Source organism: Enterocloster sp. OA13 (assembly GCF_022440595.1).
Classification (GTDB): domain Bacteria; phylum Bacillota; class Clostridia; order Lachnospirales; family Lachnospiraceae; genus Enterocloster; species Enterocloster hominis.
In genome coordinates, this window is the sequence record NZ_JAKNTF010000001.1 from 1441789 (window position 1) to 1557131 (window position 115343).

Here is a 115343-nt window from a genome sequence, read left to right on the forward strand (position 1 = left end):
GCAGCCGGATAATTGGATAAAAGCTGCCCATGCGTTCCACCATCTCGTTGCCGTACTCATCAAGGATGACCTGTTCTGCCCTGACCTTGAAGGATTGGCGGATATTCGCGATGGGAATGGTGAAAATGGAATTTCCCACCGTCACCTTCATGCCGTCCACGATGGCAAGGGTGAGAGGAATCTTCATGGTCATCGTGGTGCCTGCCCCATCTTCACTTGAGATGGACACAGTGCCGCCCACGGATTCCACATTCTTTTTAACCACATCCATGCCGACGCCGCGGCCGGAGTATTCCGTTACGGCCTGATTGGTGGAAAATCCGGGAAGCATGATGAGACTTAAAGCTTCCTTGCGGGTATACTCACTTTCCGGTTTGGTCAGCAGGCCTCTTTCCTTGGCCTTGGCCAGGAGCTTGTGCGGGTCCATGCCGTACCCGTCGTCTGACACGGATATGACCACTTCGCTGCTGGTGTGGGAAGCGGACAGGACGATTTCCCCCTGTGGGTCCTTGCCTGCCGAGATACGCTCCTCTTTTGTTTCCTCTATGCCGTGGTCCATGCTGTTGCGGACAATATGCATGATGGGATCCTGGATGCTGTCCACTATGGTTTTATCCACTTCCGTATCTTCACCGATGATCTTAAGACGGACATCCTTGCCAAGCTTCTGGTTCATGTCCCGGACAATCCGGTTCATCTTTTGGAACACGCCGGATATGGGTACCATGCGCAGGGACATGGCAATATCCTGCAGATCATCCGTAAGCTTACGCAGCTGCCGGCCGGATTTCATGAAGTTGTCAAAGCTGTCCCTGGGAAGGAGATTCAGCTCGGGTGATGAGGTGACCATGGACTCCGTTATGACAATCTCACCCACTATATCCATCAGGCTGTCTAATTTCATCAGGTTCACACTGATCAGATTTTGTTTTACCGGAGCGTAATTTGTCTGCGGGGTGCTGCCCTGGGCAAAAGAACCCGAGGTGGTCTGCGCGGAAGCAGAGGCTAAGGGCGCTTTGCCTTCCTGTCCAGGGACGGTTGCCTCCTGATTCTTCCCTTCATCAGGAGAAGAGGACACCTCAAGCAATTCATAAGAACGGATATGGTTCTGTGATTTGATGATATCCTCGGCCTGGACAGCAGTTTCGCGGTTGCTGAAGGTCAGGAAAAATCCTTCCTCTACAATCGTCTGGCAGGTATCCGGGTTACTGTCCATATCTGCAGGGTAATAATTGAAGTCCAGTTCACATTCCTTTAGGGAATTAGCTATCATATAGGCACGGAGGTTTTCCATACCCACTCCCTCTTCCAGGAAGATGTGGAGATAGCACACCGCATCTGAATCCGCAGGAAGGGGCCTGCTGCCTGTTTTTTCCGTCCCGTTTTTGGCGTCAGATGGGGAAATGCCGGATCCGTTGGTTTCAGGGTTACTGATTTCCTTCAAAAAAACATTGATTTCAAGAGCAAAAGAATCCAGATTATCTGACAGGGGGGCGCCTTGTTCCACCTTTTCCACCTCACTTCTCAGAAAATCCTCTGACCGGAACATAAGATTGAAAAGTTCTTTTTTCTGTTCCTGGTTCAGGGATTCTATCCCTTTGTCACGGATATAGAAGAATAAATCCTCGATATGATGCGCGATGACGGAGAGGGAACCGAATTCCATCATGGCAGATGACCCTTTGATGGTATGCATAATACGGAAGATTTCATTCACATCATCGGATGAAAATTCCCCACTTTTTTCGTCTGCAACAAGCATCTCATCTAACTGGTCTAATAGGGAATTGGTTTCATACAGATACGTATCAAGCATACTTTCCATACCATTATCCATTGTGCTTACACCGCCTTTTTTATATTTAATCATAATAAAACCATAATTATTTAATCGGCACAAAAGATAAAAGCATAAGGGAAAACTGTACAGCTTTGAAATTATATTAAAATGTTGTTATATTGTGGGGCAAAATGCCGATATACATATTATGGAATTATTGAGAAAGGCGGAAAAAGTCATGCGGGAATATATGAAACAGCAGATGAGGGACATGCTGGCTACCCTGGGAAGGGCAGAAGCAATCCTGGATTCCAGGACAAAGAAAAAGGAAGCCGGGGATATTGCCCAGCTGCTTGAAGATATGCAGGCATCAGCCATGGCAATCGGCACAGCCATCGAACAGGTGGAGGGGGATGGCACACAGACCGTGAGGTTTCTGGAGGAGTACTGTGAACTCCTCTGGCAGTACATGGTGGAAGAGGACCTAAAGGCGCGGTTCTGCAAGGGAAGACAGCTGGCAGGCAAGCGGGGGGAGATATGCACCAGTCTGGAGCATGAGTTTGAAACACGTCTGGAAATTGTTTTCCTCGTGTGCAGGAGCCAGGTATGGAAGCAGATGGAACGTTTCTATCATCTTATGGAAGAAAAGGCGGACTGCTGGGTACTTACTGCATCTTATAAGGAAGTGACTGACCTGGAGGAAGGGACCGTGATGCATGATGAATCAGGACTCATACCCGGGGCGGTCAGGCCCATGGGATTTGGGCAGTATGACATCCGGGAAAGGAAACCGGATATGGTGTTTATAGACGGCCCTTATGCACAGCAGGGCCAGTTGGGAATCCAGCCGGATTATGATTTCATGGAAGTCAGGGAGAACGCGGGAATCGTGCTGTACATGCCCTGTTATGAGGCCGACAGCCAGGCAGAGGAGGCCCACTGTCTGATACCACAGGCCGTATGTTCCGATATCATCCTGGTCCCCTCGGGAAGGATAAATGAAATATATGTGAATGCCATGAACCGTCTGGATAATGGACAGGACATGATAAAGAAAATTTATGTATTGGATACGCAGGACGTGGATAGGGCGCTTTCAGATGTGCTGAATAAAAAGAAATGAATCAACGGAAAGGAGATATGGAAGAGTGGACTTACTGACTGGAATTGCATTGGCCAGCATTGACCTTAAGGGTTCCCGTCTCATGACGGATATGAATGTGACAATGTTAGGAAAGACTTTGGATACGGCCCGCCAGCAGGGACAGGCCTTACAGCAGATGATGGAATCATCTTCTCCGCCAATGGGGAGCCAGCGTCTGTTAGACGTATATGCATAGTATAGGAGATAGGGAATGAATATGAGGAATCTTAATATTGCTAAAAAGCTTACGGTTGTATTTGCAATCATCATTGTATGTTTCTGCATTGCCGTGGTTGCCATAACTTTGGGAATGAACAGCGTGGGAAACAGTTATGAAAGCTTTTATGAGAACAGCCATGAAGCCATCGTACGGTCTTCTAATATACAGAACCAGCTTCAGACAGCCATCAAGAACGTTTCATTAGCCACAGTGGATTCGGATGCAAATAATACAAAGGCTTATGTGACAGAAACAGAAAACAGCATGAACATGGTGAAAACAGAGCTGGAATGGTTTCAGGGTAATTATGATGGGGATTTAACCCTTTTAAACAAGTTTGAGTCCAGGATGAATGAGATTAAGGATTTAAGGAACAGGATATCATCCCTGGCAATGGAAAACACGGCCTTGTCAAATGCATCGGCACAGGAGCTGTTGACAGAAGAATATAATCCAAAGGTGAATGAGGCTGTTGAAGATTTAAAAAGTTTCTCGGATTCAGTGGATGTCTTGGGGGAACAGGATTATAACAGTTCCATCCGTATTCAGAAATTGCTTCTTGTTGTGGCCATCTTGCTTTCAGTGGCAGCTATTGTCATTGCAATCGTTCTGGCCCTTATGCTGATCCGTGCGATTGTGCCGCCCATTAAGGAGATACAGAAGGGCATGGAGGAGATAGAAGACGGAAACCTGGAAATCCGCCTGCAATACCAGTCAAGGGATGAATTGGGACAGCTGTCAGACAGCGTCCGCGGTATGGTGGATTCCCTGAAAACCATTATCCATGATGAGGATTATCTTTTTGCAGAGATGGGAAATGGGAATTTTAATGTCCAGACCCGTGCAGAAGATAAATATGTGGGTAATTTCACCTCCATCCTTACCTCCATCGTGAAGCTGAGGGATAATCTCAACCGCACACTCATGCAGATTAACCAGTCAGCGGACCAGGTATCATCCGGTTCAGACCAGGTATCATCGGGAGCCCAGGCCCTGTCCCAGGGAGCCACGGAACAGGCTTCCTCTATTGAAGAACTGGCGGCGTCTGTCAATGAGATATCTTCCCAGGTAAAGCAGAATGCGGATAACGCGCGGAATGCCAGCAGCCGGGTCAATGAAGTGGGAAGTGAAGCAGCTGAGAGTAACCGGAGGATGCAGGACATGCTGGCAGCCATGGCGGAAATCAGCAGCCGTTCCAGTGAAATCGGGAAAATCATTAAGACCATCGAGGATATTGCATTCCAGACCAATATCCTGGCACTTAATGCGGCGGTGGAGGCTGCCAGGGCAGGCGAGGCAGGAAAGGGATTCGCGGTGGTGGCGGATGAAGTCAGGAATCTGGCAAGCAAAAGTGCGGAAGCATCCAAGAATACGGCTGCTTTGATTGAAGGCTCCCTTAAGGCAGTGCAGAATGGAACGAAGATTGCAGATGATACAGCCATGTCACTGAATGCGGTGGTGACCGGTGTACAGGATGTGACGGGAACCATTAATGAGATATCAGACGCATCGGAGGCCCAGGCCAGGTCCATTTCCCAGGTGACCCTGGGGATTGATCAGATATCCAGTGTAATCCAGACCAACTCCGCAACAGCGGAGGAAAGCGCGGCGGCCAGCGAGGAATTATCAGGCCAGGCCCAACTCCTTAAGGATTTGGTCAGCCAGTTCCGGCTTAAGCCTTCCGGCGGTCCGGAGCATGAGGCATACGCCGAGCCGTACGAAGCAGGCAGGCAGGAAATCCCTGGGGCTGTGTGCAGTGATAAATATTAAAGTATGAAAATAGGAACGTGACTTACTGTACCCATGCCGGTTCCATGCAGGAAATCAGCATGGGTTTCTTTACCTTATTATTTTTGTAAATAAGCCGATAAAGAGATTATAAGGTATTAGGAATGAAAATATGACAGATTAAAGGAGTGGGACAATGAAGAGTATCCGTATGAAAATTGTAACAAACATGTTCGTTGCCATACTGGTTTCACTGGTTGCCGTAGGCGGCGTAAGCGCATGGCTTAATTACAGCAGTACGATTGATACGTTGAGACTGACCATGTCCGAGACAGCAGAGACGGCTGCGGAACGTGTTGAAAAGGAATTGAAGGCATATAAAAATATTGCATCCATCACAGGATGCATTCCTGTGCTTTCGGACCGCACGGCAACGGTACAGGAAAAAAGGGCGGTCATTGACCAGCAGGTATCGGCACATGGACTTCAAAGAGGCAATATAATTGGTTTGGATGGAATCAGCCTTTTGGACGGCAATGACTATTCTGACCGGGCGTACGTGAAGTCTGCAATGAAGGGCGGGACTGCGGTGTCGGAGCCGCTGATTAGCAAGATAACAGGTGAACTGAGTATCATGGTATCTGCCCCTATCTGGGAAGGAGGTGTGCCTGGAAGCAGGATTGTAGGAGTGGTATATTTTGTCCCAAATGAGTCATTTTTAAATGATATAGTGTCCTCGCTTCAGATCAGTCCTAATGGCAGTGCCTATATCCTTAATAATGCCGGTTATACGATTGCACATAAAAATATAGATAATGTAAAAAAACGGGAAAATACACAGGAAGATGCAAGGACAGATAAGAAACTGAAAGGCCTGGCGGCCCTGGAAGTGCGCATGACATTGGGGCAGTCTGGCTTTGGGCGTTATGAGTATGGAGGAAGCAAAAAGTTCCTGGCCTTTGCACCTATATCGGACACGGAGGGCTGGAGTCTTGCCATCAATGCGCCGGTTGGGGATTTTGTCCAGTCCACCATCAACGGAGTCATCTTTACAATTATACTCATGGTGGTTTTTCTGGCCGTATCCGCTTTTATGTCATTCAGGCTTGCAGGGCAAATCGGGCAGCCGGTTAAGGACTGCGCCAACCGGCTCAGGCTTCTGGCGGAAGGGGACCTGGATACGCCGGTCCAGGAGATACATACCGGGGATGAGACACAGATATTGGCTGATTCGGCCAGGACGCTTGTTCAGGGATTTGGTCGTATGATTCAGGATATGGATGAAATGCTGGCAGAGATGTCCAGAGGAAACCTGGCTGTGGATTCTAAATGTGAGGAAGTTTATGTTGGAGGATACAGAGGACTTCTGGACTCTGCCAGAAAACTGAGCATACAGTTAAGTGATACCCTGCGCCAGATTAACCAGTCAGCGGAGCAGGTGTCAGCGGGAGCGGAACAGGTATCAGCCGGAGCCCAGGCCCTGTCCCAAGGGGCGACGGAACAGGCAAGCGCCATAGAGGAACTGGCTGCTGCGATTACCGATATCTCTGGGAAGGTCAAAGCAACCGCCGACAGCGCCGGAAACGTCCATATCCAAAGCAGTGAAACAGGAAGTGAAGTGGAACAGTGCAATGAGAAGATGACTGAGCTGGTAAATGCAGTGAGGGATATAGGTGAAAGCTCTTCACAGATTGGAAAGATTATAAAAACCATCGAGGATATTGCTTTCCAGACCAATATACTGGCTCTGAATGCAGCAGTGGAAGCCGCCAGGGCAGGCACGGCAGGCAAAGGATTTGCAGTGGTTGCGGATGAAGTCCGGAATTTAGCAAGCAAAAGCGCGGAAGCATCAAAAAGTACTTCTGTCCTGATAGAGGGGTCTGTCCGTTCCATGGAAAAAGGAATGAAAATAGCGGATGAGACAGCAGCATCCCTGCAGAAGGCAGTGGTTTCTACTGAAAATACGGTAAAGGCAGTGGATCAGATAACGGATGCTGCGACAGAACAGTCCCTGGCCATTTCCCAGGTGACCCTGGGCATTGATCAGATATCCAGCGTGGTCCAGACCAACTCTGCAACAGCAGAAGAAAGTGCGGCAGCCAGTGAGGAGCTGTCCAGCCAGGCGGTAATCCTTAAGGAACTGGTAGAACAGTTTATAACCAGATAGGTGGCTGGACCATGGTTTTGTATGATTGAGGTGTCAAGGGCCTGTGCCCAAGACACTTCTTTTTAAATATATAGTTTGTTGCAACAAACTCTTCTTATTGACAATTTTTCCTATTAAGCATACAATGAATATGGTTTTAAGGATATTACAGGAGGATACGGGTCAGTATGCAGAGGAAACTGAATGAGTGCGAAATCGGCGGCCGGTACGTGGTGGCAGGGGTACAGGTGGATGAGGGCATTACCAGGAGATTGGAGGCCCTTGGGGTCAACGAAGGTACTCCTGTGAATATATTGAATAAGAAGGGCAGTGGAAGCGTCATTATTAAGGTCAGGGGCACCAGGCTGGCTTTGGGACGCCGTCTGTCAGAGGGAATTACAGTCAGGGAGGAACATGCATCATGAATGGGCAGGCCAGAGCAGCAGGAAAAGATTCATATGGCAGCATAACCCTGGGGACAGGGGGTGGATCCATGGATAGGGAATCACATGCCGGTAAGCCGGAGGAAAGGAAAAACAGTATGCCGGATCCGGTGCATAAGGACCGTAAGGAAAGCACACGGCCTATTACGGTCGGTTTCGTGGGAAATCCTAACTGTGGAAAGACCACCTTATTTAACGCGTTTACCGGAGCCAAGCTAAAAGTGGCCAACTGGCCAGGTGTTACCGTGGAACGGGTGGAAGGGGAGACCAGCTATAAGGGCAGGCCCATTAAAGTCATTGACCTTCCCGGCATTTACAGCCTCACCTCCTATACGATAGAAGAAAAGGTAACCAGGAAATGTATTGAGGATGGGGAAGTGGATGTCATCATCAATGTGGTGGATGCCTCCTCCCTTGAGAGGAACCTGTATCTTACCATGCAGCTCATTGAACTGAAGAAACCGGTCATACTGGCCCTTAACATGATGGATATCGTGGAAGAGCGTGGCATGGAGATAGACATGCACCGCCTGCCTGAGATGCTGGGGGAAATCCCGGTGGTTCCGGTGTCTGCCAGAAAGCGGACCGGTCTGGATGTGCTGATGCATGCAGTGGTGCACCATTATGAAGAGGGGCCACAGGGTGTGGTGGTCCATTACAGCGAAGAGGTGGAAGGAAGGATTTCACAGATTGAAACCGCCCTCAGGGAAAAGTACGGTGAGATGGATAACATGCGCTGGCATGCCATCAAGTTCCTGGAATTTGATGAGGTAGTGATAAGCGACCATCCGCTGGATCATGTGGAACGGATCCTGCCCAGGAATTATGAGAAACAGATCATCAATGAAAAATATGATTACATAGAGGAAGTAATTGAGGAATGCCTGTTTAATAAGAATGAGAAGGCGGCCACCACGGACAGGGTGGACCAGTTCATGACCCATCCTGTCTGGGGGATTCCCATCTTCCTGGGAATCATGGCGCTGGTGTTTTTCCTTACATTTACGGTGGGCGATTTCCTGAAGGAATATTTCCAGATGGGGCTGGATGTGATTTCGGAATCCGTGCTTGCCCTGCTCACCAATGTGCATGCGGCCCAGTGGCTTACCTCCCTGATCCTGGATGGGATCATTGCCGGGGTAGGCGGAATCCTTACATTCCTGCCGAATATCTTCATCCTGTTCCTGGCCCTGGCTTTTCTGGAGGACAGCGGCTATATGGCCAGGGTGGCCTATGTGATGAATGAGACCATGGGCATGGTGGGATTGTCCGGCAAGGCGTTCCTGCCCATGCTTTTGGGGTTCGGATGTACGGTTCCGGCTGTAATGGCTACCCGTGCACTGGAGAGTGTGAAGGACCGGCGCAGGACAATCCTCATAACTCCGTTTATGTCATGTTCTGCCAGGCTTCCGATTTATGTACTGTTTGCAGAAATGTTTTTCCCGGACAAAGCGCTTCTGGTTGCATACTCCCTGTATATCATAGGACTCTGCATAGCTATCCTGGTGGCATTCATCGCCCATATGCATGAGAAGCACGACAGTGCGCAGAATGCCCTTCTGATTGAACTGCCGGAGTATAAAACCCCAAACAGCAGGACGGTTGCCATCTATGTTTGGGACAAGGTAAAAGACTATCTGAGCAAAGCCGGGACCACCATATTCATCGCATCCATTGTGCTGTGGTTTGTCCTGAACCTGGGACCAGCCGGATTTGTATCAGATGTGTCGGACAGCTTTGCGGCAATCATCGGGCATGTCCTTGTGCCGGTGTTGAGACCGGCCGGCCTGGGGATATGGCAGGTGGCGGTGGCGCTTATCTCAGGCCTTTCCGCCAAGGAAGTGGTGGTGTCCAGCTTCAGTGTGCTCTATGGAATCAGCAATATTAACTCCGGGGCAGGCATGGCTGAACTTTCCGCCAGCATGTCCATGGCCGGGTTTGGCGGCGTGAACGCATATGCGCTCATGATTTTCTGCCTGCTGTATTCCCCGTGTATCGCAGCGGTAGCAACCATTAAAAAGGAAACCGGATCCTGGAGATGGACAATCGGCATGGTGGTGTTCCAGCTGGTGGTCGCATGGCTGGCAGCCGTGGTGGTGTTCCAGGCAGGGAGCCTGCTGTTCGGGTAGGTTTGCGCATCCTAGGGTGTGTTTGAAAATTGCTTTCCGTCAGCTGTGCGTCCCACTTTGTGGGAGATTTGGTCCCGATGAGGGAGGCGTAGCGGGCTACGTTGACCGAATTGGGACCAAATATACCGCGAAGTGGGGCGTGCAGATGGCGGGAATGAATTTTCAAACACACCCTAGTACAGCATTGCATAAGTTCCGGTGAATATAGCACCCGCTATTTCCGCCAGTGCCGCGTTGCCGAAACTAGTCGTAGGGTCCACTACGCCGTCGTTTCGGCGCCTTGCCCTGACAGAAATATCAGGCACTCTATTCACCGAAACTTGCGCAACGCTGTACTAGCAGATGGGAATGGCGCTGCTGGATGCCAGGGTAAGGGATTGTTCCTGTCTTGAATAGAAATATACCTGATTGGAAAGACGGTCCTCTTTGGGAACCTCTGTCTGATTGATGTGGGCCACAAGCCTGCTCATCTCATTGCAGGAAATATCGCCGTCATCAGGAAGAAGAAGGACTTCGTGGATGCTGGATGGAAGGATGATGATATCCTTTTCCATGCTGTCCGCGAAGTTTTTCAGCACTTCGGGGTAAAGGATGCAGGCAGCCCCATTAATTCCGGATGTGTTGCTCAGGACATAGAAAGGAGCGGATGCGTCGGGGTCAGGAAGCCCATAATCCACTGGGTTCCCGTTAGAAGGCTGGGAAGCGGATTCCTGTTCCATGGCCTGGGAAAGGTCTTCGATGATCCGTGCCATGCTGGATATGACGGGAGGAAACAGCTTCGGCGTGTTGGCAAGGGCTGTTTCCTTCAGCTCTGCCAGGGAAATGTTCCAGATGTCCAGGTGTATATTGTGGATGGTGGCGGTCATGAGTCCGCTGTCATCCTCATGGAGGCACAGATAAAAGACCAGGGCCAGGTCCATCCAGGGAATATGGGGAATGTCCGTTAAAAGCGCCTGGTTAGAATCTGCATGAATCAGCCTGCAGGCAATATGGGGCCTGATTTCCTCGAAGCATGCAAGCCTGTCATAGTCCACATCAGGCGGCGTCTGGTTGGCCTGGTACAGGGCTATGAGTTCCGACACGATATCCGCCATGGGACGTCCGGCCTGATGCTGGAGATAGCAGGGATTCAGGTAAATGGCGGGTGCCACGTGGCCGCCGTCCTTGGCAATACACAGGCCATCCAGCATCAGGCCGTTGTTCTTGGGAACCCTGCGCAGCGTAAGGTCATATCCCTTTCCTAAAGCATGTTCCATGTGTTCTTTTACTTCATTGAGAAATGTTTCGTATTCCACGAAAATACCCCCTTGGTTTTTTATTTATGATAACTGTTATACAGTTCCATATCATCTGTAATGGGATTGTAAGGGGAGGTCCGGAAAAAAATAGACATGCCGCCTTAGAATACACAAGATAAAAATGAATATGAGAATGGAAAGATAGTATTCAAAAGAATTGCATTCAGCTTAATCCATACAGGGGATTTTGTCAAGAGTGGGGAGGGGGATTTTATGAATTATTTACATTTACCTTCCATAAATGAAATTGACGAAATGACGGGCGGCTGTTATACTCAAACCTGGAGCGGGATGTGGCGGTTCAGATATGTCCCGGAGTCAGATACTTTTTGGGATTGCGGGTAAAATCATGGGAAATGAAGAACATCTGCTGGCCAGGACCGCGTTGCTGGCCGGGGAAATCATGCTTGTAAGCGGTGCTGAGATAGCCAGGATTGAGGATACAATCCATCATATATTGGGCTGCTGTCCTGACAGGAAGGCGCAGACCATGGTGTTCAGCACGGGGATATTTGTGAGTCTGGAGGACAGCGGCGGTGAGGCCATCACCTTAGTGCGCCGGGTGAATGAGCGTTCCACTAACCTGGGAAGGATATATCTTGTCAATGAGGTATCCAGGAAACTCTGCAGTCAGGCCATGACCCCTTTGGTAGCATATGAGGAGCTGGAGGAAATCAGGGCAAGAAGCCAGTATAAAAAATGGCTCAAGGCGCTGAGCTATATGTTCATTGCATTTTTCTTCGGAATGGTGTTAAAGGGCAGCATGGTGGACTGTGTTGCGGCTGCGGTGACAGGCGGCGTGCTGGGATTTGTCGTATACATGGCTTCCAGAATCCGTCTGAATGACTTCTGCACCAATGTGCTGGGAGCCTTCTCACTGGGCACGGCGGCGCTGGCGCTGAACCGGTGGCTGTTCACTGGAAGCAGTACGGATATAGTCATCATCAGCGCGGTCATGCCCCTGGTGCCCGGCGTGATATTCACCACGGCGGTAAGGGATACGCTGAATGGGGATTACTCTTCCGGCGCCGCAAGGATGCTGGAAGCCATTGTGACGGCGCTGGCAGTGGCGGCAGGAGTGGGGGCCAGTATGGCGCTGTTCCACCAGCTGACAGGAGGCGGGACCGTATGGTAGGGGAAATGATGATGTGTGCACAGATGGGAATACAGAACATGGGAGTTCAGGCCGTGGAGGGACAGGCCTTGGGTGTACAGGCCCTGGGTGTACAGGTCATGGGAATACAGGGAGCTGGGATACCGGGAACCGCCATACAGGTGGCCGGAGCATTCATGGCAGTACTCAGTTTTGGTCTGGTACTGGACCTGCCGCAAAAGTATCTGGGGTGGTCCGGGATTACAGGAGGCGTCTGCTGGCTGGTGTACATTCTTGTGAAGGCAGGCAGCGGATCCCTGGTATTCGGGGCATTCATGTCCGGCCTGGCAGTGGCGCTGATGTCCCATGTCCTGGCCAGGATACTGAGGGCGCCGGTAACCGTAATCCTGATACCCGGCATATTGCCCCTGGTTCCGGGGACGTCCATTTATAACTGGGTATATCATATTATACGCAGCAGCCGGGAGCAGTCCATGTACTATCTTATTGAGACGATACAGATTGCCGGAGCCATTGCCATGGCTGTGTTTCTGATGGATTCCATGTTCAAGATGGTGGGGAACAGGAAGAAAGTGTAAAAAGGACTTGAAGTTTTTGGAGAAATATAGTATCATAATGGAGATGCGTCTGTAGCTCAGTGGATAGAGCAGTGGCCTCCGGAGCCGCGTGCGGAGGTTCGATTCCTCTCAGACGCATTTTTGATTGCGCAGATTATGGGTGTATGGGATTTTCATATCGGATATCATTTCATAAGATGATATAAAATGCCGCAGTGTGCCGGGATTCATTCCTGCATACTGCGGCATTTGGCATATAACGGCTGTCCGTTGTCGTGGGCCGGTCCGGTGGGAAGCGGGTACATGCCGTGCCGTTCACCTGTAATGATTCACAGCTGTGCCAGCTGGTTTTTATAGGTCAGGGACGGGGAATCCATGTAGGTCTGGATGCTGCAGAAATAATCCAGGGCCGCCTTGCGGCAGTTCTCAACATGGCTGCGCATCAGGCCGATTGCACGTTCCGTGTCCTTGTCCAGCAGGCAGTTGAGGATATCCAGGTGTTCCAGACGGGCGTCATGGATCTGTACCTGGTTCTGCTTGCTGGAAATGATGACACGGGTGTTCTCATCAAATATACGGTGCATCATATCGATGATATAGCGGTTGCCGCAGTGTTCGATGATGAACAGATGCATGGCAGTGTCCAGGCGGAAACCGTTCTGGATATCAGGGGCATCCCCTTCGAATTTGCCGCAGAAGGCCAGCAGCTCCTGGCGGGGAAGATGGGGCGCTGCCAGGCGCACGGCAATCGGCTCAATCTCAATTCTTGTCTGAAAAATCTGAAGCACATCGTTTAAAGATATATCTGTGACGTAAATCCCCTTTTTAGGCATGATCTTCACAAATCCTTCCATCTCCAGACGGCTGATGGCCTCACGCACAGGCGTACGGCTGGCACCCAGGTCAGCTGCCAGCTGTGCTTCGTTCAACAGGGTCCCGGGAGGATAGATACAGTTGACCAGACGCTCCTTTAATATACAATATGTGTGATTTTTTAAGTCCTTATTGGCGGTTTTTGACATAATAAAATCTCCTTGTAGTATACAACTGATTATAATTATAGGCTATGCAGATAAAAAAATCAATAAATAAGTTTAAAAACATACTATAAAATCAATGCTTTTATAAAGTATACAAAATATCTTCAAAAAAGTAATTGGATATATTGCATAAAAATAAAAGTCAAATTGTGTAGAAAGTGTATATTGAAAATGAAAAACGCATGTTGTATACTACAGACATGACTAATAAATGCAACGAGGTGGGAACGGAAAGAAAAACAACACCGCGTGGCAGGGCAACATTACAAGGCGGGGCAACACCGCTGGACAAAGCAACATCATTAAGGCAAAGCAACATCATTAAGGTAAAGCAACATCATTAAGGCAAAGCAACATCATAAGGCAAAGCAACATCAGAAAACAAAGCTACAGTAAGGAGAGTATGATATGAAGAAAAAATTATTAGCAGCAGCAATGATCGCAGCCATGTCAGTATTTATGTTAGCCGGTTGTTCCGGTGAGGGAGGAAGGCAGGAGCAGACGGCCCCGGCCACCACAGCCGCACCCCAGGGAAGCGATGCAGCGGCCCAGACTGAGAAGAAGAGCAATAAGATGGTGAAGGATCCTTATAAGGATGACATTAAGCTTGCATACGTTGCACACGATATCGGGACACCTGTAAACCAGGCATGGCTGGAAGGCATTGAGCGGGAGTGTGCTTACTATGACAATATAACGGTCCAGGGCTTTGACGCTAAGAGCAGTGCGGAAGAGCAGGTTAAAATCATGTCGGAAATCATTACACAGAAGTATGATGCAATCATCCTTCAGGCAAGCGATAACTCAGCCCTTGCAGCATCTGTAACAGAAGCAGAGGAAGCAGGAATCCCTGTCATCACCATCAATATGGACGTGGATTCAGTCCATTCAGCCCTTGTACAGATGGTGGACTACGACGCAGGCCGTCTGGCGGCAGAAGAGATTGCAAAGGAACTGGACGGGACAGGCAAGATTGTAATCATCCAGGGCCTTCCCGGAATCATCCGTACAGATAACCTGGAAAAAGGATTCCGTGATACAATCGGCCAGTATTCAGGCATTGAGATCATCGGTTCCCAGGCAGCCAACTTTGAGAAGGAAACAGCCATGAGTGTGATGAACAGCTTCATGCAGGCCAATGACAAGATTGACGGTGTATTTGCAATCAACGATGCCATGGCAGAGGGCGCTGCCCTTGCAGCTGAGTCAGCCAACCGTCTGGATGGAATGGTAATCTGGGGCGCTGACGGTGAGAAGGACGCTCTTGCAATGATTGAAAGCGGACAGCTGACAGGCACCATTTATACCAACTGCTGGGATGAAGGTTCCACTGCTGCCAAGGTCGCGCTTCTCATGATTGGTTCGGAATACAGCTATGACGTGCTGTCCAAGACCCCGGTCATCAACATGGAGCCGGTTGTGGTCACTAAAGATACGGTAGTCCAGATCCTTCCGGAGGACCGCTGGTAATAGAAACATTGGAAAAGGAAATGGCGGCAGGAGCGGCATTGGCAGCTCCTGCCCTTGGGAATTTCATGATACCAGGCTTGTGGAAAGACCTTGCCCCATATCGTGAAGTGCTTTCGCACAGGGCGCCCAAAAGCGGGACGCTGAGTACTCAATGCAAGGAGTTAATTTATGAAGCAGAATACAATCAGACGTTTTATTTCCCTGGCCATGCTGTTTGTGCTGGTGATTTTATTTTCTGCCACCAGTGACTATTTCCTGCAGGCAAAGAATATCATCTCCATTTTCAGGGATGCATCTGTCATCGGGATTATCGGGATTGGGGTTACATATGTGATCATCACAGGCGGAATCGAGCTTTCCACGGGTTCTGCCCTGGCCCTTGTGGGAATGGTCATGGCTAATATTTACCGTTATACCACGCTTCCTATATGGCTTATGCTGGCCGCGGGCATACTTGTGGGTCTGGTGGCTGGCTGGTTCAATGGTTTTATCATAACCAGGTTCAGCCTTCCCGAATTCATAGCCACCCTGTCCACCTTAAGTATATACAGGGCACTTACCTATGTGATTGCCATTAAGGAAAATGGGATTATTACCAGCCAGCCCATGAAGGATTACAGGTTTACCGTGTTTGGCGGGTCTGTGGGCGGTATTTATTATGTGACCATTGCATTTTTCGTGCTGGCTGTCATCGGGCAGCTCATCCTTAAAAAGACCAGGTTCGGCACGAACCTCTATGCAGTGGGTTCCAATAAAAAGGCGGCGGAGCTGTCCGGCATCCACACGGACAGGACCAGGATGGCTGCATTTGTCATTGTCGGTTTCTGCGTGGCAGTCGGCTCCATTTTCACCACATCCAGGCTTCAGAGCACCACGGCTGTTCTGGGTACCGGCCTGGAATTCAATGTGATTGCGGCGGTTGTGGTAGGCGGCTGCGCCTTGGACGGGGGCAGGGGCGATGTCATAGGAACCGTCATCGGCGCCCTGTTCATGTCAGTGCTGGACAACGGCATCTACAAATACCAGATTAACACTGCATATCAGCCCATTATCAAGGGCGTCATCATCATCCTTGTGGTTGTGTTTGACGCATGGTATAACAAGCGGATGGAGCAGGCATCCAAGAACAGGAAACGGCTTTGCGAGGAGGTGACGGCCTCATGACAGGAGGAACTATTTCAGGCGGGAACATTTCCGAAGAGAACATTTCCGAAGAGAACATATCCGGAGGGAGCATTTCCAGCGGGAACATTTCCGAAGAGAACATATCCGGCGGGAGCATTTCCGGAGGGAACATTCCAGAGGGGAACATTTCCAGGGAAACAATCCTTCAGGCGCTGGATATCGATAAGAGCTTTGGCGGTGTGCCGGTTTTAAAGCATGTGAACCTGGACATCAAAAAAGGCGAGGTCCATGCCCTTATGGGAGAGAATGGGGCGGGCAAATCCACCTTGATTAAGATCATAACAGGGGCGTATTCCAAGGACAGCGGACAGCTTAAATGGAAGGGGAATAATGTGGAAATCAACAGCAGGAGCGACTGCCAGGCACTGGGCATTTCCTGCGTGTATCAGGAGCTTTCCGTCATACCGGCCCTTACCGTTGCACAGAACGTGCTTATTGGCAAGGAGCCAAGGATTGGGAAGACGCATCTGATTGACCATAAGAAAATGAACGCAATGGTCCAGGAACTGATTGACCGTTATGAGTTTCCGCTCAATCCAATGGATTCCGTCAATGACCTGGGAATCGGACAGCGGCAGCTGGTGGAGATATTAAAGGGACTGTCCTCGGACGCAGACCTGCTTATCATGGATGAACCCACGGCGTCCTTAAGCGGCCGTGAGGCGGAAATCCTGTTTTCCATCATAGAAGCCCTGAGGGATAAGGGCGTCAGCATCATCTACATTTCCCACAGGCTGGAGGAGGTTTACCGTCTGGCTGACCGTCTTACCATACTGCGGGATGGGGAAAATGTGGTGGTCCTGGAGAAAGAGGAAATCAATCCGGTGGAAGTCATCCGTCTGATGATCGGCAAGGTGGTGGATGAGTCGGAAGGCTCGGTCAAGACCTTTCGGAAAACCGGCGGCGAGGCTGCATTGGAAGTCAGGGATTTAAGCAGCAGGGGAGTATTTGACAAAGTGAGCTTTCAGGTCCGCAGGGGAGAGATACTTGGTTTTGGCGGCCTGATTGGAGCGGGCAGGACAGAATTGGTCCGCTGTCTTTACGGCATAGATGGATACAGCAGCGGTGAGATTTATCTGGAAGGGGAGAAATATGTCCCCAGGGTGAAGAAGAGCATTAAGAGAGGGTTTGGATTCGTGCCTGAGGACAGAAGGAACCAGGGATTCATCCCGCTTCTGTCCATTAACAGGAACACGGCCCTGACCAACTATGACCTGATCCGCAAAAGCGGCGGGGCCATATCAAAGAAGGAAGAGCTTCAGATGTGCCTGAACGCCATTGAGGCGGTGGATATCCGTCCCAAGGACCCGGACAAGGCAGTGGGACTGTTATCAGGAGGCAACCAGCAGAAGGTTGTGCTGGGCAAATGGCTGATGCGGGACCTGAAGCTTCTGATTGTAGATGAGCCGACCGCCGGAATCGACGTGGGGGCCAAGGACGAAATCTACCATATCCTCCGGGAACTGGCTGACAGGGGTGTGATGGTCATCCTTGTATCCTCCGACCTTCAGGAGCTTCTGCGGGTTTCGGACAGGATACTTGTCATGCGCAAAGGCAGGATAGTAAAAGAATTTGCAGAGGGAACGGTAACCCAGGCTGATATACTGGCCGCGGCATCCGGGCTTCTGGGTTAAGGAGGGATGGATCATGAAACGGGAAGTCAGTTTAAAGAGATACAGTAAGATATTCATCCTTCTGGGATTCATGCTGGTGCTGACCATCATCGCGCCCCACAGTTTCCCCACCATTGCCAACCTGTCCAATGTGCTGTGGTCCGTATCCGTAATCGGCATCATGGTATCCGGCTCCATCTTTGCTATCCTGGTAGGCGGGATCGATCTTTCCGTGGGCTCCATGCTGGCCCTGACAGGAATCATCGTGGTGAGGATCATCCGGTTTTTCGATTATTCGGTCACAGGCGTCCTTTTAGGAATCCTGGCCGCCCTTTTGTGCGGCGTGCTTGTGGGCGTGGTGCACGGCATCATCATAACAAAATTCAAGGTGCCTGCATTCCTCATTACCTTTGCGACCCAGAGCATCATATCCGGGATTTCCATGATACTTACCAATAATAAAATCCTGGGATGCCTGGAACCGAAGGCATTTACCTATATCGGGATCGGCAAGCTGTTTGGACTGCCCGTGCCTGTCTTCATCATGGCGGCGGTTGCCCTTATAAGCTTCTATGTCCTTGATAAGACCCAGCTGGGCCGCTATGTCTATGCGGTGGGAGGCAACCCGGAGGCATCCAGGCTGTCCGGCATTTCCGATAACGGCATCACCATGATGGCCTATATCTTTTCCGGCCTGACAGCTGCCATCGGCGGCATTGTCCTTGCCTCCATGACCCAGCAGGCCATGGCCAGCACGGGCAGCGGATATGAGACAGAGGTAATCACCGCGGCGGTCATCGGCGGCGTCAGTCTGGCCGGCGGCGAAGGCACGGTGATGGGAGCCATATTCGGCGCTGTCCTGGTAGGGCTTCTGAATAATGGGATGAACCTGATGAATGTGCCGTCCACCCACCACGGCCTGGTAAAAGGCCTGGTAATCATCGTTGCGGTGGCAGTGGACATCATGGGACATCAGGAAAAGAAAAAAGGTTTATTCGCATCATTATTCCGCAAACAAGGAGGAGCTGTTCAATGAAAAAAATAGATTCACACCTGCATATAGCAAAAATCATAGCAGGATACTGCCGCAGAGGGGAACTACGGGCTGCGGGAAACGGCATGGCCCAGTGGGGCAACGGCGAGATTTTCCGCCTGCTGCCCGAAGGCTATGGGGATACCAGCTTTACCGCGGAAGCCGCCCTTGCAATCATGGACCATCATGAGGTGGAAAAGGCGGTCCTGATGCAGGGAAGCATGTATGGGTTCCAGAACCAGTACCACTATGAAATCATGAAAAAGTACCCGGACCGTTTCTGCCCGTCCTGCACCGTGGATCCCTTCATGACCAATTACCTGGATATCCTGTCCTTTCAGTTAAAAGAACAGGGATTCCGCCTGGTCAAATTCGAGGTAAGCTCCGGAGGCGGGCTCATGGGCTGTCACGACCCCTTTGACCTGGATTCCGGCCGCATGATGAAGATATATGAAATGATAGACCAGTGCAATGCCGTGGTGGCCCTTGATATAGGGGACCTGACGATGGCCAGTTACCAGCCGGAGAAACTGGCCCGTGTGGCAAAGGCATTTCCAAACATGAAAATGGTCCTGTGCCACCTCCTTGCCCCCACCAGAGGGGAAGAGGACCGTCTCTGGTCCGACCTGGAGCTGTTAAACCAGGATAATGTATGGTTTGACATCTCCTCCGTGCCCAAAATCTATGCCCCGGATACATATCCGTATCCTGATGTGAACACCCTGCTCCACCAGGCCGCATCCCGCCTTGGCATCCGAAAACTCCTGTGGGGGACCGATGCACCCTTTGCAGCCACCCAGGACAGCTACGGTCATCTGACCGATTACCTGACCTATGGCGGCTGGACGGAAGACGAGCTGAATGCCCTTTACTATAACAATGCCGCTTACGTATATTTCCGGCAGAAGGAGGCATGAAAATGGTCAGAGCAAAGGAATCCGTAATACAGACAACCAAACCGGCCCCATTTAACGGGACAGGTGAAATCTGTGTCAGGGACCTGTTAAACGGACCGGATGAAATGTATGGCAAAGGAAGGGTTTTCGCCCACACCACGGTCTATCCCGGTTCAGCCATCGGTTACCACGTCCACACCAACGAATCAGAGACTTACTACATACTGGAGGGCACCGCCAGATTCAATGACAACGGAACCGAACGCATCCTCCATCCCGGCGACGTAGCCTTTACCGGAAGCGGGGAAGGCCACTCAATTGAAGCCATGGAAGGCCCTGTGGAGATGATTGCCCTTATTTTATACAAAAAGGAACCATCCGAATAAAAATTTTTTTAAACTGAAAAAGCCCTTTTACTGAAAAGCTGCCGTATGCAACCGGAAATCCGCATATAACAGCTTTTTATTTTACCCCAAAGCCCATGCCGCTGCGCCCTGTATCCCGGGAACCGGCGTGCCGGACCTGATTGCCGATGTTCTTATCCCATTGCATTTTCCCACGCTTTTTGTTAGAATAAGACGAAGTGGTTATGATACCCAAATGATGCATATAGAAGCATGAGGACTGGAGGACTTATATATGAGACAGAACAGAAGACGGACACGCGGCAGAAGGTCTGACGCTGACAAGATAAAATACATCCGGATGGCGGCAATCCCCCTTGCGGTGGTGATTGTGCTGGTGATTATCATAATGGTCATGGATAAAAAGCCAGGTGACAAGGAGACGGCGGCCACGCCCGGAACAGGGGTATCCGCTGAGTCCGGCCCATCCGGCGGGGATATCAGTATTTCCGGCGACGGGACTGAAGCGCAGGACGCAGGTGTGGAACCGGACAACAGCCAGTATACCACGGATTTTTCCCATTATGAGCTTCAGAAGGACGCGGTTCCCCAGGTTAACCTGCTGATCAGCGAGTATTTCCAGGCCAAGATTGACCAGGATGCGGAAAAGTTATTTGAACTTTTCGGCAAGGCCGCGGATGAGAGCCTGGAGGCGCGCAGGGAAGAGCTGAAAAGCGAGGCTGTCTACATCGAGGATTATCAGGACATTGTATGCTATACCAAGCCGGGGCTGACAGCGGATTCCTATGTGGCCTATGTGACCTATGAGGTGAAGTTCAGGAGGGTGGATACCCTGGCGCCGGGACTTATGTGGTGCTATGTGCTGAAGGATGACAATGGCAATTACATCATCCGCGAAAATGTAGTGGGGGATGAAGCCGATTACGTGGCAAAGCAGAACCAGTCTGAGGATGTTCGCCTTTTATCCAAGCAGGTCAATGAGCGCCTGCGCCAGGCCATTGAATCGGATACCCTGCTTGCGGGGATTTACGGCGATTTGAGGAACGGGGCAGTGGTAAGCAGCTCAGAGGAGGACGGCCAGGACAGCATGGTATCCCTTGAGGATGACGGGGCCGGGACTTCGGGAGCCGGTGAAAGCGCTGCAGCGGGGAACAGTACGGATGCAGGGGATGGCGCCGGCCAGGACGGTAATGCCGCAGCTCCTTCAGACGCGGCATCCGGCCAGGACGGGGCGGACGCCGGCAGCGGGGAAAGCCAGATACCTGGCGCCGGCCAGGCAGATGCATCACAAGGACAGGATACGGCCCCGGAGACAACAGGTGGTTCTGAGGTAAAGATTGAATAAAGCTGGAGGAAGACAGGACATGGATGTAAAGGATTTTTATTTTGATTTACCGGAGGAACTGATTGCCCAGGACCCGCTTAAGGACCGCTCGTCCTCACGGCTGCTGGTACTGGACAAGGATACAGGGGAAGTGCAGCACAGGGTATTCCGGGATATTGTGGAGTATTTAAGGCCGGGGGACTGTCTGGTGATTAACGATACAAAGGTAATACCGGCCAGGCTTTTTGGCGTCAAGAAGGATACGGGGGCCAAGATTGAGGTCCTGCTTCTTAAGCGCAGGGAAAATGATATATGGGAAACGCTGGTCCGCCCGGGCAAGAAGTGCAGGCCGGGGACCGTCATAGAGTTTGGGGAAGGCCTGCTGAGCGGCACCGTGGTGGAGACGGTGGACGACGGCAACCGTCTGATCCGGTTCAGCTACAAGGGCATATTCGAGGAGATTTTAGACCAGCTGGGCCAGATGCCCCTTCCTCCTTATATCACACATGAGCTGAAGGACAAGAACCGCTACCAGACCGTGTATGCAAAGCATGAAGGCTCCGCGGCAGCCCCCACGGCCGGACTGCATTTTACCAATGAGCTTTTAAAACAGATTGAGGATATGGGGGTCAGGATTGCGCATGTGACGCTTCATGTGGGGCTTGGCACCTTCCGTCCGGTGAAGGTGGAAAATGTCCTGGACCACCACATGCATTCCGAGTTCTACGTGGTGGAAGAGTCCGAGGCCAAAAAGGTAAACGACACAAAGGCGGCCGGAGGGCGGGTCATCTGTGTGGGGACCACCAGCTGCCGCACCGTTGAGTCTGCTTCCACGGACGACGGTATCCTGCAGGCTAAAACAGGATGGACCGAGATATTCATCTATCCAGGATACCGGTTTAAGGTGCTGGACGCCCTCATAACCAATTTCCACCTTCCGGAGTCCACGCTGGTCATGCTGGTAAGCGCGCTTGCGGGAAGGGAGCATATCCTGGATGCGTATAAGGAAGCCGTGAAGGAGCGCTACCGTTTCTTCTCATTTGGGGACGCCATGTTCATTGCATCCCACCCAGCGGCCCAAAAGCGGTGAATGGACCATGGATATGGATGGCGCAGGGAAGACGGCATGGATGTAAACGGTAAAATGGATTTAAACAGTAAAACGGATGTGGAAAATAAAGAGGAAAAAAGAGAGGAACGTCTCAATAAATGGCTGAGCCAGATGGGAGTATGTTCCAGACGTGAGGCAGACCGCCTGATTGAGGCCGGGAAGGTGTGGGTGGACGGCAGTCCGGCTGCCATGGGCCAGAAGGTGAAGCCGGGGCAGAAGGTGGTATGCGACGGTGTCCCGGTCAATGGGGGCAGCGGCGCGGACAGCCGGAAGCCGAAGCCGGTGCTTCTTGTTGTGAATAAGCCAAGGGGAATTGTCTGTACCACTTCGGATAAGGACCGGGCAATGAATATCGTGGAATATCTGGATTATCCGGAGCGCATCTATCCGGTGGGAAGGCTGGATAAGGATTCAGAGGGCCTTCTGCTTATGACAAACCAGGGGGACCTGGTGAATAAAATCATGCGCAGTGGCAATGCTCATGAAAAGGAGTATATTGTCACGGTGGACCGTCCGCTGACAGACGATGCCATGGACAGGATGGCAAAGGGGATTTATCTCAGGGAACTGGAAACAGTGACACGGCCCTGTAAGGTGAAACGGGTGGATGGGAAAACATTTTCCATCATCCTGACCCAGGGGCTGAACCGTCAGATACGCCGTATGTGCGAAGCCTGCTGCTGCCATGTGGAGCGCCTTGTGCGGGTGCGCATCATGAATATACGGCTGGACGGCCTGGAGACAGGGGCGTCAAGGGAAGTGGGCCAGGAGGAATACCGGGAGCTTATAAGGCTTTTAAGGGACTCCAGCAGCCTGCCGGGAGGGCGCGGGCGCGCCGTTCCCCATAAGGCCAGGACAGTAAAAGATTGATCAGGAGAACAGAATGGAAGACAGGATTCAGAGAATGAAAGAGTTGGTTTCCACCCTGAGACAGGCAGGAAAGGCTTATTATCAGGAAAGCCGGGAAATCATGAGCAATTTTGAATATGACAGGCTTTACGATGAACTTTGTTCCCTGGAAAAAGAGACAGGAATCATCATGTCAGGAAGCCCCACCCAGAGGGTGGGATACGAGGTGTTAAGCGAGCTGCCCAAGGAGACCCATGAGTCCCCCATGCTTTCCCTTGACAAGACAAAGAGCGTGGAGGACCTTCAGTCGTGGCTGGGGGATCAGAAGGGACTTCTGTCCTGGAAAATGGATGGGCTGACCATTGTGCTTACCTATGAAGGCGGCAGGCTTACAAAGGCGGTTACAAGGGGAAATGGGGAGATTGGCGAGGTCATCACCCCCAATGCCCGGGTGTTTGCCAACGTACCTCTTAATATTTCCTACGAGGGACAGCTGATCCTCAGGGGAGAGGCAGTCATTACCTATTCGGATTTTAAGAGGATTAACGAAGAAATCGAGGACGTGGACGCCAAGTATAAGAATCCGCGTAATCTCTGCAGCGGTTCGGTGCGCCAGCTGAACAGCCAGATAACGGCTGAGAGGAACGTGCATTTTGAGGCATTTGCCCTGGTAAGGGCTGATGGCGTGGATTTTGGGAATTCCAGGAAGCGCCAGTTTGAATGGCTGAGGGAGCAGGGCTTTGAAGTGGTACACTACGAAGAAGTGACGGCGGAAAGCCTGCCTGAGGCGGTCAATGGATTTGCAGAGGCAGTGGAGGGCAATGACGTGCCTTCCGACGGGCTGGTGCTCACCTTTGACGATATCGCATACGGGGAAGCCCTGGGAAGGACAGCCAAGTTCCCCCGCAACTCCATTGCATTTAAGTGGCAGGATGAAATCAGGGAGACAAGGCTGGATTACATTGAGTGGAGCGCGTCAAGGACCGGCCTGATCAACCCGGTTGCCGTGTTTGACCCGGTGGAGCTGGAGGGCACCACGGTGAGCAGGGCCAGTGTCCATAACCTGAGTATCATGGAAGCACTGGACCTGGGCCAGGGCGATACCATTACGGTGTACAAGGCCAACATGATCATCCCCCAGATTGCGGATAACCTGACGCGCAGCGGGGTCAGGGATATACCAAAAGAATGTCCTGTGTGCGGCGGCGAGACCCAGATAAAGCAGATGAATGATGTGAAAAGCCTGTACTGCACCAACCCGGACTGTCAGGCTAAGAAGATAAAAAGCTTCACCCTGTTCGTGAGCCGTGATGCCCTTAATATTGACGGGCTGTCCGAAGCCACCCTGGAGAAGTTCATAGGCGCGGGCTTTATCCATGAGTATGCGGATATTTTCCATCTGGAGGAGCATAAGGATGCAATTGTGGAGATGGAAGGCTTTGGACAGAAATCCTATGACAACCTGATTGCATCCATTAAGACCGCAAGCAATACAACCCTGCCAAGGATGGTGTATGGTCTGGGAATCGCGGGAATCGGCCTTGCCAATGCCAAGATGCTCTGCAGGGAGTTTAAATCTGATTTTGAGAAAATGCGCCATGCCCAAGCAGACGAGCTGGTTGCCGTGGATGGAATCGGCGGCGTCCTGGCCCAGGCATGGATGGATTATTTTGCATCTGAGAAGAATAACCTGGCAGTGGACCATCTGTTAAAGGAGCTTACCATTGAGGCGGAGCAGGTGGAGACAATGGATGCCATATTTGAAGGCATGACATTTGTGATTACCGGTTCCGTGGAGCATTTTGCAAACCGCAAGGAGCTGCAGGAGGTTATCGAGAGCAGGGGCGGCAAGGCCACCGGCTCCGTCACTGCCAAGACAACGTATCTGATTAATAATGACGTGGCCTCCAATTCATCAAAGAATAAAAAAGCAAAGGACCTGGGGGTCCCAATCATATCAGAAGAGGAGTTCCTGCGAATGTTGTAGCACAGTTTCCGCCGGCAGGCCCTGGGGGATGTCTGGATGCCGCTATCCGGAACGTTTAAAGGCTGCCGGTGAAGCTGTGCTGATTGTGCATAAACCACACAACACACAACATTTGAAGGGAGAGAATGATATGCCGATTAAAGTACAAAAAGAACTTCCAGCCAGGACCATCCTGGAGTCAGAGAATATATTCATCATGGACGAGGACCGGGCCATGCGCCAGGATATCAGGCCTTTGGAGATATTAATCCTGAACCTGATGCCGTTAAAAGAGGAAACGGAGACCCAGCTTCTGCGCGCCCTTTCCAACACGCCCCTTCAGGTGGACTGCACCTTTCTCATGCTGTCCACCCATGTGTCCAAGAACACCTCGGCCAGCCATCTGAATAAGTTTTACATAACCTATGACGATATACGGAAGAAAAAGTTCGACGGCATGATTATCACAGGCGCGCCGGTGGAGAACCTGGAGTTCGAAGAGGTGAATTACTGGCCCGAGCTTTCAAAAATCATGGAGTGGAGCAAGACCCATGTGACCTCCACCATACATATCTGCTGGGGAGCCCAGGCCGGCCTGTACTATCATTATGGAATCCGGAAATATCCCATAGAGAAGAAACTGTCTGGCATCTACAACCACAAAGTGCTGGACAGGAAGGTGCCGCTGGTGCGCAGCCTCAATGATTATTTCCTGGCGCCCCATTCCAGATATACGGAAGTGCGCAAAAGCGATATCTTAAAGCACCCGGAGCTGATGATACTGGCAGAATCAGAGGAGGCCGGCGTATTCCTGGTGATGAGCCGCGACGGCAGCCAGGTCTTTGTACAGGGGCACCCGGAGTATGACAGGATGACCCTGAACAACGAATACCACAGGGATCTGAATAAGGGCCTGAATCCTGAAGTGCCCTGTAATTACTATGAGCATAATGACCCGTTCTCAGTACCGGCCCTGACCTGGAGGAATACATCCAATACGCTGTATACGAATTGGCTGAACTATTATGTGTATCAGACCACGCCTTATGTGCTGGATGAGGAAGAGGAAGAAACTTTGTAATATAGATATCTGAATAGGTCCATGAGTATGCAGCCGGAGTGCATATTCACGGGCCTTTTTATTTCCTGTAAACCCTGAAAATCCATTGTATAATAATCATCAGGAACTGTTTATCTATGGGTAAATTACCTGAAAAGCCGGCCGGTTAAAATAAGGTCAATATGGAAGTGAGAAATTTGCATGATTTGGATGTTTGCATCTTAAATTAGTAACCTGTAATCAAATAAATATTCCCCTCCCTGAGGTACACCTCATGGTAATTCGTCCTGCTAACGGGTAAAATTCCCATATAATTGTCGAAATGTAGGAGGACATCTTTATGAATGAGAATAAGCTTGTGTTTCAGGATTTTCTTAGAAGCCAAATTCATTCGTATCGTAGCGTTCATGCTTTTTCCCAAGAACATATGGCAGAAGCCCTGCGTATCTCGCCAAGGTCCTATATTGACCAGGAGCATGGGCGATATGGCTTTTCAGCAATGACGTTGGTATACTATATTTTCCTGCTGAATGATGAAGAAATCCTTACTTTCATCAGGGAACTGAGGTATCTGATGGGGAGGAGGAAAGAAGATGTTGCATAAAGCCATATTTGATTCTGCACAAATACATAAGTTGTTGACACTACTTGGGGCAGACCTGCATTATATCGGTTTCCGGTATACGGAATACGCCCTTTTGTTAATGGAAGAAGATGAGCAGTGTATCCACTCCGTCACAAAATGTCTGTATCCTGAAATCGCCAGACGCTATCAGACTTCATGCCACGCAGTGGAACGGAATATAAGGACGCTGTCGCAGGTGGCCTGGAAATCCGAACCAGGACTCCTTCAGAAAATGGCGGGCCATACACTTGAGAAAAGACCAACATCAAGCCAATTTCTTGCAATCCTTTTTGCATGTCTTACTAATATGGATCCTGCTTCTCACGAATAACCCTTCATATTAAAAATCAGCGACTTATGTAAAAAATATCCGGAGCCGGGAGTAAAAAACGGTTCCGGATATTCTTATGTCATGGAACCGGCGCTGTACAAGACCAGGCATATAAGCATTCCGGGCCATTTGACAGAAAATATATTAATAAGATTGTAAGTATTGTTAAATTGAATAGATGCAATAAATTTATTATAATAAATGTATGTATCTGGAAATAATTTATATTTACGCAGAGAGGGGATTGTTATGAACAAACGAAAAGCGTTATGTCTGCTGATGGCTGCTGCGATGACGGTCAGTACCGCGTTTACTGCATATGCAGCCGACACAAAAATTGATAAGGTAAGGCTGGAGTTTTCGTATGGCGAGGCGCCTAAAAGCGGAGATGACATAGGCGACATTACTGTAAGGGCAAAAGACAGTGAATACTATGTGGAGTCTGCGGAGTATACCAACTCGGATGATCAGGACACATGGACGGTTGGCGATGTGCCGGAGGTGAAGATTGAGCTTTCTGCAAAGGACGGTTACCGTTTTTCCTATACAAGCAAGAGCCATTTTACACTGAGCGGGTGCAATGCTACGTTTAAAAGGGCAAAAGTCTATGACAGCGGGTCCTACATAGAGATATATGCGGAACTGAAACGTATTGGCGGCAAGCTGGAAGGTACGTCCAACCTTGAATGGGAGGATACCGTGGCTGTGTGGGACGAGATTGAGGGGGCCAAAAGCTATGATGTGAAGCTGCTCCGTGACGAAAAGACAGTGACAACCGTCAGCACCACCGGGACATCTTATGATTTTGCAGGCTATTTTAACCGGGAAGGCGATTATACCTTCCGCGTAAGGGCTATTGCAACCTACAACAGCAAGACAGGGGAATGGTCAGATGATTCCGACACACTGTCCATTGACGAGGATGAGATTGCCAATTACGGCGGCAGTGGACACTGGGTCCAGGATGGCAATGGCTGGTGGTATTCCTATGATACAGGCGGTTATCCTTCCTCATGCTGGAAGCAGATTAACGGTGCATGGTACCATTTCAACAGTTCCGGGTACATGCAGACAGGCTGGCTGAGACTGGACGGCCAATGGTTCTATCTGGCAGACAGCGGGGCCATGCTGACCGGATGGCAGGCCATTAACGGAAAGTGGTATTATCTTGGCACAGATGGCGTGATGTATGAGGATACATGGACACCTGACGGATTCTATGTGAATGGTTCCGGCGTTTGGGTGCAGTAATAATAATGACAGTCCAAAAAAATCCATATAAATCAAGGGTTCTGCCGATTGTGATTTAGTCCTGCTACTTTATTGGTTAATTGAGATAGCCAAAGAAAGAGAGGACGGCGCCGTTACCATCTGGATACTGTCTATTATCAAGTGAATAACCAAATCCGTACCGGGAGTCTGTCCAGGTATGGTTTAACAAGAGGAAAAGGACTAGATCTAGCAAAATTTATTTGTTAGGTTTAGTCCTTTTTACATTTTAGGAAGAGGAGGGTAGCGCTGTCTTAAATGTCCTGAAAAAGGTTGTTCTTTGTATGAGAAGACCAATGATTGTTGTTTCTTTATCATCATGGACACAAAGGGCATGTCCGGCAAAGGGCTGTCCTACATAGAGTTCTCCTTCACTGATGGTGATACGGTTGTCATACTTATAACTGATAGAATCATATTCACCTTGATAGGTGAAGTTGAAATAAAAAAGTCATGCCGATGGAAAAGTTCCTGGCGTCCTCCGCTTTGATGGACACAGATTAGGATTTCTTCATCTGGCGGACCTGGCCGGCAAAACATTTTTTCTGATTGGCTTCCAACTGGAAAATTGTGATATGTCCAATCTAATGTCAAAAATTGTTCCCGAAGCTGTATGATGGACGCGCACAATATGACAGGATAAGGGATGGGGCGGGGAGGCACGGAAGGGGGGAGCATTGCTGCTATTTGAACGTATGGTAAAGTTGCCGCCAAGGATATTCATACCGTAGAGGCTGCAACAAATTTTGGATTTGCTACCAGGGAATGTGAACTTATAGGTAACCACATATATACCAAAATGGTATATATGTGGTACAAAAGGTTGGCTGATCAACTGATTATTAGTATTTTGACTGATAAAAAGCCCCTAATCGGTTTCTGCTCCGACATTCAGCTTTTTGACGGATTCTCGTTGAACAAGCTGTGTCCCAATCCGGATTTTAATGGAACGCCCGATTACGCTTCCTTTGTGCCGCTCAATCAACGACAGGAGACAGTCCACGGCCTCGGTTCCGAATGAATGCCGCGGAACGTTGATGGTTGTAAGACGAGGGGCAGATATTTGGCAGGCAGGGCGGTCATTGAAACCGATGATGGATATGTCTTCCGGTACCCGTATCCCCTTTTCTGATAACGCACGCATGACACCGATGGCCATGGTATCATCGTCTGCGACAAAGGCAGTGGGCAGGGATGGGGATGTCTGGAGGTATATCTTAAAATCCTGGTAACTTCCTTCTTCTGTATATCTGACTTTATAGTGATATTCTGGATGTAACTGGATGCCCAGACATTCCATGGCATCTTTGTAACAGTGTTCCCTTTCTCCAAAACTACTGATATGAACCTGACTTTGCAGATATCCTATGTGTCTATGTCCCATCTGATACAGATAATTGACAGCTTGGTAAGCTCCCATGGCGTTATTAATGGATACCGCATTTATATTTTGGTTTGTAAAGTCATTATCCATTGAAATATAGGGCTGTTTTAGTTTCTTAAAACAGGCAATATCATCATCCAGCATTTCTGTTGCAAAAATAATGAATCCTTTGGCATTCATTTGGTTTAGATTATCTATCTGTTCATCTATCGGATTTTTCCTGTCTACAGTGGTCAAGAGAATATGATAACCATGTTTACGGGCATGGTTTTCGATGCTTTCTGTCATGAGCAGAAAGAATGGGTGCTGGTCCAGGATCAGTCCATGCCGCCGGTATATGACAAAGCATATGTTATCATTTTGACATGGTGGATTTGGATACGGCTTTATTAAATTAGAATACCCCAGTTGGCCTAATTGCTGAACTATGCGCTCGCGTGTGGCCGAAGAGACTCCCGGCTTGTGGTTTAATATAAGTGATAAAGAGGCTGGTGATATATTTAATTGGTGGGCGAGTTCTCTGTTTGTCATAATGACTCCTGTTTGATGTATTGAAATAGATGATTTCCTGTTAACATTATTATAAAATGGTTTATAAATAAAGTCAATGATATTTAATAAATGGTTTATGCCTAGTGCTTGTGGTTAGATTTGTGAAATATGATAACAACGTTAAGAAAATGACAAATGTAGGGGGAGTTATTGTGCAACATGTATGAAAAAGCAATAAATAATTATGAAATATATCAATTTACAAAACAAAAATCTACCAATATAATTAAATCATTCAATAAACGGTTTATAAAATTACAAGGAGGAAACATAATGATTCAATATGAAAAAGCCACAGGGGAATTTAAGCTAAATGGAAAAACCGCAATTGTCACAGGTGGTGCCGGAGGTATTGGAGAAGCGACAGCTAGAATGTATGCAGCAAAAGGCGCCGATTTGGTTCTGGTTGATATTAAGGATACGGTAAGTGACGTGGCTTCCGCTATTGCTAAGGAATACAATACCAGAGCTATTGGAATCCGGTGTGACCTGACGAAAGAAGGGGACATTGAGCAGGTGGTGACCAAGGCTGTGGATACCTTTGGCGAAATTAATATTCTGGCGAATGTAGCGGGACGTGTGGATTTGGATAATGCGGAGGATATTGATTTTACATTGGTAGAGAATCAGATGAATGTGAATGCATTCAGCGTATTCCGCCTGACCCAGAAGGTTGGAAGGGTAATGATACAGCAGAAAAAAGGCGGAAAGATTGTTTGCGTAACATCACAGGCTGACTTTATTGCAATTGATAAGCATGTAGGATATACCATGAGCAAGGCGGCTCTGGTAGGGATGATAAAGGTACTGGCGCTTGAATGGGCTGAATTCGGCATTAATGTTAATGGGGTGGCGCCCACGGTAGTTCGTACTTATATGGGGGACCGCGCATGGCAGGGAAAAGTAAAGGACGATATGATTGAGGCGATTCCAGCCCACCGTTTTGCAGAGGTGGATGAGATAGCGGCAGCTATCCTGTTTTTATCATGCAGCGAGTCAAATATGATTACCGGAGAGGATTTGGTAGTTGATGGCGGCTTTACAATCCGATGAATGGGGAGGATGTTTATGGAGTGCCTGCAGAAAAAAGCGTATGAAATCCGTAGGGACGTAATTGAAATGGTACATAATTCATCTGCTGGTCATGTCGGAGGTGATTTAAGTGTGGTGGACATCCTGACAGTACTGTATTTCAAGGTTATGAATGTGTCTCCAGAGAAGCAGCATTGTACTGACAGGGACCGCTTCATACTGAGCAAGGGGCACTGTGCAGATGCTTTGTACTGTGTCTTGGGAGAGAAAGGCTTTTTTGATAAAGATGAAGCAATAAGATTATTCAGTACTTACGGATCCAGATATATTGGCCACCCCAATATTGAGATTCCGGGAATAGAGATTAATTCCGGTTCTTTGGGGCATGGGATATCGGCTGGTGTGGGAATGGCTCTGGCAGCTAAAATGGATGGAAAGACATATCGTACCTATGTGGTTGTGGGAGATGGGGAAATGGCGGAAGGCTCTAATTATGAAGGGATGATGGCAGCCGGCCATTATAAGCTGGACAATCTATGTGTAACAATCGACCTGAACCGGCTCCAGATCAGCGGCGCTACATCAGAAGTGATGTGCAGTGATAGTTTATCGGAGAAGTTCAAAGCCTTTGGATTCCATGTGATTGATGTTTGGGATGGAAATGACTGCGGACAGCTGGTGAAGGCTTATGATGAGGCGGCTGCATATAAGGGGAGGCCCACGGCGGTCATAGCCCATACCGTGAAAGGAAAGGGTATTTCCTTTATGGAGAATGAAGCCTCCTGGCACCATGGCGTAATGAGTGAGGAACAGTATTCCAGAGCGGTAAAAGAGTTGGAAGAGGTGATGGCATGAACAAAATAACAAACAGACAGGCCATCTGTGATACATTGATGGAAGCGGCAAAGACGGATAAGGATATTGTTGTCCTATGCTCCGATTCAAGAGGCTCAGCGTCAATGACCCCTTTTTTTGAACAATATCCCGGTCAGTGTGTGGAGGTTGGCATCGCAGAGCAGAATCTTGTCACCATTGCAGCGGGGCTGGCCTCCTGTGGAAAGAAAGCATTTGCAGTGTCACCAGCCAGTTTTATTTCTACCAGAAGCTATGAACAGGCAAAGGTTGATGTGGCTTACTCAGGGACCGATGTTACCCTTGTGGGAATCAGCGGAGGGATTAGCTATGGGGCTTTAGGCATGACCCACCATTCCTGCCAGGATATAGCGGCATTTTCTGCATTGCCGGGGATGAGGGTATATTTACCAAGCGACCGCTTTCAGACATCAGAGCTTGTGAAAGCATTATTGCAGGACCGGAAACCGGCATATATAAGGGTGAGCCGCTCTGCAACGGAGGATATTTATGACAGCTCAATGGAATTTGAGATAGATAAGGCAAATGTTCTGAAAGAAGGGGAGGATGTACTGATTGTTGCGTGCGGGGATATGGTTCCGAATGCACTGTGTGCTGCCAGCCAGCTTGAAGAACAGGGGATTCGCGCAGGAGTGATTGATATGTACTGCCTTAAACCTTTTGACAAAGATACGTTTTTAAAGTATGCACATACGACCCGCCTGGTGGTTACTGTTGAGGAACATTCCCCCTATGGCGGGCTTGGAAGTATTACGGCAATGGTTTTGGCGGAATGTTGTCCAATGCGCATGCTCCGGATTGCATTGCCAGATGGCCATATCATAGCAGGAACAAATCAGGAAGTATTTGTACATTATGGAATGGATGGGGCAGGGATTGCAAAACGGATTCAATCGGCATTGACAGAGGGGTAGGGGTATGAAATATGTTTTAGGGATAGACCAAAGTACGCAGGGGACCAAAGCCATTCTGTTTGATGAAAATGGCCGTCTGGTGGAACGGATTGATTGCAGGCATAAACAATGGATTGACGAGAACGGCTGGGTATCACATGATATGGATGAAATATATGGAAATGTGATACACGCTGTACGGGAAGTGGTCCTGAGGACGGGCATACAGAAAGGCGATATAGCTGCTGTGGGAATCAGTAACCAAAGGGAAACCACGGCTGCATGGCACAGGGATGGGACACCTATAGGCATGGCGGTTGTATGGCAGTGTTCCAGGGGGAAAGAGATTACGGATGAACTGACAGAATATGCCCGGGAAATTAAGGCCAGGACGGGACTTCCGCTGTCGCCGTACTTTCCGGCAGCTAAGATGGCATGGCTTATACGGCATGTCATTAAAGAAGGCGGGTACTTAATGGGGACAATGGATAGCTGGCTGGTATATCGGTTGACAGGCGGACGGTCATTCAAGACAGATTATTCTAATGCTTCCAGGACACAGCTTTTTAATCTTCATAATCTGAGATGGGATGAAGACATCTGCAGCATATTTGGGGTTCCTGTGGAGGTACTGCCGGAAGTTGTTGATAGCAATTCTGTGTTTGGATATACGGATTTTGAGGGCTTTCTCGACAGCCCTGTTCCAATACACTGCGTTCTTGGCGATTCCCACGGGGCGCTGTTTGGACAGGGATGCCATGGAACCGGGATGATTAAAACTACGTATGGCACAGGGTCCTCTATTATGATGAATATCGGAAAGGAATTTAAAGCCAGTACATGCGGTCTGGCCACCTCACTTGCATGGTCCATTGATGGGGAAGTGGCGTATGTATTGGAAGGAAATATCAATTATACCGGTGCCGTAATTACTTGGCTTCAGGATGATTTGAAAATGATTGTCTCAATTAAGGAGATAGAGGAGGCGATAGAGAAAGCGGGGGATGCGGACACCACGGTACTTGTACCTGCGTTCTCAGGACTGTCCGCTCCATATTGGAATGACCGTGCAAAGGCGGTTTTATATGGTATGACAAGGACAACCGGAAGGAATGAAATAATCAAAGCGGCAGTTGAGAGCATTGCGTTCCAAATTAATGATGTGTTGGATGCCATGGAGAAAGATAGCGGTATTATAATCCGGGAACTGCGTGCGGATGGAGGGGCAACCAGGAATAAGTATCTTATGCAGTTTCAAAGTGATATTGGAAGCATTGATGTGAGTATCCCTGCCCAGGAGGAACTGTCTGCGATTGGTGTGGCATATCTTGCAGGCATCAGTCAGGGGATTTACCAAAAAGAAGATGTTTTTGCGGAAAGGATGCGGATGCATTACCGCCCCAGTATGTCAGCGGCAGACAGGGAAAAGAAATACACTTTGTGGAGGGAAGCTATTGGTTTGGTTTCATCTGTGTAGAAAGGCGCTGGCTTTCATAAAGCCATACCGGCCCTGCCTTATGTGGGCCGGTATCATACCAATGAGCGGACGGATGCGCGTGTTACAAGCTCCGTGCCAATCCGGTATTTATAAGAGGGGATGGCATCACACTCTCCGCGGTCATGCTCGATGCGGCTGACCAGGAGGTCGATGGCCATAGCGCTGAAAGAATATCTGGGAACGCGTATGGAAGATAGGGGAGGGGAAGACACGGAGCATACGGGACGGTCATTATATCCTATAAGGGATACATCTCCTGGTACTGATATGCCCGCTTCAAACATGGCTTTCATGGCACCGGCAGCAATTGTGTCATCATCTGTAAAAAAGGCGGTAGGCAACTCCCTGCCCGTGCTGATGATGTGTTTGAAATCCCGGTAGCTTCCCTCCTCTGAGTAATCGAGACGGAATATGTAGTCTGAATTTAGCTTTAACCCAAATTGTTTCAACGCATTGGAAAATCCTGTCTCACGTTCGCCAAAACTGTTGATATAGATACAGCTTTGGAGATAACCGATTTTGGTGTGGCCCATGGAAACAAGATGTTCAACAGCCTGAAATGTGCCTAACGTATTATTGATGGCCACTGAATCAAGGTTTTTAAAGGGGAAGTCATTATCCAGGATGACATATGGAAAATTCAATTCAGAGAATACACTGATATCATCTTCTAACATCTCTGTTGCAAAAATGACGGCCCCCCTGCAGTCCATGGAATTTAACATACGCATCTGAGGTTTCAATGGATTGCGTTTATCAATGGAATTAAACAGGATGTTGTAACCATATTTGTGGGCACAGCTTTCGATGCTTTCCATTATTAAAAGAAAAAAAGGTGAGGAGTCTAAAATCCCGCCATGGCGTTTATAAACGACAAAACATATATTGTCACTGGCGGGAGGGGATATTTCTTTTTTTATCAAATCTGAATAACCCAGCTGATGTAGTTTTTCCAGTACATTTGCCCGGGTTGAAGTGGAGATACCAGGTTTGTTGTTGATGATTAGCGAAAGTGTGGCAGGAGAAATGTCCAATAGCTTTGCAATTTCACGGTTAGTCATAAGTCCACCTCGTGTCGATACATTTTTCTTCTATCCATTATAAATCTAAACATGTTGAATGTCTATGTGATTTATATAAAATGTTGATGATAAAAAGATTTCATTTAACAGATTAAAAAACGAATTGAACGTTTATAAAAGAAAATGAGTAAAACATAGTAGAAATGGTAATCTATTTTTGAGTTAATGTGAGTATTATACAAAAATAATAAACTAGGTTCGTATAAATGTTATAATTCACAAAGGAAATGTTTAGATATATAATCTAAATATAAATAAAAATTTATAAACGGAGGGGGAGGATTTAGAAAAATAATATTATTTAATGGAAACTAACAAATAATAATTTATTAAAATTGGGGGATTTATACATGAAAAGAAGAATTGCATTATTACTTGCAGTAAGTATGGCGTTTAGTACATTTACAATAGGATGTGCCTCACAGGAAACACCTATAACTGAAAATAGTGTTGGAGATACAGGAACTGAGAGTGTTTCTGAAAGCGATGTTGCATCTCCTGCTGAAGAAGAAACATTGGTGGATCAACTGGTGCGTGAATGCTCTGGTCTGTCAGGGATGGATGCCTATGACTTTTTTACCACCCTGTCAGATAGGGGGTTATCCCAAGGAGAGATTATTGACTTTTTTGTCAAACTTCCTGTCTCCCAGGCAAATAAGGAAGTCTATGATTTATATATAAACGATGCGCTGGATGTTTATGCGGAGAGCGCACCGGAAGGAACCGTATACGGAAACTATAGTTGGGCCCTTGGGGATGGCACTGAAATCACAGGGCCGTATTCAGGGAATACCAATTTAAAGATGGCATATACGGATTACATGCCTGTGGATGAGGGACCAATTGGAGATCCTGATAAGAATTATAAGGTTGGGGTTGTTGCTATCAGCGCAATTGATTCATGGATGGGAAACCTTTATGATTCCATACAGTATGAAGCGGACAGGCATGAAAACCTGGAACTTGTATGGATGGATTACGGCCTTGATTCTGACGGCTGTTCGGACGCCATTGACATGTTGATTGCACAGAATGTGGATGCAATATTATTATGGCCAAGGACTGAGGCGGCAACTGCAGCACCGGCCCAAAAGGCGGTGGAGGCAGGTATACCTGTAATTACGGTTGACAGGTTGTGCGGATATCCGGAGATTGATGGTGTGATCAGCGGAAACTTTCCTGCCAATGGTGCGCAGTGCGGTGCATACCTTGTGTGGAAACTGGCACAGGAATCAGGTGGCGGGTCCGTTGCTGGAAATATCGTACTGTTGAGAAAGGCAGCCGGGGTTACGGCAGATACCCTGAGATGCGGCTATTTCCTGAAGGTTATTTCATATTTCCCGGATATACATATTCTTGAGTCTTATTATGACAATGATGATACGGAGCAGTCACTGATAAATGCGCAGAATGCGTTACAGCTGTTCGATGATATTGATGCATTCTTCTGTGAGGGCCTTACCCAGACACCGGTGGCAATTGAGGCAGTTAACAGTGCCGGCCGCTGGGAGAGCCGGGAAGACGGTAAGAAAATCATTATGCTTACGATTGATGATACGAAGGAGTCCTTCAATTTCCTTGACCAGGGTATGGTGGAGGTCAATTGCCCGTATACACCACTTATTGGCGATATCGGTATCCGCTATATCATAAAGATGCTTGAAGGGGAGGCTCTTCCAAAGGATATTGCGATTCCTAATATCCCAATGGTTACGCCGGAGGGAGAGGTGGTATTCGGGCTTAAGACAATGACTACGAAGGACTGGTACCAGTATGCGTCAGGCCCTGACTATGTAGCGAAATAGCCGATGCTTTGCTGTAATTAAAAGGAGAGGATTTCTGCCGTGATAAGAAAAGAAGGACAACTTAGAAAGACGATACAAAATTTAACAGAGAAAACCCAGGGACTTTTCATCTCCATATTAATTCTGGCGGTGCTGTTAATCATAGCTGCCTGTTTTATACCCAGGGTATACCAGTTAAAAAACCTTGAGAACTTGTTGAGGACATATGCCCCTGGCGGAATTGCCGCAGTGGGCCTGAGCCTTGTGATTTTGACAGGGGAGATTGATGTTTCGGTGGGGGCTATCATGACTCTCTCCATGGCGGTTGCAGCAAAGATATATGATTTGAATGAACCGGCGGCCATTGCAGCAATATGCGGTACTGGTATTGCTGCCGGCTTCCTGAATGGATATCTGATTACCAGGACCAGGGTCCCGTCTTTGATGCTTACCATAGGAACAACGTCTGTATTTAACGGACTGGCTGCTATATTGGTCAGGGCACAGAAAAAGTACATTACAGATTTATATCAAATAACGCTTTCCCTTGCAAAAGGAAGCATATTCGGAATTCCCATCCCCTTGCTGGTCTGTGTGATATTAGCTCTTGCATTCGAGTTTGTACTAAGAAAAAGTGCATTTGGCAAACAGATTTATTATACCGGGGCCAATAAACGTGCTTCCTGGATGAGTGGGGTGGACATTGGGAAGGTAAAGATTATCTGTTTTACTGCAAGTGGTCTTTGCGCAGCCATAGCGGCCCTTCTTATGGCAGGACAGCTGGGAAGTTCCACGGTACAATTGGGCAACGGATATGAGGTGACTGCCATATCCATCGCCGTTCTGGGGGGGATTTCCCTCAACGGAGGAAAAGGTACGGTTATCGGAACCTTGCTGGGTTTTATAACTATGAGCCTGATGCAGAATATGCTTGCGATTGCAGGACTAGGAACTTATGTTTCAACCACGCTTAAAGGAGTCATGATTATACTGGTGGTATACCTGTATGGTTTGACGGTCCGCAGACGGGCATGAGCCACGGTCTGCAGGAAGGTTGTTTATGGAATTCTTAGAAGGGATAGCTTATGAAGACGTTGGATAATAGTAGGTTGGGAAAAATATTAAGCCGTCATATGCTCTGGTGTGCTATTGTAACTGCCTTGATAGGAGGGCGGATATTAAGCCCTTACTTTTTTAAGGGGAATAATATCACTGTTATTCTATATACTTGCGCTATATATGGTCTGCTGGCAATTGCGGAATCATTGGTCCTGCTGGTGGCAGAGATTGACCTTACTATAGGCATCAGCGCTGTTGTATCACCTGCATTGGCCATTTACCTGGCCAATGCCATTTACAAGGTATGTCTGGGAACACAGGTGGTACGTGGAGGTTATGTTACGGCGCCATGGTGGATGATTGTCGTGTTTACTCTGCTGATATCCAGCCTGATTGGTTTGGTCAATGCTGTTCTGGTAGTTAAATGCAATGTGCCTGCTTTTGTTGCAACTATTGGAATGCAATATGCTGTTACGGGCATTGGATATATCATAACAAAAGGGACTCCCTTGTTTATGACAAAAGTGAAGGGGTCCGGTGTCATTGGCGGAAGTAAGATAGGAGGCATTGTTCCGCTCTGCCTGTTTTTGTTCCTTCTTATTGCAGGTATCTTTATATTTCTGTGCGCATCTACCCGCTTTGGCATGCGGATATACTCGACAGGGGGAAGTGTCAGGGCTGCCACACTGTGTGGGATTAATACCGGACGTTGGAAGATGTTCATGTTTGTCATAAGCGGATTCCTGGCAGGCGTTACGGGTGTGGTATTTACATCTAAGCTGCAATCCATTGATGTGACCCAGACCACAGGGTATGAGATGACCGCATTGGCAATTGCAATCATTGGAGGTATTGAGCTAAATGGCGGTGTTGGTAATCTGAAAAATACAGTTAAAGCAGCATTATTTATGGCGGTTCTTTCCAATGTAATGAGTATGATAGGTTTCCTGTCTTACCATCAGACATTTGTTCTGGGACTCTTTATTGTGTTGTTTGCGATTCTGCATAAGAGAAGTGACAGCAGGCGCCTTAAGGAACTGAATATTGTTGAGGTGTAGTAGGAGGAAGGTGAGGTGAGACGATGGATGGCGGGATGATTGGAAAAAAACTGTTGTCAATGCAGGATATAAAAAAGGGCTTTAACGGAGTACCTGTATTAAAAGGTATTAATTTTGAAGTGGATTATGGAGAGAATGTAGCAATTATTGGCTCCAATGGAGCCGGTAAGTCTACGTTGATGAACATTTTGGCAGGGGTCCATCATGCGGACGGAGGAGAAATTTATTTTGAGGGGAAAAAGGTTGACATCCATGACCCGAATGTGGCTGAGCGCCTGAGGATTGGCATGGTACATCAGGAACCATCCCTTTGTGAAAACATGAAGGTGTACGAGAATATATTCCTGAACAGGGAATTAAGAACATCTTATGGAATGCTGGACCGGAACAGGATGAGGGCTGAAAGCCGTAAGGTAATGGAAAGTCTGGGCTTTGAGATTGAGGTGGAAAAGAAGGTTCAGGATATTAATCTTGTAAGCAAGGTGATAGTATCCATTGCAAAGGCTATGCTTATGGAACCGAAGCTCCTTATACTGGATGAGGTTACTGCCGCCTTGAACCAAAAGGAAGTAGAGCATTTGTTTGAAATTATCTGTGGTCTGAGGGAGAAAGGACTGGGAATCATATTTATCAGCCATAAAATCCGTGAAATTGTGCAGATCTGTGACCGGGTGGTGGTGCTTCGGGATGGGTTGGAAGCTGGGGTATTTGACAAAAAGACAGATATTTTGAATGAAAAGGATATTATCAACCTGATGTTGGGAGAGAAGGAGTGGAAGGGGGAATATTTCCAGAGGGAAATGTCTGACCATGGACACGAGGTGCTTTTGAGCCTGAGAGGGTTGTCCAGGCATGGAATGTACCAGGATATTTCGATGGATATACATGAGAATGAGATTGTTGGTCTTGCAGGACTGAAAGGTTCCGGCATAACCGAGTTAATGTATTCAATGTTTGGCATCATGCAATATGACGAAGGAAGACTGGAGATGAAAGGAGAAGTTTTGAGGGCGGCCTGTCCTCAAGATGCAATTAAACGGGGCGTATGCATGATAACCAATGACCGGCAGCGGGAAGGGCTTGCAATGGGGCTTGGAATTGAAACTAATGTATTGATTGCAGCTCTGGATAAGGTACGGGGAAAGAATGGACTCCTTGATAGGCGTATCTCGGAAAAGACGGCCAGGGAGTATATAGAAATGCTTCAGGTAAAGACTACCGGGCCGTCCCAACAGGTCCAGTTCCTGTCAGGCGGAAACCAGCAAAAGGTTGTTGTTGCGAAATGGCTGCTGCGGGATTCCAGGGTTATCCTGATTGATGAACCTACCCGTGGGATTGATATCAAGGCCAAGAATGAGATATATAATCTTCTTATAAAGGAAAAATCAAAAAATAAGGGTATTGTCATCTATTCTCCGGAAACACGTGAACTGCTGAATGTCTGCAACCGGATTATTATTATCAACAGAGGGAAAATCATTGCCGAAGTGTCCCGGTCGGATCCTGATTTTACAGAGAAAGGTATTTTGGAGATCATGCACTCCTATTAAAACAAGAACAATAAAACCAAAGGAGGTTTGTTATGCCTGAGATTTATGACTGCAACCATCATCCTGTCCGTCATATGCGCGCCAGGGTGAACCATATCCGCATGCATTATGTAATTGCTGGGGAGGGAGAACCGCTTCTTCTGATTCATGGAACACCAAAGACCCATTTCTACTGGTATAAGCTTATCCCGCTTCTTACTGACCGCTATACGGTAATTGCTCCTGATTTAAGGGGGTTCGGGGATACGGATAAACCGCCGGCAGAGGATGGGTATGATTCCATGACGAATGCCAGAGATCTGTCTGAGCTGATGGAACAGCTGGGATATGACAGATATTATGTGCATGGGGAGGACCGGGGGGCGGAGTTTGCCTATGTGCTGGCCGCTGTCAATCCGGATAATGTGAAGGCCTTGTCTTTCTGCGAGATGCTGTTATCTGGTGAGGATTTAGATACCATGTCTTATTTTACGAAGGATAACGTAAACCGTCAGTTTAATCAGAATGGGACATGGCAGTGGCATATTCCATTTTTCTGGATACCTCATGTACCCGAGATGCTGATTGCCGGACATGAGGAAGAATTCTGGAGCTATTGGATGAAAGCGGAAACATGGAACCCTAATGCTATTTCGGATGAGTGTATCAAGGAGTGGATATCCCATATCAAAGCGCCGGGCGGATTGCGGGGGGTGCTGGAGACATACCGGGCCGCGTTTAAGAATGCAGAAATAAATGCGGAGTTGAAAAAACAGAAAATCAAAATGCCGGTCATGACAATTGGTGCTCCGGAATTTTTTGGAAATACAGTAGAAAAGCAAATGAAAGAATTTGCTTCTAATGTGGTATCAGGACAGGTGTTTGAGGAGTGCGGGCATAGCCTGGCGCTGGAAGCGCCAGAGCGATTGGCAGAGGCTTTGAAGGCGTTTTTCAAATAAGATACCTGATTGCATTAAATTGAAAAGTTAAGTGGAGTATACGGGGCCTGTTTTGTATAGTATAAATACGGAACAGGTCCCTTTTTATACGCTGTTTTGCGTGATATCAATCCCATGGCCGGTTTATCACACCCAAAAAAGATATTATATGCCAGGGGGGAGAAAAAGGGTTGACATTTTCATGAAAGATAACTAAAATAAATTTATATATTAAATAAAATTTATACAACTAAGGGTGGATATATGGCTATAAAAGCAAAAGAACTGGCTCAGAAGCTTGGCATATCAGAAGCAACACTTTCCCTTGTCCTTAATCATAAGGGAGGGATAAGCAAAAGGACAAGGGACATGGTGACGGAGAAGGTTATTTCCATGGGGTATGGGTACATGTTTAAAAATGACCAGAACCCGGTTGCGGATGATACCGCGGGCATATCTGAGGCAATCCCGCTGCCGGCTGAGAATGGGTATCTTGGGTTTGTTATTTATCAGGATACAGGATTGTTTATGGAAAATACGCCGTTTTTCCCATTGATTATTGATGGGATGGATTTGATGGCCCGAAAGTATGGATACCGGCTTCTTGTGGTTAACATCAGAAGGGACATGGATTTAAATACGAAACTGGGCTATATAAAAGACAGCGGATGCGTGGGTTATGTCATATATGCGCCGGAATTCCCGGAGGAAGAGGTGGATTACCTGAAACAATTAAAGATACCATTTGTCCTTCTGGATAATTATTTTCCCGGGAAGGATATTGACGCCGTCACGCTGAATAATGAGCAGGGAATCTATAGTATATTGAAGATGCTTATAGATAAGGGGCATAGAAGGATCGGGTATTTGAGCAGCGGGGTTAATATACAGAGTTTCAGGGAGCGGAGGGACAGTTACAGGCGGCTTGTGCCTGAAATGGGGCTTGTCCTGGAACCCAGGTTCTTCTGGGAGATTGGATACCCGGACCAGCAGGCGGCACAGGGCATGGACCGGATGCTTGGACGGAATGAAGGACTTCCCACGGCCTTTATAACGGATAATGACTATGTTGCATTCGGGGCAATGAAGTCTTTGATGGAACACGGTTATTCGATACCGGCGGATATCTCGGTTGTGGGATATTCAGACAGGCCCGTGTGTATGTATATTGTGCCCAACATAACAACGGTTAGGATTCCCCGGATGCGTTTTGGCGGCGAGGCCGTGGATCTGCTTATAAATAAAATCCTGAACCGGCCATATGATGAGGAGAAGAGTACGGTGAAAACAGCAGTATCCCTGGAACTGGTTGTACGGGATAGTGTCGGTGATGTCCCCAAATGATATATTGCAGTATGAAAGCCTGAGGCTATATGGTCTCAGGCTTTTATTTTGTAAATTTTATTTTGTAAAAATGTGAAAGCTGCACAAATGATACAGGATAAAATAGAAGAAACATACAAAAATACTAGCTTTATTAGAAAATATATTGACTTTTGCAGCATAAACAGCTAAAATGAATTTATAAATTTACAAATTTATAAATTATATCAATGAGGAAGGGGTATTTTATGAAGAAAACACGTTTATTAGCATTAACACTATCAGCAATCATGGTTTTGGGGACAACCGCCTGTGGCGGGGGGAATGCGGATGGCAGCTCATCGAATAAAGAAAGCGGAGCGCAGACCACAACAAAGCTAACAGGGGACACGCTTGAATTAAAAGCAGGCCATGTGCTGACTGAGGACTCGCCGTACCATCTGGCGCTTACCCAATGGGCGGATGAGGTGTACGAAAAGACAGAGGGCAGGGTTAAGGTTGACGTATTTGCCAATTCAGTGCTTGGAAATGAAAGGGATATGATAGAGGCATTACAGATGGGGACGCTTGATATCACACTTCCCAATTCGGCGCCCTTAAGTAATTTTACGGATGCATTGAAGGTATTTGACCTTCCGTTTCTTTTTATGGAACCGGAGGATGCTTACGCGGTAATTGACAGCGAGGTTGGGGCCGGCATGCTGGATTCCTTAAGCGATATCGGTGTGGTCGGGCTTTCTATGTGGGAAAATGGATTTCGGAATATAGCGAATAATAAAGGAGAAATCAGGACCCCGGATGATTTAAAGGGGCTTAAGATCAGGACCATGGAAAATCCAATCCATATGGCATCCTTTAAAGCGTGGGGGGCAGATGCTACGGCAATGGCCTGGGGTGAGGTTTACACAGCATTGCAGCAGAAGACCATTGATGGACTGGAGAATCCTTTCACACCGATTTATCAGAATAAATTACATGAGGTTGCGCCCTTTGTTACAGTGACAGGGCATTTCTATTGTCCGGCGCCCCTTCTTATTTCCAAAACAACATGGGAAAAAATATCGCCGGAAGATCAGGCGGTTATCCGGGAACTCAGCGACAAGTATAAGGAAGTCGAAAGACAGATGTGCATGGAAGTGGATGAGGATTACAAGAACAGGATGATGGAAGAGGGCGTGACTGTTGTGGAGGATATTGACAAGGCTGCATGGAGGGAAGCTGCACAGCCGGTCTATGATGAATACGCAGATGAAATAGGGGTGGATCTTTTAAATCAGATACAGGAAATGATTTCAAAATGAGGTGATGATGAATGAAACGGCTGGACCGGTATTTAGATTTATATGAAACAGCTTCCTTTGTTGTACTGTTGTCGGTAATGACGATTGTCGTGTTCATACAGGTAATATGCAGATATATCCTGAAGGCTTCCCTGCCCTGGAGTGAGGAAGTGTCGCGTTACTGTATGATTTATACCGTATTTATTGGAGTTGGGGCAGGGCTCAAGGCAGGTACCCATACAGGGGTAGACGCATTGGTCATGGTGTTTCCTCCTTCCATTAAATGGTGGGTAATCCTGATTGAAAAGGTTCTGTGCTTTGCACTGTCCGTTATCTTTTTTGCCCTTTCGGCGGAGGTTGTCATACGACTGTTCCAAAGCGGGCAAAAGTCGGCTACCCTGTTCATACCTATTGCATTTGCATACGTTGCCATGCCATTGGGTTTCCTGGGAGGGAGCATACGAAGTTTCCAGAACATCATCATACATATAAAGGAGGGGAGAAGATAGATGGCTGCAATACTGTTTATATCTCTTATAATCCTGATTGCAATTGGTATGCCGCTGGCATATGCGCTGGGGGGAGCATCATTTTTCGCTATTGCATCATCAGACCTTCCAAGTATACTGACGGTACAGCGTTTTTTTACCGGTGTTGATTCCTTTACATTGATGGCAATCCCTTTCTTTATGATAAGCGGTTCGCTGATGAGCAAAGGCGGGGTATCGGACCGTCTCATAAAACTATGCAGTGTTTTCCTGAGAAAGCTCCCGGGCGGTCTGGCCATTGTTACAGTGGTTGCCTGTACGTTTTTTGGCGCCATCAGCGGCTCGGCTCCCGCTACAGCCGCAGCGATTGGCGGCATCATGATTCCTGCGATGCTGGCTAATAAATATGCGCCGGATTTTTCAATGTCAACCGTGGCAAGCGCCGGTTATCTGGGGGTCATCATACCTCCTAGCATCACCATGGTCACGTATGGCGTGGCAGCAGGGGCGTCCATTGGGGACATGTTCATGGCCGGTGTATTTCCAGGCATTCTCCTTTGTCTGGGGATGAGTATCTTCGCATACCTTGTGGGGCGCAAAAATAATTATGTGATGCAGGATGAAAGGGATATGTCATCCAGGGAAATACTCAAAATAGTAATTGACGCAATACCCGCCCTGCTGATGCCGGTCATCATCCTTGGAGGCATTTACGGAGGGATTTTCACTCCCACGGAAGCTGGCTGTGTATCGGTTGTATATGGATTATTTGTAGGCTTTTTCGTTTATAAAGAGCTGAAGCTGGGGGATATTCCTGAGATATTCAGGTCCTCCGCGTTAAGCGCATCCATGATTCTCCTGATAATAGGGTGCGCCTCTGCATTTGGTAATATCATAACACGGGAAATGATCCCAAATAAAGTGGCGAGCCTGATTATAGGGATATCTGACAACAAGATCGTGTTCCTTATACTTGTTAACGTGCTACTGCTCATAGTTGGCTGTTTCATGGAGACGAACACGGCAATCATGATTATTGCGCCTATCCTGCTTCCGGTAGCAAAAACATTGGGGATTGATGTGATCCATTTCGGGATCATCATGGTCATTAACCTTGCAATCGGCCTGCTTACCCCGCCTTTAGGCATGAACCTTTATGTGGCGACGGGGATAACCGGTAAGAAGGTATCGGATATCCTGGGAAAGTACCTGTTTGGATACATAGCAATTTCTATTATAATACTGTTGATTATCACATATGTTCCTGCCATCAGTACGTTCCTGCCACAGCTGGTGGCCGGCAGATGATAAGCAGGAAGGGAAAGGAAGGGGCATGAAATGCTTGTTTTAAAAAATGTAAATATATTCGACGGCATCAATGAGGAGCTGATGAAGGATGCCGCAATTGTAATCGAAGGGGATACGATTAAGGATATCATCCCGGGATGTGAGTGTCCGTTTGACAATGAAAAAGTAGTGGATTTGGGAGGAAGGGTTGTTTCCCCCGGATTCATTGATTGTCATGTACATTTCATGTTGGAGGAAATACCGGATAAAGAGCGCCAGATGAACGACCAGTCGGCGGGAGGCGTGCTATTTAAGAATGCGGACTCCTATGTGGCCTTCCGTGCGGTGGAAAACGCGCGGAAAACCTTGGAAGCAGGCTTTACCACGGTGATTGACGGCGGTGGTGTCAACTATGTGGATGTGGCCCTGAAGGATGCAATCCACCTGGGGTATGTTGAAGGGCCGGATTATTACATAAGCGGGAAGCAGATTACTGCGTGGACTTCCCACTTCCGAGGGCTGGGGCAGGAGACATATGGGCCTTGGGGGATGAGGCGTATGGTCAGGGAGCAGCTCTATTATGGTGTGGACCAGATTAAGATAGAGAATAGCGCCCCGATACGTTCCGTTGGACGGAGTCTGTCTAAAAGTGCATTTACGTTTGAGGAAATGCAGGCCGCAGTTGACGAAGCCCATTCAGCAGGGCTGATGGTAAGCGTACACGCAAGGGGGGCCATGCCGATAGAGGTGGCGGTTGAAGCGGGTGCGGATCTCATATGCCATGGCACTGGAATCAGTGAGAAGGGGCTGGAGATGGTCCTTGAGAGGGGACTGTATATACTTCCAACCCTGGCATCTCCGAATCCGGAACCGGAACCCCACATCCTCAATGCAAAAAGCAGCCGGGTGATTGAACTGCTCAGACAGACCGGGGAAATCCAGTGGGACAGTATCAGAAAGGCATATAAGGCCGGCGCAAGGATTGCGCTGTCAACGGACGCAGGCGGAGTGGGCATTAAACATGGAGAGAACGCAAAGGAAATGCTCCGCATGAAAGAAATAGGGATGTCGAATCTGGAATGTCTTAGGGCGGCCACGTCAGAAGCAGCGAAAGCCATGCGCCTGAACCATGTTGGAAGGATTGGAAAAGGGATGAAGGCGGATATTGCCATTCTGAAGGATAATCCGGTAGAGAACCTGGAAACAGTGTGTGATGTAGCGGGAGTCATCAAGAATGGGGCAATGGTCTATTATAAGGAGATGTAAATCATATAGGAAAGGGCCGTCTCTCCGGGCGGCCCTTGCAATATTTATTTCTGGAGTCCATACCATATATCGGCGGAGCTTTTTATGCATTCATCTATCCTGTCATAGGCCTTGGCGGTAATGATCTGATAGATATCCTGATGCGCCTTAAGGACATACTCCCCTTTTTGATGTTTGTGGGTATTGGATATGGAAGCACGGATGGAGTCCATTATGAAGCCATAAATCTTGTTTGCCATCGGATTATGGCACGCATTGCCGAGAAGCCGGTGGAATTCAATATCATTTTCCAGGATGCGGTCGGAAGAGGCCTTGTTATCAATCAGATACTGAAGCTGGACCAGGTTTTTCTCCAACGCTGCCCGCTCCTCCATGTTTTCATCATAATGTTTTAGGACTAATTCCAGAATGTCCACCTCAAATACACGCCGGAATTCATACAGGCTGTCCATGTCCGGATTTGTGATGAAAAATGTAAAAAGGAGGGAGTCGATCAGTTTGTTTCCCGGTGCCTCACATACATAGGTGCCGTTCCCAACCTTGATGTCCACGAGACCAAAGGCGGATAAGATTTTCATGGCTTCCCGCACTGAACCCCGGCTGACGCCAAGTCCTTCGGCAATTTCCAGCTCATTGGGAAGCCTGTCCCCTGGGAGCAGGCGGCGGTCGATTAACAGCTGTTTAATATTATTGATGACAATATCCACAGCAGATTCCCTTTTGTTTGTCGTAAATAAATCATTCATAGAGGAGAACCTCCTTTGTTTTTAATTTTATTATAGCAGTTCATAGGTTAAACGTCAAATGATTAATGTTTTTTCGATTAAGTATTGACATTGGGCGGAAGATGTGTTATACATAAAACATAAGATGTTTGATGATTTATGTATAACATTAATTATCAAATAATAGCACAATGTAGTTTCATTTCATAATCCAGATGGGAGGAGTCATATGAACACAGAGGAATTAAGACAGATGGCACAGCACTTGAGACTTGTAGCGGTCGACATGGTTTACAAAGGAAAGGATGGACATCCAGGACCCGCATTATCCATTGCAGATATTGTTACAACGCTGTTTTTTGATAAGATGGATATCCGGCCGGAGGATTCTGAGTGGGAGGATAGGGACCGGTTTATCCTGTCTAAAGGCCACGCGTGTCCGATTTATTACGCGGCGCTGGCGGAAAAAGGATATTTTGGCGGCAGGGTGGAGGATTTTAAACTGAGGTCTTTGGGAAGCAGGTTTCAGGGGCATCCGGTCATGAACAAGACAAGCGGGGTGGATATGACATCCGGCTCCCTGGGGAACGGTCTTGCCATAGCAAGTGGCATGGCAATTGCAGGGAAGTATAATGGTAAGGATTACAATGTCTACGTGATTACAGGGGACGGGGAATTACAGGAAGGCGTGTGCTGGGAAGGAATCAACATAGCGGCAGCCCATAAGCTGGATAATATGATTGCCTTTGTAGACCGGAATGGCTGGCAGAGCGGAGGATCTGTTGAGGACGTGATTGGCTCCAATAATATAAAGGACCGGTTTGAGGCGTTCCAATGGGATGTACAGGAGATAGATGGCCATGATATTGACGCCATTCGGGAAGCGGTGGATAAGGCAAAAGCAGTAAAAGGAAAACCACATGTAATCATCTGCGATTGTGTGAAAGGGAAAGGCGTTTCATATATGGAGAATGATAATGCATGGCATAAAGGTGTTCCAACCGATGAACAGTATGCTTTGGCAGTTAAAGAATTAGGAGGTGTAATATAATGGCAGATTTCAGAGGGACAAGAGAAGCATTCGCCCAGGCACTGATTGACATGTCGGAAACCAACGATAAAATCATGTTTGTGGCACCGGATTCATTGAAGGCCATGCGTGCCACAAAGTTTGCAGAGCTGCATCCGGCACAATATGTGGAGGTTGGTATCGCGGAACAGAGTGCTGTGGATGCAGCTGCAGGTATGGCTGCATGCGGGCTGATTCCTTATGTGGGTACCTATGCCGGATTCCTGACCATGAGGGCCTGTGAGCAGATGCGGACATTTGTGGCCTACCCGGATCTGAACGTCAAATTTGTGGGAATCAATGCAGGTCTGTTGGGCGGGGAGCGGGAAGGTGTGACACACCAGTTTTATGAAGATATAGGGATCCTGTCTAATATTCCAAACTTTACCATTTTTACACCGGCAGACGCATCACAGACATATCATGCCGTGAAGGCTGCTGCGGAAATTAAAGGTCCTGTATACATAAGGGCGGGAAGCGGAAGGGAAAAGGACGTTTATGAGAAGGATGTACCATTTTCAATGGACGGGATCCGTATACTGAAAAGATATGGGACGGATACACTGCTGCTATCCAGTGGTTTTGTGCTTGACCGGGCATTGAGGGCGGCAGATTTATTGAAGGAAAAGGGGATAGACATCACTGTCGGGGACATCAATATTATCAATGCAAAGAATCCGGACAAGGTGATAACGGAAATCCGGAAGGCTAAGCGGATTGTCACGGTGGAGGACCATAACATACATGGGGGACTGGGGGCTTACATCAGTAAGTTGGTTGTGGAGAATGACCCTAAGCGGGTATCCAGAATCGGATTGTCTTCCTTTGGGGAGTCAGGACCTGCCGATGAGCTGGCGGATTACTATGGGTTTGCTCCTGAAAATATTGCAGCAGTTGTAGAACAGGGAATGGAATGACTGATATGGCCGGGATACCGGTATCATAAAAAATAAAAAGTGAGGTAAGGGATTATGTCTAAGATAGTGGTAAGTGTAATTGGCGCAGGCGGAAAGATGGGTACAAGGACCAGCAACAATCTGGTGATTAAATCAGGAGACTTTGAGGTCCTTATGGTGGAGGCTTCTGAAGCCGGGATTAAGAGCATCAGGGAGCGAGGATTCATACCTGTTTCAGTGGAGGAAGCGCTGCAGAGGTCGGACGTGGTCGTATTTGCGGTGCCGGATACCCTGATTAAGAAGTTATCGGCTGTCTATGTTCCGCAGTTAAGGCCAGGAACCGGGTTTATTATCCTGGATCCCGCTGCAGCTGTTGCCAGGGAATTGACGCTGCGGGATGATTGTACGTTTGCGGTAGCGCATCCCTGTCATCCGTCCTATTTCTTGGACCAGGATACATATGAAGCACGCCAGGACCGTTTCGGAGGATGCGGCGGGAAGCAGGACATTGTAATGTCAAAAATCCAGGGAGATGACGGACGTTTTGCACAGTGTGTTGAGGTGGCAAAACAGATGTATGCGCCTGTTGAGCATGCGTATGTCATGACATCGGAACAGATAGCATTCCTGGAACCCACGCTGGTAGAACTTCTTGGGGCCACCTGTCTTTATGCAATGGCAGAGACTGTGGATGAGGCAGAGAGAAGAGGGATTGACAGGGAAGCAGCCGTTTCCTTTTTAACTGGCCATATCTATAACCTGTCAGCTAATTTCCTGGGGTATATTCCAGGCAAGCCACCCGTGTCTGATGCATGTAAGGTAGCCATAGGACTTGGCAACCGGCTGGTCATGCGTGAAAACTGGAAAGAGATATGGAAGGACGATGTCCTTGATAAGGTAATTGCAACCATGCTGCACCCTGATAATCCACAGATCTGATGTTAGGAAGGAGCTGTTCGATATGAAAATAGTTGTTTTAGATGGCTATACCTTAAATCCGGGTGATCTGGACTGGAGCGGGTTAGAAGCCTTGGGCCAGTGTACTGTGTATGACCGCACCCCGCTTACCGATGTGGAGGAGATAATCAGGCGGATTGGTGACGCGGAGATTGTGTATACGAATAAAACACCGTTGTCTGCGGAGGTATTCGATGCATGTCCGGGAATCCGTTTCATAGGGGTCCTGGCAACCGGATATAATGTGGTGGATATACAGGCGGCAAAAGCAAAGGGAATCCCCGTGTGCAATATCCCATCCTATGGAACGGCAGCAGTAGGACAGTTTGCCATCGGGCTTCTGCTGGAAATCTGCCATCACATCGGGCATCATGACCAGGCCGTGAAGGAAGGGCGCTGGAGCAGCAATCCGGACTGGTGTTTCTGGGATTATCCGTTGATTGAACTGGACGGTAAAACCATGGGAATCATCGGATATGGCCGTATTGGCCAGGCTACAGGCAGGATTGCCCAGGCCATGGGCATGCATGTGCTTGCTTATGACACATACCATGATGAGGAACTGGTTAACGGACAGTGCAGATATGTGGATGACCTGGATGAGCTGTTTAAAGAATCAGATGTGATTGCCCTTCATTGCCCGCTGTTCAAGGAAACGGAGGGGGTGATTAACAAGGACAATATTGCCAAGATGAAGGATGGGGTCATCATTCTTAATAATTCCAGGGGGCCGCTGATTGTAGAGGATGACCTGAGGGAAGCCCTGGACAGTGGAAAGGTGGGCGCTGCGGGACTCGACGTGGTCTCTACGGAACCCATACGCCCGGACAATCCTCTGCTGGGAGCAAAAAACTGTATTATTACACCACATATATCATGGGCGTCAAAGGAATCCCGTCAGCGGTTAATGGATTTGGCGGTTAAGAATCTGGAAGCCTTTATGGATGGGAATGTGGTTAACCGCGTGAATTAAAAAAACGCTGCGGCTTTTAACGCAGAAAATTAATGATCCGACAAGTTAAAGAGGCTGTTTGCCAGTGAGTGAAAAACTCCCCCGCTTTTCACAACGGGGGAGTTTTCCTTGAAAGTGCTTAAAGTAAGACCTGTCCTAACCAGCAGCTATTTGGTTCATCCGTTTATATCTTTCACACTATCCCGTACAATCAGTTCCCCATTTATCTCAACCCTTGTAAATGATGTTTCCTGGTTCTGTAACTGTTGTATCAGCTGAAACACGGCTTCAGATCCAAAGCGCTCCTGAGGCACCCGGATGGTGGTTAACTTTGGCTCCACCAAGGAACTGATTGGACGGTCCGCATTGCCTACAAATGAAAAGTCATCAGGCAGTTGATAACCAAATTCCTTCATGCCCTGCATTGCCCCGATTGCCACAAGGTCATTGTCCACTAAAAAGGCGGTGGGCAGTTCGGACTTTTTATGTTTTTTCAGAACGGGCAGGATTCCTTCTGCCGCCTGGTCAATTGGATAGCCGATGGTATAGGTGAACTTTTCCATATCCATTATGCCGAAGGATGCCAAAGCCCTTTTTGAAAAATTGCGGCGTTCAATGAAACTGTTAATCGGAAGGCCGCTGGAAAGATAACCTATTCTGCGGTGTCCCATATCAATCAGATACTTTGCGGCAAGATAGCACCCTTGCTCATTATTGACCTTTACCGTATTAATCATCCGTCCATTATAGTAGTTGTCTAAGAGGACAAACGGAAGTCCCAGGTTTTCGAAATAATCGATTTCATTATCCTGCATTTCCGTAGCAAATATAACATAACCGACGCAATTGGCATCCGTTATATAATGAATCTGCTGTTCGATATCAGCCCGTTCCAGGTTGATGATTACAAGGTTATAACCGTATTTCCTTGCGGTGCTTTCCACACCGTCCAGAATTAATGGATAAAAAGAGTTTAACCCAAGCATCTTCCCATCATTTTTATAAATAACAAATCCAATGGTATTTTGAATCTGTGGCTCGTTGTGGGGATTCTTCACCAAATAGCCATAACCAAGATTATTCATTTCCTTTATTATCTTTTCTCGTGTCTTATCGCTGATTCCAGGTTTTCCGTTCATGACTAAAGATAGTGTAGCCGCGGATACCCCTAACTGCTGTGCCAGTTCTTTTGCCTTAATGGCCATCATTTCTGCCCCTTTATGATTTTTCTGTCTTTATATGACATTTTAGAGCAGTTTAGATATAAAGTCAACGTTTCGAATGGTATATTCGAGGGAAAATGAGTTTCACAGATGATAATTCATAAATAATTTACAAAATTAGAATAATAAAAGGTATCTCATATTGCATCAAACAGCGATATTTTGTAAATAATTTATAAAATAATAAACTATAAAGGCAAAAAAGCATTGGAAATATAGTGAAAGTGATGATAATACAAAAATAAAGCAGGATGATATTGACAAAAACAGCATTTTCGCCTATACTATCAAATATAAATAATTTATAAATAATTTACAGAAAAGAGGCGATGGATAGATATTTTCATAAAGAAATAAAATGTTTATAAAGAGCACATAGAAAAGCGTATTACAATGCGAGGATTTTGCAGATTAAATGTTTAGAAATGTTAATTAGGAAAGAACAGAGGTGTATACAGATGGATATATCGAAAACCCGGTACATAATTTTTGATACATTCGGGACAGTGGTTGACTGGCATGGCTCAATCGTAACACATGGCATGGCTTTAAGCAAAAAGTACAACCTGGATATTGATTGGGACGAATTTGCCAATGCCTGGAGAAATGACGGATACTTTAAGGCAACATTTGACATTGCCCATGGAAAACGGGAATGGGTCCCGGCGGATACTGTTTTTATGGAGTATCTGGATTCCAGGGCCAGGGAGTGCGGGCTTGATGTCCTGTCGGCAGAGGACTATGAAAATCTGGGAAAAATATGGCACCGGCTTTCCCCATGGCCGGATGTGCTGGAAGGATTAAACAGATTGAAAACAGGATACGCGATTGGACCTTTTTCTAACGGGGATTTTAATTTGATGATTGATATTGAAAAAGCGGCCTGCCTGCCATGGGATTTTATTACGACAGGGGATTTATTTAAGAAATTCAAGCCCAATCCAGAAGTTTATGTTGATGAAATCAACCTTCTGGGCGCAAGGCCGGAAGAGGTTGCCATGGTCGCGGCCCATCCCTTTGATCTGGACGGGGCAAAGCTGGCGGGCTGTATGACCATATTTGTACCAAGACCAATGGAATATGGGCCAAAGGTAATTTACGATGAACCGGATGGAAAACAGGAAGTGGATTATGTGTTAAATGATTTTGTTGAATTAGCCCGGCTGTTTGGGGTCTGAAAACAAGAGGAGGAGGAAAGATATGTTTAAAATTTGGGCTGTAGTGGAGATTATCAGTTGGATTCTTGTAGTAGGGGTAACAAAGGGCCTGTATTCAAACAATCATTTAAACGAAGAGGGAGGGGAGTAAGATGAAGGCTACATTTATAATACTGTTTGTCATATATCTGATTGCAATGGGGGTTCTCGGCCTGAAGGGGTCTAAGAAGACCACGGATATGAAATCTTTTGCAGTGTCATCAGGGGATGTAAACCCATATATTGTTGCCATAACATGGGCGGCCACATTCATGAGCGCGGGTACGTTCCTTGGCCTGCCCGGTCTTGCCTATAAAAATGGCGTGTCCCTGTTATGGTATCATATGGGACATTGGTTTCCTGCCATCTTAATGCTTGCAATCGTTGCGGGGAGCTACCGGAAGCTTGCGGATAAGACAAATGCCCTTACCATGCCGGACTGGCTTGCTGATGTATATCAAAGCAAGGGGCTCCGTCTGCTGATTGGTATTGTATGTCTGTGCAATATCGTACCCCTGGCTGCCCAGTTTGTAGGCGTCGGTACCCTGATGAATGCAACCTTGGGGATTCCTTATGAAACAGGTGTGTTGATTGGTGTGGTGGTTGTTATGATCTACCTGTTCCTTGGCGGTACATATGCGCATATCTATACCAATGTGGTTCAGGGCACCCTGATGTGTATCGTATCCATCACGGTGGTCATTACAGGATTCTTCCTGTTTGGGAATGTATTCACAGAGGTTCCCAGACTGCTGAGCCAGGCAGATCCCAACCTGTCAGCTGCGTTTAATCCGTCCGATGCTGCATTTGCAGGCCCGGTGGCTATTTCAGGCATATTCATTTCCAATGCATGCTGGTCGCTGAATCCTCAGCTGATGAATAAGGTCCAGTATCTTAAGACAAACCGGGATTTAAGGAAATTCATACTATTTGCAGGTTTCTGCCTGTTCATCGGCGGCATGGTGGTTGTAGGGGGAATGTATTCCAGGCTTCTGACACCGGAGGTGCTGGCGAATGCAGATGATGCCCTTCCGACTTTTGTAACCATGGTATATCATCCCGTGGTTGGGGCATTTTTCAATGTTGTGCTGCTGGCGGCCACCATGTCGACCACAGACGGGATTATGGTAATGATGGCAACTGTTCTTGGAAACACGCTGTATCGCCAGACGTATATACAGCATAAAATTGACTGCGGACAGAAAGTCGATATTGAGAAGGCAGACAGGATTTCCCTGTCCATTGCAAAATGGTCCGTGGTACTTGTTGGTATTGCATCGCTTCCGATTGCGTTTAACAGGCCCAGTTCATTGAATGTGCTTAACTGGATTGGTACGGGGGTCATTTTAAGCGGCGTTGCAGGTCCCCTGCTTGTGGCGGTGACACAGAAAAAGGTGCACAGGATGTCAGCCATCATAGCGGCTGTATGCGGAATCGCAGCATATCTGGTGGTTTATGTGGGTAAAATCATACTCAGCGTTTATCTGGCTGTTGGCGTCGGCTGTATCGTCAGCCTGGCAGCTGCATTTATCGTAAATGCGCTGATGACAAAGCATGATGCCGGGCATGCGGTGGTCCTGCGTGTTTAGCATGTCAGTCAGCCGGTATTGGGAGATACGGATAACAATCCGGCATTTTGGAAAGGAGAATTCTTAGGAGGCATGATGGAACGGATAACAGATACGTATATTCTGAATAATGGATATCATATACCATGCCTTGGATTCGGAACGTGGCAGTCCCCAAACGGAGAGACTGCCACCGCGGCGGTCAGGACGGCAGTCAGGGCCGGCTACAGGCATATTGATACCGCTGCCGCATACAAAAACGAATCAAGCATTGGTGAGGCGCTTAAGCTCGCAGACATACCGCGTGCTGAATTATTTATAACCAGCAAGGTGTGGGATGACAGCAGAGGATATGAAAAGACAATGAAATCATTTCAAAAAACATTGGATGATTTGCAGACAGATTATCTGGACCTGTATCTAATCCATTGGCCGGCTACAAAATACCGCTGTCCGGATTGGGAAGCGGTTAATGTTGATACGTGGCGGGCCATGACAGAACTCTACAAGAAAGGATATATAAAATCCATTGGTGTATCTAATTTCCTTCCGGAGCACCTGGCGGCATTGATGCAAACAGAAATAATCCCGATGGTGGACCAGATTGAATATCATCCGGGTCAAATGCAGGAGGAGACAGTGGATTACTGCAGGAAACATGATATCCTGGTGGAGGCATGGAGCCCGTTGGGGACGGGACGCATGCTGACAGATCAGAGGCTTCAGGATATCGCTTCAAAATACGGGAAGTCGGTTGCCCAACTGTGCATACGCTGGTGCCTTCAAAATGGTGTGCTGCCATTGCCTAAGTCGGTGACGCCATCGCGTATTGTGGAGAATGCGGATATATTTGATTTTCATCTTTCGGATGAAGATATGGCAACGATTAATTCCATGCCATATTTTGGCGGGTCTGGGTTACACCCTAATACCAGATGAGGAGGATGAAGCTGGGCAGTTCGGATCTTGACATTCCGGTAATGGCAATTGGCTTAATGCATCTAAATAAGCTCAACCTGTATCAGGCAGAGGAATACATATCGACATGTCTTGAAATGGGTTTGATTTTTTTTGAGAATGCTGATATTTACGGAATGGATGGAGGGCCCTTCGGATATTGTGAGGAATTTTTTGCAAAAGCAGCACATATGACGCCATCTGTCAGGGAAAAAATGATTCTGCAGACTAAATGTGGATTTACCGAAATCCAGCCGGGACAGGGGAAGCCGGAAACGATTGACCTTTCTAAGGATTATATTTTAAAAGAGGCCAATGACAGTCTGAAACGATTGAAAACAGATTATATTGATGTGTATATGCTCCATGCGCCGGATGCCCTGGCAGATCCGGCAGAGATAGCGGAGGCTTTGGACGAACTGTATGTCAGCGGAAAAATCAGATATATCGGTGTTTCGAACTTTAACACGACACAGCTTATGCTTTTGCAAAAGTATGTAAAACAGCCGATTGTTACAAACCAACTGATGATGAGTGTTGTCAATTCAGGGCTGATTTCACGGGGGATGTATGTCAATATGGACGATATGTGTGCAATTGACAGGGACGGAGGGGTTCTTGATTACTGCAGATTAAATGATATTACGGTCCAATGCTGGTCTGTAATGCAGGCCGGATATATGGGCGGCTGTTTCCTTGGGCATCCGGATTATAAACCATTAAATGCAAAAATAGAAGAGGTAGCCGGACGGTACGGTGTCCCTGCTCCTGCAATCGCAATCGCATGGTTATTGCGTCATCCGGCGCATCTGCTTCCGATATCAGGTACCATGAATGTGAAACACCTTGCGGAAAATGCACAGGGCGCAGATATCATGCTGACGCGTAAGGAGTGGTACGAAATCTGGAAGGCCGCAGGAAATTTTATCAGATAGCTATGGATGCATGGAGCTGGCTGGCACGGTTGTGCCAGCCTTTTGTATTAAAAATTGTATGCGGATACAGGTGACATGAAAAATAAAACGGCGGGATAGGCAGCCGATAGGGGTTTCATGACTCCGTGTACACATATTCCCGAGGTGACACACCGTAGTATTCCCTGAAGGCTTTATAGAAATTACTGTTATTTCCATACCCTACCATAAGGGCAATCTGATTGATGGACAGGTTTGTCTCTTTTAACCGTATCAGCGCCCGGTACATCCGCCGCCTTAACAGCAGGATTATATATCTTCAGGAGAAATACCTGGATTAGGGAGTCCAGATTACAGCATTATGTCCTATGTAGGGGAGTAATCGGAGGGGATAGTATTTGTATTGTGAAGTTTACTACAGAACCATGCTTTGGCTCTAGGAAGTCATTCTGCCCAGTTATGTCGAAAATACTTTAAACGATATTCTTTTGGAGTATATCCGGTATATTTTTTGAATAAAGTATTAAAATGGCTGTGTGAGGAGAACGCGAGGTAGTTGGCAATTTCAACACAGGTGTATTCTGAATATTTTAACAAATTTTGCGCTGTTTCAATACGGCATTTGCGCACATATTCGGAAAGAGTGGTATTCATCTCTTTTTTAAAAATGGCGGAGAGATAGGACGGCGAGAGATTTACATAATCCGCCGTGGAATTCAGGGTAATGTTTTCATGTAAATGATGATGGATATAATCAATACACCGAAGGACAGGTTTCGAGTAAATCTGTTCTTTTTTTAGTTCGGCCATACGTTTTGTATATTCCGTGAACATCTCTGTGTGGAGACGGAAAATCTCATCCACAGTAGTGCATTTGTCCATGAGCTGAATGTAGAGGTCGCTGATGTTGTACGCATCTTCTGCCAGCATGCCGCCCTCCAGGCAGAAACGGCAGGAAAGGGTCGTAGAAGCTACAAAAAGGTAGCGGTAATGAGAGAGCCGGTTGTCGGAAAGATGACCAGTAAGATTACCTCGGAATAATTTAATGCTCAATGGGATGGCCTGTTCCAAATTGCCGTTTTTCATATATTCGTACTGCAACAGTTCCTCATCATAGGTGTGGTGATGGATTTGTTCTTCTTTTTGCTTAAAACGGATATCAGAAAGCGCTTTTTCAATCGACTTCATAGGCGATGCCTCCTTTATTTACTGTATCACAAGGGGTGGAAATTGACAATAAGAATATATAATAAATAGTAATTATATGATATTTATTTGAGAGACAGAATGATATAAATATTTCAAGAAGCTAAGAGAATGAAAGGCAGGTGACAAACAACGGAGTCTGATTTATAGCCGAGGAGGTGGCACAGCAGATGTGGCAGACCCCGGAGGATGTGGCAGATGCGATTACCTTTGCAGTGACCAGGGGAAAACGGTCAAAGATCACAGAAATCAGATTGACCCATTAACCGGAAGAAGGGAGCAGAGATTATGGCTTTAAAGAAAGACTTTTTGTGGGGAGGAGCACTGGCAGCCCATCAGTTTGAAGGCGGTGTTCTCAATACTTCCAAAGGATTGTCCGTGGCAGATGTGATGACGGCAGGCGCTTACGGCGTTCCCCGCACAATCACGGACGGAATCGAGGAAGGAAAGTATTATCCGAATCATGTGGGAATTGATTTTTATGGAAATTATAAAGAAGATATCGCTTTATTTGCAGAACTGGGCTTTCGGTGTTTCCGGACCTCGATTGCCTGGTCCAGGATATTTCCTATGGGAGATGAGGCAGAACCTGACGAGGAGGGACTGCAGTTCTATGACCAGGTATTTGATGAATTGTTAAAATATGGGATTGAGCCGGTTATTACGCTCTCCCATTTTGAAATGCCTTATCATCTGGCAAAAGAGTACGGGGGCTTCACGAACCGAAAGACCATTGATTTCTTCTTTAACTTTGCAAAAACCTGTTTTAAACGTTATAAACACAAGGTGAAATACTGGATGACGTTCAATGAAATCAACAATCAGATGAATTACAAAAATGATCTCTTTGGATGGACAAACAGCGGCGCTCATTTTGGCTCTTTTGAGAATCCGGAGCAGGCCATGTACCAGTGCGGCCACTATGAGTTGGTGGCAAGTGCGTTGGCAGTCAGGGCAGGCCACGAGATTAATCCTGAATTTCAGATTGGAAATATGATTGCCATGGTTCCAATCTATCCCTATTCCTGCAGGCCGGAAGATATGATGCTGTCCGTTCATGAGATGCACAACCGCTGGTTTTTCTGCGATGTGCAGTGCCGGGGACATTATCCTGCTTATGCCCTTAAGATGTTTGAGCGAAAGGGATTCCAGCTGGATATCACGGATGCGGATAAAAAGGCTCTGGAAGATGGGACTGTAGATTATATAGGATTTTCCTATTATATGACGGATACGGTAGATTCTACGGCAAAAAAAGATGTTTCCTCTGTAACAGACGGCTCCGGTGCGTATTCTGTAGGGAACCCTTATATTAAGGTATCGGACTGGGGATGGGGCATTGATCCGGTGGGACTCCGCTATGCGTTGAATCAGATGTACGAACGCTATGAAAAGCCGCTGTTTATTGTGGAAAATGGATTTGGCGCCATCGACAAAAAAGAGGAAGACGGTTCCTGCCACGACCCTTACCGCATCGATTACCTGAAAGCCCATATTGCGGAAATGAAAAAAGCGGTGGAAGAAGACGGCGTGGATTTAATAGGATATACCCCCTGGGGCTGTATCGACTGTGTTTCCTTTACAACAGGTGAGATGAAGAAGCGATATGGATTTATCTATGTAGACCGGGACAATGAAGGGAATGGCACTTTAAAGCGCAGCAAAAAGGATTCGTTTGCCTGGTACCAGAAGGTAATGGAGACAAATGGAGAAGTTTTGTGAAATCATTCAGAAAAAGAAAGGAATCGGAAGATATGACAGAAGCGGAAAAGTTGGATGCAGGTTTAGAATATGACTTTTGGGATGAAGAGGTTGACGGGCGGAAGCTTCACGCACTGGAATGGTGTCAGAAGCTGAATGCAATCCCGATGCAGAATAAGGAAGAAAGATCCCGGGCGATCCGGAGGCTGTTTGGGGCCGTGGGGGAGAACGCCACCGTGCTTCCTGTGTTTAATTGTGACAGTGGGACCAATATTCATGTGGGTAAAAATTTTCTTGCCAATTATAATGTTACTATTTTGGATATCGCTCCGGTTCATATCGGAGATTACGTCATGATTGGTCCCAATACTCTGATTACGACGGTCAATCACCCGTTGAATCCCATGGGACGGCGAAAACATCTGGGGATTGCAAAACCGGTCACCATTGGAAACGATGTATGGATTGGCGGCAATGTGACAATCCTTCCCGGGGTGAAAATCGGCAATAACGTAGTCGTTGCCGCAGGTGCAGTGGTGACAAAGGATGTGCCGGATAATTGTGCGGTGGGCGGCGTACCTGCAAAGGTGATTAGGGAAATCGTAAATGATGTGGAGTAAAAAAGTGGAACAGCCGCAGATGATTAATGGATATATTCCCGCGGAGAAACACCATAATACTCCCGAAACGCCTTGTAAAAATTACTGCTGTTGCTGTACCCCAGCATCAAAGCAATCTCATTGATTGTAAGATCCGTGCCTTTCAAAAGAATTACGGCACGCTCCATTCGCTGAGAAAGCAGGATTTCAGAGAACGATTTCCCCAATTCCCGGTGTAGAAGGGTGGATATGTAGTTGGGATGGTAGGAAAACCGTGCCGCGATATCCTTTAATGTTACCTTGTCGGAATGTTCACTTATGTATTGGACAATCCGGTCTGACAGGCGGTCTGCAGGGGGCCTTTGGTTTGCAAAGGTATACTGGCGGGCCACCTGCATCAGGAACGCCAGTGCCAGGGGCTTTAATATGTCCTGTGTATCTTCGCCTTTATGGGCATACTCAATCACCATCATTTCCAGCAGTGTGCGGATGTTGCAGTCATCCTCGATTTTGAAATGAAGGTATTCTTCAGAAAAGCAATTTGTGGAAGGATCGAGGAAAAAATGGAACAACCCGGAATTAGCGGACAACAGGGGCAGGAAGGAGCGGAAAAAGGTCTCTCGCCGGAATAACACACCAATGATGATGGTTTCCTGATTATCATGCACACACAGGGCGTGTCCGGCAAACGGCTGGCCTGCATACAATTCCCTTTCCCGTATTGTAATCTGATGATCGTATTTGTAGCTGAGGGAATCATATTCTCCCTTATAGGTGTAATTAAAGTAAAAGAAATCATGGCGGTGAAACAATTCCTGTACCCCGCTGCTTTTATGGACGCAGATTAGAATATTTTCCTGTTCCGGACCTGGCCAGCAGTACATTTTTTCATTTTGGCTTCCGACAGGAAAGTCATGATAGGTCCAGTCAAGACTGTCGAACTGCTCCTGCAGGGCTTCGATTGACAATGACAGTATGGTTTTTTCCAAGCAATAGCCTCCTTTCATATTAGCTCTATGCTACCATAGAATATTATAAATTACCACTGCTTTTATTAAGTTTTAGCGCTGATTTTTCAGCAGATTCCAACTATACTAGTTGGCATGCAATTATAAAACCAGGAGGTTATGAAATGAAAACCAAATCATGGAGTGATAAAAACGCCATCTTTTACAAAAAACTGTTTTCACTTGTGCTGCCGATTGCCTTTCAGCAATTTATGCTGGCGGCAGTCAGTGCTTCGGATGCCTTGATGCTTGGATTTGTGAATCAGGACTCCCTTTCCGCCGTATCTCTGGCTGGACAGATTACCTTTGTATTCAATCTTTTTATGGGTGGCCTGACAATGGGAACAAGTATTCTGGCAGCGCAGTATTATGGGAAAGGGGATATGATATCCATTGAAAAAATCTTTGCCTATGTTATAAAAGTATCTTTTCTGATATCCGCAGTTTTCTTTCTGGCGACTCTTTTTATCCCGGAAACCCTGATGCGGATATTCACAAACGAGCCGCAGTTGATATCTAGTGGAATTGTGTATCTTCGTGTTGTTGCAGCATCTTATCTGTTTACTGGCATTTCCCAGATTTATCTGTGCATTTTGAAAAACACAGGCTGTGCCGTTAAAAGTATGGTAATTGGCTCCACTGCTGTGGTGATTAATATTTTCTTAAATGCTGCGTTGATTTACGGGCTGCTGTTTTTTCCTGAAATGGGGATTGCGGGTGCGGCCCTGGCAACGTCCATTTCAAAACTGATAGAGATGGGATGGGCCTATCTTGAGTCCCTGCGGGAAAAAAGAGCCAGACTGCGCATAAAATATTGCTTTACAACAGAAAAAAATCTGGCACGGGATTATTGGAAATATACAATGCCAATGCTTGGCGACTATCTGGTATGGGGCTGCGGCTTTACTACATATTCCGTAATCATGGGCCACTTAGGCAGCGATGCCGTGGCAGCCAACTCCATTGCCAACATTGTCAAAAATCTGATTGTAAGTTTTTGTACCGGGCTTGGAAACGGCGGCGGTATTATTGTGGGTAACGAGTTAGGCATGGGAAATTTAAAGCAGGCAAAAGAATACGGAGGCCGTCTCTGCAAGCTCGCTGTTATAAGCGGCGTTTTGTCCGGCGTGTTTTTGGTAGCGCTTACCCCCGTCATCGTAAAGGTCACCACATTAAGTCCGCAGGCGACAGGATATCTTAAATGGATGCTGATTCTGTGCGCCTGCTATATGGTCGGAAAGTCCATTAACATGACCACCATAGCCGGGATATTTCCCGCGGGCGGGGACTCTAAGTTTGGCCTGATCTGTGATGCGGTTACCATGTGGGCCTTTGCAGTTCCGGCCGGTTTCTTAGCGGCCTTTGTCTGGAACCTTCCAGTAGTCATTGTATTCCTGATCATCAACCTGGATGAGATTGTGAAGCTGCCGGCGGCCATCCTCCATTACCGGAAATATGGGTGGCTGAAAAACCTTACAAGATAGACAATCTGGGTCGTTACTATTTTCAATCAATCTACAGGAGGGAACAGATGAATAAAATTATTACCATAAGCCGGGAATTTGGCAGCGGAGGCCGGGAACTGGGCAGACATATTGCGGATACATTAAAGATTGCCTATTATGATCAGGAAATTATCAGTGAGCTTTCCAAAAGGACAAATCTGACAGAAAACTATATCCGCCAGGTTGAAGAAAATAAATTCATCCCATTACTGCCAATTACAACGGGAAGAACCTTTTCATCCCAGTTTTATCAGGCAATGGAGCCGGATCAGACAGCATTTCTGGAACAGAGCAAAATGATAAGGGAGATGGCGGATAAGACAGACTGCGTGATTGTAGGGCGCTGTGCGGATTATATTCTGCAGGAGAGGAGTCCCCTTCGTCTGTTTGTATACGCGGATACGGATTTTAAGCTGGCCCGCTGCAGGGAAAAGGAGCAGTCCATGGAAGGAGAGACGGATGCAGAGATGAGAAAGAAGATGAATGGGATTGACAGACAGCGCGCGCGGTACTATCAATTTCATACAGGGCGGACATGGGGAGAAACGTCTAATTATGATTTATGTATTAACACGACTTCCCTGGATATTAAAAGCGTGACAGCGGCCATAGTGAGACTCTTTGACTAAGGAAAAGGCTGCAGAATAATATTATCATTTACCACATATAAACATAAGATTTGGCGCTGTATTCTAAAATCTGGCGCAATATAATAAAGTTCAGAAACAAAATGAATAGAGAATTAAATATGAGGAGGAATCACTTATGAACAATTTTATCTTTAACATGCCGACACGCGTACTCTTTGGGGCAGGACAGCTGAACCATCTGCATGAGGAAAGCCTTCCGGGTAAAAAAGCCCTGATTGTCACCTCCAATGGTCAGTCCACGAAGAAATATGGTTATCTGTCCCGTGTGCAAAAAGAGTTGGAGCTGGCTGGAGTGGAACACGCCCTGTTCGATGAAATCCGTCCGAATCCCACCCGGAAGAATGTCATGGACGGCGCAAAGGCGGTCCGGGACAATGGTTGTGATTTCGTCGTGGCCCTGGGCGGCGGCTCTGTCATGGACTGCAGCAAGTGTATTGCGCTGATGGCAGCAAATCCTGGCGATATCTGGGATTATAGCCTGAGTAAAGCAGGCGGAAAAAAGAATGCGGAATTTGACGCCCTGCCAATCGTATGCATCACCACCTCCGCCGGTACCGGCAGCGAGGTAGATATCGCGGCTGTTATCTCGGATGACGAACTGAAGGAGAAAACCGGAATTTTCTTCCCTTCCATGTTCCCCACGATCTCTGTGGTGGATGCCGACCTGATGATGAGCGTACCACCGGCACTTACTGCTTATCAGGGGATGGATACGTTCTTCCATGCTTCTGAAAGCGTCATCAATAAAAACGAGCATCCCATGGGGGAGATGTTTGCACTCAAGGCGATTGAACTGGTGGCAAAATATCTGCCTGCTGCATATAAGGACGGAAGCAACAAGGAAGCACGTGAGAATATGGCGCTGGCGAATTCCCTGGCCGCTTACTATATGCTTTGTACTTCTGCCCACACCATTGAGCATGTCATGGGAAGTTTCCATGAAAATCTGGTACATGGCGCCGGCCTTATTATGACAGCCCATGCCTACTATGACTTTTTTGCCGAAAAAAAGGCCGCTGAAGAACCAATGATAAAGATGGCAAAGGCAATGGGAGTAGAGAACCCTGCTTCCGGAAAAGACTTTATTCAAGCATTGGATGAACTGATTGCCGCTGTTGGATGCGCCGATCTGAAAATGAGCGACGCCGGAATCACAAGAGAGGAATTAGAACTGTATCCGCAGAAGATTCACGAGGTGCTTGGCGGCGACATTACCGCGGACCCGCTGCCTCTGTCAGACAATGATTATCTGGAAATCTACGAAAAATCCTACCGGTAAGGAGGGATTCACTTGGACGATAAATTAAAACTGGCAGGACAGGCATACGGAAAAGGCTTTACCTGTTCCCAGGCGGTGTTCTGTGCTTACGCCAGTGATATGGGAATAGACGAAACAACGGCGTGCCGGATTATGGAAGGTTTTGGCGGCGGCTTTGGCGGGATGTTTTACATGGGGAATCCCCAAAAGCATTCCAGTGTGGGATGAAGGTGAAAGATACCGTGCTGATTATTAACCAGATTCTTGCGGAATGCCCGAAAGAAAAACGAACAGAACAGGAGATGGAAGCATGGTAAGAAAAATGGTATCCGCATTATTATTGATATCTATGTGGAAGGAACCCTGTATTGGTCAAGCACTGTGCTGTTTTCCGGTGACATTGAGTGGGGTGGCTCACCGCAGAGTATTACTCTGACAGCTGCTTACACAGAAGAAAATACCACAGAAAACAGGGATATGCTGACAAATGTAACCGCAGCCTATACGGTATAATCCGTACTTTAACAATGTGTGTGGAAATTATGAGGAAAGGCGGTGTGATAAATGAGAGGCAGGATCACTACCCATCAAAAAATGGAACAAGCTGTGGTGGAAAGCGGCTTTCTCCCTTTTTGCAAAAATGAAATCCCCGGATTTTCTGTGGAAGAACGGACACCGCCGGAATTATGGTTTCCCGATGATGAGGGCAAAGAGGGGCCATGGGAATGGAGGTAGTTCAATCGGCATACTCCCGTTCACCAAAGGAATCCAAAGAACGAATTTTGCGTTATTTAAGGAACCTGCTCCCGAAGGCGGATGAAGAACAACTGTTAAGGCTAATTGGATAAGCCTGCCGAGAGGAGTAATCTTGATAAAAGAACACACAAACACTAACGATATGACAAATGGGAATCCGGTTAAGCTGATTTTAGCGTTTGCAATCCCATTGTTTGTCGGGAATATTTTTCAACAGATTTATAATGTGGCAGATACGATGATTGCCGGATATAATCTGGGAGATGCCGCGATTGCGGCTATCGGTGCAACCAGTTCCATTTTTTCCCTGCTTATGAATTTTGCCTCTGGCTTAAACAGCGGCTATGGTATTGTTGTGGCCCGGGCATTTGGAGCAAAAAATCAGGATAAGCTGAAGAAGTCGATTGCAGCGATGATAGTACTGGATCTGGTAATCACTTTAATGCTGACCGTTTTTTCGCTATTGTTTTTGAATTCCCTGATGAGACTGCTCAATATACCGGACAGTATTTTTGCAGATGCGTATTCTTACATAGCAATTATTACTGCCGGAATGCTGGCAACAATTGTTTATAATATGCTGGCAGGCATTATGAGAGCTGTTGGCAATAGCAGGACACCGCTTTATTTTCTGATCCTTTCCTGTGTAATCAATCTTAGCCTGGACTGCTTATTTATTATTGGTTTTGGCTGGGGTGTAGAGGGCGCAGCGGCGGCGACTGTAATCGCGGAGAGCCTCAGCGCATTGTTCTCCGCAATTTATATGTTCCGTAAATATCGGGAAATTCTCCCTGGCCGGAAGCATTTCCATCTGGACATACCTCTGATTAAAGAGATGGCAGCAACAGGCTTTGCTATGGCGCTTATGCTGTGTGTGGTGGATATTGGCTCTGTTATTTATCAGCGGGCAATCAACGGCCTTGGAGAAATGCTGATTGTGTCTCACACAGCAGCAAGAAAAATCATTGGTATCATGATGATGCCGCTGGCTTCCATTGCGACAGCATATTCGACCTTTACCAGCCAGAATTGGGGTGCGGGTAAGAAAGAACGGATTCGGCAGACACTGAAAAAAGTGATGGCTATGGAAGTGGGCTGGGGGCTGTTCTCCTGCCTTGCAGTCTTTTTACTTGGAGGAACTGCGGTACGGATTCTGACAGGAACCTCAGACAATAACGTGATTGACAATGCAGTGCTCAGCCTGCGGTTTCATTTTGTATGCTATCCTGCGCTGGGGATCTTGCTTGCGCTCAGGACAAGTTTACAGGCGATTGGCCGTAAAGCTGTTCCTGTCCTATCAAGTTCATTTGAATTAATTGTAAAATTGATTGCTGGAATATGGCTGATCCCTAAACTGGGATACTTATGTGTCTGCCTGACAGAGCCGGTTATTTGGGTTTCCTGTGCGGTTTTTCTGATTGCAGAATTTATGATACAAAAACCGTTTGACAGCAATAAAGAGAAAGCGGCAGCTACGGGCACCGTTAACACAAAGGATATTCTGGATGACTGCATTGTTGGAAAGGTGGTACAATAAAAAATAGAAAAAAATGACAGGGCTGGTGAGCAGAAGATGGATGGACAAAAAGTAAACAATCCAATGGTACATGGGGAAAATAGGATTCCAAACCGGATTCAGGTGAGGAATGCAAGGGTGCACAATCTGAAAAATATTGATGTGGATATTCCGCTGAACCAGATTGTGGGGATCGCCGGTGTTTCCGGTTCCGGGAAATCATCGCTGGCGCTGGGCGTTCTGTACGCTGAAGGGTCGAGACGTTATCTTGATGCGCTTTCGACCTATACCCGACGCCGTATGACACAGGCGGCCAGGGCCCAGGTGGATGAAGTTCTGTATATACCGGCAGCGCTGGCTCTGCACCAGCGTCCCGGTGTCCCTGGCATCCGCAGTACCTTTGGTACGGGAACGGAACTTTTAAACAGCCTGCGTCTGATGTATTCCCGGCTTTCCAGCCAATGCTGCCCCAATGGACACAATCTGGCTCCTTCGCTGGCAGTGGCGGCGGGGCAGGAGCTGGTTTGTCCTGAATGCGGTGAGCGGTTCTTCGGCCTTTCGGCAGAGGAACTGGCCTTTAACAGTCAGGGGGCCTGCCGTACCTGCGGCGGTACCGGGATTGTGCGCACGGTAGATCAGGATACTCTGGTACCGGACGAATCCCTGACCATCGATGAGGGCGCGGTTGCGCCGTGGAATACCCTTATGTGGTCACTGTTCCCTGCCCGGATTATGTTAATGTCCTAAATGCATAGACAGCAGGTACTTTTTCGGAGGCGCTGCAGTTTGGCACAGGATAAGCAATATTTCATAAGCTGCACTATCTAATGATATTGAACCGGTCTTTTCCATCTCTGCTGTTCTCCTGAATGAAAGAATGCCGGGGCTGTAACCTTTCCCGCTTCCCTTTTCAGAAAAAATTCAAAATACTATTGACAAATGTCTTAATGCGTCTTAAAATATAACAGTGTTATATAACGGTGTTATAAACAGGAGCAATTTTATGGGTGAACAGGAGAATACAACATTAAATCTGGTACATAAAGCAGCTATGCAGGAGTTTCTTGATAAGGGTTTTAAGTCAGCTTCTTTACGGAATATTGTTAAAATAGCAGGCGTGACAACGGGTGCATTTTATGGCTATTACAACAGCAAAGAGGATTTACTTGAGGCGCTGGTTGGTGAACAGTACGATTATATCATGAATAGATTTTGCAAGGCACATCAAGAGTTTGCTGATTTACCTCCGGAGGAACAACCAGACCATCTTACAGATTCCGGCGCATGTATGCACGATATGCTTGTATATGCTTACGAATATCTGAATGAATTTAAAATCATTCTCTGCAAATCAGAGGGAACACGTTTTTCAAACCTCATTGATGAAATGGCAGAAATAGAAACAAAGGGGACACATAACTATCTGGAAATACTTAAAAGACTGGGCAGGCCTTCCCCTCCTATTGATGAACAACTGGAGCATATGTTGATAACAGGAATGTTTAAAACGTTTTTTGAACTGATCATACATGAAATGCCACTTGAAAAAGCAGAATATTACCTAAAAGAAATGATTGCTTTTTACACGGCCGGATGGATGAAAATTATGGGGCAGTAAGTAAATTTAGATATTATAATGGAAAGTGTATGCTTTCCATCATATTTAACACATTGGTTAGCTAAAACTAACTATTAAAAATCAGTTAACAAAGATTGGGATATTAGAGGGAGATTATTTTTCCCTCATATCATAAAAATTTTAAAGGAGGTTGTCATCATGACTCAAAAAACAGACACCCGTACAAAATTGCTGATGGAATCACCATTTCAGCTAATGCTGTCTTTAAGTATACCGGCTATTATTGGTATGGTGGTTGTCGGGCTATACAACTTCATGGACAGGGTTTTGGTGGGACAGCTCATCAATGAAGTTGTGATGGGGGCGGTTTCCATTTCCTATCCTTTTACGCTGATAAATACTGGCGTTTCCACATTGATTGGGGTAGGCTCGGCATCTGTTCTTTCACGGGCGGTTGGTAAAAAAATCAAGATATAATTGATAGGATCATGGGAAACTTGATTGCTTTAAATCTGATTTTTGGCATTATCATTACTGTCCTTGGAATGATATTTACACGCCAGCTTCTGACATTAAGTGGTGCAGAGGGAGAAATCCTTAATACCGCAGAACGCTACTTGCGCATTATTTTTGCAGGTTCCCTTTTCGTGAATTTTGGACAGTCCGCTAATATGATTATGCGTGGCGAAGGAATCTTAAAAAAGGCAATGCTGATTACGGGCACTGGTGCGGTTCTCAATATTATTCTTGACCCGATTATGATTATCATTATGAAAAATCAGGGAAAGGGCGTAGAAGGTGCAGCCTATGCAGCAGGCACGAATTTCGGTGCAAAGCAGTATGACAGGGTAAAACAGGTCACAAAAGCATTTATTATTGGTGCGACAGTGATTGGACTTATTTTCTATGTACCCATACAACTGGCTCCTGGAACAATTCTTTCATGGTTTATCAAAGATAAGGATATTGTAAGCCAGGGTGTGACAGATTTCCGTATTTTGTTCAGCACTTATATTCTACTTGGTTTTGTACTTATGGTCATTACTTTAATGCAGTCTCTGGGGAAAGCGTCAAAAGCAAGTGTTTTGGTTTTAATGCGGCAAATCATTCTTTTTGTTCCGCTGGCAATCATTCTTCCACAAATTGGCGGACTGGGTATAGATGGTGTATTTCTAGCTCCGGCGGTAACTGATTTACTTGTTTTAGTTCTAGCTATCGTAATGCTTGCAGGGGAATTTCATAATATATCCCAGTTGGCAAAACAGAAAAAGTGAATTTATTGAATGAACAAAGACTTTGCTCTTCAATAGATATGAAGGAGGTTTTTATGGATAAAAAAAAGTCTAATCTATCAAGATTGATGGGGTATGCCGGAGGACATAAAATTTTAACGTATCTTTCCTGGGTGCTGTCAGTTGCGAGCGCACTATTGGCACTTGTACCATTCGTGTATATATGGCGTATCGTTCATGACATACTGGAGGTTTCCCCGGATTTTTCGCAGGCGGGGAATGTTACAAGCTACGGCTGGCATGCTGTATTGTTTGCGGTTATCTCAATCGTTGTATACATATCCGCTTTGATGTGTTCTCATATAGCTGCGTTCCGGGTTGCCGCTAATATCCGAAAGGAGCTTATGCGGCACATTACAGCCCTGCCCCTTGGAATCACAGAAAAGTATGGAAGCGGAAAGCTGCGGCGAATCGTAAACAGTTCCAGTGCCGCTACTGAAACGTATCTTGCACACAGGCTGCCCGACAAAGCGGGTGCGATTGCTACGCCCATAGGACTGCTCTTTTTACTGCTTGCATTTGATTGGCGGTTAGGTCTTTTAAGCCTTATTCCTGTTGTGCTTGGTTTTCTGATCATGATGAAAATGACTGGAAAAGATATGGAGCAGAGAATGGAACAATACCAAAATTCACTGTCTGATATGTCAAATGAAGCCGTTGAATATGTAAGAGGCATACCTGTAGTAAAAACCTTCGGGCAGACAATCTTTTCTTTTAAACGCTTCAAAGATGCGATAGACAATTATGAAACATGGGTAATGGCGTACACAAGGGGATTGCGTTTGCCTATGATGTTCTATACAACTGCAATCAATGGCGTATTTGCGTTTCTGATTGCTGGAGGTATTGTCTTTACAAGGGGCGGAGTATCAGATGATTTGCTGTTAAACCTTATTTTTTATATTGTGGTTACGCCAGTTATTGGTACGACACTCACAAAAATCATGTTTATGAGTGAGGACGCCATGATTGTGAGTGACGCAATGGGCAGGATTGATGAAATTCTGAACGAAAAGCCCCTGCCTGATAGCAGAGTGGATCATATACCGTCTGATAATTCGATTATATTAGAGCACGTCAGTTACAGCTACAAGGTGAATGACTCCGAAGGAGGCGGACAGGGTGCCCTGGGGCATGATGGTGGGAAAAACGCATTAAATGATGTATCTCTGTCAATTAAAACGGGACAGACAATCGCATTAGTTGGCGCGTCCGGCGGCGGCAAGACGACCCTTGCAAATATCGTTACGCGATTTTTTGATCCGCAAATGGGACGCATTCTAATAGGAAATGTGGATATACGCGATATTCCGAAAGAAACATTGATGAATAAGGTGTCTTTCGTTTTTCAGAATAGCCGCTTAATCAAAGCGTCTATATTGGAAAATGTGCGTATGGCAAAACCAGCGGCAACACGCGAGGAGATCGTTCATGCTTTAAAAGCCGCACAGTGCCTGGACATTATCGAAAAATTGCCGGATGGCATCGATACGGTTGTCGGCACAAACGGCGTGTACCTGTCCGGCGGTGAACAGCAGAGAATTGCAATTGCACGCGCTATTTTGAAAAATGCGCCTATCCTTATTCTTGATGAAGCGACGGCATTTGCCGATCCCGACAATGAGGTGCTGATCCAACAGGCATTATCTGCTCTTTCAAAGGGAAAAACGGTTATCATGATTGCACATAGGCTTTCATCAATCACGGACGCAGACTGTATTTATGTACTGCAGGACGGTAAAATTGCTGAAAGCGGCACGCATCGCAATCTGATTGAGAGAAACGGCATCTTCACACGCATGTGGAAAACTTATTCTGAAGCGGCGGAATGGAAAATTGTAAAGGAGGTAACGGCATGATTCAGACATTGCAAAGGCGCTTTGCACTATCAAGGCAGGGGGCTGTTGATTTGATAAAAGGGTGTATTGCCTGCGTTTTGCAGGATATTTCCTTTATGCTTCCCGTCGGGCTTCTGTATCAATTTGTCATTGATATGATGAACGGGGGCATAAAGGGAAACCGTGTTATGTTCTATGCGGTTAGCGCCCTGATCTTCCTTTTCCTTATTTTTATTGTGACTTGGTTTCAATACAATGCCACCTATTTAGCCACATATGTGGAAAGCGGTGTAAGGCGCATTTCCTTAGCAGAACAGCTCCGTAAAATCCCGCTGTCCTTTTTCGGGAAAAAAGACCTTGCCGATTTAACAAATGCAATCATGGGTGATTGTGCCACACTGGAACAGGCGTTTTCCCACTATGTTCCCGCTTTGGCTGGTTCTCTTATTTCAACAACACTGATTGCTATCTGCCTGTTTACTTACGATTGGCGTATGGCACTTGCAGCGGTTTGGGTCTTGCCGATTGCATTTGCAATTACATTTTTTTCAGCCCGTATACAAGGATATTTTAACCGAAAATCCGTAGCGGCGAATGTTGCGCTTGAAAGCGGTGTGCAGGAGTGCATTGAATGCTTACAGGACTTAAAAGCAAATAATGCGGAAGCAGACTATCTGAACGGGCTTGATAAAAAAATTGATTATGTGGAAAAACGTCACATTATCACGGAACTTGGAACTGCCCTTTTTGTTGTTTCATCAACACTGATATTAAAGTTTGGAATTGCCACTGTTGCACTTGCAGGCTCTGCATTGCTTATTCAAGGTGAGATAGAAATTCCGCTGTTTTTTATGTTCCTGCTTGTTGCTTCAAGACTGTATTCCCCGCTTGAGGGTGCTTTGCAGAATCTTGCGGCGGTTATTTCAACCAAAACGAACATAGACCGTATGAATGAAATTCTTGACCAGCCAATCCAGACAGGCAGCGACAGAACAACAAATAAAGGATATGACATTGTGTTCGACCATGTAGGTTTTGCCTACAATACAGGGGAAACTGTTTTGGACGATGTATCATTTACCGCGAAACAGGGAGAAGTGACCGCTTTAGTTGGTCCGTCCGGCGGCGGCAAAACCACGGTATCACGCCTTGCCGCGAGATTTTGGGATGTAAATAAAGGAAAAATTACAGTCGGCGGTATGGATATATCGAAGATAGAGCCTGAAACATTGTTATCGTTGTATTCTATCGTGTTTCAAGATGTTACGCTGTTTAATAATACAATCATGGAGAATATCAGGATAGGGAAAAAAGATGCGACTGATCAAGAGGTGATTACGGCGGCAGGACTGGCAAACTGTGAAGAATTTGCGTCCAAACTTCCAGATGGTTATAACAGTATGATTGGTGAAAATGGCTGTGAACTGTCCGGCGGCGAAAGACAGCGTATATCAATCGCCCGTGCTTTCCTGAAAAATTCTCCTGTCATTTTGCTGGACGAAGCTACGGCAAGTCTCGACGTAGAAAATGAAACCTTAATTCAGTCTGCTTTGTCAAGATTGATAAAAGATAAGACGGTACTTGTTATCGCCCACCGTATGCGTACGGTAAGCGGCGCGGATCAAGTCGTTGTGCTGTCTGGAGGTACGGTTGCTGAGCAAGGTACACCACAGGAGTTGATGAAAAGAGGTAAGATTTATCCCCACATGGTAAAATTGCAAATGATTAGTCATGAATGGGTTTTCCCAAAGGGCAAAAGATCCGCTGTCTAGTCTTCATCTGCCCTATGCCCTATTTCGTTCCTGTAAAAATCAATTTTTTCATCCAGCCGGTCCCGATGCTCCTGGAGCTGCATAATCTGTTCATTTAATACCTGCCTGTGCTGTACCAGCATTTCCAGCCGTGCCTCTAGCGTGGGATTCCCCCCGGCCCGCAGATGTGCGTACCGTTTAATCTCTTTAATGGGCATTCCGGTATCCTTGAGGCGTTTAATAAAGCTGATCCATGCAATGTCCCGTTCCGAATACCGGCGGCGGTTGCCGGAATTACGTTCCGGGGCAATAAGGCCTTCCTGTTCATAATAGCGCAGGGTATGGATTCCCAGGCCCGTGAGCCTGGAAAATTCACCGATTGAATATTCCAAGGTATTCACCTCCACCTCACCTCCAGGTAAAATTTCTTGACATAGAGTTTACTCTACATTGTATAGTCGATTATATCAGGATAAAGGAGGATTTTCAAATGGTACAGAAAAAAGGAGCATATACGGTAATCACCGGCGCCAGTTCCGGCATCGGTTATGAGACTGCCAGGGCATTTGCCGCCCGTGGAAGGAACCTGGTTGTGGCAGCCCGCCGCCAGGATAACCTTGAGGCACTGAAGAAAGACATTTTATCGAACAATCCTGAGCTGGATGTGGTGGTCAGAGCCACGGATCTGTCCGTTATGGAAAACGTGTATCAGTTCTATGAAAGCCTGAAGGAGTATCCGCTGGATACATGGATTAATAATGCAGGCTTTGGGAACTATGACAGCGTGGCGCATCAGGATTTGAGAAAGATTGAAAGCATGCTCCACTTAAATGTGGAGGCGCTCACGATTTTGTCGTCCCTGTTTGTGCGGGATTATAAGGACATAGAGGGGACACAGCTTATTAATATATCCTCTTGTGGCGGGTACACGATTGTACCTACTGCCGTTACTTATTGTGCGGCAAAATTTTATGTAAGCACATTCACGGAAGGTCTGGCAAGGGAGTTGGAGGAAGCTGGGGCAAAGATGCGGGCCAAGGTTCTGGCGCCGGCAGCCACAAAAACAGAATTTGGAAAAGTGGCAAACAATGTCTGTGAGTGTGATTATGACAGGCTCTTTGGGACCTGCCACACCAGCCGGCAGATGGCAGCGTTTCTGCTGGAACTGTATGACAGTGACCAGGTGGTTGGCGCGGTTGACCGGGAAACCTTTGAGTTTAGACTGTGCGGTCCAAGATTTGACTATGCGGGAAATTCCAGGCATAATCAGAAAGCTGTGAAATCTCAGGCTGAGTCATGAAAAGGTTATGAATTGACTATGAGCGGCTTATGAATTTTAGTTTTTAAAAATGCCTTATTGACAGCGTTTCTGCATAGGAGTACAATAAGTTCAATTTTACATGAAAACCGTTGAGTAAGAGGAGTAACCATGGCGGAGAAATTACAGAGAGCCTTTATTGGTGGGAGAAGGCATTTCAAGCTGCGGTGAATGGGCTTATGAGGGCAGCCTGAATTTCAAGTAGGCGCTGACGGAAACTCTAACCGTTATGATGAGAGCATATGTTTGTATGTGAAAAACCGAGTAGGTGGCATTGCAGGGTTTATGGCTTCTGTTCCTTTGGGGACAGGAGCTTTTTGTTTTTTGAAAGGAGTGGGTTCCATGGATGTGGATTGGCGGTGGTGCGGATAACGGGCGGAACTAAGGATAAATGGAAAGCTGACAAGGAGGTATCAATGAAAGTATCTGTTATTTTAGGACATCCATATGAAGGCAGCTTCACTGAACGGGAAGAATGGTTAACTCAGACCAGGAGCATGGTAAACCACTACTTCCCGTAAAGCAGCTTTCCGTCTGCAGGATGGTTCAATGGAACATGAATAGGAAGCTGAGGAGAACACTTAAACATGCAATTTGTGAAAAAAATACCTGGCGAGAATAAAGAGAGAACAAAAGAATTACTATTATCTGGCTGGAATAGATTAAAGGAACCCTCCAATTTAGGTATAGCAATTTTGTATTCGCTTCCAATATCAATCATATTGATGACGGTCAATGGAATATGGCTTTTTTTACTCTCACCTGTATTTAAAAGTTTTATCTATTCGGACGGTTTTATAGTGGAATTTCAAATTAATATAAAAAGCCTGGTATATATTTTGGCTGTCATTCTGTTCCTGCTCATACATGAGCTGATACATGCCCTATTTATCCCCCATGTATTTCATTCCCCATGTACCTATTGGGGATTTAACGGTGGATTCGTTTTTGTGTATACAGAAGAAATAATGACAAAAAAGAGATTCATGCTTATATCGATCATGCCGCTGCTGCTGTTATCTTTCATACTTCCTGCGGTTTTATCAATTTTTGGAATCTCAAATTGGTTCATTATTTTCCTTTGTATTATAAATGCCGGTGGTTCATGTGTTGATGTTTTGAATATGTTTCTTATTGCGGGGCAAGTCCTCCAAAATGGAACAATTGTAAATAATGGCTATTCGACTTATTTTAAGAATGCGGAGTGACAGATTGCAGTACATACGGCCGGATTACCTATGTCTCGTCGAAAAGAGGCGGCTATCTTGAATATGAGCGATGGTTAATATTTTTGAAAGATACTTAACGCCTGTTCAGTTGTGAAGAATGCAGCTGTCTGCTATCATGAAACCAGCAAAGGCCAATACAAAAAAATAAGGAGGCACTGATATGCAGTTAGGACAGGTAATCCGTAAATATCGTAAAAATAAAAACATGACACAGGAAGAGATAGCGGGCAGGTTTGGAGTTACGGCACCGGCGGTCAATAAGTGGGAAAATGGGGCTTCTATGCCGGATATTATGCTGCTGGCGCCCATTGCCAGGCTTTTAGGCATTACGACAGATATTTTATTGTCATTCCGTGAGGAGCTGACAGCAGAGGAAATAAAAGCGCTCGTTTATGAAGCAAACTCCATGCTGAAGGAAAAGCCTTATAAAGAGGCGTTTCTGTGGGTAAAGAAGAAACTGGAACAGTATCCAAATTGTGAACAGCTGATTTTGCAGCTGGCTGTAATACTGGATGCACAACGTATGATGCAGGACCCGGTAAAGAAAATGAAACAGGCACAGATTTACGGCAAAACCAACCGGATTTCCGAGGCATATAAAGCCTATGAGGAACTTCTTTACTCACATTATCAGCTGGCAAGCGGAGCGCTTCATGGAATGTATATGCTGGCAATGGATCAGGGTGAGATGGACCGGGCGCATATGCTGGTAAGGAAGCAGGAGGAGCTGGCGAGGTGCTTTGAAATGGGAAAATACTGTGAGGCGTCTTCCCGGCTTGATATTGCAACCGCGGAACAGGATGCAGATACAGTAATTGCTACAATGAAAGAAATGCTTTCCAGCATAGGGCAGATAGGCAGCTTTTATAGGTCCCCTCTTTACGGGCATATGGAATTTAAGGAAATGAGGGGGGAGTTCCTGGCTGAACTGAAGAATAATTTATTAAAATGCTTTCGGGATGAAGAAAGCTATGGATTTTTAAAGGAGGATGAAAGGTGGAAGGAAATTGTTCTGCAGAAATAAAGTAACATTATAATGGATATGGCAAAAGGAGAAACGATTATGCAGTGCAGCAGTTTAGAAGAAGTACGTTCCAATATTGACCGAATCGATAACGAAATCATAAAACTGATAGCAGAGAGGGGGAATTATGTGATTCAGGCTTCCAAATTTAAGAAGAACGAGGCCAGTGTCAAAGCCCCTGATCGTGTGGATGCAGTCATTGCCAAAGTCCGGAATATGGCAAAAGAATATGGAGCAGATGCCAATATGGCAGAAGCTTTATATCGGGAAATGATTTCACGATTTGTAACTATGGAGCTACAGGAATTTTCAAATAGTAATAGAACATAAAACCCCTATATCCAAGAGGACGGAGTAAAGCAGCTAAGATATAGTGAAAATGTTTGGAATGAGGAAGGGAGTATTGCTGTGGATGAACGAGGGACGAAAGCCGTGGATCAGGGCGTTTTTTCTGGCAAGATAGGCGGACCGGGGAATGTGAGAAAAAATAAATCGTAACTATGAAACTTTTCCCCTGCTCCTGCGTCTAATGATTACACGTAATTAAAATAATCATATGGAAAGAGGAATAAAGACAATGAAAATCACAAAAAGAAATGTAGCAGTCATGAGGGGCGGTGATTCCGGTATCAATCTTAGAAAGGTGAATGGTTATTGGAAAATCAATCAGATTTATCAGTAAATCAAAGAGGATGCAGTAAAATGAAGAAATTTTGTTCTCATACTTTAAATGAAGAGGAGAGGTATGTCCGGAAATGAGAGAGGGCTTATCCACAACAGCATAGAGTTCATATGCAGGAAGGTAGGCATTTCAAAGTCTTACTTTTATAGTTTCTTTTCCTCCAAGGAAGAACTTGTGCTTTACGCCCGGCAGTACCAACAGCCTAAACTTCTGCGCTGGGCCCAAATGCTGATGGAGGCGCTGGAAATGGAGGCGCAAAAAAATCCCTTGCGGACCTTGCTGGGCCTTTTTGCTCTCTGCCGGGATATTTCATTTATTGATGACAATACCCAAAACGTAGATTACTCTGACAATATCCATCTGATTCTGGCAGAGCCATACCCGGAATTTAAGCGGTGCAGATACATTTAATATGGTGCCCAAATGGTACCCAACCTAGCAGAAAAGTGTGGAGGATAAAAGATAATGGAACGAAAATATGCATTTCATCCCCAGGAGTTTGCGATAGGGGAGACAAGGCTGTTTTATACAAAAATGGCTGGGAAGGGCTGGCGTCTTGTAAAACGCGGCGCATTTTTAAGCAGTTTCAGGCGTTCGGAGCCGGAATCGATACGGTATGGGATTGTTCCGGCAGTGCCTGCCCAATCAGGTGAACCGCCTTTTACAGAAGAACAGATTGCCGCCTATAAGGAGTCTGGCTGGGCATATGTGACAGGACGCGGTTTTATCCACGTGTTCAGCGCAACCGGGAACGGCGGCGCATCGGAATTGTACCTGGAGCCGGAGGCGTATGCAGCTGCATTGAAGGGGCTGAAAAAACAATATATGGTTTCGTTTCTGCAGCTGCCGCTGTCCATTGCATTCTTTCTGTTATTAGGGAGTATGCTGGGAGGCTATGGAGGGCACAGCCACCTGGCGGCATCTGCATACAGGGGCTGGATTGAGAATACAGCGGCCGTGACCGGATTCATCTTTTTATTCTTATGGCTGATGTACAGGGATTTACGGGGGATATGGTATCTTGGCCGTTTGTGCCGCAGGATGAATACGGGGAAGCTTTCTGATTATCTGCAGGTACCGGGCTGCAAAATATCAAAGTTCCTGAACGGTTCCCTGATGCTGTTTACCGCTGTCTTTGGCGTCCTGGCAATCTGCCAGTGGGCAGGAAGCTATAAACATGCGATGCCGGCTGAAACGGATGGACCGTATCTTGTACTTTCAGATATTGGGATAAATGGGGAACGGACACAGAGTTTTATAAAAAACCAGGTCAGTGAGGTAAAATATGGACAGTCACTTTTAACAGAGCATTGGGATACGTTTGAGGTGATTGATGCAGACGGCAGGGAGGTCTGGATGCGGCAGGATGTCTATCGTCTGAAGGATGCAGGCATGGCCAGCCAAATGGCGGGACTTCTGATGAGGGATGCTGTATTTGCCGGTTCTCCAGAGGACTTTGCTTCAGTAGATATATCCGGGCTTGACCAGGCATGGGTATCGGAACGGCTGGAATGCATTGCGGTCAGGGGTGGCTATGTCTGGTTCCTGACATATCCGGCTGACAGCCGTGAAGAACTGGTTTCCATTCTTCAGGTGTTAGCCGGAACAATCTAATCCAGCAGACGGAATGTGGATTTATGGAAATCCATGATTCCGTCTGCTTTCATTTTGGACAGTTCCCTGGACAGGGCGCTGCGGTCCATGTTCAGGTACTGGGCCATGGCATTCCTGTCTAAAGGGACAGTAAAGGTACCTCCGGCCGATGGGCAGGAGGCATTTTTTAAATAAGCCATGATTTTATCCCGCGCACATGGGCGGAGCAGACAGTCCAGCCGTTCATGGAGCACCAGGCCCTTTTGAGCCACGCTTGCTGTGAAGTTACGGATAAGCCTCTTGTGGCAGGCACAGTTTCTGGCGCAGCTGTTCATCAAACTGTCATAGGAAATAAACAGTACAGCGCTTCCGCGTTCCACTGCGGCTGACACGGGACTTGGATGATTAGGGCTGGCTGCCAGGATCACACCGATTTCACTTCCCGTGTTTAAAAGCGTGACGGTAAGGACGTTGCCGTCCAGGTCTGTTTTATAAGATCTGCCCCGCCCTGACAAAAGGATACCGAAGGCCCGGACCTGGCTGCCTTCCTCAATAATGACAGTATCATGTGCATATTCCACAGGATAGGCGTTCAGGCACGATAAAAGACGGCCGGTATCTTCCCTGGAAATGCCTGCAAACAGCCTGGTTCCTTCTAAATACTCAATCATTGGTTTCATCGCAATTACGTTGCCTGGGCAACTTACCTCCTGACATGATTGTATTATAATTGACACATATATGCAAGATGACAGGAGAGAAAAGGAGAGCGGGAATGGCTATTGGTTTCACAATGTTTTATTACGGCCTGTCCGCCGTGCTGCTGGCGGTTTCATACCATAAGGACAGGAAGAAGACAAAGATGGCAGTAAAAAGGGCGCTGCTTATGATGAAGGGAGTGCTGCCTTATTTTCTTGCAATCCTCATGTGTACGGGCGCCGTCCTTCTGGTACTGACACCGGGGACGATACACGGTTTTCTTGGGACAGGAACGGGATTTGGCGGAATCCTTCTCTCGGCTGCTGCGGGGGCAGTGACCCTGGTACCGGTCCTGGCAGTATTCCCGGTGGTTTCTGAGCTGCTTAAGAACGGGGCGGGGACAGCGCAGATGGCGGCATTCATATCCGCCCTGACAACAGTGGGCCTTGTAACGCTGCCTCTTGAGACAAAATATCTGGGAATCCGGGCAGCAGTCCTGCGGAACCTGTTCTTTTTCCTGTTTTCCCTGCTGACAGCCCTTATATTGGAGGCGGTATTATGAAGAAGTCAGGGGCATGGATTATGACAATCCTGGTCTGTCTGCTGGTTCTTTTTCTGGTCCTGGTATTTCTGCCTGGTATGTGGTACGGCGTCATTTCCTATACGGGCGCAGGACTCTCGCAGTTCGTATGGAACCTGGCTCCTGTGTTCCTCTGCGTGGGGCTGATGGACGTATGGGTGGAAAAGGATGAAATGATGGGGATGATAGGGAACCGGTCCGGTGTGTCCGGCGCATTCCTGTCACTTTTTATGGGAATGCTTACAGCAGTGCCTGTCTATGCGCTGCTTCCCATTACAGGACTGCTGTTGAAGAAGGGCGGGCGCATTTCCAATGTACTTATTTTCCTGTGTTCCAGTGTTAGTATCCGTGTACCGCTTCTGCTTTTCGAAATCTCTTCCCTGGGATTGCGGTTTGCAGCCAGCCGTTTTATACTTAACCTGGCAGTCGTATTTGTGATTGCGTATTCCATCGAAGGGCTGTTGCCGGAACAGGAGATGGGACATATATATAGGAAGAATAAGAATGAATCAGGGCAAGGATGAATCAGGGCAAGGATGAATCAGAGTAAGAATGAATCAGAGCTAAAATGAATCAGAAAAAATAAAAATAGAGCAAGAATGATGAAGACAGGATATCGCACCAAGTCTATAATTGACGGAAGCCATGACAAGGACCACAATACAGGGAGAAAGGAGGAAACCGGGAATGAACCGTATTGAAAAAGTAACACGGATTATTGACATCATTGAATCCAATCTGACGCAGAAACTGGATCTGGAACAGATTGCAGATAAGGTCCATTACTCCAAATATCATATGCACCGGGTGTTTTCCCAGACAGTGGGACTTACCATCCATGACTATGTCAGGCGGAGGCAGCTGACAGAGGCCGCTAAACTGCTGGTCTTCTCCAGCCAGTCCATCATTGACATAGCGCTGGCGTCAGGATATGAAAGCCAGCAGGCATTTACGGATATATTTTCAGCCATGTATAAGATTCCTCCCAGCAGATACCGGGAAAATGAGAAATTCTATCCTCTGCAGCTGCGGTTTGAGTTTCAGGGAACATACGCCATGCTGGAGAAAAAGGAAAGGGCACAGATGGATATCCGGTTGGCAACAGAGGCGGACGTCCCATGCGTGATGGAGCTGGTCCGCCTGATTGTGGATGGTTTTCCGTATCTGGATGAGACGGAGTATGTCCGCGAACTGAAACAGAAGATTGCTGGGGGACAGGCCCTGGTCATGAAGGACGGGGAGACTGCCGTGGGTATCCTTCTGTTCTCCCGCGAGGACGGAAGCATTGATTTTATGGGCAGCCATCCGCTGTACAGGAAGAAGGGGATTCCCAGGGCATTGCTGGACCGGCTTATGGGTGAGTGGATGAAGGACAGGAAAATCAGCATCACCACATTCCGGGAAGGTGACAGGGCAGACAATGGGCAGCGGGAAGAAATTAAAAGCCTGGGGTTTGCAGAGGCGGAACTGCTGGTGGAATACGGATATCCCACCCAGCGTTTCACACTGGATGGGGAGGGCGGACAAGGCTGATTCACGGCATCACCGGCAGGCGCACCACAAAGCAGGCGCCTCCGGATGGTGAATCCGTAACGCTGATGGAGCCGCCATGTTTCTGTACCAGCTCTTTGGCAATGCTCAGTCCCAGTCCGTAATGCTGTTTATCGCTTCTGGAGCTGTCGGCCTGGTAAAAACGGTCAAAAATATGTTTTTTTGCATAATCATCGATTCCGCAGCCCTGGTCTGACACGGTCAGACACAGGCTTTTTTTTGTTCCGTGGAGCAGATGGTTCACCTGCTCCACGGAGGCGGAAAGTCTGACGGAGCCGTTCTTTGGGGTATACCGCAGGGCATTGTCTAAGAGGATGGACAGGATTTGCTCCAGGCGCTTCCCATCCCCGTTTATCCTGGGCAGGGAGGACTCCGGAAGCTCTAAAAGCAGCGCCACTCCCTTGTCCCGATAAAGCGGTTCAAACCGTTCGTACATATCAATGAGAAGGGTATCCATGTCCAAGGGCGCCATGCGTATGATCCAGTGTCCCGCGTCCGCGGATGCCAGAAGCAGCATATCGCCCACCAGATAGGACATACGGCAGCATTCCTTATCGATATTATCCATGAACTGCTCCCGGTTCTGCGGCATTGACCGGGCCGCGGACAGGCTGGAACGTATGACGGCCAGGGGCGCCCTCAGTTCATGGGAGGCTGCCGCGATGAATTCATTTTGCTTTTGCTGGCTTTCCTTCAGCGGCTTTAAGGATTTTCCCACCAGGATCCAGCTTACTGACATAAGGGCCACGATTCCCGCCAGGTTGAGGAGGAGGAACAGGAATCCCTGACTGTACAGGCTGGATGAGGCAGGATCTTTATAGGCCAGCAGGGTCAGGCTCTGGAACCCCTTACCGACCGGAAGTACAAGGACACATCCAAGATAGGAATCCTTGTGGTTTCCCTCCACCGTATATACGGGGCTGCGCAGCAGCGAGGAGGATACCGGCCTTAGGGATGGGTCGATGTGCTGGGCCAGGGCCATTTCCCTGGCGCGTCCAATCAAGAGATCCCGGTCGGTGAGCGGGGACCAGGAGCCGGAATAGAGCAGGGGAATCCCGTTGTCCTCGATGTGTATGATGAGCCTGCCGCTGCTTTCCAGCTGTGACAGCCAGGTACAGCTGATGGTGGCGCCGGACTGAAGCCTGGAGGTGATGTTAAGGACATCATTCTGGAAGGCTTCCAGTGTTTTTTTCTCCAGTTCCCTGGAACTGACCACCAGGCTTCCTATGACCACCAGGGTCAGGATAAGGCCGGTTACCATGGTAAAAAGGGCGGTGAGCTGCCGGTGCAGTTTTTTAATCATGGCCGCCTCCATCCTCAAGGCGGTAGCCAATCCCGTGCACGGTCTTGATCTGGGCAGCCGTGCCAACGGCTTTGAGGCGCCTTCTTAAGAAATAGATATAGTTGTCAAGATTGCCGTCCTCCACTTCGGAGTCAGGCCCCCATATGTAGGACAGTATCAGCCCCCGGGGGAGTACCTGTCCGGCATTGCGCATCAGGTATTCCATGAGGGCGGCCTCCCTCCTGCTTAAGCTGACAGTGCCGGAAGGCCCGGCCAGTTCGCGGCGGTCCGTGTCCATGGTTATATTGGAAAATGTTTTTGCGCGGCCCTGTTCCAGCCTGCCGGGCCGTCTGGTGACTGCCCGGATCCTGGCAAGCAGCTCGCCGGCAGCATATGGCTTAACCAGATAGTCGTCGGCCCCGGCGTCCAACCCGTCTATCCTGTCATTGACGCCGTCCAGCGCAGTGGTAATGATGACCGGTGTGGTGATATCCATCCGCCGCAATCCCTGGAGCACGCTGAGCCCGTCCATCTGGGGAAGCATCCGGTCCAATATTATCACATCATAGGGATATTCAGACGCATAATAGAATGCCTCCTGTCCCTGTCCGCAGCAGTCAGTTTCATAGCCTGCCTGTTCCAGCTGCAGCTTTATGGTACCACTTAATTCCCTATCATCTTCAACCAGCAGAATCCTCATGTTCATACCTCGCGCCACCAGTACCCATGTTGATGTGACGCGGTACCGGTATCCTTATTGTATTGAAGCTTGTGTTAAATCATCAAAAACATTATATCAGACAAATCTCTAAAAATCCTAAAAGAAATTCTTCCATTTTTTAAGGTTTTTTAGAGATTTGTCTGATATGATACGGGTATCACAAAAATCACGGATTATGAGGGAGGGATTTGCAATGATAAAAAAGCTGATGGGCCTTTGCCTTACAGCATGTATCATGGTAACAGGACTGTGGGGGTGTTCAGCCCCTGGAACGCCTGAAACGGGTACGTCAGGGGAAAACCAGGCGCGCCAGGAGAAGGACATACCCAGGGGAAGATACGTGGAAAGCAGTATCGGCATTCCCCTGGAAGACGGGGAACATGTGGCGGATGTGGGACAGACCTGGGATAAGGAACTGGAACTATACACAATCAGGGATAAGGATAAGACAGCCATCCGGTACGTGTGGACCGGGGATGGCTGGGAGAAACAGGAAGAGAGTATGATGGAAGGGCTGACATTTCCCTATGACAGCCTGCACATGATATATGGCGGGGATGGAAACCGCTATGTGTTATATCAGGGCGGGGATGACTACAAATGCAATATGGCCAGGCTGTCAGAGGGGCAGGCGCCCCAGGCCCTTTTGGAACATGTATTCTCAGTGAAAAATGACCGGGGATATTACGACACGCAGGTTGATTTTGGGGCTGTTACAGAAGACGGGACAATCCTGTTATCAACCGGACGGGAAACGTCTGCATACAGCCAGACAGGGGAAAAGCTGTTCTCCCTGCCTCAGGAGTCCGGCGCATCAGAATGGAAGACATCCGGTCTTCTTGCCGGAAACCAGTATATTACCAATGGAAGCAAGGGTTTTCTGGAATATGACATCTCCAGCCAGTCAGCGGCCGCCACAACCGAATACGCGTACCGGTCCACGGACCTTAGCAGCATGTATGCGGCCATGGCGCCGGATGGGAAAGGCGGGTTTTACACGGCTGATCCAGAGGGTATCCACCATATGAACCAGGGCGGGAGCCTTTGGGAGACAGTGGCGGACGGGACCCTTAACTCCCTGAGCCTTCCCAGTGCATACATCAGGAAACTGTTTGTGGGAAATGAAACTGATTTCTATGTGTGGATGTCCCAATCTGACCTGCATGAGATAAAACATTACACATATGACAGGGATATGCCCTCCGCGCCCCTTGAAACGCTGACCGTATATGGTCTGGACCTGGAAAACATGTCCACCATACGCCAGGCGGCTTCCATGTTCCAGCTGAAGCATCCGGACGTGAAGGTGGAGCTGATCGGAGGGCAGGAAGGCGGCGGCAACACCACGGTCTCAGACACCATCCGCGCGCTGAATACTGAGCTTCTGGGCGGTAATGGCGCGGATGTCCTGATACTGGACGGCCTTCCGGTGGAATCTTACATTGAAAAAGGCGTGCTGGAGGATATGCGGGGAATCCTGGAGCCGATGATATCCTCAGGGGAGCTGATGGAACAGGCCGCAGGACCTTATACGCAGGCAGATAAAAGCATATACCATATACCGTCCAGAATGATCCTGTTCGTTGCATACGGCGACCAAGAGGCCATAGGAAGCCTGTCATCCCTGGAAGCAATGCGGAACTACCAGAGCGACCCGTCCTACCTTCCGTTGCGTCCTAAGTGCAGCTATGAGAATCTGATGCGGCAGGTAATCGCGCTGACCTATGACGAGATTGTGGACAGCGCCACGGGTAAGCTGCGTCCGGGCAAAATCCAGGAGCTGATTGAGACCGTAAAGATACTGGGGGATGCCAGCGGGGCCAGGGTCAGCTTTGATGAATCCGAGGATGGGGGAAGAGGGCGTGTCTATAACCGTGTTGACAGTGCGGACGGATTCCCTGGAAGTGAATTCGACCGTGTGGACCGGAACCTGTCGGCTGCCGCCGTGGATAAAGTAAGAGGGATGTTTGACATGCCGCTCCTGCTGGCGGTACAGAAAAAGAATGGGTACAGGATGGAGGGTGTAAATGCATCCTATCTGCCAAACGGTACCATTGGAATCAACCAGGCAAGCCCGAGGAAAGGACTGGCAGAGGAATTCGTCCTCTTTGTGCTGGGGCAGGAGGTGCAGTCCAGTGACCTCTCAGACGGCCTCCCGGTGAATACCAGGGCAGTAGACGTATGGGTGGACCGCGGGGATAAGGGCGGGGGCTTGAGTGTGACCCTGGGCGACGGTTCTTATAGTATCACCGGCAGTTCGCCTACCAGGGAAGAGTGCCAAATGTTATTTGAAACCGCGGCCATGGCCACGCACCCAATCAGGACGGACCGGGTACTTGTGGAGATCATAGTTGATGAGACAATGGGATTCTTTGATGGAACCATGCCGCTGGAGCAGGCAGCTGCAAATGCGCAGAACAAAGCGGATCTGTATTTCTCGGAATAGGAAGGCATGGCTGTTCCTGGCCCCCAGCCTGGCAGGGACGGCTGTCTTCATCCTGATCCCGTTTGCGGATATGGTGGCGCGCTCCTTCAGGCAGGCGGTTGGGGGACGGTTCGTGGGACTGGCTAACTTCAGGCTTGTGCTGGAGAGCCGGGCATTCCTCCTGGCGGCCTTAAATACGCTGCGTTTCATCCTGGTGTGCATCCCTGCGCTGATGGCATTTTCCCTCTGTACCGCCGTGATGATACAGTCCTGCTCCGGACATGCATCACCGGCAGGCAGAGGGGGCAATGTCTATAAGACCTCCATCCTCCTGCCCATGGCCATCCCGGTTGCCTCGGTGGTCCTCCTATGGAAGCTGTTTTTTTATCCCCAGGGACTTCTGGGACAGCTGGCCGGGCTGGTGGGGCTGTCCGGACAGGACTGGCTGAACCAGCCAAGCGCGTTTGGCATCCTGGTGGTTACTTACATATGGAAAAATACAGGGTATGATATGATGCTTTGGCTGGCCGGGCTGAACGCCATCCCCCAGGAACTTCATGAAGCGGCCAGGGTGGACGGGGCCGGTCCATGGCAGTGCTTCTGCTTCATCACACTGCCCGGGTTAAAGGGCACGGCCTTCCTGACCGCAGTGCTGTCAATCATCAATTCCTTTAAAGTATTCAGGGAAGCCTATCTTGTGGCGGGCGATTATCCCCATGAAAGCATCTATATGCTGCAGCATCTGTTCAACAACTGGTTCGTATCCCTGGACATACAGAAAATGAGCGCTGCTTCCGTATTGGTGGAGGCGGCGGTCCTGATACCGGTCCTGGTGTGTGCAGGCGTCTTCCGGCGCAGATACGCCGAAAGGTCCCTGGATGACTGACGCAGGGAGGGCCTTTAAGGAGATAGCAATGGTAAAACGTGTACTGGTTAATCTTATCCTTACGGCGGTGTGTCTCTTTGTCTGGCTGCCTCTTCTGCTGATTGCAGGCAATGCGCTGATGTCAGAGGGGGAAATGCTGGAGCGTTTCGGAGCCTTGTTCGGGGTGGGCAATTCCCCGGTCAAGGCTGTGTTCCTTCCGGAGTATCCCACCCTACGCCCTTTTGTGGAACTGCTTCTGGACTCGCCGGGATTTTATGTGATGTTCTGGAATTCCTGTTTGCAGACAGGCGCGGTGCTGGGAGGGCAGCTGCTGGCGGCCCTGCCCGCTGCCTGGGCATTTGCACATTTTGGGTTCAGGGGAAGGAAGGCTTTGTTTTTCCTCTATATCATCCTGATGATACAGCCCTTCCAGGTGACAATGGTGCCGGGATATCTTGTGCTAAAAAAGATGCGCCTTTTAAATACCCATCTGGCAGTCATACTTCCGGGGATTTTTTCCGCATTCCCGGTATTTATCATGGCTAAATTCTTTGAGTCCATTCCAAGGCCACTGATTGAGGCGGCCAGGCTGGATGGGGCTGGGGAGTTTTCCATATTTGCCAGGGTGGGGATTCCTGTGGGAAAGCCGGGAATCGTATCTGTGATGGTCCTTGGATTCTTAGAGAGCTGGAATGCCATTGAGCAGCCCATGACATTTTTAAAAGAAAGGCGGCTTTGGCCCCTGTCCCTTTATCTGCCGGAAATCACATCGGACAAAGCAGGGGTTGCCTGGGCAGCCTCGGTCATCATGATGATGCTTCCTGTCATCCTCTTTGTCATGGGGGCCGAATCGCTGGAACAGGGAATTGCCGCATCAGGAATCAAGGAGTGAGCAATCAATATGAAGAAGACAGCAGTACTGTTCCTGACAATCATGGCAGTCCTGACCTTTTTATCCAGGGCGCTTGACAGCGTTACCGTTACCAGGGTTGAAACCGGATATGGGAAACAGGGAATCGTATCCTATGAGATAGAGGGGACAGGGGAGTTCGCGGCCGGACGTTTTGTCTATATCACACTGCCGGAGGACATGCAGATTGGGGAAATACTTAAGAGGCCCGGCCAGAAGGTACAGGCAGGAGATACCATCCTCCTGCTCCAGATGGAACGGCTGGTGGAAGAAAGGGAGAACCTGTCCCTGGAACTTGAGAAGGCAAGGCTTCTGCTGGAGCAGGAAAAGCTTTCCGGCATACCGGTTCCCAGGGTGACGGAGGAAACATTGGCCATGCAGCAGCTGGCCGCTGCCAGGAGGGCGCTTGAAGCCGGTCAGGAAGACCTGGCAGAGGCCGAAGAGGATTACCTGGTTTCCACAGCTGACCTGGAGCATGACTATGTGCAGAAGAAGAACCGGACCAGGGAAGAGGTAAAGGAAGATAACAGGAGAGCCATGAAAAGCGCCAGGAGGGCCTATGAGGCAGCGCGGCTGGCCAGGGATGCCGCGGTAAAAAAGGCGGAGCGCGAAGTGGAAGACAGGCAGAAAAAACTGGATAAGCTGGAAGCACGGGAGGATGCGCCGGAGGAGGACCTGGAACGGGCGCAGCTGGAACTGGAGCGGGCGGAGGAAGACCTGGAGGACATCCGCGATGGGCAGGACCTTGAGGTGGAAGAGAAAAGGGCGGCCATGTATGCGGCCGAGGAAACATATGAGGACATAGATTACGGGGAAGAGACAGCCAGGGAGGAGCTTCGCAAGGCTTACGAAGATGCGGTAAAGGCAGAGGAAGATAAGCTTAAAAACGCAAGGGATACGGTCAAGGGGCTGGAGGAAAGCCTGTACCGGTCCATGGAGAATCTGGAGAACGCAAAGGTGTCCGATGCCGGCGTGATGGCAGAGGAAGCGGCCAGGAAGGAAATCTCACGGCTGCGCCAGGAATCCATGGAACTGGATATACGGCAGCTAGAGAAAAAACTTGAAAAAACAGATGCCCTGATTGCGGGTGAAGGACGTGTGGAGGCGGCGGTGGACGGAATCGTGGCGGACTCTGGATTGGAGGCAGGGGACAGGACCCAGGCCGGTTCCCAGGTCAGGCTGGCAGTGGGAAACCTGAACCTGATTGCACAGATGGATAAGGATAAGTCAGAACTATTAAAACAGGGTACTAAAATGAAGGTGAAAATCACAGGACAGTCAGGGGAGGTGGAGGCAGAGGTGGAGTCGGTGGACCAGACAGCAGGGACTGATAAAGCGCAGGTGACGGCTGCGATGCCGGATGGGGAGGGAAGCCTTGGGGGCAGCGCATCCTTTTCCGTCTATATGGAATCAGACATCTATCCGCTGGTAATCCCCATCGAAGCCCTGAGGGAAGATAACATAGGATTCTACTGTCTGGCGGCAGAGCCTGCGAAGACAATCCTGGGCGAAGAACTGACCGCTGTCAGGATTAACCTTGAAGTACTGGAGAAAAGCAGTACAGGAGCAGCCGTCTCAGGACCGGTGGCCCGGGATGCCAGGCTGATTACCACGTCGGATAAAGCGGTCAGTGAAGGTGAACGCGTCAGGGTGGTGGGGAAATGAGAAAATGGATTTTTTTGCTGCTGCTGTTTTCCCTGTGGGGATTTGGCGCGGTGACTGCGTGGAGCACCGGGGATTACAGGGGACAGGTTTTTATGTACTACCGGGAGGATGACGCGCCGTCACAGGAGGAGCTTGCCCGTCTGGTCAGCCAGGAAATCACGGCCTGGACCCTGACAGAGGACGTCTTAGTCCAAAACCGTGAACTGGGAAAGAAGAAGCAGGCGGAATGTATGTCGGTCCATGGTTCCAGGGATATGGCGGCTTTCAGGCGTCTGGTGGATGGGACCTACGGCTGCCGGTCGGACCGGGAGGGCTGTATCATCAGCAGGGGGCTGGCCATGGATCTGTTCGGCTCCGTGTCAGTGTCCGGCAAACAGGTATGGTGCCGTGACCAGGCATATGTGGTACGGGGGGTGACGGATGATTCCGGATACGTCATCCTGATACCGGCAGGTAAGGAGGAAGGGATGCGCTGCATGATCATCAGCTGCGGAAAAGACAGCTCCGGCGAAACAGCGGCGGAACGTATCCTGTTCCGTCATGGGATAGGAAACGGCTATGTGTGTGTGGACGGATTCCTCTTTTTCTCATTTTCCTGCCTGACAGTGATGTCTGCCCCTGTGGCGGTACTGATTTGGCTGTGCCGGGAGCTGTTGCGCAGAGGGGTGGGAAAAAGAAGGCGTCTTGGTCTGGCAATCCTGGCATTATCCCTGCTTTTTCTTGGAATCCTCCTTCTGTGGAAGCTGGAACTGAAGATACCGGCCGGGCTGATTCCGGGGAAATGGTCTGATTTTGACTTCTGGAGCCGGAAAGCAGGGGAACTCCATGACCGTATGGGGAGGATGGGGGAGGCGTACCGGGTGGAATGGCTGGAACAACTTAAAAGGAGGACCATGATCAGTGCAGTATGTTCCCTTGGCGTCTCGGGCGGATTCCTGATTTGGGGACATTTCGCCGGAGGGAACCGGGAGGGGTAAAAGGCTTTTCTGCAATTCAATGCAGAGGGGCTTTTTTATAGGATGGATTACAGGATAAATGTAAAAATCACCCAACAGCCGGATTGTGTCTGCTGAGAAAGAATGGTATAATGGCTATTGAGAATTTATCGGCTGCCGGATGAATGATGCGGCCAGAGGGTGGGGGTGAGCCAATGGAAAAAGTCCGCCGGTTCCTTAATCATAATATATTCATATTTTCCGTCAGGCAGGGGCTTCTGCTGACCATACCATTCCTGATCATGGGGTCATTTTCCCTGATCATCATGAATTTTCCTGTGAAGATATGGCAGGCTTTCCTTGCTTCTGGGGCGGGCAGTCTTCTGGATATGTTCCTGATGGGGATTTACCAGGCCACCTTTGGTTCACTGGGCTTTATTTTTGCCCTGATGATTTCGTATGCCTATGGGGAGGAACAGACGGTTTATGACAATACCCCCGTGTTCTTTCCGGCGGTGTCCCTCTGTTCTTTTATTGCGTTCTGTTATCCCAGCGGCGGGCTTTCCATCTGGGGGCCTGAGTGGAGCTTTACCGCAATCTGCATTACCCTGGTCAGCTGCTGGCTGCTTACCATGATTTACCGGTGGGTTGCGGGGCATCAGCGCCTGTATACCATGGGGGTTGCCTATAATTTCAATGCCTCCATGCAGAGCCTGGTACCTGCTGTGGTCACCGTTGCCGTGTGCGGTGTTTCAGGACTGATATTGTACCTGTTGTTTGAAGACGCCAATATCATGAATTTCGGCTCATACCTGTTCCTGCAATTATTTGAACATCTGGGCAACGGCATGTTTTCCATCCTGCTCTATATCCTTATATCCCATGTCCTGTGGTTTTTCGGGATTCACGGGACCAACACCCTGGAAGCTGTTTCGCGCAGGCTTTTTGAGTCAGAGGTGGCTGTCAACCAGGGCATGATTGCCCAGGGGCTTGTTCCGGACCGTATCTTCAGCAAGACATTCCTGGACACATTTGTATTCATGGGAGGAAGCGGCTGCGCCGTCTGTCTGGTTCTGGCGCTGTTTCTTGCGGCCAGGAAAAAGAACAACAGGCGTCTTGCCAAACTGTCCCTGCCCGCGGTTGTATTTAATACCAATGAACTGGTATTGTTCGGATTCCCCATTATATTCAGCGCGGATATGATACTCCCCTTTATCCTTACCCCCATCGTCCTGTCGGTTATCAGCGGCATGGCTATCTATTTCAGCCTGGTCCCCGCCGTGTCGAACAGCGTGGAGTGGACCGTGCCCGCCCTGTTCAGCGGTTACCTGGCCACTGGTTCAGTGAGGGGCAGCCTGCTCCAGCTGTTTAACCTTGCAGTGGGCACCCTGATTTATATCCCTTTTGTCAGGCATAGCGAGGCCATCCAGGAAAAGGAATTCCTCTCCAAGATAAAGAACCTGGAAAACACCATGAAGGAAGAGGAGCAGTCTGTATGGGTCAGGGATTTTTACTGGAGGACATATGAGAACAGGCAGACAGCAAAGCTTCTGTCCTCGGACCTTCAGTATGCGCTTATGAAGGGGGAGCTGCAGCTGTATTATCAGCCCCAGATGTACCGGGACCGTACGCTTTATGGGTGTGAGGCCCTTTTGCGGTGGGATTATATGGGGCATACGTTTATCTATCCCCCGTTGGTGATTGCCCTGGCCACCCAGGGCGGATTTGTTGACGAACTGGGATTATCCATTGTCTCCATGGCCTGCCGGGACATGAAAATGGCGGAGCAGGAGACTGGGCATCCAATTCCATTTTCCGTTAATATCCTGCCGCTGCAGCTGGAGGACCCCGGCTTTGCAGGAAAGGTGGTTGATATTCTGAGGGAAATGCATGTGGAGGGCAGGTATCTGACCATTGAGCTGACAGAACAGGTGGCCCTGAATCCCGGCGCCAACCTGGAACATCAGCTGGAGGAGCTGAAGAAAGCCGGAATCCGTATCAGCATGGATGATTTCGGCATGGGCCATGGTTCCCTGAATTATCTTAACTCTGCTGATTATGATGAGGTGAAGATTGACGGTTCCCTGATTAAACGTCTGCCCGGCCATGCACAGACCTGTGAGCTGATAGGCAATATCATGAACATGTCCCGTATTTTGAAAGTCAGCACGGTGGCGGAATGTGTGGAGACAGAGGAGCAGGTGAAGGTCCTGGACGGACTTGGGTGCAGGATTTACCAGGGGTATCATTACAGCAGGCCCCTGCCCCTTCCTGCGTTTATTGAATATGTGAAAATGCTGCCGGAACCGGGCGGGAAGTAAAGGACCGGATGGGAAGTAAGGGGCCGGATGGGAAGTAAAGGGCCGGATGGGAAGTAAGGAACCGGATGGGAAGTAAAGAACCGGATGCAGCGTCAAAGGATGGGATGGATGTACCTTGAATGAGGGCATCCATTTTTTGTGATACAATCTTCCCGGAAAAACGGGGATGATATGCACCTGTCAGAAAGAAAAAGTTGACATATGTCTACCATCATGATAAGCTTTAAGTAGACATATGTATACCTAAAAAGCATTACATCACGGAATCCGGAGATGGATTGCAGGGGTTATAGAGGAGGTGTATTCATGGAGGAAAACGGGAAGGTCAGTCTGTCTGACGGTGAATGGAGGATAATGAACCTGTTGTGGGAGAATCCGCCCCAGACCATCATGGAACTGACAAGGGCGCTGAAAAAGGACAGGGGCTGGAGCAAGAATACAGTCATTACCATGCTGAACCGTCTGGAGGCAAAGTCGGCCGTGCACCATGAGGAAGGGCAGCGGGCCAAGCAGTTCTATCCATCCATTGAAAGGGCGGATGCGGCCCTGCAGGAGACAAAGGGATTCCTGGAGCGGGTATATGAAGGAAGCGTCAGCCTGATGGTGGATGCCATGGCAAATTCAAAATCGCTTTCCAGGCATGAAATTGAAGAACTCTATGAAGTGCTCAGGAAGGCAGAGGAGGAAGGCTTATGATAGATACCATGATATCATCTTCCGTATTGATATTGGCAATTGCTGCATTGCGTCTGATACTGAAAGATAAAATCAGTCCCAATATCCGGTACGGCCTGTGGGGGCTGGTGGTCCTCCGTCTGGCCTGGCCGGTGTTTGGTCCATATATCTATGGCCCCCTTAAGGGGTTGGCGGACCCATTGCGGTCGCGGTTCAGTGTGATGAATGCAGCGGATGCGGTCCACCGGCAGGTGATTGCGGGAACTAGCCTGGAATATCTGGCAGATAATGTGGCTACCGGCCATGTCTATCACTTTGACAGTGCGGGGCAGACCGTGACGCTGGCCCAAAGGGCAGCGGGAATTGACTGGCAGCTTTGGATCATGGTTATATGGGTGTTGGGAAGCATGCTTCTGGGACTGTGGATGTTTATGGTCAACCGGCGCTTCCACAGGATGCTGGTCAGCAGGAGAAAGGTATTTTACGGAACCATGCCGGTTTTTGTGACAGAACGGGTCTATGTGGTGGAAGGAATCCAATCCCCCTGTTATTACGGGTGGGGGACGGATGAGGGAATCTATATCCCGGTTTCCGCCCCCGATGATTACCAAAAACTGTGCCATATCCTTGCCCATGAGATGAGCCATGTGTCCAATGGGGACCGTTACTGGGGAATCCTAAGGTGCGGGCTGTTGTGCCTTTACTGGGTGAATCCGCTGATCTGGCTGGCGGCAGTGCTGTCCAGACAGGACTGTGAACTGGCATGCGACGAGGCAGCGGTTAAGCTTCTGGGGGAAAGGGAGCGGTTTGCCTATGGAAGGACCCTGGTGGGCATGATTGAGGCGCGGGGAAGGGGAAAAGGGATATGTTCCGTTGCCACCACAATGACAGCCGGGCCGCGGACCGTCAGGGAACGTATCCGGATCCTTGCGGCACACCCGAAGACGACCGGGGCCATGATGGCGGCGGTGGCGGGAGCGGTCCTGCTGCTGGGGGCATGTACATTTACAGGCAGTGTGGAAACCACAGGGACGCAGGATGTTCCGTCTGTTGCGGAAAATGTTATCCGGGGAATTGATACACAGTCCCAGCCGTCTCAGGAACAAAGGGAAACAGAGGCAGTGCCCATCGGACAGGGGGATATGCTGGCCCTGGTGGGGGTGGAGCAGTGGGGAAATTTCTATGAGCTGACCATGGAACGGCGGGAGGCGGAAAGCGGCAGGCCGCTGCCCGTCCCACGTGATTACAGGGAAACCATCCAGGTCACATCATATATGGATGCGGATGGCACTGTCCTGTCAGGGGACGGCAGACCGGACCGCGGCTATGGTTATATGCAGGCCGGACCGGAGGAATTTGTAATCAGCATATGGAATGCAGGACATGCAGGCGCGTTTAAGATATCCATTACACAGGACGACAGGAGCGTGGAATACCTGTTTACAACGGATGACAGGGAATTGCTGGACGCATATACCTGCCATCAGCTCATAGAAGGACCGGACCAGACCCAGGCAGCCTTGGTGGCGGTGGAAGAGTACCCCAATGCGTTCAGCATGCATTTTCAGGGAGCCGATGAGGATGAGGCTGCTGGTTTTGCGGACAATCACCAGATTGGGATACAGCTGGAAGGATACGGGGATGAAGAACACCTGTATGAGCCGGTAATCCAGCAGAGGGATGGAAGGGATATCTATCTTCTGTTCTGCTTTGATGAAGATGTGTTCCCTGATGCGGACGTCAAGCGTGTTGCGGTCCTCCGGGACGGGCTGAAGTCAGGCATTTATTCTGCATTGGGCGTGGACATGATTTCATCAAAGGTTTATGACACTGCCATGCGGTTCTGCCGGGCTTATTTAAGCGGGGATGTTAAAACAGCCGGGGAATGCAGTACATTTTCCCGTAAGGAGCTGGAGGATACAGTGGCCGTGGATGACTCAGAACTGCCGGAACTGAGGATACAGTACCATCCGGACTTAAAGGAGGTGTATGCGGAAGCAGTATACCGGTTTAAGGAAGAAGGGGAGGACAGCTACACCTACCTGAACCTTGAACTGAAGTATGCATATGGGGAGTGGAAGGTCACATGGAAGGGATTTGAGAAATAGAAAGGGACCACGAAGTGATTCCAATGGCATCAACCAGTTCGTCAAATTGTCGAACTGGTTTTTTGCATCAAAAAAAGCGCAGAGATACCCCTGTATTTCAACACTAACTTTAAAAAATATATGAAATATATGTTTCTATACTACTTCTGCATTCTGCTACCGTTGCGTAGTAAGGTATCCGGGACCATTATAGAGTTTCTTGATTGGAGGATTGCGTCTGCCATCAACTCTAAACTTTGCTGTTGGTATCCAGGTCATCCAACGCCCCCATCTGCGATAATGCCTTCCAGGTCGGACTGGCACTTTTGTTTTGGCAAAATCCCTGACTAAACTCGAAAGGTATTCTGCTGGCATAATCTCACGCTCATACATCTTGAAATCTGACAGCAGCTTTAGAAACCGGTGTTCTGCCCGAAGGGTATCTGTTATGTTCTTCATGTTGGGAATATATTCATATTTGTTGGATGGTTCTCTTATGTGACTGTTTTCTTTACTATCTTCACATGCTGCTTCATAAAACAAACCGCAAACTGAGAAACAAAGTATTTTTCCATAAATCTCATTTGTAACGATATTATATTTTGTGGAATTAAAACGTTCGGCTTCCAGATGGTTTTTGATATCAAAGTATACGGTTTCATTATCCCAACGCTGTACATGATAAAGCTCTAAGATACGTTCTGTTGAAAATGAGTCAGATTCCAGGTTCGTAAAATAAATAGAGTCCGTAACGGTCGGGGGAGTAGTGGCTTTGCCATCAGTCAATGTATACTCATACGTATTCCTGATCACGCGAAGTGATAAAGCCCCAACACGCTCCGCATAAGCCCTGTTATCCTCATATTTCAAACGTTTGATCCATGCCCGATTAAAGGGGACCTCGATGATTCCGTCTCTTTCAATGCTGTTGACATACTCTTTGTAGAAATTTGTTTTGCCTCGCACAATAAACTTATAATCTCTCAGGGCATTATAGAGGAATAAATCAGCAGAACCGTAATAGCGGTCACAAAGCAGAATGATTTTCTTTCCCTGAAGAACCTCCTCGCAACTCTTTAAATGTTCAAATAGCATTGGGAGCTCGGAGGTTTTGTATGGCGCTATGACAGAATCAAGGATTACATGATTTAAAACATCAACCAGAATCGAACACTTTGCCTGTGGTTTCTTTACCTGGCTATTATCTTTTATGTACATGTTTGTTACCCCACCATAATACCCTCTTAATTCTGATGAATTGGGCAGGTCAAGTACCGAGCCATCACAGGCAAGTATCAGATAATCATCCAGTGTATGATATTCCTGATGCATATAGAATTCTTTGGCAAAAGAGTGTATGATAAAGGGAAACACATCGGGATTAAGTTTGTTTAGAGCCTTAAACATAGCCTGTTTTGAAACGTTCGGTTTTTCAAGCTTTGAAAAGTAAAGAGCCATGTCCTTGTTTGTGGTTTCGGCAGACCGAAATACATAGAAAAGAAGTACATCGCGCAAGGATATCTTTCTTGACTGTGTAAATCCTCGTATGGTTGTTCTTGCAGCGCTGGCGGTATCGGGAGAACTGAGAAGCCAATCAAGTGCCTCCAGCGCACGCTTGATGTCTATCATTTCTATACTACGCCCCCTCGTCATCATAAATCAGACGAGGTTTCTTTTTTGCATACATAGCTTTCAGATACGGCACCTGATCATTCTCAAGAAGGCCGAAATTCTTAAGAGTGCGGTGTTTAATCTTGCCATGATCGCGGTAGGATTCCACAAGGTAGCAGAAGCAGGTATTTTGATTGCCCTTGACATTAGGTACAACTTTAATAAACATATAAGTCTCCTTTCTATACTACAAATATACATTAAAATACTTATTTTATCAACTTTTAGCAAAAAACCCTATACTACATTTCGACATAAACAAAAGTCCTGACCCCCAAAATGGATCAGAACTTTTGTTTATTTTTTATAACTGGTTGATGCCATTGGGACCACGAAGTGATTCCCATCAAAGAAGGAGCCTGCTGTTATAATGACAGCAGGCTTGTCCTTTGCCGGGAGGGCTTGTAAAATTAAAGATAATTTCATAATTGTAATTCACAAACCATGGTAAAATATTGGTAATAAATCCAGGAGGCGCATGATGGGAAGAGGTTTAAGGGAGAGAAAGGACTTAAGGCGGAAATGCCGTTTTACAAAAGGAAAAGCACCATGGACCATGATTATTTTAGCAATGGCACTGGCCATGTCTGGACTGTCGGCATGTAATCCCGCTGCCGGCAGGGCGGTGGGGACAGACGTGCAGGGAACGGACCATCCGGAGTCTGGTCCGGAGGGGGATGGAATGAAAGGGATGGATGGTAGCGGTGAGGAAGGGATGGATGGAAGCAATGAGGAACCATCAGAATCCTATGACACAGAAGGGTTTTATAATCCGTCAGGGGAATCTGGAAAACTGGAAGAGGGGTCTGAAAAACCGGAAGCGGGGGATACAAAATCGGAAGGGGAGTCTGCACAACCGGAAGCGGAATCTGCGGCACCGCGCCAGCTCAATGAAGATGAACTGCGGTATTTTGAAAAATATCTGAACCGGATTGACAATTACGGCTTTCTTCTGTCTGAATACAAGTCCCCGGAATACCTGGATCTGAATGAGGTTTTTTATTCAGGGGCAGGCATGGACCAGCCTGCCATGACAGGGGAAGAAAGGGAGGCGTTTCTCAAGGCAGTGGGACAGACGGAGATAATGACGGATATGGTACATCTGGGCAAGGCGCAGATTGATGCGTTCCTGGCGGATAAGACAGGACTTACCCTTGACCGGATGGAGACTGGGCTTGGGTGGGTTTACCTGCCGCAGTATGACCGGTACTATACGGAGCATGGCGATACGAATATACGCAGCTTTTTCTGCCCCAGAGGCGAGGTGGATGGAAACCGGTACCGGATATGGTGCCTTTCCGACGGATACACCCAGTTTACCCAGGAGTGTATAGTGACCCTTAAGAAGGTATCATCCGGGTATCAGTTCCTGTCCAATGAAATCATATGGGATTATCATGGATACCGTAAGGCAGATGCGTCAGAACCAACGGCAGAAGCACTCCATTATATCATATCGGCTTATAAACGGCAGCTTAAGGAAGGCACCACAGGCGGGTATCCTGCGGAGGGATATCCTGTGGATTACGGTCTGCCTGTCTTTGATTCAGACTCCAGATATTACACAAGGGAGGAAATGCAGCAGATCAGCTGGGCGCCGGAGCTGACAGCGGTTTTCCGCAATGAGGTTTATGCCCGGCATGGATACATTTTCAAGAATGATTTATGGAATGATTTTTTCAGCGCCTATACATGGTATTCCGGTATGTATCCCGCAGATAAGTTTGATGCAGGCGTGTTTAACGAATATGAGAAGGCCAATCTGGAACTGGCGGTGGAGCTGGAACAATGATCAGGGAAAATCCGGCGGGGAGCCATTTTGGGCGGATGGAAAGGAAGATGTTTACGTGTCCCCAGCATTGCCTGCCGGAAATCCCCCCAAACTGTCTTTGGCTTGTAAAATCCAATCCGGTGCTATATAATTGATAGGAAATAAAGGCCCTGCAGCGCGGCCATAAATCCCTGCATAAAATATCGGAGGTAGATTGAGATGAAAATGGTAATAATTGAACCGCTTGGAGTGGAGAAGGATAAGCTTTTATCCATGGCAAAGGAAGCGTTGGGCGTCCGGGTGGAGATTGTATATCACGATACAAAGGTTACCGGCACAGAGGAGCTGATTGAGCGCGGAAAGGATGCGGAAATCATTGTGGTATCCAACCTGCCGTTAAATGAGGATGTGATAAACGGGTGCAGGAACCTGAAACTTCTGGCAGTGGCATTTACAGGCATCGACCATATTGCGATGGACGCCTGCCGGAAGAACGGGGTCACGGTGTGCAATTGTGCGGGCTATTCCACCAGCGCGGTGGCTGACCTGGTGTTCGGCATGTTGATCAGCCTTTACCGGAACGTGATTCCATGCGACCGCGTATGCCGCGAGGGGGGAACAAAGGACGGCCTGGTTGGCTTTGAACTGGAGGGCAAGAAGTTCGGTGTGGTTGGAACCGGGGCCATTGGACTCCGGGTGGCCAGGATTGCCCAGGCATTTGGATGTGAGGTGCTGGCATACAGCAGGACGGTCAGGGATGTGGAGGGAGTCCGCTTCGTGGACCTTAAGACACTGTTATCCGAATGTGACATCGTGTCCCTGCACACGCCCCTTAATGACGGGACACGCGGCCTTATGAACCGTGAAAGCATTGGATGGATGAAGAAAAACGCAGTCCTCATCAACACGGCCAGAGGTCCGGTGGTGGATTCGGACGCCCTGGCAGAGGCCCTGACAGAGGGCAGGATTGGGGGAGCCTGTATTGATGTGTTTGAAAAGGAACCTCCGGTGGAAACGGGTCATCCGCTGTTTTCCGCCCCCAACATCATCGTCACACCTCACGTGGCATTTGCCACAAAGGAAGCGCTGGTGAAGCGGGCAGTGATTGTATTTGACAATGTGGCGGCATATCTGGACGGCACCCCAAAGAACGTGATGGGGTGACAGGTTATTATAATGGAGTGATGGTTTTATGAATGTGGTCAGGAAACATATCATATTTTCCGGACGGGTACAGGGCGTTGGATTCAGGTACACGGCATGCTATCTGGCCAGTTCCCTGGGACTTACGGGATGGGTGAAGAATCTGTGGGACGGGGATGTGGAGATGGAGGTCCAGGGGGACGAAGCATCCATATCACGTCTGGTGGAGCGGCTTCATGAGGGGCGGTTCATACGCATAGAGCGCATGGAAACAGAGGTGATCCCGGTGATTAAAGAGAGCAGTTTCAGGGAAATATATTAAGTATCAGAGGAGTGTTTATGTTCGGTTTAATCGTGGCAGTGAAACAGGTATATGATAAATATGCAGAGGATGAGATGACTGTGTACGCGGCCCAGGTTTCTTTTTTCATTATCCTGTCCGTGGTTCCGTTCATCATGCTGCTGCTTACAGCCGTACAGATGATACCAAGCATCAGCAATGCACAGTTCATGGAACTGATTGTAGGGCTGGTGCCTGTGGATTACAAATCCCTTGCCTTCAGGGTGGTGAATGACCTGTCCCTTAAATCCCCGGCCACCATGATAAGCGTTACCGCAATCACGGCCCTGTGGTCGGCGGGCAGGGGGATGTTCAGCGTTGCCAGGGGGCTTAACCGGGTCCATGGGCATGGGGAGAAGCGCTGGTATGTGGTGGGTAGGCTTATCTGCTCGGGATATACCATCGTTTTCATATTGGTATGCATCCTTTCCCTTGGCCTTCTGGTCTTCGGCAACATGATCCAGGCATTTATGGTGAACCGTTTCCCCATTGTAGCGGATGTGGTCACCCACATCATTAATTTCAGGGCCCTTTGGGCGCTGATGATCCTAATCATGTTCTTCCTTGGAATCTATACCTTTGTGCCGGATAAGAAACTGAAGCTGCAAGATCAGATTCCGGGAGCCGTGTTTTCCACGGTGGGATGGATGGCATTTTCCTTTGCATTTTCCCTGTATTTCAACCATATCGGGGGAAGGAACTATTCCTATATGTATGGCAGCCTTACGGCCATCGTGCTGTTGCTGCTGTGGCTCTATATGTGCATGTGCATCCTGTTTTTCGGGGCCGAGATCAATTATTACTGGAAAGAGCTGTTTGGGAGGGAATGATGTCCCATCCCTCCTTAAAAAAGCGGATGAAATCCTGCCCGATGGAGGACATGGCCCTATCCCTTTGCCGTATCAGCGTGATACGTGAAGTGAAGCCCGGGGTGGTAATGGTTTTCACAAGCATTCCCGGATGCGCGCGCCGGGCAATGGAAGCAGGAGCAATGGCAACACCGATGCCCGTGCCGGCCCACGTAAGGCTGGTGCGGGCATCGTCATTGATGCACAGGTAATCCTGGCGTTCACGGGGGAGCAGGCGGTTCAGCTCCCCTTCCCAGCGCCGATAGATGATCAGCGGGCAGGTGCAAAGCTGTTCCAGGCTGATACTGTCTGCCGCCACATCCGGGAAATGTCCCGGCATCCCCACTGCCATCATGGGTTCTTCCGCCAGATAGCAGCATTCATAGGAATCCTCGGGAAAGGGGGTCCGCACAATGGCGGCCTCAATCAGTCCGGTGTTCAGCTTATCCATAAGCTGATACGTATTTCCCTCGTAGATACGGAAATAAATCCCGGGATGCTGGGCGCGGAAGTCCGCGATGCGTCCGATGATGGAGCTGGTTTCCGTGGACGAGACCATGCCCAGCCGTAAAAATCCGTGCAGTCCGCGTCCCATCTGCTCCATCTCCTGCCGTGCGGCCCCGGCCATGTCCAGTATCCCCTGGGCGCGCTCATAGAACACCTTGCCCGCATCGGTCAGGGCAATGGCACGGGAACCGCGCTCAAAGAGTGTGACGCCCAGTTCATTTTCCAGGAGTTTCATCTGGGTGCTCAGGGGCGGCTGGGATATATGGAGGATTTTGGAAGCAGCAGAAATGCTTCCTTCATTGACGATTGTTGTAAAATATTCCATCTGTTTCAGGTTCACGGCACAGCTCTCCTTATATTAAAAACGTATATCTGATATATTAAAACAATATTTTAAATATGGTTACTCCTATGATATAATACCAGACAGTGTGGGAAATGACAATATTTTAGGGCATGTCCGGAGGAAGCTTCCTGTTTATATGAAGCAGCATATCCGGCCATGTTCCGGGAATGGAGCATCGGTATGAAACGATTGTTAAGCTACATGAAGGACTACAGGAAGGAAAGCATCCTCGGTCCCCTGTTTAAAATGCTGGAGGCCAGTTTTGAGCTGTTCGTACCCCTTGTGGTTGCCAGCATGGTGGATGTGGGAATCAGGAACCGGGATGGGGGCTATATCCTGAAAATGGGCGGCCTGCTGCTGCTGCTGGCCCTTGTGGGCCTGGCCTGTTCGCTGACTGCCCAGTACTTTGCGGCCAAGGCGGCAACGGGCGCGGGGACCGCCCTCAGGAATGACCTGTATAAGCACATCGGGACCCTGTCCTATGCGGAGATAGATTCCGTGGGCACGGCCACCTTGATTACACGCATGACCAGTGATATCAACCAGGTGCAGAACGGTATAAACATGACGCTGCGCCTGCTGCTGCGTTCCCCGTTCGTGGTGTTTGGCGCCATGATCATGGCATTTACGGTGGACCTTCGCTCCGCCATGGTATTCGTGGTGACCATACCGGTGCTCTGCGTGGTGGTATTCGGCATCATGCTGGTCAGCATGCCCCTTTACCGGTCGGTCCAGAGACAGCTGGATAAGGTGCTTCTGACCACCAGGGAGAACCTGATGGGAGTCAGGGTCATCCGGGCCTTTAACCGCCAGAAAAGCGAGACTGAGAAGTTTGAAGGGGAAAATGACCGTCTGGTCAGGATGCAGGTTTTTGTGGGCAAGATATCCGCCCTCCTGAATCCCGTCACCTATGTAATCATCAATGTGGCCATCGTGGCCGTCATCTGGGTGGGAGGAGAGCAGGTGGACAGCGGGATCCTTACCCAGGGCAAGGTGATTGCCCTTGTAAACTACATGTCCCAGATACTGGTGGAATTAATCAAGATGGCGAACCTGATCATCCTCATATCCAAGGCAACCGCCTGTATGAACAGGGTGGACAGCATTTTCCAGGTGGAAACCAGTGTGAAGGAAGGCGGAGGGGGATGTGAAGGCCGCGGAGAGGGAAGCCGTGGAAGTGAAGGTCCCGTTGAACTCCTGTCATCCATCAGCCCAACTGCCAAAGACCCGGCACCCAAGGTTGAATTTAGGGATATGGATTTTATATACAGCGGGGCCAAGGCGCCGGCCTTAAGCGGCATTTCCTTTAAGGCCATGCCGGGACAGACCATCGGTGTGATTGGGGGCACTGGTTCCGGCAAGACCACGCTGGTAAACCTAATCCCGCGTTTTTACGATGCAGACAAAGGGCAGGTGCTGGTGGACGGCGTGGATGTAAGGGATTATACACTGGACGGTCTGCGCTCCAAAATCGGCGTGGTTCCCCAGCGCCCGGTCCTCTTTAAGGGAACCTTGCGGGACAACATGAGGTGGGGCAAGAAAGACGCGTCCGATGAAGAGATATATGATGCCCTTAACATGGCCCAGGCCAGGGAATTCGTGAATGACAAGGGCCAGGGGCTTATGCTGCACATTGATCAGGGAGGGCGGAACCTGTCCGGAGGACAGCGCCAGCGGCTTACCATTGCAAGGGCCCTGGTGCGCAGGCCGGAAATCCTTATCATGGACGACAGCGCCTCCGCCCTGGATTTTGCCACGGATGCAAGGCTGAGAAAGGCAATCCGTAAAGGTACGGAGGAAATGACCGTGTTCATTGTATCCCAGAGGGCGACCACCATTAAGCAGGCGGACCTGATCCTTGTGCTGGACGAGGGAACGCTGGCAGGCATGGGAACGCACAGGGAGCTGCTTAACTCATGTGATGTGTACAGGGAAATCTGCCTGTCACAGTTATCCAGGGAGGAGGTGGAACGTGATGAGCAGTAAACAGAATAAACATAAGGATTCAGACAAAAACAAGAGCATGGAAACCCTGAAACGTATCCTGAACTATATAGGCCAGTACAGATGGGGAGTCATCATGTCCCTGATCCTGGCCCTCATCACGGTAGCCCTTACACTGTACGTTCCCATACTTACGGGCCGTGCGGTGGACCATATTGTGGGACAGGGAAATGTGGACTTTGCCGGACTGACCCGGATACTGTGGAAAATCCTGGGCGCAGTGGGACTGACAGCAATCTCCCAGTGGCTGATGAACCACATCAACAACACCATCACCTACCGGGTGGTAAAGGATATCCGCACCAGGGCATTCAACCATCTTGAGACACTGCCCTTAAGCTATATTGACGCCCACCCGTCCGGCGACATCATCAGCCGGATCATAGCGGACATTGACCAGTTCTCAGAAGGACTGCTCATGGGCTTTACCCAGCTGTTTACCGGTGTCCTGACCATTGCGGGAACCCTGCTTTTCATGCTGTCCATCCATCCCGCCATCACACTTGTGGTAGTGGTGCTGACCCCTGTCTCCCTTTTCGTTGCCAGCTTCATCGCTAAAAAAACATTCATCATGTTCCGCCACCAGTCCGAGACAAGAGGGGAGCTGACAGCGCTGACCGATGAGATGCTGGGCAATATGAAGGTGGTGCAGGCATTTGGATACCAGGAGGAAACCCAGAAACAGTTTGAGGAAATCAATAACCGTCTGGCAGGTTACAGCCTGAGGGCCACATTCTTCTCGTCCATCACCAATCCAAGCACCAGGTTTGTCAACAGCATGGTGTACGCGGCGGTGGGCATTACCGGCGCGTACGCCGTCATCCGCGGCTTCATGACCGTGGGGCAGCTGACCAGTTTCCTAAGCTATGCCAACCAGTATACCAAACCCTTCAACGAAATCTCCGGCGTGGTGACAGAGCTGCAGAACGCCCTGGCCTCCGCTGCCCGTGTATTCGAGCTGATTGATGAAAAAGCCATCCTGGACGATAAACCGGATGCCGCAGAGCTTGCCCACGTAGACGGTAAAGTACAACTTACCAATGTAAATTTCTCTTACACACCGGACCGCAAGCTTATTGAAAACTTCGACCTGGATGTAAAACCCGGTCAGAGGGTGGCAATCGTGGGTCCGACCGGCTGCGGGAAAACCACCATCATCAACCTTCTCATGCGTTTTTACGATGTGGACAGCGGTTCCATCAAGGTGGAAGACATGGACATACGCGACATAACCAGAAAAAGCCTGAGAACCAACTACGGAATGGTCCTGCAGGAAACATGGCTCAAAACAGGGACCATCCGTGAGAACATTGCCTACGGCCGTCCAAATGCGCCGGAAGAAGAAATCATCCGCGCAGCCAAGGAAGCCCATGCCCATGGATTCATCATGCGGATGCCCGAAGGATATGACACGGTCATCAGTGAGGACGGAGGAAACCTGTCCCAGGGCCAGAAGCAGCTGCTCTGCATAGCCAGGGTCATGCTGTGCCTGCCGCCCATGTTAATACTGGACGAAGCCACCTCCTCCATCGACACAAGGACGGAAATCCGTGTACAGAAAGCATTCGCCAGGATGATGGAAGGCCGCACCAGCTTCATCGTTGCCCACCGCCTGTCCACCATCCGGGAAGCCGATGTAATCCTGGTCATGCGTGACGGACACATTGTAGAAAAAGGCCGGCATGAGGAGCTTCTGGAGCGGGGGGGATTCTATGCGGAAATCTACAACAGTCAGTTTGCGCGGGGGTGATTTTGGGTATGTATGTGGGGGTGTGTGAAGGCTACGCCCCCAAAGCGGTCCAGGGCCGGGCGGCCGGGCGCGGGTTGGAGGCCAAGTTCCGGAGGGGCAGCTTCTAAGGCCCTGACAGATTAAAAGACGGGGGACCGGTGCTATTCACGTAGAAATCCTGAAGGACTTTCTACGTTCAGAGCACCTTGGATTCTTGCTTTGATGCAAGAATCCACCCCCGTCTTTTAATCCGCCAGAACCTAAGAAGCTGCGACCTCCTCCACTATGCCTCCACCCCGCCCCCGTCCGCCCGGCCCTGGACCGCTTCGCGGGCTGTGCATTCCAACCGCTACATACGCAAAATACAGGAGAGTGGATATAAGCGTGCGGGGATATAATCAGGATAGGATCATAATCAGGATAGGATTATATTTAGGATAGGATCATATTTAGGATAGGATGCATACTTAGGACAGGATGTATACTTAAGATAGGATATATATTTAGAATAGGATATATATTTAGAATAGGATTTATGGACGGGAGAGGGGGATTACTTCAGCATGCGACCCTATCCCGCTATCCGGATTCATGAGGTGGAGCAAGTGGGAAAGCGTAGTGGGTGAGTGGAATGGGGATGGGAGGGATGGATGCATCTACAGGGGCGTGCAGGTCTTAGTCTTCGGGAAGCGGTGCTAAGAGGCCGGCGTCCTTTGTCTGAGCCCGATATCAAAATCATTGGAAAAGCCAGAGCGCGAGTTTGGGCGCCGGCCTCTTGTCCAGCGCCGGTTCCCGAAGGCTTAGAGCTGCTAGCCCCGCAGCCCGCGTCCATCCCTCCCATCCCCATTCCACTCACGGACGGAATCCCCCACCCACCCCACCCATAAATCCCCTCATCTTAATACAATCTTTAGCTGACAATTCCCCATTTTTTATGTATAATACCCATTAGAACCAATCAAACTAATAAAAAACGGAGGAACAAAACACTATGGAATCTGACCCGGAAGCGGCCAATATTATATTCCAAATCACAATCTTAATTATCTTAACACTTATCAATGCATTCTTTGCAGGCTCAGAGATGGCAGTTGTATCTGTCAACAAGAACAGGATCCGCCGTCTTGCAGAGCAGGGCAACAAAAACGCGGCGCTTATAGAGCGGCTTATGGAAGACTCCACTGTCTTTCTGTCCACCATCCAGGTAGCCATCACGCTGGCAGGATTTTTCTCCAGTGCATCTGCGGCAACCGGCATCGCCCAGGTATTGGCGGTGAAGATGGCAGAATGGAATATGCCATACAGCCAGACACTGGCAGGCGTGGTGGTCACGCTGATACTGGCATATTTTAACCTGGTGTTCGGTGAACTGGTGCCAAAGCGTATTGCCCTTCAGAAGGCGCAGGGATTCAGCCTTTTCTGTGTACGTCCCATATACTATATCTCCCGCATCATGAATCCGTTCATAAAACTGCTGTCACTGTCCACCAGTGGCTTCTTAAAGCTGATTGGCATGCACAATGAGAACCTTGAGACAGATGTGTCGGAAGAGGAAATCAAGTCCATGCTGGAAACCGGCAGTGAGACAGGTGTGTTCAATGATATTGAGAAGGAGATGATTACATCCATATTCTCCTTTGACGATAAGCGGGCAAAGGAAGTCATGGTCCCCAGACAGGATATTGTGGCCATTGACATTAATGAGCCTCTGGAGGATTATATTGATGGGGTCCTCCAGTCCATGCATTCAAAAATCCCTGTATATGAAGGGGATATTGACAATATCATCGGTGTATTGTCCATCAAGGCCCTGACCATCGAGGCAAGGAAAAAGTCCTTTGAGGGACTGGATATCCATTCCCTTCTCATGGCCCCCTACTTTGTGCCGGAAAACAGAAGGACGGACGCCCTGTTTAGGGAAATGCAGAAGAATAAAACAAAGCTTGCCATCCTCATTGACGAATACGGCGGCGTGGCCGGTATGGTGACACTGGAGGACCTGATTGAGGAGATTGTGGGTGACATCCATGAGGAATATGAAGAGGTGGAGCCTGAAATCCTGGAACTGGAGCCACACCGGGTTTACCGGGTATCCGGCAGCATTTCCCTGTTCGATTTAAAGGAAGAGATGCATCTGCATATGGATAGTTCCTGCGATACCTTATCCGGTTATCTTATGGAACAGCTGGGCTACATACCTGGCCAGACGGAACTTCCCATCACGGTTGTGACAGCTGAGGCGGACTATGAGGTGGAAGGCATGGACGAAAGGGTCATCAGCTATGTGAAAATGACCTTAAAGGAGACAAAAAAAGAGGAAGCGGCTGAGGAAATATAGCCGTATACGGCAAGGAGGAAAAGAACATGGGCTTTTTGTTGGACGGAGTCATGGCAGTTACATGGCAGCAGATGTTTATGTATGCCATAGGAATTGGTCTTATCTGGCTGGCAGTGAAAAAGGAGTATGAGCCGTCCCTGCTGCTTCCATTGGGGTTTGGTGCAATTCTTGTGAATCTGCCCTATTCCGGTGTGATAGACCAGATGGTGCAGGGAAAAGTGCCTGCGGCCGGTATCATTGAGTGGCTGTTTAAGACCGGGATAGAGGCATCGGAGGCAATGCCGATCCTCCTGTTTATCGGAATCGGGGCCATGATTGATTTTGGACCGCTTTTAAGCCAGCCAGTGCTGTTCCTGTTTGGGGCGGCTGCCCAGTTTGGTATATTCGTGGCCATCCTTGTGGCCTGTATGCTGGGATTTGACCTGAAGGACGCGGCGTCTATAGGAATCATCGGGGCAGCAGACGGACCTACCTCCATCCTGGTATCCCAGGTGCTTAAATCAAATTACATGGGGCCTATTGCAGTGGCGGCGTATTCTTATATGGCGCTGGTTCCCATCATCCAGCCATTTGCCATCCGCCTTGTCACCACCCACAAGGAACGGTGCATCCATATGGATTATAATCCGAAGAGTGTGAATAAGGCCCTGCGGATTTCATTTCCAATTGCAGTCACCATGATTGTGGGACTGATTTCACCCCAGTCCGTGGCTCTGGTCGGTTTCCTCATGTTCGGTAACCTGCTGCGGGAGTGCTGTGTGTTGAATACCCTAAGCCAGTCCGCACAGAATGAACTGGCGAACCTGATAACCCTGCTTCTTGGCATCACCATCTCCTTCAGCATGAGGGCGGAGCAGTTTGTAAATCCTGCCACCCTTATGATCATGGCTCTGGGATTGCTGGCATTTGTGTTTGACACCATCGGCGGCGTGCTTTTTGCAAAACTTGTGAACGTGTTCCTGAAAATGGCGGGCAGGAAACCGGTGAATCCCATGATTGGCGGCTGCGGCATTTCTGCATTTCCCATGTCATCCAGGGTTGTGCAGAAGATGGCCGCGAAGGAGGAACCAGGCAACATCATCCTGATGCAGGCAGCGGGGACCAATGTTTCAGGCCAGGTGGCATCGGTTATCGCAGGCGGCCTTGTAATCAGCCTTGTAACCCAGTATCTGTAAAGGTATCAAAGGAGGATGGAATCGATGAATATGGCAAATGTGGAGATTGCCCTGGAAATCATGGCAAAGGGCATGGGCGGAATCTTTGTGGCAATTGTGGTAATCATGGCGGCGGTCATGGTGCTGGGTAAGATTACAGGTAAAATAAAGGATAAGGAAGAGGAATAGCCGATAGGTACCGGGCGGCGCCAGGGTGTGTTTCATGATTGCTCATATAAGACTTCTGGGGGGCCGGATTATTGGAATGAGGCATTGCAGCAAGGCATTGCAGTAAGGCATTGTAATAAGGCATTGCAATAAGGCATTGTAATAAGACATTGGAATGAGGCATTGGATTACCTTGCAGGTTATCCGGTGCCTTTTTTCTGAAGGTATTTTTGCGGAATGATGGGAGGGGGTTGATACGGCTGGTAATATTAGGTACAATAGGGGGGAAGCTGACTTTTTGTAAGATATGGAAGGATATATCCCCATGACTGGATGCATCAAACGGAAAGGAAGGAGAAAACAAGACAAAAAGTTTTGAACTAGCTTAAAAACAGGATAAAATATGTGAAATATACATAAAATATCATGATTAAAATGGTATATAAAGTACAAAAACACAATAATCTTACAAAAAGTCTTTACGGCAGACAAAAAGTGTGCTATTATACAATCAGAAAAGGAAACAGGGATATGAAAGAGTTGAAAGATGAAAAAAAGTTTTTAACACAGTTGATGGACATGCTGGAACAGCAGCTGGGTCCACATACAGAAGTGGTCCTGCATGACCTGAAGAAGGATTATGCCAACACAATCGTGGACATCCGGAACGGTCATATAACAGGGCGTGAGATAGGAGGCACGGGAAGCAATCTGGGACTTGAGGTCCTTCAGGGAACGGTAAAGGATGGCAATCGGTTTAATTACATCACACAACTGAGGGATAACAGGATATTGAGGTCCTCGTCCCTGTACATCAAGGATGAGGAAGGCGGTCTGATCGGATGTCTCTGTGTGAATACGGATATTACAGAAAGCGTTAAGCTGGAAAGCTATCTGAAGGAAATGAACCACTATGATATCAATGCAACAGACAAACAGGAAGTATTTGTAACGGAAGTGAATCAGTTATTGGAATATCTTCTTCAGGAAGGCCAGAAGCTGGTGGGCAAACCCGCAGGCGTCATGAACAGGGAAGAAAAGCTCCAGTTCCTGAAATATCTGAACGATAAGGGAGCATTCCTCATAACCAAATCAGGAGAGCGCATACAGTCATTTCTGGGAATATCCAAATATACCATGTACGCATATCTGGATATGATAAAAAAGGAAGAAGCAGGAACAAAAACTGAATAAACGGGCAGCTTGTTAACCAGTGCCACCTGGTGTGGATGATCAGGATACAGAATCTGTCATCTGCGCAGGACGACACAAGCAGCACAATAAAATACACCGGAACCGGATTCTTTTTCAGGGAATTGAAGAAGGTGTATTTTTTGTACCCAAAATTCCGTGAGGATTTTGGAATATAAAAAAACAGGAGGAGGATGTACGATGGAGAAGGTTGTAATCAAAACCGACAAAGCGGCAAAACCAGGGGGATGGTACTCACAGGCTTATAAGGTGGGTGACTTGATATATACGGCAGGTATTACCGCCAATGACCCGGTTACCCAGGAAATGATTGCGCCAGGAGACATTGCAGGGCAGACGGAACAAATTATTAAAAACCTGAAAATAATTTTAGAAGAAGCGGGATCGGATTTGGAGCATGTAGTGAAGACACTTGTTTTTGTTAAGGATATTGATGAGTTTGCAAAATTTAATGAGGTGTATAAACAGTATTTTCCTAATGATCCGCCTGCAAGGAGTACAATGCAGGTTGGGAAATTTAATGGGGATATGGTAATTGAGATAGAAGCGGTTGCTATTTGCCGATAACGAGAAAAGGGGTGGGAAAATGGATGCGAAGGAACGGGTGAAAGCTCTTGTCAAGGATGAAGAAGCGATTAATCTGGTAAGGAATATCGTGCAGATACCCAGTCACTGGGCACAGGAAAAAAGGGAGAAGCCGATATCAGATTATCTGTTGGATTATTTTATGAAAGCGGGGATTGACGCATATCAACAGGAAGTCTATCCCGGGCGTCCCAATGTGGTGGCAGTATTACATGGGACAGGAGAAGGAAAGAGCCTGATGTTTAACGGACATATCGATACTGTGCCGCCTTTTGGGATGGAGGATCCGTTTGGAGCTGTAATTAAGGATGGAAAAATGTATGGGCGTGGTACTGCTGATATGAAGAGCGGTGTGGCCACAATGGCATACGCCATGAAACTTCTTAAAGATGCAGATGTGAAGCTGAAGGGGGACCTGGTGTATGCAGGAGTAATTGATGAAGATGCGGCTGGAAGTGAGGGGACACGCTATATAGTAAGAAACGGACCTTTGACAGACCTGGCTATTGTAGGAGAACCCACATCCCTGCAACCGGTGGTGGCCCACAAGGGGTGCGATTATTTTACCGTTACCTTCTATGGACGATCCGTTCATTCCAGCGTTCCCTGGAACGGCGCCAATGCCAATTACGCAGCGGCAGAGTTCATACGCAGGGTGGAAAATGAAATGATTCCGGAGTGGTCTTCTAAAAAGCATCCTTTCTGCAGCCCGCCCACGATTAATGTCGGATTAGTCCAGGGAGCTGCAAAAGCCAATATGCCTTATCTTTTGGGTGAAAGCCCTACATTTGCAGGTATTATACCGGATTTGTGTAAGGTACATATCGATGTCAGATGGATACCCACGCAGACAATCAAGGGAATTGAGGAGGAATTTAGAAAATTAGCCGAGGAAGTTGCCTCAGGACGTGAAGGTATCCGTGCAACTGTTGAATTTATTGACATGTACAGGCCTGCAATGGAGATATCACCAGATAATATACTGGTTAAATCCATTCAAAGCAACAGTAAGTCAGTGCTAAAAAAGGAATATCCTATAAAGGGAGAAACGTATTGGGGAGATTCCGGATTGCTATGCACATTGGCGGGTATCCCATCCATTATGTATGGACCGGGGGACATTGGCTGTGCACATTCGGATGTGGAATGGGTAGAAACAGGTGAGCTGGCTAAGGCGGCCCTGATTTATGCATTGACGGCAATTGACGTATGCGGTGTGGCAGAGTAGGAGGGAGAAACGTGGGGTTATGTTATGATTTGTTATTGGCTGGCGGGGATGTTGTTTTTGAAAATGGGGTCAGGAAAGCCAATATAGCTGTTAAAGATGGAAAAATTGCGGCAATCCTGGCACCTGGGTTTGTGGTTGAGGCAAAAGAGATAAAGAAAATTGAGGGCCTTACGGTATTTCCGGGACTGATTGATACCCATGCCCATTATTGGGAACCAGGTCCCCAGAATTACAGGGAGGATTTTCATCACGCTACAAGGTGCTGTGCAAGGGGAGGCGTGACAACCACCCTCGAAATGCCCCTTAGTATTCCGCCTGTGGTGGATAAGACATCATTTGAACTGAAATACAATGTTGCAAAAGAAAATTCTGTCATTGATTTTGGACTATGGGGAGGCTGCATACCTGCATCCATAGACCGTCTGGAAGAGATGGATGAACTGGGCTGCTGTGCATTTAAGGTATTTATCTCCTATGCCAATCCGGATTATCCCCATTTGCCGGACCATGAATTATGCCGTGCAATGGAAAAGGTTTCCAAATTTGGAGGTATGATTGCAGTACATGCTGAAAATGCAGATATTGTGAGTAATTTCTGTC

Annotated in this window: 107 protein-coding genes, 1 tRNA gene and 2 pseudogenes (2 of these 110 only partly in view); 92 read left to right on the top strand and 18 right to left on the bottom strand. The window is 48.2% G+C overall.

Annotation, left to right across the window (positions count from 1 at the left end; translation table 11 throughout):
- A protein-coding gene (locus MCJ35_RS06360; RefSeq protein ID WP_240299406.1) for a chemotaxis protein CheA crosses the window boundary here: on the bottom strand, positions 1 to 1837 show its 5' portion. Its footprint begins 266 nt before the window's first position; 1837 of the gene's 2103 nt are visible here — the first part of the coding sequence; it begins with the start codon at positions 1835 to 1837; the stop codon falls past the left edge of the window.
- Positions 1838 to 2018: 181 nt separating this feature from the next.
- On the opposite strand from MCJ35_RS06360, the gene MCJ35_RS06365 reads away from it, so the two are divergent.
- The 6 genes from MCJ35_RS06365 to feoB all read left to right on the top strand — a co-directional run bounded on the left by MCJ35_RS06365 (position 2019) and on the right by feoB (position 9590).
- Positions 2019 to 2903, top strand: coding sequence for a hypothetical protein (locus MCJ35_RS06365; RefSeq protein ID WP_025482411.1), 885 nt, complete (start codon positions 2019 to 2021; stop codon positions 2901 to 2903).
- A gap of 25 nt (positions 2904 to 2928) precedes the next feature.
- Positions 2929 to 3120: a YjfB family protein gene (locus tag MCJ35_RS06370; RefSeq protein WP_025482410.1), complete on the top strand. Its 192-nt coding sequence runs from the start codon at positions 2929 to 2931 to the stop codon at positions 3118 to 3120.
- A gap of 21 nt (positions 3121 to 3141) precedes the next feature.
- Positions 3142 to 4914 carry a methyl-accepting chemotaxis protein gene (locus MCJ35_RS06375; RefSeq protein ID WP_025482409.1) on the top strand — a complete coding sequence of 591 codons (1773 nt, stop codon included), beginning with the start codon at positions 3142 to 3144 and terminating at the stop codon, positions 4912 to 4914.
- 154 nt (positions 4915 to 5068) lie between these two features.
- Positions 5069 to 7039, top strand: coding sequence for a methyl-accepting chemotaxis protein (locus tag MCJ35_RS06380; protein ID WP_025482408.1), 1971 nt, complete (start codon positions 5069 to 5071; stop codon positions 7037 to 7039).
- A gap of 167 nt (positions 7040 to 7206) precedes the next feature.
- The gene (locus MCJ35_RS06385; protein WP_008726071.1) at positions 7207 to 7443 is read left to right on the top strand and encodes a FeoA family protein; all 237 of its coding nucleotides are present in this window, start codon (positions 7207 to 7209) and stop codon (positions 7441 to 7443) included.
- Entirely contained in the window at positions 7440 to 9590 is a 2151-nt protein-coding gene (gene feoB, locus MCJ35_RS06390) for a ferrous iron transport protein B (RefSeq protein ID WP_025482407.1), read from the top strand. Before MCJ35_RS06385 ends, feoB begins: the two co-directional genes overlap by 4 nt.
- Here the strand turns inward: feoB and MCJ35_RS31970 are convergent.
- Positions 9475 to 9714, bottom strand: a complete 240-nt coding sequence (locus tag MCJ35_RS31970; RefSeq protein WP_353656112.1) for a DUF6783 domain-containing protein — start codon at positions 9712 to 9714, stop codon at positions 9475 to 9477. The genes feoB and MCJ35_RS31970 overlap by 116 nt on opposite strands.
- On the opposite strand from MCJ35_RS31970, the pseudogene MCJ35_RS31975 reads away from it, so the two are divergent.
- A pseudogene (locus MCJ35_RS31975) lies at positions 9673 to 9792 on the top strand (DUF6783 domain-containing protein); the annotation flags it as partial. The gene MCJ35_RS31970 and the pseudogene MCJ35_RS31975 overlap by 42 nt on opposite strands.
- Before the next feature lie 133 nt (positions 9793 to 9925).
- On the opposite strand, the gene MCJ35_RS06395 reads toward MCJ35_RS31975, so the two are convergent.
- Complete coding sequence (locus MCJ35_RS06395; RefSeq protein ID WP_025482406.1) at positions 9926 to 10885, bottom strand: DUF5688 family protein; 960 nt, start codon at positions 10883 to 10885, stop codon at positions 9926 to 9928.
- A 310-nt stretch (positions 10886 to 11195) separates the two neighbouring features.
- On the opposite strand from MCJ35_RS06395, the gene MCJ35_RS06400 reads away from it, so the two are divergent.
- From MCJ35_RS06400 to MCJ35_RS06410, 3 genes are all read left to right on the top strand, one after another.
- The gene (locus MCJ35_RS06400; protein ID WP_240299408.1) at positions 11196 to 12023 is read left to right on the top strand and encodes a threonine/serine exporter family protein; all 828 of its coding nucleotides are present in this window, start codon (positions 11196 to 11198) and stop codon (positions 12021 to 12023) included.
- A gap of 98 nt (positions 12024 to 12121) precedes the next feature.
- Positions 12122 to 12580 (top strand): threonine/serine exporter family protein, encoded by a 459-nt coding sequence (locus tag MCJ35_RS06405; RefSeq protein WP_034576023.1) that lies wholly within the window; start codon positions 12122 to 12124, stop codon positions 12578 to 12580.
- A gap of 45 nt (positions 12581 to 12625) precedes the next feature.
- Positions 12626 to 12697 (top strand) — tRNA-Arg (locus MCJ35_RS06410).
- Positions 12698 to 12888: 191 nt separating this feature from the next.
- On the opposite strand, the gene MCJ35_RS06415 is transcribed toward MCJ35_RS06410, so the two are convergent.
- Positions 12889 to 13581 carry a GntR family transcriptional regulator gene (locus MCJ35_RS06415; RefSeq protein WP_008726061.1) on the bottom strand — a complete coding sequence of 231 codons (693 nt, stop codon included), beginning with the start codon at positions 13579 to 13581 and terminating at the stop codon, positions 12889 to 12891.
- 426 nt (positions 13582 to 14007) lie between these two features.
- Here MCJ35_RS06415 and MCJ35_RS06420 point away from each other — a divergent pair, with 426 nt between their 5' ends.
- The 14 genes from MCJ35_RS06420 (at position 14008) to MCJ35_RS06485 (ending at position 28678) form a co-directional block, all read left to right on the top strand.
- Entirely contained in the window at positions 14008 to 15069 is a 1062-nt protein-coding gene (locus MCJ35_RS06420; RefSeq protein ID WP_025482405.1) for a sugar ABC transporter substrate-binding protein, read from the top strand.
- A gap of 168 nt (positions 15070 to 15237) precedes the next feature.
- The gene (locus tag MCJ35_RS06425) at positions 15238 to 16233 is read left to right on the top strand and encodes an ABC transporter permease (RefSeq protein WP_025482404.1); all 996 of its coding nucleotides are present in this window, start codon (positions 15238 to 15240) and stop codon (positions 16231 to 16233) included.
- Complete coding sequence (locus MCJ35_RS06430; RefSeq protein WP_240299410.1) at positions 16230 to 17888, top strand: sugar ABC transporter ATP-binding protein; 1659 nt, start codon at positions 16230 to 16232, stop codon at positions 17886 to 17888. The genes MCJ35_RS06425 and MCJ35_RS06430 overlap by 4 nt, the downstream gene beginning before the upstream one ends.
- 13 nt (positions 17889 to 17901) lie before the next feature.
- Positions 17902 to 18903 (top strand): ABC transporter permease, encoded by a 1002-nt coding sequence (locus MCJ35_RS06435; protein ID WP_008726051.1) that lies wholly within the window; start codon positions 17902 to 17904, stop codon positions 18901 to 18903.
- Positions 18900 to 19817, top strand: a complete 918-nt coding sequence (locus MCJ35_RS06440) for an amidohydrolase family protein (RefSeq protein WP_025482399.1) — start codon at positions 18900 to 18902, stop codon at positions 19815 to 19817. The genes MCJ35_RS06435 and MCJ35_RS06440 overlap by 4 nt, the downstream gene beginning before the upstream one ends.
- Positions 19818 to 19819: 2 nt before the next feature.
- On the top strand, positions 19820 to 20182 hold the full coding sequence (locus MCJ35_RS06445; RefSeq protein WP_025482398.1) for a cupin domain-containing protein: 363 nt from the start codon (positions 19820 to 19822) through the stop codon (positions 20180 to 20182).
- 253 nt (positions 20183 to 20435) lie between these two features.
- Positions 20436 to 21506 (top strand): hypothetical protein, encoded by a 1071-nt coding sequence (locus tag MCJ35_RS06450; RefSeq protein ID WP_025482397.1) that lies wholly within the window; start codon positions 20436 to 20438, stop codon positions 21504 to 21506.
- Between the two features lie 19 nt (positions 21507 to 21525).
- Positions 21526 to 22575 carry a tRNA preQ1(34) S-adenosylmethionine ribosyltransferase-isomerase QueA gene (gene queA, locus MCJ35_RS06455; RefSeq protein ID WP_025482395.1) on the top strand — a complete coding sequence of 350 codons (1050 nt, stop codon included), beginning with the start codon at positions 21526 to 21528 and terminating at the stop codon, positions 22573 to 22575.
- A 54-nt stretch (positions 22576 to 22629) separates the two neighbouring features.
- The gene (locus MCJ35_RS06460; RefSeq protein WP_240299786.1) at positions 22630 to 23466 is read left to right on the top strand and encodes a pseudouridine synthase; all 837 of its coding nucleotides are present in this window, start codon (positions 22630 to 22632) and stop codon (positions 23464 to 23466) included.
- A gap of 13 nt (positions 23467 to 23479) precedes the next feature.
- A complete protein-coding gene (gene ligA / locus MCJ35_RS06465; protein WP_025482389.1) occupies positions 23480 to 25432 on the top strand; it encodes an NAD-dependent DNA ligase LigA in 1953 nt (650 codons plus the stop codon).
- Positions 25433 to 25562: 130 nt separating this feature from the next.
- Positions 25563 to 26492, top strand: coding sequence for a homoserine O-acetyltransferase MetA (gene metA / locus MCJ35_RS06470; RefSeq protein ID WP_025482388.1), 930 nt, complete (start codon positions 25563 to 25565; stop codon positions 26490 to 26492).
- Positions 26493 to 26811: 319 nt separating this feature from the next.
- The gene (locus MCJ35_RS06475) at positions 26812 to 27075 is read left to right on the top strand and encodes a hypothetical protein (RefSeq protein ID WP_008726028.1); all 264 of its coding nucleotides are present in this window, start codon (positions 26812 to 26814) and stop codon (positions 27073 to 27075) included.
- Positions 27065 to 27427, top strand: a complete 363-nt coding sequence (locus MCJ35_RS06480) for a sporulation initiation factor Spo0A C-terminal domain-containing protein (protein WP_008726026.1) — start codon at positions 27065 to 27067, stop codon at positions 27425 to 27427. Before MCJ35_RS06475 ends, MCJ35_RS06480 begins: the two co-directional genes overlap by 11 nt.
- 249 nt (positions 27428 to 27676) lie before the next feature.
- A complete protein-coding gene (locus MCJ35_RS06485; protein WP_025482385.1) occupies positions 27677 to 28678 on the top strand; it encodes an N-acetylmuramoyl-L-alanine amidase family protein in 1002 nt (333 codons plus the stop codon).
- Between the two features lie 886 nt (positions 28679 to 29564).
- Here the strand turns inward: MCJ35_RS06485 and MCJ35_RS06490 are convergent.
- A complete protein-coding gene (locus MCJ35_RS06490; protein ID WP_025482384.1) occupies positions 29565 to 30611 on the bottom strand; it encodes a LacI family DNA-binding transcriptional regulator in 1047 nt (348 codons plus the stop codon).
- Positions 30612 to 30905: 294 nt separating this feature from the next.
- On the opposite strand from MCJ35_RS06490, the gene MCJ35_RS06495 reads away from it, so the two are divergent.
- The 4 genes from MCJ35_RS06495 to MCJ35_RS06510 are packed head-to-tail and all read left to right on the top strand — an operon-like array spanning position 30906 to position 34907.
- Positions 30906 to 31685 carry an SDR family oxidoreductase gene (locus MCJ35_RS06495; RefSeq protein ID WP_025482383.1) on the top strand — a complete coding sequence of 260 codons (780 nt, stop codon included), beginning with the start codon at positions 30906 to 30908 and terminating at the stop codon, positions 31683 to 31685.
- Between the two features lie 15 nt (positions 31686 to 31700).
- Positions 31701 to 32519: a transketolase gene (locus MCJ35_RS06500; RefSeq protein ID WP_025482382.1), complete on the top strand. Its 819-nt coding sequence runs from the start codon at positions 31701 to 31703 to the stop codon at positions 32517 to 32519.
- The gene (locus tag MCJ35_RS06505) at positions 32516 to 33451 is read left to right on the top strand and encodes a transketolase family protein (RefSeq protein WP_025482381.1); all 936 of its coding nucleotides are present in this window, start codon (positions 32516 to 32518) and stop codon (positions 33449 to 33451) included. Before MCJ35_RS06500 ends, MCJ35_RS06505 begins: the two co-directional genes overlap by 4 nt.
- 4 nt (positions 33452 to 33455) lie before the next feature.
- Positions 33456 to 34907 carry an FGGY-family carbohydrate kinase gene (locus MCJ35_RS06510; protein WP_025482379.1) on the top strand — a complete coding sequence of 484 codons (1452 nt, stop codon included), beginning with the start codon at positions 33456 to 33458 and terminating at the stop codon, positions 34905 to 34907.
- A gap of 53 nt (positions 34908 to 34960) precedes the next feature.
- Here MCJ35_RS06510 and MCJ35_RS06515 read toward each other — a convergent pair whose 3' ends face one another.
- Positions 34961 to 35989, bottom strand: a complete 1029-nt coding sequence (locus MCJ35_RS06515; RefSeq protein WP_025482377.1) for a LacI family DNA-binding transcriptional regulator — start codon at positions 35987 to 35989, stop codon at positions 34961 to 34963.
- Positions 35990 to 36528: 539 nt separating this feature from the next.
- Here MCJ35_RS06515 and MCJ35_RS06520 point away from each other — a divergent pair.
- The 10 genes from MCJ35_RS06520 to MCJ35_RS06565 all read left to right on the top strand — a co-directional run bounded on the left by MCJ35_RS06520 (position 36529) and on the right by MCJ35_RS06565 (position 48022).
- Positions 36529 to 37815 carry a sugar ABC transporter substrate-binding protein gene (locus MCJ35_RS06520; RefSeq protein ID WP_162158506.1) on the top strand — a complete coding sequence of 429 codons (1287 nt, stop codon included), beginning with the start codon at positions 36529 to 36531 and terminating at the stop codon, positions 37813 to 37815.
- A gap of 39 nt (positions 37816 to 37854) precedes the next feature.
- Positions 37855 to 38829, top strand: coding sequence for an ABC transporter permease (locus MCJ35_RS06525; RefSeq protein ID WP_240299411.1), 975 nt, complete (start codon positions 37855 to 37857; stop codon positions 38827 to 38829).
- 50 nt (positions 38830 to 38879) lie between these two features.
- Complete coding sequence (locus MCJ35_RS06530) at positions 38880 to 39911, top strand: ABC transporter permease (protein ID WP_081739012.1); 1032 nt, start codon at positions 38880 to 38882, stop codon at positions 39909 to 39911.
- Between the two features lie 35 nt (positions 39912 to 39946).
- Complete coding sequence (locus MCJ35_RS06535) at positions 39947 to 41461, top strand: sugar ABC transporter ATP-binding protein (RefSeq protein ID WP_051400536.1); 1515 nt, start codon at positions 39947 to 39949, stop codon at positions 41459 to 41461.
- Positions 41462 to 41493: 32 nt separating this feature from the next.
- Positions 41494 to 42399 (top strand): alpha/beta fold hydrolase, encoded by a 906-nt coding sequence (locus MCJ35_RS06540; protein ID WP_025482367.1) that lies wholly within the window; start codon positions 41494 to 41496, stop codon positions 42397 to 42399.
- Between the two features lie 243 nt (positions 42400 to 42642).
- Entirely contained in the window at positions 42643 to 43722 is a 1080-nt protein-coding gene (locus MCJ35_RS06545; protein WP_025482366.1) for a LacI family DNA-binding transcriptional regulator, read from the top strand.
- A gap of 227 nt (positions 43723 to 43949) precedes the next feature.
- Entirely contained in the window at positions 43950 to 45002 is a 1053-nt protein-coding gene (locus MCJ35_RS06550) for a TRAP transporter substrate-binding protein (protein WP_008716098.1), read from the top strand.
- Between the two features lie 11 nt (positions 45003 to 45013).
- Positions 45014 to 45490 carry a TRAP transporter small permease gene (locus tag MCJ35_RS06555; RefSeq protein ID WP_025482364.1) on the top strand — a complete coding sequence of 159 codons (477 nt, stop codon included), beginning with the start codon at positions 45014 to 45016 and terminating at the stop codon, positions 45488 to 45490.
- Positions 45491 to 46777: a TRAP transporter large permease gene (locus MCJ35_RS06560; protein WP_008716096.1), complete on the top strand. Its 1287-nt coding sequence runs from the start codon at positions 45491 to 45493 to the stop codon at positions 46775 to 46777.
- A gap of 30 nt (positions 46778 to 46807) precedes the next feature.
- The gene (locus tag MCJ35_RS06565; protein ID WP_008716095.1) at positions 46808 to 48022 is read left to right on the top strand and encodes an amidohydrolase family protein; all 1215 of its coding nucleotides are present in this window, start codon (positions 46808 to 46810) and stop codon (positions 48020 to 48022) included.
- A 44-nt stretch (positions 48023 to 48066) separates the two neighbouring features.
- Here the strand turns inward: MCJ35_RS06565 and MCJ35_RS06570 are convergent, their stop codons facing one another.
- Positions 48067 to 48768, bottom strand: a complete 702-nt coding sequence (locus MCJ35_RS06570) for a FadR/GntR family transcriptional regulator (RefSeq protein WP_008716092.1) — start codon at positions 48766 to 48768, stop codon at positions 48067 to 48069.
- A gap of 202 nt (positions 48769 to 48970) precedes the next feature.
- Between MCJ35_RS06570 and MCJ35_RS06575 the strand changes: the two are divergent.
- From MCJ35_RS06575 to MCJ35_RS06590, 4 genes and pseudogenes are all read left to right on the top strand, one after another.
- Positions 48971 to 49798, top strand: a pseudogene (locus tag MCJ35_RS06575) (transketolase); the annotation flags it as partial.
- Positions 49798 to 50733, top strand: a complete 936-nt coding sequence (locus tag MCJ35_RS06580) for a transketolase family protein (RefSeq protein ID WP_025482359.1) — start codon at positions 49798 to 49800, stop codon at positions 50731 to 50733. The pseudogene MCJ35_RS06575 and the gene MCJ35_RS06580, both read left to right, overlap by 1 nt.
- A 54-nt stretch (positions 50734 to 50787) precedes the next feature.
- On the top strand, positions 50788 to 51651 hold the full coding sequence (locus MCJ35_RS06585) for a phosphogluconate dehydrogenase C-terminal domain-containing protein (protein WP_008716087.1): 864 nt from the start codon (positions 50788 to 50790) through the stop codon (positions 51649 to 51651).
- 22 nt (positions 51652 to 51673) lie between these two features.
- The gene (locus MCJ35_RS06590) at positions 51674 to 52642 is read left to right on the top strand and encodes a D-2-hydroxyacid dehydrogenase (RefSeq protein WP_025482356.1); all 969 of its coding nucleotides are present in this window, start codon (positions 51674 to 51676) and stop codon (positions 52640 to 52642) included.
- A 155-nt stretch (positions 52643 to 52797) separates the two neighbouring features.
- Here the strand turns inward: MCJ35_RS06590 and MCJ35_RS06595 are convergent, their stop codons facing one another.
- A complete protein-coding gene (locus MCJ35_RS06595) occupies positions 52798 to 53829 on the bottom strand; it encodes a LacI family DNA-binding transcriptional regulator (protein WP_051400535.1) in 1032 nt (343 codons plus the stop codon).
- 473 nt (positions 53830 to 54302) lie between these two features.
- Between MCJ35_RS06595 and MCJ35_RS06600 the strand changes: the two genes are divergently transcribed.
- The 4 genes from MCJ35_RS06600 (at position 54303) to MCJ35_RS06615 (ending at position 58500) form a co-directional block, all read left to right on the top strand.
- Positions 54303 to 55022, top strand: coding sequence for a haloacid dehalogenase type II (locus MCJ35_RS06600; RefSeq protein WP_025482354.1), 720 nt, complete (start codon positions 54303 to 54305; stop codon positions 55020 to 55022).
- Positions 55023 to 55153: 131 nt separating this feature from the next.
- Entirely contained in the window at positions 55154 to 56629 is a 1476-nt protein-coding gene (locus tag MCJ35_RS06605; RefSeq protein ID WP_025482353.1) for a sodium:solute symporter family protein, read from the top strand.
- 75 nt (positions 56630 to 56704) lie between these two features.
- Positions 56705 to 57547, top strand: coding sequence for an aldo/keto reductase (locus MCJ35_RS06610; protein ID WP_275891627.1), 843 nt, complete (start codon positions 56705 to 56707; stop codon positions 57545 to 57547).
- Positions 57548 to 57552: 5 nt separating this feature from the next.
- Entirely contained in the window at positions 57553 to 58500 is a 948-nt protein-coding gene (locus tag MCJ35_RS06615; RefSeq protein ID WP_155858376.1) for an aldo/keto reductase, read from the top strand.
- A 115-nt stretch (positions 58501 to 58615) separates the two neighbouring features.
- Here the strand turns inward: MCJ35_RS06615 and MCJ35_RS06620 are convergent, their stop codons facing one another.
- Together MCJ35_RS06620 and MCJ35_RS06625 are read right to left on the bottom strand one after the other, a co-directional pair.
- Positions 58616 to 58792, bottom strand: coding sequence for a helix-turn-helix transcriptional regulator (locus MCJ35_RS06620; RefSeq protein ID WP_353656113.1), 177 nt, complete (start codon positions 58790 to 58792; stop codon positions 58616 to 58618).
- Between the two features lie 131 nt (positions 58793 to 58923).
- Positions 58924 to 59667: an AraC family transcriptional regulator gene (locus MCJ35_RS06625; RefSeq protein ID WP_008716046.1), complete on the bottom strand. Its 744-nt coding sequence runs from the start codon at positions 59665 to 59667 to the stop codon at positions 58924 to 58926.
- Between the two features lie 306 nt (positions 59668 to 59973).
- On the opposite strand from MCJ35_RS06625, the gene MCJ35_RS06630 reads away from it, so the two are divergent.
- Together MCJ35_RS06630 and MCJ35_RS06635 are read left to right on the top strand one after the other, a co-directional pair.
- On the top strand, positions 59974 to 61407 hold the full coding sequence (locus tag MCJ35_RS06630) for a 6-phospho-beta-glucosidase (protein ID WP_025482350.1): 1434 nt from the start codon (positions 59974 to 59976) through the stop codon (positions 61405 to 61407).
- Positions 61404 to 62006 carry a sugar O-acetyltransferase gene (locus MCJ35_RS06635; protein WP_240299412.1) on the top strand — a complete coding sequence of 201 codons (603 nt, stop codon included), beginning with the start codon at positions 61404 to 61406 and terminating at the stop codon, positions 62004 to 62006. The genes MCJ35_RS06630 and MCJ35_RS06635 overlap by 4 nt, the downstream gene beginning before the upstream one ends.
- A gap of 23 nt (positions 62007 to 62029) precedes the next feature.
- Here the strand turns inward: MCJ35_RS06635 and MCJ35_RS06640 are convergent, their stop codons facing one another.
- Positions 62030 to 62974 (bottom strand): helix-turn-helix transcriptional regulator, encoded by a 945-nt coding sequence (locus MCJ35_RS06640; RefSeq protein ID WP_025482348.1) that lies wholly within the window; start codon positions 62972 to 62974, stop codon positions 62030 to 62032.
- Positions 62975 to 63117: 143 nt separating this feature from the next.
- Here MCJ35_RS06640 and MCJ35_RS06645 point away from each other — a divergent pair, with 143 nt between their 5' ends.
- From MCJ35_RS06645 to MCJ35_RS06690, 13 genes are all read left to right on the top strand, one after another.
- A complete protein-coding gene (locus MCJ35_RS06645) occupies positions 63118 to 64476 on the top strand; it encodes an MATE family efflux transporter (RefSeq protein WP_025482347.1) in 1359 nt (452 codons plus the stop codon).
- 47 nt (positions 64477 to 64523) lie between these two features.
- Positions 64524 to 65126: a cytidylate kinase-like family protein gene (locus MCJ35_RS06650; RefSeq protein WP_025482346.1), complete on the top strand. Its 603-nt coding sequence runs from the start codon at positions 64524 to 64526 to the stop codon at positions 65124 to 65126.
- Between the two features lie 136 nt (positions 65127 to 65262).
- Entirely contained in the window at positions 65263 to 66426 is a 1164-nt protein-coding gene (locus MCJ35_RS06655; RefSeq protein WP_025482345.1) for an iron-containing alcohol dehydrogenase, read from the top strand.
- A gap of 12 nt (positions 66427 to 66438) precedes the next feature.
- Positions 66439 to 66633 (top strand): C-GCAxxG-C-C family (seleno)protein, encoded by a 195-nt coding sequence (locus MCJ35_RS06660; RefSeq protein WP_025482344.1) that lies wholly within the window; start codon positions 66439 to 66441, stop codon positions 66631 to 66633.
- Positions 66634 to 66969: 336 nt separating this feature from the next.
- The gene (locus MCJ35_RS32525) at positions 66970 to 67140 is read left to right on the top strand and encodes an AlkZ-related protein (protein ID WP_488473292.1); all 171 of its coding nucleotides are present in this window, start codon (positions 66970 to 66972) and stop codon (positions 67138 to 67140) included.
- A complete protein-coding gene (locus MCJ35_RS32530) occupies positions 67131 to 67253 on the top strand; it encodes a hypothetical protein (protein WP_488473313.1) in 123 nt (40 codons plus the stop codon). The genes MCJ35_RS32525 and MCJ35_RS32530 overlap by 10 nt, the downstream gene beginning before the upstream one ends.
- A 20-nt stretch (positions 67254 to 67273) precedes the next feature.
- Complete coding sequence (locus MCJ35_RS06665) at positions 67274 to 68698, top strand: MATE family efflux transporter (RefSeq protein WP_025482342.1); 1425 nt, start codon at positions 67274 to 67276, stop codon at positions 68696 to 68698.
- Positions 68699 to 68734: 36 nt separating this feature from the next.
- Positions 68735 to 69424, top strand: coding sequence for a hypothetical protein (locus tag MCJ35_RS06670; protein WP_025482340.1), 690 nt, complete (start codon positions 68735 to 68737; stop codon positions 69422 to 69424).
- Positions 69425 to 69680: 256 nt separating this feature from the next.
- On the top strand, positions 69681 to 70295 hold the full coding sequence (locus MCJ35_RS06675; protein WP_025482339.1) for a TetR/AcrR family transcriptional regulator: 615 nt from the start codon (positions 69681 to 69683) through the stop codon (positions 70293 to 70295).
- Positions 70296 to 70454: 159 nt separating this feature from the next.
- A complete protein-coding gene (locus MCJ35_RS32535) occupies positions 70455 to 70733 on the top strand; it encodes an MATE family efflux transporter (protein ID WP_488473293.1) in 279 nt (92 codons plus the stop codon).
- A 20-nt stretch (positions 70734 to 70753) separates the two neighbouring features.
- A complete protein-coding gene (locus MCJ35_RS06680; RefSeq protein WP_488473294.1) occupies positions 70754 to 71530 on the top strand; it encodes an MATE family efflux transporter in 777 nt (258 codons plus the stop codon).
- Between the two features lie 53 nt (positions 71531 to 71583).
- Positions 71584 to 73407, top strand: coding sequence for an ABC transporter ATP-binding protein (locus MCJ35_RS06685; protein WP_227795092.1), 1824 nt, complete (start codon positions 71584 to 71586; stop codon positions 73405 to 73407).
- Entirely contained in the window at positions 73404 to 75158 is a 1755-nt protein-coding gene (locus MCJ35_RS06690) for an ABC transporter ATP-binding protein (protein ID WP_025482338.1), read from the top strand. The genes MCJ35_RS06685 and MCJ35_RS06690 overlap by 4 nt, the downstream gene beginning before the upstream one ends.
- Here the strand turns inward: MCJ35_RS06690 and MCJ35_RS06695 are convergent.
- A complete protein-coding gene (locus tag MCJ35_RS06695; RefSeq protein ID WP_025482337.1) occupies positions 75155 to 75529 on the bottom strand; it encodes a MerR family transcriptional regulator in 375 nt (124 codons plus the stop codon). The two genes, MCJ35_RS06690 and MCJ35_RS06695, sit on opposite strands and share 4 nt — an antisense overlap.
- A gap of 98 nt (positions 75530 to 75627) precedes the next feature.
- Here MCJ35_RS06695 and MCJ35_RS06700 point away from each other — a divergent pair, with 98 nt between their 5' ends.
- The 7 genes from MCJ35_RS06700 to MCJ35_RS06730 all read left to right on the top strand — a co-directional run bounded on the left by MCJ35_RS06700 (position 75628) and on the right by MCJ35_RS06730 (position 81004).
- Entirely contained in the window at positions 75628 to 76437 is an 810-nt protein-coding gene (locus MCJ35_RS06700; protein WP_240299413.1) for an SDR family NAD(P)-dependent oxidoreductase, read from the top strand.
- A gap of 260 nt (positions 76438 to 76697) precedes the next feature.
- Complete coding sequence (locus MCJ35_RS06705; RefSeq protein ID WP_150825039.1) at positions 76698 to 76976, top strand: hypothetical protein; 279 nt, start codon at positions 76698 to 76700, stop codon at positions 76974 to 76976.
- A gap of 66 nt (positions 76977 to 77042) precedes the next feature.
- Entirely contained in the window at positions 77043 to 77663 is a 621-nt protein-coding gene (locus MCJ35_RS06710; protein WP_025482335.1) for a DUF3267 domain-containing protein, read from the top strand.
- A gap of 181 nt (positions 77664 to 77844) precedes the next feature.
- On the top strand, positions 77845 to 78708 hold the full coding sequence (locus MCJ35_RS06715; RefSeq protein WP_025482334.1) for a helix-turn-helix domain-containing protein: 864 nt from the start codon (positions 77845 to 77847) through the stop codon (positions 78706 to 78708).
- Positions 78709 to 78747: 39 nt separating this feature from the next.
- On the top strand, positions 78748 to 79038 hold the full coding sequence (locus MCJ35_RS06720; RefSeq protein WP_025482332.1) for a chorismate mutase: 291 nt from the start codon (positions 78748 to 78750) through the stop codon (positions 79036 to 79038).
- 415 nt (positions 79039 to 79453) lie between these two features.
- On the top strand, positions 79454 to 79801 hold the full coding sequence (locus MCJ35_RS06725) for a TetR/AcrR family transcriptional regulator (RefSeq protein WP_025482331.1): 348 nt from the start codon (positions 79454 to 79456) through the stop codon (positions 79799 to 79801).
- A gap of 54 nt (positions 79802 to 79855) precedes the next feature.
- Complete coding sequence (locus tag MCJ35_RS06730) at positions 79856 to 81004, top strand: DUF2812 domain-containing protein (protein WP_025482330.1); 1149 nt, start codon at positions 79856 to 79858, stop codon at positions 81002 to 81004.
- On the opposite strand, the gene MCJ35_RS06735 is transcribed toward MCJ35_RS06730, so the two are convergent.
- Positions 81001 to 81663, bottom strand: a complete 663-nt coding sequence (locus tag MCJ35_RS06735; protein ID WP_025482328.1) for a Crp/Fnr family transcriptional regulator — start codon at positions 81661 to 81663, stop codon at positions 81001 to 81003. The genes MCJ35_RS06730 and MCJ35_RS06735 overlap by 4 nt on opposite strands.
- 95 nt (positions 81664 to 81758) lie before the next feature.
- On the opposite strand from MCJ35_RS06735, the gene MCJ35_RS06740 reads away from it, so the two are divergent.
- From MCJ35_RS06740 to MCJ35_RS06750, 3 genes are all read left to right on the top strand, one after another.
- The gene (locus tag MCJ35_RS06740) at positions 81759 to 82244 is read left to right on the top strand and encodes a hypothetical protein (RefSeq protein ID WP_025482326.1); all 486 of its coding nucleotides are present in this window, start codon (positions 81759 to 81761) and stop codon (positions 82242 to 82244) included.
- Entirely contained in the window at positions 82241 to 82786 is a 546-nt protein-coding gene (locus tag MCJ35_RS06745; protein WP_025482325.1) for a permease, read from the top strand. Before MCJ35_RS06740 ends, MCJ35_RS06745 begins: the two co-directional genes overlap by 4 nt.
- A gap of 163 nt (positions 82787 to 82949) precedes the next feature.
- Positions 82950 to 83795, top strand: coding sequence for a GNAT family N-acetyltransferase (locus MCJ35_RS06750; RefSeq protein ID WP_025482324.1), 846 nt, complete (start codon positions 82950 to 82952; stop codon positions 83793 to 83795).
- A gap of 1 nt (position 83796) precedes the next feature.
- On the opposite strand, the gene MCJ35_RS06755 is transcribed toward MCJ35_RS06750, so the two are convergent.
- Entirely contained in the window at positions 83797 to 85116 is a 1320-nt protein-coding gene (locus tag MCJ35_RS06755) for a sensor histidine kinase (RefSeq protein WP_240299414.1), read from the bottom strand.
- Positions 85109 to 85795 (bottom strand): response regulator, encoded by a 687-nt coding sequence (locus MCJ35_RS06760; protein ID WP_040380494.1) that lies wholly within the window; start codon positions 85793 to 85795, stop codon positions 85109 to 85111. Before MCJ35_RS06760 ends, MCJ35_RS06755 begins: the two co-directional genes overlap by 8 nt.
- A 214-nt stretch (positions 85796 to 86009) precedes the next feature.
- Here MCJ35_RS06760 and MCJ35_RS06765 point away from each other — a divergent pair, with 214 nt between their 5' ends.
- The 8 genes from MCJ35_RS06765 to MCJ35_RS06800 all read left to right on the top strand — a co-directional run bounded on the left by MCJ35_RS06765 (position 86010) and on the right by MCJ35_RS06800 (position 97720).
- Positions 86010 to 88262, top strand: coding sequence for a hypothetical protein (locus MCJ35_RS06765; protein ID WP_240299415.1), 2253 nt, complete (start codon positions 86010 to 86012; stop codon positions 88260 to 88262).
- Positions 88225 to 89127, top strand: coding sequence for a carbohydrate ABC transporter permease (locus tag MCJ35_RS06770; protein ID WP_025482322.1), 903 nt, complete (start codon positions 88225 to 88227; stop codon positions 89125 to 89127). The genes MCJ35_RS06765 and MCJ35_RS06770 overlap by 38 nt, the downstream gene beginning before the upstream one ends.
- Before the next feature lie 28 nt (positions 89128 to 89155).
- Complete coding sequence (locus MCJ35_RS06775; RefSeq protein WP_025482321.1) at positions 89156 to 89998, top strand: carbohydrate ABC transporter permease; 843 nt, start codon at positions 89156 to 89158, stop codon at positions 89996 to 89998.
- 9 nt (positions 89999 to 90007) lie between these two features.
- Positions 90008 to 91681, top strand: a complete 1674-nt coding sequence (locus MCJ35_RS06780) for an HlyD family secretion protein (protein ID WP_240299416.1) — start codon at positions 90008 to 90010, stop codon at positions 91679 to 91681.
- Positions 91678 to 92658, top strand: a complete 981-nt coding sequence (locus MCJ35_RS06785; protein WP_025482319.1) for an ABC transporter permease — start codon at positions 91678 to 91680, stop codon at positions 92656 to 92658. The genes MCJ35_RS06780 and MCJ35_RS06785 overlap by 4 nt, the downstream gene beginning before the upstream one ends.
- A 173-nt stretch (positions 92659 to 92831) precedes the next feature.
- On the top strand, positions 92832 to 94937 hold the full coding sequence (locus tag MCJ35_RS06790; RefSeq protein WP_025482317.1) for a PTS sugar transporter subunit IIC/EAL domain-containing protein: 2106 nt from the start codon (positions 92832 to 92834) through the stop codon (positions 94935 to 94937).
- A 306-nt stretch (positions 94938 to 95243) separates the two neighbouring features.
- Positions 95244 to 95633, top strand: a complete 390-nt coding sequence (locus MCJ35_RS06795) for a BlaI/MecI/CopY family transcriptional regulator (protein WP_008715995.1) — start codon at positions 95244 to 95246, stop codon at positions 95631 to 95633.
- Positions 95630 to 97720: a M56 family metallopeptidase gene (locus MCJ35_RS06800; RefSeq protein ID WP_025482316.1), complete on the top strand. Its 2091-nt coding sequence runs from the start codon at positions 95630 to 95632 to the stop codon at positions 97718 to 97720. The genes MCJ35_RS06795 and MCJ35_RS06800 overlap by 4 nt, the downstream gene beginning before the upstream one ends.
- 156 nt (positions 97721 to 97876) lie before the next feature.
- Here the strand turns inward: MCJ35_RS06800 and MCJ35_RS06805 are convergent, their stop codons facing one another.
- Positions 97877 to 99328: an IS4 family transposase gene (locus MCJ35_RS06805; protein ID WP_240299417.1), complete on the bottom strand. Its 1452-nt coding sequence runs from the start codon at positions 99326 to 99328 to the stop codon at positions 97877 to 97879.
- 7 nt (positions 99329 to 99335) lie between these two features.
- Positions 99336 to 99539, bottom strand: a complete 204-nt coding sequence (locus MCJ35_RS06810; RefSeq protein WP_240299418.1) for a 2-C-methyl-D-erythritol 4-phosphate cytidylyltransferase — start codon at positions 99537 to 99539, stop codon at positions 99336 to 99338.
- Positions 99540 to 99851: 312 nt separating this feature from the next.
- Between MCJ35_RS06810 and MCJ35_RS06815 the strand changes: the two genes are divergently transcribed.
- The 4 genes from MCJ35_RS06815 (at position 99852) to MCJ35_RS06830 (ending at position 103454) form a co-directional block, all read left to right on the top strand.
- Positions 99852 to 101162 (top strand): YARHG domain-containing protein, encoded by a 1311-nt coding sequence (locus tag MCJ35_RS06815; protein WP_025482312.1) that lies wholly within the window; start codon positions 99852 to 99854, stop codon positions 101160 to 101162.
- 198 nt (positions 101163 to 101360) lie between these two features.
- Positions 101361 to 102305, top strand: coding sequence for a 2-hydroxyacid dehydrogenase (locus tag MCJ35_RS06820; protein ID WP_025482311.1), 945 nt, complete (start codon positions 101361 to 101363; stop codon positions 102303 to 102305).
- Between the two features lie 28 nt (positions 102306 to 102333).
- Complete coding sequence (locus MCJ35_RS06825; RefSeq protein ID WP_008715987.1) at positions 102334 to 102606, top strand: acylphosphatase; 273 nt, start codon at positions 102334 to 102336, stop codon at positions 102604 to 102606.
- A 17-nt stretch (positions 102607 to 102623) separates the two neighbouring features.
- Positions 102624 to 103454, top strand: a complete 831-nt coding sequence (locus tag MCJ35_RS06830; RefSeq protein ID WP_025482309.1) for a YihY/virulence factor BrkB family protein — start codon at positions 102624 to 102626, stop codon at positions 103452 to 103454.
- Here MCJ35_RS06830 and MCJ35_RS06835 read toward each other — a convergent pair.
- Complete coding sequence (locus tag MCJ35_RS06835; RefSeq protein WP_025482308.1) at positions 103417 to 104319, bottom strand: LysR family transcriptional regulator; 903 nt, start codon at positions 104317 to 104319, stop codon at positions 103417 to 103419. The two genes, MCJ35_RS06830 and MCJ35_RS06835, sit on opposite strands and share 38 nt — an antisense overlap.
- Positions 104320 to 104505: 186 nt before the next feature.
- Between MCJ35_RS06835 and MCJ35_RS06840 the strand changes: the two genes are divergently transcribed.
- The 9 genes from MCJ35_RS06840 to allB form a co-directional block, all read left to right on the top strand.
- Complete coding sequence (locus MCJ35_RS06840; RefSeq protein ID WP_025482306.1) at positions 104506 to 106311, top strand: ABC transporter ATP-binding protein; 1806 nt, start codon at positions 104506 to 104508, stop codon at positions 106309 to 106311.
- Positions 106301 to 108079, top strand: a complete 1779-nt coding sequence (locus MCJ35_RS06845) for an ABC transporter ATP-binding protein (protein WP_008715979.1) — start codon at positions 106301 to 106303, stop codon at positions 108077 to 108079. The genes MCJ35_RS06840 and MCJ35_RS06845 overlap by 11 nt, the downstream gene beginning before the upstream one ends.
- Before the next feature lie 970 nt (positions 108080 to 109049).
- Positions 109050 to 110396: a hemolysin family protein gene (locus tag MCJ35_RS06850; protein ID WP_025482304.1), complete on the top strand. Its 1347-nt coding sequence runs from the start codon at positions 109050 to 109052 to the stop codon at positions 110394 to 110396.
- 26 nt (positions 110397 to 110422) lie between these two features.
- Complete coding sequence (locus MCJ35_RS06855) at positions 110423 to 111571, top strand: sodium ion-translocating decarboxylase subunit beta (RefSeq protein ID WP_025482303.1); 1149 nt, start codon at positions 110423 to 110425, stop codon at positions 111569 to 111571.
- Positions 111572 to 111595: 24 nt separating this feature from the next.
- Positions 111596 to 111739: an OadG-related small transporter subunit gene (locus MCJ35_RS06860; protein ID WP_168164699.1), complete on the top strand. Its 144-nt coding sequence runs from the start codon at positions 111596 to 111598 to the stop codon at positions 111737 to 111739.
- A gap of 510 nt (positions 111740 to 112249) precedes the next feature.
- Complete coding sequence (locus tag MCJ35_RS06865; RefSeq protein WP_025482302.1) at positions 112250 to 112912, top strand: helix-turn-helix transcriptional regulator; 663 nt, start codon at positions 112250 to 112252, stop codon at positions 112910 to 112912.
- A gap of 198 nt (positions 112913 to 113110) precedes the next feature.
- Positions 113111 to 113497: a RidA family protein gene (locus MCJ35_RS06870; RefSeq protein WP_025482300.1), complete on the top strand. Its 387-nt coding sequence runs from the start codon at positions 113111 to 113113 to the stop codon at positions 113495 to 113497.
- Between the two features lie 19 nt (positions 113498 to 113516).
- Positions 113517 to 114743 carry a M20 family metallopeptidase gene (locus tag MCJ35_RS06875; RefSeq protein ID WP_025482299.1) on the top strand — a complete coding sequence of 409 codons (1227 nt, stop codon included), beginning with the start codon at positions 113517 to 113519 and terminating at the stop codon, positions 114741 to 114743.
- Positions 114744 to 114754: 11 nt separating this feature from the next.
- Positions 114755 to 115343 carry the start of an allantoinase AllB gene (gene allB, locus MCJ35_RS06880; protein WP_025482297.1) on the top strand. 779 nt of this gene lie beyond the right edge of the window, so 589 of the gene's 1368 nt are visible here — the first part of the coding sequence; the start codon lies at positions 114755 to 114757; its stop codon lies off the right edge, out of view.

Coding starts and splice junctions, on each gene's coding strand:
- MCJ35_RS06365 (WP_025482411.1), top strand. CDS start 2,019: ATGCGGGAATATATGAAACAGCAGATGAGGGACATGCTGGCTACCCTG.
- MCJ35_RS06375 (WP_025482409.1), top strand. CDS start 3,142: ATGAGGAATCTTAATATTGCTAAAAAGCTTACGGTTGTATTTGCAATC.
- MCJ35_RS06380 (WP_025482408.1), top strand. CDS start 5,069: ATGAAGAGTATCCGTATGAAAATTGTAACAAACATGTTCGTTGCCATA.
- MCJ35_RS06385 (WP_008726071.1), top strand. CDS start 7,207: ATGCAGAGGAAACTGAATGAGTGCGAAATCGGCGGCCGGTACGTGGTG.
- feoB (WP_025482407.1), top strand. CDS start 7,440: ATGAATGGGCAGGCCAGAGCAGCAGGAAAAGATTCATATGGCAGCATA.
- MCJ35_RS06400 (WP_240299408.1), top strand. CDS start 11,196: ATGTCCCGGAGTCAGATACTTTTTGGGATTGCGGGTAAAATCATGGGA.
- MCJ35_RS06405 (WP_034576023.1), top strand. CDS start 12,122: ATGGGAATACAGGGAGCTGGGATACCGGGAACCGCCATACAGGTGGCC.
- MCJ35_RS06415 (WP_008726061.1), bottom strand. CDS start 13,581: ATGTCAAAAACCGCCAATAAGGACTTAAAAAATCACACATATTGTATA.
- MCJ35_RS06420 (WP_025482405.1), top strand. CDS start 14,008: ATGAAGAAAAAATTATTAGCAGCAGCAATGATCGCAGCCATGTCAGTA.
- MCJ35_RS06425 (WP_025482404.1), top strand. CDS start 15,238: ATGAAGCAGAATACAATCAGACGTTTTATTTCCCTGGCCATGCTGTTT.
- MCJ35_RS06430 (WP_240299410.1), top strand. CDS start 16,230: ATGACAGGAGGAACTATTTCAGGCGGGAACATTTCCGAAGAGAACATT.
- MCJ35_RS06435 (WP_008726051.1), top strand. CDS start 17,902: ATGAAACGGGAAGTCAGTTTAAAGAGATACAGTAAGATATTCATCCTT.
- MCJ35_RS06440 (WP_025482399.1), top strand. CDS start 18,900: ATGAAAAAAATAGATTCACACCTGCATATAGCAAAAATCATAGCAGGA.
- MCJ35_RS06445 (WP_025482398.1), top strand. CDS start 19,820: ATGGTCAGAGCAAAGGAATCCGTAATACAGACAACCAAACCGGCCCCA.
- MCJ35_RS06450 (WP_025482397.1), top strand. CDS start 20,436: ATGAGACAGAACAGAAGACGGACACGCGGCAGAAGGTCTGACGCTGAC.
- queA (WP_025482395.1), top strand. CDS start 21,526: ATGGATGTAAAGGATTTTTATTTTGATTTACCGGAGGAACTGATTGCC.
- MCJ35_RS06460 (WP_240299786.1), top strand. CDS start 22,630: ATGGATTTAAACAGTAAAACGGATGTGGAAAATAAAGAGGAAAAAAGA.
- ligA (WP_025482389.1), top strand. CDS start 23,480: ATGGAAGACAGGATTCAGAGAATGAAAGAGTTGGTTTCCACCCTGAGA.
- metA (WP_025482388.1), top strand. CDS start 25,563: ATGCCGATTAAAGTACAAAAAGAACTTCCAGCCAGGACCATCCTGGAG.
- MCJ35_RS06475 (WP_008726028.1), top strand. CDS start 26,812: ATGAATGAGAATAAGCTTGTGTTTCAGGATTTTCTTAGAAGCCAAATT.
- MCJ35_RS06480 (WP_008726026.1), top strand. CDS start 27,065: ATGTTGCATAAAGCCATATTTGATTCTGCACAAATACATAAGTTGTTG.
- MCJ35_RS06485 (WP_025482385.1), top strand. CDS start 27,677: ATGAACAAACGAAAAGCGTTATGTCTGCTGATGGCTGCTGCGATGACG.
- MCJ35_RS06490 (WP_025482384.1), bottom strand. CDS start 30,611: ATGACAAACAGAGAACTCGCCCACCAATTAAATATATCACCAGCCTCT.
- MCJ35_RS06495 (WP_025482383.1), top strand. CDS start 30,906: ATGATTCAATATGAAAAAGCCACAGGGGAATTTAAGCTAAATGGAAAA.
- MCJ35_RS06500 (WP_025482382.1), top strand. CDS start 31,701: ATGGAGTGCCTGCAGAAAAAAGCGTATGAAATCCGTAGGGACGTAATT.
- MCJ35_RS06505 (WP_025482381.1), top strand. CDS start 32,516: ATGAACAAAATAACAAACAGACAGGCCATCTGTGATACATTGATGGAA.
- MCJ35_RS06510 (WP_025482379.1), top strand. CDS start 33,456: ATGAAATATGTTTTAGGGATAGACCAAAGTACGCAGGGGACCAAAGCC.
- MCJ35_RS06515 (WP_025482377.1), bottom strand. CDS start 35,989: ATGACTAACCGTGAAATTGCAAAGCTATTGGACATTTCTCCTGCCACA.
- MCJ35_RS06530 (WP_081739012.1), top strand. CDS start 38,880: ATGAAGACGTTGGATAATAGTAGGTTGGGAAAAATATTAAGCCGTCAT.
- MCJ35_RS06535 (WP_051400536.1), top strand. CDS start 39,947: ATGATTGGAAAAAAACTGTTGTCAATGCAGGATATAAAAAAGGGCTTT.
- MCJ35_RS06540 (WP_025482367.1), top strand. CDS start 41,494: ATGCCTGAGATTTATGACTGCAACCATCATCCTGTCCGTCATATGCGC.
- MCJ35_RS06545 (WP_025482366.1), top strand. CDS start 42,643: ATGGCTATAAAAGCAAAAGAACTGGCTCAGAAGCTTGGCATATCAGAA.
- MCJ35_RS06550 (WP_008716098.1), top strand. CDS start 43,950: ATGAAGAAAACACGTTTATTAGCATTAACACTATCAGCAATCATGGTT.
- MCJ35_RS06555 (WP_025482364.1), top strand. CDS start 45,014: ATGAAACGGCTGGACCGGTATTTAGATTTATATGAAACAGCTTCCTTT.
- MCJ35_RS06560 (WP_008716096.1), top strand. CDS start 45,491: ATGGCTGCAATACTGTTTATATCTCTTATAATCCTGATTGCAATTGGT.
- MCJ35_RS06565 (WP_008716095.1), top strand. CDS start 46,808: ATGCTTGTTTTAAAAAATGTAAATATATTCGACGGCATCAATGAGGAG.
- MCJ35_RS06570 (WP_008716092.1), bottom strand. CDS start 48,768: ATGAATGATTTATTTACGACAAACAAAAGGGAATCTGCTGTGGATATT.
- MCJ35_RS06580 (WP_025482359.1), top strand. CDS start 49,798: ATGGCAGATTTCAGAGGGACAAGAGAAGCATTCGCCCAGGCACTGATT.
- MCJ35_RS06585 (WP_008716087.1), top strand. CDS start 50,788: ATGTCTAAGATAGTGGTAAGTGTAATTGGCGCAGGCGGAAAGATGGGT.
- MCJ35_RS06590 (WP_025482356.1), top strand. CDS start 51,674: ATGAAAATAGTTGTTTTAGATGGCTATACCTTAAATCCGGGTGATCTG.
- MCJ35_RS06595 (WP_051400535.1), bottom strand. CDS start 53,829: ATGATGGCCATTAAGGCAAAAGAACTGGCACAGCAGTTAGGGGTATCC.
- MCJ35_RS06600 (WP_025482354.1), top strand. CDS start 54,303: ATGGATATATCGAAAACCCGGTACATAATTTTTGATACATTCGGGACA.
- MCJ35_RS06605 (WP_025482353.1), top strand. CDS start 55,154: ATGAAGGCTACATTTATAATACTGTTTGTCATATATCTGATTGCAATG.
- MCJ35_RS06610 (WP_275891627.1), top strand. CDS start 56,705: ATGGAACGGATAACAGATACGTATATTCTGAATAATGGATATCATATA.
- MCJ35_RS06615 (WP_155858376.1), top strand. CDS start 57,553: ATGAAGCTGGGCAGTTCGGATCTTGACATTCCGGTAATGGCAATTGGC.
- MCJ35_RS06625 (WP_008716046.1), bottom strand. CDS start 59,667: ATGAAGTCGATTGAAAAAGCGCTTTCTGATATCCGTTTTAAGCAAAAA.
- MCJ35_RS06630 (WP_025482350.1), top strand. CDS start 59,974: ATGGCTTTAAAGAAAGACTTTTTGTGGGGAGGAGCACTGGCAGCCCAT.
- MCJ35_RS06645 (WP_025482347.1), top strand. CDS start 63,118: ATGAAAACCAAATCATGGAGTGATAAAAACGCCATCTTTTACAAAAAA.
- MCJ35_RS06650 (WP_025482346.1), top strand. CDS start 64,524: ATGAATAAAATTATTACCATAAGCCGGGAATTTGGCAGCGGAGGCCGG.
- MCJ35_RS06655 (WP_025482345.1), top strand. CDS start 65,263: ATGAACAATTTTATCTTTAACATGCCGACACGCGTACTCTTTGGGGCA.
- MCJ35_RS32525 (WP_488473292.1), top strand. CDS start 66,970: ATGAGAGGCAGGATCACTACCCATCAAAAAATGGAACAAGCTGTGGTG.
- MCJ35_RS32530 (WP_488473313.1), top strand. CDS start 67,131: ATGGAGGTAGTTCAATCGGCATACTCCCGTTCACCAAAGGAATCCAAA.
- MCJ35_RS06670 (WP_025482340.1), top strand. CDS start 68,735: ATGGATGGACAAAAAGTAAACAATCCAATGGTACATGGGGAAAATAGG.
- MCJ35_RS06675 (WP_025482339.1), top strand. CDS start 69,681: ATGGGTGAACAGGAGAATACAACATTAAATCTGGTACATAAAGCAGCT.
- MCJ35_RS32535 (WP_488473293.1), top strand. CDS start 70,455: ATGACTCAAAAAACAGACACCCGTACAAAATTGCTGATGGAATCACCA.
- MCJ35_RS06685 (WP_227795092.1), top strand. CDS start 71,584: ATGGATAAAAAAAAGTCTAATCTATCAAGATTGATGGGGTATGCCGGA.
- MCJ35_RS06690 (WP_025482338.1), top strand. CDS start 73,404: ATGATTCAGACATTGCAAAGGCGCTTTGCACTATCAAGGCAGGGGGCT.
- MCJ35_RS06700 (WP_240299413.1), top strand. CDS start 75,628: ATGGTACAGAAAAAAGGAGCATATACGGTAATCACCGGCGCCAGTTCC.
- MCJ35_RS06705 (WP_150825039.1), top strand. CDS start 76,698: ATGTTTGTATGTGAAAAACCGAGTAGGTGGCATTGCAGGGTTTATGGC.
- MCJ35_RS06710 (WP_025482335.1), top strand. CDS start 77,043: ATGCAATTTGTGAAAAAAATACCTGGCGAGAATAAAGAGAGAACAAAA.
- MCJ35_RS06715 (WP_025482334.1), top strand. CDS start 77,845: ATGCAGTTAGGACAGGTAATCCGTAAATATCGTAAAAATAAAAACATG.
- MCJ35_RS06720 (WP_025482332.1), top strand. CDS start 78,748: ATGCAGTGCAGCAGTTTAGAAGAAGTACGTTCCAATATTGACCGAATC.
- MCJ35_RS06725 (WP_025482331.1), top strand. CDS start 79,454: ATGTCCGGAAATGAGAGAGGGCTTATCCACAACAGCATAGAGTTCATA.
- MCJ35_RS06730 (WP_025482330.1), top strand. CDS start 79,856: ATGGAACGAAAATATGCATTTCATCCCCAGGAGTTTGCGATAGGGGAG.
- MCJ35_RS06735 (WP_025482328.1), bottom strand. CDS start 81,663: ATGAAACCAATGATTGAGTATTTAGAAGGAACCAGGCTGTTTGCAGGC.
- MCJ35_RS06740 (WP_025482326.1), top strand. CDS start 81,759: ATGGCTATTGGTTTCACAATGTTTTATTACGGCCTGTCCGCCGTGCTG.
- MCJ35_RS06745 (WP_025482325.1), top strand. CDS start 82,241: ATGAAGAAGTCAGGGGCATGGATTATGACAATCCTGGTCTGTCTGCTG.
- MCJ35_RS06750 (WP_025482324.1), top strand. CDS start 82,950: ATGAACCGTATTGAAAAAGTAACACGGATTATTGACATCATTGAATCC.
- MCJ35_RS06755 (WP_240299414.1), bottom strand. CDS start 85,116: ATGATTAAAAAACTGCACCGGCAGCTCACCGCCCTTTTTACCATGGTA.
- MCJ35_RS06760 (WP_040380494.1), bottom strand. CDS start 85,795: ATGAGGATTCTGCTGGTTGAAGATGATAGGGAATTAAGTGGTACCATA.
- MCJ35_RS06765 (WP_240299415.1), top strand. CDS start 86,010: ATGATAAAAAAGCTGATGGGCCTTTGCCTTACAGCATGTATCATGGTA.
- MCJ35_RS06770 (WP_025482322.1), top strand. CDS start 88,225: ATGCGCAGAACAAAGCGGATCTGTATTTCTCGGAATAGGAAGGCATGG.
- MCJ35_RS06775 (WP_025482321.1), top strand. CDS start 89,156: ATGGTAAAACGTGTACTGGTTAATCTTATCCTTACGGCGGTGTGTCTC.
- MCJ35_RS06780 (WP_240299416.1), top strand. CDS start 90,008: ATGAAGAAGACAGCAGTACTGTTCCTGACAATCATGGCAGTCCTGACC.
- MCJ35_RS06785 (WP_025482319.1), top strand. CDS start 91,678: ATGAGAAAATGGATTTTTTTGCTGCTGCTGTTTTCCCTGTGGGGATTT.
- MCJ35_RS06790 (WP_025482317.1), top strand. CDS start 92,832: ATGGAAAAAGTCCGCCGGTTCCTTAATCATAATATATTCATATTTTCC.
- MCJ35_RS06795 (WP_008715995.1), top strand. CDS start 95,244: ATGGAGGAAAACGGGAAGGTCAGTCTGTCTGACGGTGAATGGAGGATA.
- MCJ35_RS06800 (WP_025482316.1), top strand. CDS start 95,630: ATGATAGATACCATGATATCATCTTCCGTATTGATATTGGCAATTGCT.
- MCJ35_RS06805 (WP_240299417.1), bottom strand. CDS start 99,328: ATGATAGACATCAAGCGTGCGCTGGAGGCACTTGATTGGCTTCTCAGT.
- MCJ35_RS06810 (WP_240299418.1), bottom strand. CDS start 99,539: ATGTTTATTAAAGTTGTACCTAATGTCAAGGGCAATCAAAATACCTGC.
- MCJ35_RS06815 (WP_025482312.1), top strand. CDS start 99,852: ATGGGAAGAGGTTTAAGGGAGAGAAAGGACTTAAGGCGGAAATGCCGT.
- MCJ35_RS06820 (WP_025482311.1), top strand. CDS start 101,361: ATGAAAATGGTAATAATTGAACCGCTTGGAGTGGAGAAGGATAAGCTT.
- MCJ35_RS06825 (WP_008715987.1), top strand. CDS start 102,334: ATGAATGTGGTCAGGAAACATATCATATTTTCCGGACGGGTACAGGGC.
- MCJ35_RS06830 (WP_025482309.1), top strand. CDS start 102,624: ATGTTCGGTTTAATCGTGGCAGTGAAACAGGTATATGATAAATATGCA.
- MCJ35_RS06840 (WP_025482306.1), top strand. CDS start 104,506: ATGAAACGATTGTTAAGCTACATGAAGGACTACAGGAAGGAAAGCATC.
- MCJ35_RS06845 (WP_008715979.1), top strand. CDS start 106,301: ATGAGCAGTAAACAGAATAAACATAAGGATTCAGACAAAAACAAGAGC.
- MCJ35_RS06850 (WP_025482304.1), top strand. CDS start 109,050: ATGGAATCTGACCCGGAAGCGGCCAATATTATATTCCAAATCACAATC.
- MCJ35_RS06855 (WP_025482303.1), top strand. CDS start 110,423: ATGGGCTTTTTGTTGGACGGAGTCATGGCAGTTACATGGCAGCAGATG.
- MCJ35_RS06860 (WP_168164699.1), top strand. CDS start 111,596: ATGAATATGGCAAATGTGGAGATTGCCCTGGAAATCATGGCAAAGGGC.
- MCJ35_RS06865 (WP_025482302.1), top strand. CDS start 112,250: ATGAAAGAGTTGAAAGATGAAAAAAAGTTTTTAACACAGTTGATGGAC.
- MCJ35_RS06870 (WP_025482300.1), top strand. CDS start 113,111: ATGGAGAAGGTTGTAATCAAAACCGACAAAGCGGCAAAACCAGGGGGA.
- MCJ35_RS06875 (WP_025482299.1), top strand. CDS start 113,517: ATGGATGCGAAGGAACGGGTGAAAGCTCTTGTCAAGGATGAAGAAGCG.